This window comes from Plantibacter sp. MPB07 (genome assembly GCF_046619465.1).
Classification (GTDB): Bacteria; Actinomycetota; Actinomycetes; order Actinomycetales; family Microbacteriaceae; genus Plantibacter; species Plantibacter auratus.
In genome coordinates, this window is record NZ_CP177043.1 from 2,562,502 (window position 1) to 2,674,427 (window position 111,926).

Sequence of the window (111,926 nt, forward strand, 5' to 3'; positions counted from 1 at the left end):
CGGATGTCGCTCAGGGTTTTTTCTCCGCGATCGAAGTTCACACTATTCCCGCTTCACATTCGACGCTTGGAGCTTCAAATGGCAGTCAGAAGAAGCTAGCTTCGGAGCAGCTGTTCGTGCTTACAAACTAGAGGTCGCGGCGGCGCGGCCACCGCGCAAATGGCCGGTTTCGGTCGCTAGAAGCTTTGGGGGGTCGGTCGACCTGGACGCGGCCCGTGGCGCACCTCGGCACCCTCCGCTCACAGTGCACCGAAAACGATCGTTTCCGGCCGACCAGCCTCCTCGGCGACGGTATGCTTTCCCAGCATGACGGACCCCAACCCTGGCCGGGACCTAGACGGTCAGGATGCCCCAACGAACAAACCCATCGAGTTCGACGACGACGGCCAGTTTCGCCTCGACGGCTATTGGAACTCGTACCAGTTCCTGCCGCCTCTAACAGGCGACGATGCGCACCTGTTGGCCGCGCGGGCCGAGGAAGTCGGATACAAGCTTCTTTTCCGCCGCGCCGACTACTCAGTCCGCGAGGTACAAGCTCTACTCGTTCACAGCGGTCCCAGCTACTTTCTCGATCTGACCGAACTCGAGGAGGACATTTCACCCAAAGAGCCGCCGGCAACAGCGGAACAGCGGATGGCGGCGCGGATGAGAAAACTGGCACCGGAGACGGAGCTGGTCGTCACAGATCCATACCTCTTCACACCTGGACGAAAAGCAGACGCGACGGCGTACGCGAAAGTGGTCGGAAGGATGATCGCCCCCGCTCTCACACCAGGCCTCCGCATCACGGCGATCGTCTCACCAAAGGGAAGCCACTCGACAGTGAGAGCGGCAGTCGAGGCGGAGTTGCACTCTCGCGGTCAGGATCTGACAATTTCCGTGATTGAAGCCGATGATTTCCATGATCGATTCTGGATAGCGGACCGAGAACGTGGCTTCGTCAGCGGCACATCACTCAACAAGATCGGCCGCCGGATCTTCTTTGTCGACGAATTGAGCCCAACGGACGTCATAGATGTCCTGGCTGAGGTGGACAGGATAGTCGACTGAACGAGCAGCGCTGATAGTCATCCGCGAGCGGCCAGACTCGCCGTCGTTCGAGAACACATGGTCGACCCGACGGAGCGCCCTCCAAACCTACTCGCGAGATTCTTGAAAAGATGCGCAACGCGCAGTGCGCTTGTCCCTGAGCCTGTCGAAGGGCCCTGCCTCGTTTGCAGATCCCCCTCCTCGGCGCCCTGAGCTTGTCGAAGGGCGCGCGCAGCGCTCGTGTCGGCGCCCGCATCTACGCTGGTGGAGCAGACCCCCGAGGAGAGCACCCAGCATGAAGAAGACTCCCTTGGCGTTGCTCGTCGCGCTCCTTGCAGCCGTCGTGGTCCTCGTCGCGACGCAGGTCGACGGCGGGATCGTGTTCGGCGAGCCAGGATCATCGACGCCGACATCCGTCGCACCGACGCCCGCAGCGGTCAGCCCAAGCGCGCGGGCTTCGCTCGAGGCCGCCGGCTTCGCTGTCGTGGACGCGTCCGGGCAGTTGATCGTCTCGGCCGACGCCGTCGAAGACGCGCTGGCCGACGTCGACACCGCGACCCAGGTCGCCACCGGGTACGACCGGGACCGGTTCGGTCAGCGCTGGGCCGACATCGACCGCAACGGCTGCGACACCCGCAACGACGTGCTGGCGCGCGACCTCGTCGACGTCACCTTCAAGCCGGGGACCCGCGACTGCGTCGTCCTCACCGGCGTTTTACACGACCTCTACACGGGGTCGACGATCGACTTCCAGCGCGGTGAGCGGTCGAGTCAGCTCGTGCAGATCGACCACGTCGTGCCGCTCGCGTGGGGTTGGCGTCACGGCGGGAACACGTGGACGGAGCAGCAGCGGGAGCAGTTCGCGAACGACCCGATCAACCTGCAGGCCGTCGACGGCGCCACGAACTCCTCGAAGTCGGACTCCGGCCCCGGCGATTGGATGCCGCCCTCGGCCGCCTCGCACTGCGAGTACGCGGCTCGGTTCGTGCTCGTGCTGATGGCATACGACCTCACGGTCGACGACGCCGACCGCCAGGCGCTCACGGGCACGCTGGGCACCTGCCGGGCGTAGCGGCGCGTGGCCGCCGCACGAGAACAGGACAAACGCCCGAGAATCGGACATTTCCCGCGATTCCATCCGGTTCTCGCGCCGATATCCTGCTGTCAGGCGGCACGAAAAAAGCGGCCCACCGAAGTGGACCGCTTTTCAGAATGTGCGCCCGAAGGGATTCGAACCCCCAACCTTCTGATCCGTAGTCAGATGCTCTATCCGTTGAGCTACGGGCGCATTGCTTGCTGAGAGAAGAGAACTTCGGCTCGGCAGGCCGAAGTAGAGCCTACAACACTGAAGCCGAAGACGCGAATCGTGCTGCGAGGGGTACGGGGCCGGGGAGGGGAACGCCCTTCGACAAGCTCAGGGACCCGGATGGTCGCTCAGGGACCGGGGAAAGTGGCTCAGGGACCGGAGAAGGTAACTCACGGACCGGGTACGGCCCGGGCAGCATCGAAGGGCTCCCCATCGACACGACGGGCGCCGACATGGAACAGTCGATGCGACCACCTGCCGAGAGGACGATGTGAGCGCAGCACCAGGACCGACGAACGACGGGTTCACCATGATCGGCCGCCATCCCGTCAGGGCGAACCTCGTCCTCATCGTCATCCTGTCGGGCATCCTCGCCACCGTCCTCGGCTGGATCACCGGAACCGTCATCGACGGCATCTTCGACATCGCACCCACGGCGCTCATCGTCATTCCGGCCTTCTTCCTCCTCACCGCCGGCATCTGCCTGTCCTACCTCCGGACCGCCTTCCGCCCGGTCGGTGTCGACGCCGTCCGCGGCACAGCCCTCCTCGGCGGCCAGACGGTCCCGCTCCGCTCGATCGTGAGCGGCGAGCTCCTCACCCGCAATCCCGCCGCGACCACGCCGGCCCTCAGCCTGCGACTCACGACCGACACCGGCGCACGCGCCCGCATCATCATGAACGGCGGCTGGCTTCGCAGCCTCCCCACGTCGGACCTCGTGCCACTCGTCGCGCTCATCGCCGGCAGCGGCATCCCCGATGACACCGGTCAGGATCCGCTCGACGTCGGCCGGGAACGCATCTCGCGATCCCTCGCCGGGAAGGGCTCGGACGTCGCGATCGGTCGACGCGGGTTCATCGGCGACTGCATCGCCGTGGCGGAGTCCACCGGCGACGTGAAGCTGCTCGACGCGGTGGTCCAGGCCGCGGGGCCGCTCGGCCGGAGCATCCGGGACGAAGCGATGCGGGCCGCACAGGGCGCAGTGGAGGAGGTCGTGCGCGCGCATCAGGACGTGGCTCCAGCGGCGCCTGACGCCCCGAACCCGACTCCCCTCGTGCCGCCTGCGCCGCAGTACGGGTCGGTCCTCGCGGACGAGGACGAGGCGGTCGACGACGACACGGACGACGACCGGTTCCGGCGACCGGACGACCCGGCCCGGCTGGCCGCGGAGCAGCTCATCGACCGAGTGCACCTCGACAAGCTCGGTGACCGGAATGGGGCGCTTGGCAATCGGGATGCGGAGCTTGGCAACCGGAATGGGGCGCTCGGCAATCGGGATGCGGAGCGCGGCGATCGGGATGCGGAACGCGGCGACTCGGACGACGGACGCGAGTTGCCGTCGTGGATTCCGCCACAGGACCAGGCGCGGGTGTGGTCCTGGCTCGCGGACGACGACGACGTCGTCCACCTGCAACCGATTCCGGAGACGGTCGGCGCACGCACCCTCCGAAAGGTCTGCGACCGGATTCTCATCGGGCTCGCCGGGATCGGCCTGCTCGCGATCTTCGGGGCGGCCATCGCGGAAGGGGTCATCGACCGCCTCCTGCCGTCCGACGCGAACGCGCTCGTCGCCGTCGCCGTGGTCGGCTCGGCACTGCTCGCGTTCGTCGCGTGGATCGTCGGCGGCATCGCGCGGGCACGCGAGATCCACATCGCTCAGCGCTTCTCCCTCGACTGGCTCGACCGGCGCGGCCCGGAACAACGCCGCCGCGGACTTCCGCCCGTGCTCCTGCAGCACTTCCTCGGCCCGATACCCGCGTCGCGCTTGTTCGCCGCCGGAGCGTACGCCGGCACCTGCCTCGGCGGCGTCGGTGTCCTCGCGGGCGCCCTCCTCTCCGTCGACCCGGAGGAGCTCGGCGCGACCGGGCCGATCATGCTCGGCGTCAGCCTCGTGCTCGTGGCTGTCGGGACGGTGCTGTTCATCATGCGCTGGCGGCGGATCAAGCGGCAGCGGGCACTCGCGATCGAGCTCGGCGGCGAGCGCCTGGCGTACCTCGGGAACCTGTAGGCGAGCGGGCGGTCGGCGGACCCTTCGACAAGCTCAGTGACCGGACAAGGATCCACCGCGTTCGACAAGCTCAGGGGCCGGACGAGATCCCGCAAACCTGGGTCGAAAACACCCCTTGCGCAATCGGTACTCAGTGTTACTATCTACCAGTACCTAGTATCACTCAGTAGTCGGCAAGGAGTGCCATGGCGAAGCAGATGACCGAGATGCTCAAGGGGACGCTCGAAGGCATCGTCCTGGCGCTGCTCGCCGGCTCCCCCGCCTACGGCTACGAGATCACCGCCCGCCTGCGCGACAAGGGCTTCACCGACATCGCCGAAGGCACCATCTACGCGATCCTCGTCCGGATCGAGCAGAAGGGGCTCGTCAGCATCGAGAAGCGCCCCTCCGAGAAGGGCCCACCCCGCAAGGTGTACGCCCTCAACCCCGACGGCGAGCGTTACCTCGCCGAGTTCTGGAACACCTGGAGCTTCCTGTCCGAGCGACTCGAACAGCTCCGAGACGAAAGGTCCTGACCATGTTCCTCAGCCGCATGATCGAGGAGAAACGGCACTACAAGCGGTTCCGCGCACGCACCCGGGCGCTCCCGCCCAACTACCGGACGACCGTCGAGGCACTCGAGCACTACGTGTATTACTTCGCCTCCGCGCGCAGCACGAACCTGCTCCCGCTCCTCGACAACCTCACCGAGCTCTTCGAAGAGGCCGCAGCCAACGACATGCCGATCCGCAGCATCGTCGGCGACGACCCGATCGAGTTCATCGAGGAACTCATCCGCAACTACGCACCGGGCGAGTGGATCCTCAAGGAACGCGCACGCCTCACGAGCGCGATCGACGCCGCTGCGCACGGCACCGGTCCCGGCAGCGACCCTCGCTGACCTCCCCGACGCCACCGCACTGACCACCCGCAGAGCCGGGCACACCGCACCACCCGCTGCAGATCGCACCACAGGCACCAGGTCGACGCCGCAACCATCGACCAGCGACACCGCGCCTGGGTAGCGGCGTTCGCCGCGCCCACCCGCGACCGCCTCGGCGGCTCCCCCACCCGCACCTCGCGCACCTTCGAGCGCGTCCATCAGCGACCCCGAAAGGCCGGACACCATGCCCACGACCACCGCACCACCCACCGCTGCGCCGACACCCGCTCCGGCCATCCACCTCCGCGGACTCACCAAGTCCTTCGGCACACTCGACGTCCTGCGCGGCGTCGACCTCGACGTCGAACGCGGCAGCATCTTCGCCCTGCTCGGCTCCAACGGCGCGGGCAAGACCACCGTCGTCAACATCCTCTCGACACTGCTCCGCGGAGACGGCGGCACCGCACAGGTCAGTGGGTTCGACGTCGTCTCGCAAGCCGCCCGGGTGCGCGAGACCATCAGCCTGACCGGCCAGTTCGCCGCCGTCGACGACACCCTCTCCGGGCGCGAGAACCTCGTCCTCGTCGCCCGACTCCGTCACCTCCCGCAGCCGAAACGGATCGCCGACGAACTCCTCGCGCGGTTCTCCCTCACCGATGCCGGCACCAGACGAGCGGGCACCTACTCGGGCGGGATGCGGCGCCGCCTCGACATCGCCATGAGCCTCGTGGGTGACCCCTCGGTCGTCCTCCTCGACGAGCCCACCACGGGGCTCGACCCGGAAGCACGACTCGAGGTCTGGGACGTCATCACGGAGCTGGCCGGACACGGCACCACCGTCCTCCTGACCACCCAGTACCTCGACGAGGCAGAGCACCTCGCCGACCGCATCGCCATCCTCCACGAGGGCCGCATCATCGCGAACGGGACCCTGTCCGAACTCAAGCGACTCCTGCCGCCGGCCGCGGTGGAGTACGTCGAGAAGCAGCCCAGCCTCGAGGACGTGTTCCTCGCCATCATCGGCCATCGCGACGCCCGGAACGACATCTCCACGACGCACTCCGACACCGACAGGGAGCAATCATGACCACGTTCACAGCACCCACAGCCCGTCCCGTCGCCCGACGACGCTCGCACCTCCTCAGCGACACGAGTGTCCTGACGGGTCGATCCATGCGGCACATCACGCGCAGTCTCGACACGATCATCACGGTCACGATCACCCCGATCGCCCTGATGCTCCTGTTCACCTACGTCTTCGGCGGAGCCCTGGCGACGGGCACCGACACCTACGTCACCTATCTGCTCCCGGGCATCCTGCTCATCACGATCGCCTCCGGCATCGCGTACACGGCGCTCCGCTTGTACACCGATCTGCAGAGCGGTGTCTTCCAGCGGTTCCACTCCATGCCGATCTCACGATCGGCGATCCTCTGGGCGCACGTGCTCACGTCGCTGGTCTCCAACGGCCTGTCGCTCGTCATCGTCGTGGCGGTCGCCCTGGTGATGGGGTTCCGATCCCCGGCCGGTCCGCTCGCCTGGCTCGGCGTCGTCGGGATCCTGGCCCTGTTCACCCTCGCGCTGACCTGGGTCGCCGTGATCGCCGGGCTCGCGGCGAAGAGTCCCGACGGTGCGGGTGCGTTCGCCTACCCGCTGATCTTCCTGCCCTTCATCAGCTCGGCGTTCGTCCCGACCGACACGATGCCGGGCCCGGTGCGCTGGTTCGCCGAGCACCAGCCCGTCACCTCGATCGTCGACACCATCCGACGACTGTTGGCAGCCGAGGCCGTCGGCGGCGAGATCTGGATCGCGCTCGCGTGGTGCGTCGGGCTGCTCGTGGTCGCGTACGGGTTCGCGACGCTCGTCTACCGGCGACGCCTGGCGTGACCGCGGCCGTGAGTCGGCGACCGCCTCAGCGGACTCGTCGAGCGACCGGCAGCGCTACTGCGCGACGACCTTGGCGAGCACCCAGTGCGCGCGGTCGAGGGAGTTCGCGGGTGCCGGCTGGTACTGGAAGGCCCGCGCGCCACGCTGGACGGAGACACCCTGCGCCGTCGCAGCGGCCTCCAATTGACCGGTGAAGCGCTGCCAGCCGTCGAGCCCCTGCGGGAACCCGAAGTTCTCCTCCAGCGAGGTGACCAGCACCTCAGCGCCGGATCCCGCGGGCCACACCTCGATCACCGCGTCCTCCTTGGAGATCTGGTTGAGGCCCCAGACGCCCGGACGCAGGGACTTCAACCGGCTCTTCGGCAGGGCCTCGATGAGCGCGACCGCACCGGCGGTGTCGGTCCCGAGGATGACGGAGCGACCGAACTCCTGCAGGGTCGCGGGGATCCTGGCCTGCTTGCTCTCGCCGGCCTCCCGGATCTTCCGGCGCCCGAGTCCCTTCAACACCCCCAGCCCGACGATGGCGAGCAGGACGAGAATGGCGATGATCGCGAGCACGTTGCTGTCCACAGGAGCCCCCCAAGGCTGTCGGTCACGAGCGGTATCGCTCTCGACGAGGATGCCGCAGACCCGACAGCCGTTCAATGGGTACAGCTCCCCACCCCGTCAGGCCACGGTCAGGCCGGCGACGGGAGTCCAGCGTCAACGGCCACCGATCCACGCCTGTCCGTCGACGCCGAGACGGTCGACGCAGGAGCGGACCGTGCGGCGTCCCGCCACATCGCAGCCGGCGTCACGCCCGGGATGCCCGTGATGGAGGCGATACTCCGGAATCCGCTTCGCCGATACAGCGCGCGATTGCGCTCGTTCGACGACTCCAGGTACACGGGGAGGCCGTCGGCGTCGATGGTGCGCAGGCGTGACTCGAGGAGCGCACCCCCGACACCGGCCCCGCGAGCGCCGTCGCCGACGCCGATCTGTGCGAGGTACCAGTGCGGTTCGGCCGGACGGTGCAGCGCGAGAGTCCGCTGCAGGCGCATGGCTCGCGGAAGGCCGCGCAGCCCCAGCGCACGGGCGAACCTCGGCAGCTGCCGCACCTGGTCGAGCACGGAGTGGCGGGCGTCCGGCGTCTCCCAGACGGCGACACCGAGGACGACGCCGTCGGCGTCCCGGCGAGCGAGGTCGACGCGACCACTCGATGCCGCACCCGAGCACAGCATCGCCTCGAAGAGGAGGGCGAGCCGGCGCTCACGATCGGAACCGGAGACGAGCGTCGAGGTGACCGTGTCCTGTCGGAAGGCGGTCGCGAGCACGGCCGCGGCCTCCTCGAGGTCGGCGGGCGAGGCGGGAGCGATGGTGAACACGCGTTTCCTTTCGGGCGGAGAGTGGGTGTGGGGCGACGACCAGCGCGGGTCAGTGCGCCTGGGAACCGAGCTCGATGACGAGGACACCGACCGCGATCAGGCCGATGCCGACGATCATCTTCGGCGTCAGCTTCTCCTTGAAGAGCACGCGCGCACCGATGGCCGTGAGGGCGACCCCGCAGGCGGCCCAGATCCCGTAGGCGATCCCGACGGGCATCCCGTTTGCGAGTGCGATCGTGAGGAGGCCGAACGCCGTGAGGTAGAGCACGATGACGGGCGCGATCCAACGCTTCTTGCGAAGCCCCTCGGACGCCCGCAGCGAGAGCGTCGCGGCGACCTCGGTGACGATGGCACCGGCCAGAAGCAACCAGGTCATGCGCCGACCTCCTCGTCCGTCGCGACGGGCTTCGGTGACTCCGGGGCGTGGCCCGTCTCCACGAGCACGACGCCGGCGATCACGATCGCGATGCCGAGCCCGATAATGAAGGTGAACTGCTCGCCGAACACGAGCGACGCGAGCACCGCGGTGAGTGCGACGCCGGCGGCCGCCCAGATCCCGTAGACGACCCCGATCGGCACGCCCATCCGGAGCAGCAGGGAGAGCGCGATGAAGGAACCGGAGTATCCGACCACCGCGAGGATCACCCACCGTGGGTCTTCGATCGAGCCACGGAGCGAGAGGGTCGCCGTGACCTCCAACAGGATGGCGGCGGAGAGGATCAGCCACTTCTTCATCGGGCTTCACCTCCAGCGAGGGCCAGGAGTCGCGAGACGAGGTCGGCGCGCTGGTCGCGGCCGACGTCGAGGATGCCGGTCGCCTCGGCGATCCAGAGGCCGTTCGCCGCCAACCAGACGAGCAGGAGGGAGGTCGAATCGGTGTCCTCACCGAACCCGAACCAGGTGCGGAGGTACTCGAGCCAGGGAGCGGCGAGTTCGGGACGCCTGACCGCCTCGGCGAAGACGACGAACTCGCCCTGGCTCGCCCCGCCCTCCCCGGCGAAGGCGACGAAGGCCCGCACACGCTCCTCGAGTGTCGACGTCTCGAGCGGCGCCCCCAGCTCCTCCACGAGCTCGCGCTGCCAGCGAGCGACCACGTGCTCGATCACCGCGATCATCATCGCGTCCCGTGAGGGGAAGTGGTAGCGCAGGCCGGCCTTCGTCAGACCGACCTCCTGCGCCACCGCCTCGTAGGTGATGTCGGCCTCTCCGGAGGCGTCGACGACGCGGACGGCCGCATCGAGGATCTCGTTCCGTGCGCTGGGTCTCATGGAAGTTACTTTACCTTACGTAAGGTAAAGTAATGCTGAGAAGCAGCCGGGAGGAAGCGGCCCGTCACGGCCCATGTGACGCTCTGTTTCGGGCCCCTCGCGAGCACCCGAGCCCCCGAGTACCGTCGTGCTGGACGGCGCCGTGATCGCCGTCGGACCCAGCCTCGACGAGACGACCCGGTGGTATCCCTGTGAGCAAGCGCATCATCCTCAACGCGTTCGACATGAGCTGCGTGACCCATCAGGCGCCCGGCCTGTGGAAGCACCCCGACAACCAGGCGCACCGCTACAACGACATCGACTACTGGATCGACCTCGCCAGACTCCTCGAGCGGGGCACCTTCGACGCCCTGTTCATCGCGGACGTCGTCGGCATCTACGACGTCTACCGTCACTCCTCCGCACCCGCGCTCATCGACTCGGCGCAACTGCCCGTCGGCGACCCGATCATCCAGGTGTCGGCCATGGCGAAGGCGACCGAGCACCTCGGCTTCGGCGTCACCGTCGCCTCCACCTACGAACTGCCCTACGCCCTCGCCCGCCGCTTCTCGACGCTCGACCACTTCACGAAGGGTCGGGTCGGCTGGAACGTCGTCACCTCCTACCTCGACTCCGCCGCCCGCAACCTCGGCCTCACCACCCAGATCAAGCACGACGACCGCTACGGCATCGGCGAGGAGTTCCTCGACGTCACCTACAAACTGTGGGAGGGCTCGTGGGAGGACGACGCGGTCGTCATCGACCGGGAGAACGGCGTCTACACCGACCCCACCAAGGTGCACCCCATCAACCACCGGGGCGAGCACTTCCAGGTCCCGGGCATCCACCTCTCGGAACCGTCGCCGCAGCGCACCCCGGTCATCTTCCAGGCCGGCGCCTCGGCCCGCGGTCGCCAGTTCGCAGCCACCCACGGCGAGGCGGTGTTCATCAACGGGCTCGTCCCGGAGCTGACCCGCAAGACGACCGACGACATCCGCGACCGCGCCGAGGCCCTCGGACGCCCGCGCGACAGCGTGAAGATCCTCACCCTCGCCACGGCGATCGTCGCCGAGACCGACGAGGAGGCGCAAGCCAAGTACGAGGAGTACCAGCAGTACATCTCGCTCGACGGCGCCCTCACCCTCTACGGCGGCTGGTCCGGCCTCGACCTCTCCTCCTTCGACCCCGACAAGCCGCTCAAGTACGTCGACACCGACGCCGCCCGCTCGGCGCTCGCGATCTTCACGCTCGCCGACCCGGAGCGCGAGTGGACGCCGCGCGACATCGCCCACTACATCGGCATCGGCGGCATCGGGCCCGTGTTCGTCGGCAGTGCCGCGACGGTCGCCGACGAGATCGAGCGCTGGATCGACGTCGCCGGTACCGACGGCTTCAACCTCGCCTACGTCATCACGCCCGGCACCTTCGAGGCCGTCGTCGACCTGCTCGTGCCCGAGCTGCGTCGCCGTGGCCGCGTCTGGGACGAGTACCCGGAGGGGACGCTGCGCGGCCGCCTGAACGGCACCGGCTCTCCCGTCGTGCCCGAGTGGCACCCGGCCCACCGCTACCGCGGTGCGTACGTCGGGCAGCCGTCCGCCGCCGACGACACCGCGCCTTCCCTCTTCGACACCGACAACGCCGACGAGACCAACGCCTACGCCCCAGAAGGAGCCTCAGCATGAGCATCGACACGATCAGCACTTCGACAGGCCCAGTGACCAAGAAGCCGGTCCCCGAAGGGCGCACCCACTGGTCCGGCACCGCCGACGACGCCGAGCTCGCGCACTGGGACGCCGTCGCCACCGAGGTCGCCACCAAGCTCGCCGTCGACGTCCTCGAACGCGACCGCGCGAACCTCGACCCCACCACCGAGCTCGACCTCCTCCGCGAATCCGGCCTCGTCAATCTGCTCGACCCCGCCGAGTTCGGCGGGGGTGGCGGACACTGGGAGAGCGCCTTCCGGGTCGTCCGCATCCTGTCGCGCGTCGACGCCTCCATCGGCCAGCTACTCGCCTACCACTACATCAACGCCGGCAACATCGGCTTCACCGCCGACCCGGCCACGCAGGCCGAGTGGCACCGCAAGACCGTGGAGGGCCGGTGGATCTGGGGCGACTCCGTGAACCCGACGGACCCCGACCTCTCGCTCACCCAGGACGGCGACGCGTTCCGCCTCAACGGACTCAAGCGGTTCTCGACGGGCGCCTCGGCCGGCGACGTCATCCTCGTCAACGCGGTCGTCCGCGGTGGCGACCACGACGGCACGATCTTCCAGTTCGTCCTCGACCACGACCGCGCGGGCATCGCCTACCTCGGCGACTGGGATGCGCTCGGCCAGCGGCTCTCCGCGTCGGGTTCCGTGCGGTTCGAGGACGTGCTCGTCGAGCGGGCGGACATCCTCGGCACGGTCGGCGACGAACCGTTCTCCTCCCTCGTGACGCCCGGCATCCAGCTCGCGTTCGGCAACCTCTACCTGGGCATCGCTGAGGGCGCGCTCGCGCAGGGCACCGAGCTCGTCCAGGCGCGGAAGAACGCCTGGTTCCTCAGCCACGCCGAGACCTACCGCGACGACCCGTTCGTCCAGCGCGTCGTCGGCGAGTTCGTGTCGTCGATCGCCGCCGTCGAGGCGCTCGCCGACCGCACGAACGCCCGCTTCGACCGCATCATCGAGCGGGGAGCAGACGTGACCGCGGAAGACCGTGGTGCCATCGCCATCGAGATCGCCAAGCTCAAGGTCGTCTCCACGGAGCTCGGCATCGAGGTCGCGAACCGCATCTTCGAGGTCACCGGCTCCAGCTCGGCGAAGGCCTCCGTGGGGCTCGACCTGTTCTGGCGGAACGTGCGCACGCACTCCCTCCACGACCCGGTCGACTACAAGAAGCTCGAAGTCGGCGCGAACCACCTGAACGGCGAGCTGCAGCCGATCTCGCTCTACACCTAGGCCTTCACGCCACTCCCCCTTCGACAGGCTCAGGGACCGAACCCAGACTGCCCAACCCGGTCGCCGAGCACCTCCACCGGCCCCTGAGCACCTCCACCGGTCCCTGAGCACCTCCACCGGTCCCTGAGCCTGTCGAAGGGCCAACCACACGACCAGCCCACCGCCGCCTCCGGAACGGAACCAGATGACCTCCGCACCCTCCACCACCGCCCGCCCGGTCGGCTTCGCGGCCGCCCGCGAGCTGCTCCTGCCGCTGTTCGCCGAGATCCAGGCCGGCACCGTGGAGCGCGAACTCGAGCACCGGCTCCCGCGCGAGGAGGTGCGGAAGCTCGCCGCCGCCGGCTTCGGCGCACTCCGTGTCCCCGCCGAGTTCGGCGGTTCTGGACTCACCTTCCCGGAGTTCACCGAGCTCCTGATCGAGCTCGCCGCGGCGGACTCGAACCTCCCGCAGATCTTCCGTGGACACATCGCCCTCGTCGAGGACCAGCTGGTCGCGGCCCCCAGCGACCGACGCACCGCCTGGCTCGAGCGCTTCGTCGCCGGTGAGATCGTCGGCAACGCCTGGAGCGAGGTCGGCTCGGGCGCGCTCGGCGTCTCCGGAACGGTCGTCACCGAGCGCGACGGTCGCTACGTCGTGAACGGCCGCAAGTTCTACACGACCGGCAGCATCTACGCCGACTGGACGGACGCCACCGCGCGACTCGTCGTCGAGGGCCAGCCCGACACCGAGGTCACCGTGCTCGTCCGCACGAACCAGCTGGGCGTGACGATCGCCGACGACTGGGACGGCTTCGGGCAGCAGCTCACCGGCACGGGGACGATCGTCTTCGAGGACGCCGTCGTCGACGCCGACCAGCTGCACCCCTTCACCGACCGGTTCCGGTACCAGACCGCGCTCTACCAGCACGTGCTCATCGCCGTGCACGCGGGGATCGCGGCGGCGGTCGAGCGCGACGCCGGGGAGCAGATCCGTGCGCGCACCCGCGTCTACACGCATGGTCTCGCGCCACTCGTGAAGGACGACGGACAGATCCAGGCGGTCGTCGGCGAGATCTCGTCGATCGCGTTCGTCGCGAAGCAGACCGTCCTCGGGGTCGCCGCGGCCATCGAGCGGGCATCGGAGACCGCCGCCGACCGGGACTCCGCGGACGACCTGCAGGCGAACATCGAGGCCGAGATCCGCTCCGCCCAGGCGCAGGTGGTGCTCTCGGAGCTCGTCCCACGGTCCGCGACGTTGCTCTTCAACACCCTTGGCGCGTCAGCTGTCAGTCGCATGAGCGCCCTCGACCGCCACTGGCGCAATGCCCGCACGGTCGCGTCCCACAACCCCGTGATCTACAAGACGCGGATCGTCGGCGACTGGTCCATCAACGGCACCCCGCCGCCCTTCGTCTGGGCCGTCGGTACGGCCAAGCCGGAGTAGGCCGCCGCGGCACGAGAACAGGACATCCGCCCGAGAGCAGGACATTCCGCGTCGAAACGTCCTGCTCTCGGGCGGATGCCCTGCTGCCGAGCGGGTGCGGGTCAGCGGTCGGCGAAGGCGCCGCGGTAGGCGCGCAACGGGTGCGTCTCCGGGAGGGTGGGCTCCGCACCGAAGAGCTTCTCGCGGAGCGTGCCCGGCGCGTACTCCCGCTGGGCGAGACCGCGCTCCTGCAGCACCGGCATGACCTCGTCGACGAAGACCTCGTAGGAGTGCGGGATCATCCAGTTGGCGACGTTGATCCCGTCGATCCCGGCCGCGCGCCACTCGGCCAGGTGGTCGGCGATCTGCTCCGGCGTGCCGACGACGCGGCCCCGCAGCTTCGCGGTGAGCTTCGCGAGGTCGCGCACGGTCGGCTCCCGGTCCGGCGAGAGGGCCTTGAGCGCCTCGAGCATGCTGTGCCCGCCCTGGGTCTCGACGTCCTTCAGCGGAGTGTCCGGGTCGATCGGCTTCCCCGTCGCCTGGTCGGTTCCGAGGTTCGAGTGCGCGAGGAACGCGTCGGCCGACAGGTACTCGTCGTACTCGGCCTCGATACGCTTCGCCTCCTCCTCGGTGCTGCCGACGATGAACGACATCGCCTGCCAGAACTTGACGTCGCGCGGGTCGCGGCCGGTCTCGGCGACGAGCGCGCGCGTGGACTCCGCAGACGCCCGCGCCGCCTCGATGCTCGGCGCCATCATGAACTGCACCTCGGCGTAGTTCGCAGCGAACGCCTTCCCCGCACCGGACGAGCCTGCCTGGAACAGGAGCGGTGAGCGCTGCGGCGACGGCGACGACAGGTGCGGGCCCTCCACGCGGTACCGTTCGCCGATGTGGTCGATCCGGTGCACCTTGGTCGGGTCGGCGAAGACGCCGCCGGCCTTGTCGGCGAGGAGTGCGCCGTCGTCCCACGAACCCTCCCAGAGCTTGCCGACGACCGCCACGTACTCCTCGGCCCAGGCGTACCGCTCGTCGTGCTCGACGAGGCGGTCGAGCCCGTAGTTGCGCGCCGCGTTCTCGAGGAAGCTCGTGACGATGTTCCAGCCGACCCGACCGCCGGACGCGTGGTCGATCGTCGAGATCTTCCGGGCGAAGGTGAACGGGTGCTCCTGCAGGATCGACGAGGTGAACGCGAGGCCGAGGTGCTCGGTGCTGATCGCGAGCGCCGACAACAGCATCGACGGGTCGTTGCTCGGCAACTGCATGCCCTCACGTGCGTTCACGTCGAAGGACGCCCCCGCACCGCCGTAGACCCCGACGACGTCGGCGAAGAAGATCGTGTCGAACCGACCACGCTCGAGCGTCTTCGCGAGGTCGACCCAGAGGTTCACGTCGTCGAAGGTGTGCTGCTTCGCGTCCGGGTGGCGCCAGAGGCCGTGCTGCATGTGGGAGCCGGTGTTCATCACGAAGGCACCGAACTGGAGGCGGGAGGGCTGAGCGGCGGTCATCCCCTCACGCTACCGGCAGGGGCTCAACCGAAGGTGCCCTCCAGGTAGACGTCCCCCTCGGGGCCGGAGGTGTGGATCTGGTAGTCGGCGGGGTAGCCCGACGGACTCGTTCCGGCGAGCGCCGGGTCCTGCAGGATGGCGACGATCGCTGCGGCCTCCTCCGGGGTCACGTCGTTCACGTAGAGCTTCGGTTGAGCGTTGACCTCGATCTCGACATCGGGGCAGGCCTCGACGATGGCGAGGATGGCGTCGACCATCGGCACGCTGAGCTCGGCCGGGTCGTCCGCCATGGAGAAGCGTTCCGGCACACGGTAGTGCGCGCCGTCCGGGTAGATCCCGCGGAGTTCCCGGACCGCCGCGGGAAGGGCATCCATGGAGAAGACGGTGATGAGCGGTGCCCCCTCCGTGACGGCGATCGACACCTGCAGCCGCTCCGTCAGCATCAGCCGCTGCAGTTCGTCGGCGATCTCGTCGATGCTCTGATCGCTCGGCACGAGCTGCACCCGCCACGGTCCCCGTGGTGGATCCTGTTGCTGGGCGGCCGACGTCGGGTCCGGCTCGCGCTGGATGACGACGATCGCGATGCCCTCGAGGTCCTCCCCGGCACGCTTCGCCGCGTCGGCCGCGCCGAGCACCTGCCCGACGCCGGCATCGAGCGACATCGTCACCGTCGCGCCGTGACCGACGACCTCGATGTCGGCGATCCCGTCGATGTCCGCGAGCGCCCGAGTGAATCCGTCCTCGGCTTCGGACCGTTGCGCCGCGGCGACCTCACGCGCGGGCGGCGGGCGGAACGCACCGGTCGACGCCACGATGACGGCGACGACGATGAGACCGGCGAGCACCGCAGTGACGACCCGTACCCGTCGCCGACCGATGGCGAAGGAGAGGAGCATGATGAGCGCGGCGACGATCAGCACGGGGGCACCGTAGACGACGAGTCCGAAGACGAGTATCGCGAGTGCTGATCCGAGATTGCTCACCAGCCCACCAGCGGCTCCGCTGGCGATCAACCCCACGGGCGGTATCCCGAAGACCACCAGGACACCGAAGCCGATCCCGGCGACCATGACCGCCGTCAGGCCGCTCACGTAGGCGAGCCCGCGCGAGGGGGTCCTCCGACGGACGACCTCCATCACCGGTTGGACGATCACGAGCATGACGCCGACGGCGAGGAGGATCCACCCGCCGAGCGAGCCGAGCATCTGGTACCAGAGCTCCGCCCCCGACGGCCCGCCGAGCACGAGCGGCGCGTCGGGGCCGTACGACCCGGTCGACTGATCGACGCGCATGGCGGTGCCGACGATGTCGAACAGCGCCGTGACGACGCCCCCGATGGCGATGATGAGGACGGCCGAGACGACGAGGTCGACGGAGCGGATGAGATACGCGATCAGGAACGCGACTCGGGGCGACCGGCGGGCAGGATCCTGGGGATCCGCGGATGCGTCGTCGGGGTCGGGCGAGGTCGCCACGGTCGAGGTCGCGTGGACGGATCCGGCGGCGCTGGCCTCGGCGTCATCGCGCTCAGGTGATGTCCCGGCTGCGCCCCGGTCGCTCATGGCTCCCCACTTCCGATGCGTCTCGATGACGCTCCCCCGCTCGTCAGTCTGGCACGACCCTTTCGAGATGCTTCCGCGACCGGGCCCGTCCCGGGTCAGCGCGCGTCGAGCGCCCGGAGCTGCCGCTGGAGGGCGACCTGCCGGTACGAGGTGTCGATCAACTCAGCGATGAGTGCCCAGTCGACGTCGTCGAGCGTGCGGCCGTCGTCGCCGTCGAGACCGGCGTCGAACGCGAGCTTGCCCGACGGGCCGTCGTACTTCGGCGACCAGAACCGGTCGTCCTCGAGCCAGGCGCCGCGCTCCTCCTCGGCCGGCGTGAACGTGATGCTGTGCGGGATGCGCATCTCCGACCCGACGGTCACGAACACGCGCTTGCCCGCCTTGAACCGCGGGCGTCCGTGGCCGAACGTCTCGACGGCCTCCGGATAGGCGAGGCACAACCGCCTGACGCGTTCGACGAACGGGTCGTCGGGATCATGCACGATCGGATGCTCCATGCGCCGACGCTACTCCGCGCGGGCGTCACGCGACAGTGCTCACCGGATGCGGTGCCCCGGGTGGGCGGCGTCGTACGCCGAACGCGACGCCGCGATCACCGGCCGCTGCTCGAGCGACCAGTCGGCGAGCGTCTTGATCAGGTGGGAGAGCCCAGCACCGGACGAGGTGAGCGCGTAGGACACCTGCGCGGGAACCGTCGGGTACACGGTCCGGTCGACGAGGCCGTCGCGTTCGAGGCGGCGGAGGGTCAGCGTCAGCATGCGTTGGGAGATCCCGTCGATCGCCCGCTGGAGTTCGCGGAACCGGCGGTCGCCCGACGCGAGCTCGACGACGACGAGGACCGACCAGCTGTCGCCGATGCGGTCGAGGACGTCCCGGATGCCGCAGTCCGGGTGGTCCTCCTTGCCGCAGGGTTCGAGGTCGGCGGTTACCGCGGTGTGCGTGAGTGACATGGAAGTGCCTTCTTGTGGGGCCGGAACAGGGGACGCAGACTCGTCCGAGTCATCAGTCCGAACACCGAAAGGCCCTGAAATGATCCTCGTCACCGGAACCACCGGCCAACTCGGCGGCGCGATCCTCGATGCGCTCACCGCCCATGGGGCTGCACCGCTCGCGAGCAACCGCAGCGGACAGGACGGCACGCGACGGATCGACTTCGACGACCCCGACACCGTCTCCTTCGTCGGGGTCGACACGCTCGTCCTCGTATCGGCGGGTGAAGCCGAGGACGACGTCGTGATCGCCCGACACGAGACCGCGATCACCGCGGCCGAGCGGGACGGGGTTCAGCATGTCGTGTACACGAGCCTCACCTCGGCCGGAGACCACCTCGCGTTCGCGCTCGCGCACCGGTGGACCGAGCGTCGGCTGCAGCACAGCAGCCTGGCCTGGACGATCCTGCGGAACGGCCTGTACGCCGAACTGTTCGGGTCGCTCCTGGCGTGGTCGGGCGACTCGCTCGGTTCGGCGTTCGGCGACGGCGCGCTCGCCGCCGTCGCACGAGCCGACCTCGCCGAGGCCGCGGCCGTCGTCGCGACGTCACCGTCGGACCACGTCGGTCGCAGCTACGACCTGGTCGGCGAACCGATCACGGCCGCGCAGGTGGCCGATCGGCTGGGCGTCCCACTCCATTCCGTCTCCCTCGCCGAGCAGCGGTCGACGCTGGCTGAGGCCGCGCTCAAGCCGTTCCAGCCCGCCATGCTCATGTCGATCTTCACCGGCGTCCGGCACGGATTCCTCGGCGGCGCGGGCGACGAGCTCCGCACCCTGCTCGGACGCGAACCAGCGGACACGGTCGCGGTCGCTGCCGCCGCCGCCTCGCTCCCGTTCCGCTGAGTCGCCCGGATCTGCACGAATCCGAGCCGAAATCGTGCAGTTCCGGGCGACTCAGCGCTCAGGCGGCCGGCAGCGCAGCACCCCGCAGCGGGACGGCGCGACGCCAGGTGGCCATCCGCCAGACCCACTCGACCGGCCCGTAGCGGAAGTGTCGCAGCCAGAGGCGGCTGAGTACCGACTGCACCGCGATGAGCGCGACCGCTGCGACGCTCACCGCGGCCAGGTCGTCGATCTCCCGGAAGGGGACGACCAGCCCGACGACCGCGAACACGGCGCTCGCGGCGAGGTAGTTGGTGAGGGCCATGCGACCGAGAGGTTCGAAGACGGCCGCGAGCACCCGACGCACCGGCGTCTGCCAGAGCAGCGCGAATCCGGTGACGTACACGACGGCGAGGATCCCGCCCGCGATCCCTCCGGCGGTCGTGAACCGTGGGTCGCCGGGTTCGGTGGTCTGCCAGACGACGGCCGGGACGGCGAGGGCCGCCGCCACGAGGAAGGTGATCCACACGGGCCGCCGCCCGGCGTCGAGCACCTTCGGCAAGCCGTACGCCGCCGCCCCCGCACCGGCGAGGAACAGTCCGGGCAGGGTCGCGAGGCCACCGCCCGTGAGCGCGTAGGCGGCGATCGTGAGCACGACGCCGGACCCGAGCAGCGCCCAGCGCGGCAACCACAGCATGAGGGGGAGCATGAGGATCCCGCAGATCGCGCACTCGCGGAGGATCTCGCCCGGGTAGAGGAACCCGTGCGCGACACCGATCAGGAGCAACGCTCCGAGACGCAGCAGCATCGGGACGAGCGCGCCGGTGCCGCGACGGCGGGCGCCCTGGATCACGAGCATCGCGCTCAGCCCGAAGAGGAAGGCGAAGATGGGGACGAACCGCGTCTGCACCGCGAACTCGAGCACGGTGTCCATGAGCGTGGACTGTCGCTGGTCGAACGGGATGTCGCTACCGAGCCGGGTGATGTCGGGGACGTTGACGAAGAGGATGCCGACGAGTGCGAACCCGCGGAGGGCGTCGATGAGGTGCCAGCGACGCGAGGTGGCGTCGCCGGTGGACGGGACCGGCGGCGTGGAAGAAATGTTGACCTGAGGCATATCACCAGTTCAGCAGGCGTGGCGGAAGCCCGCATGCACCTGGAGGATGACGTCCTGCCACCCGAGATGGAGATCGTCCTCAGGCGGCCGGCGCCTTCGGGCAGTGCAGCTGCGTGCGCGGGCCGGTCGTGCGGTCGACGATGTGCTCCGACATGGCGTGGCCGCAGATCGGGCACCCCGATTGTGCGGCCGGAGGCAACGGCTCCTCGTTGTACGGACCGAGGGGCGGCGGACCGAGCACCTTCCACATGCGGCCGTTCACCCAGCCGTACAGACCACCGGCCTCGCGCACGGACTCCCGGAAGGATCGTTTCTCGCTCATGTTGATGAGTGTACTAATCATTTGGGTACGATGGGACCGTGACCGCCAACGAATCCACCACCGTCGCCACGGCCGACGACCTGCTCCAGCTCGAGAACCAGGTCTGCTTCGCGCTCGCCGTCGCGTCGCGCAGCGTCATCTCGCTCTACAGGCCGATCCTCGAACCGCTCGGTCTCACCCATCCGCAGTACCTCGTGATGCTCGCCCTCTGGCAGCACAGCCCGCGCTCGGTCAAGGACCTCGGCGGAGCGCTGCAGCTCGAGCCGGCGACGTTGTCCCCGCTCCTCAAGCGCCTCGAGACCGCCGGGCTCGTCCGACGCGACCGCAGCCGACTCGACGAACGCGTGCTCGACGTCTCACTCACCACCGCCGGCCGTGAGCTGCGCACCCAGGCGGAGGCCATCCCGCACCGGGTCATGAACGAGCTCCGGATGGACGCCGAGCATCTCACCCAGCTCCGCGAGATGCTCCACGCGGTGATCGGAGCGGCCACCACCGCGCCCGCCGTCACGGGTGTCGACCCGCGCTGACCGAGGGCTCGCCGCCAGGCGACAGCGTCAGGCCGGCGACGAGGTCGTCGTCTCCGGCGCGGTCGCGGTCCGCGGATTCCGGATGCCGACGAACGACACCACACCGCCGACGAACATGAACACGGCGGTCGCCAGGACCACCCGTGGGAACCCGTCGACGCCGAGCGCGCCACCGGCGATGATGCCGACCAGGGCGATCGACACGAGGCCGGCCACGCGCGACACCGCGTTGTTGACCGCCGATCCGATGCCGGCATGGGCCGGGTCGATCGATCCGAGGATGCCCGCGGTGAGCGGCGCGACCGTGATCGCGAGGCCGAGACCGACGAGCAGGATGCCCGGGAACAGCTGCACCCAGTAGTTCAGGTCCTGCTGCGCACCCATCATCAGCAGGAAGCCGACGCCGGCGACGATCGGCCCGATCGTCATGAACAGCCGCGGTCCGTGCTTGCCGGCCAGCTTGCCGAACCAGGACGACAACGCGAGCATGACGAGCGTCGGCGGCAGCGTCGCGATGCCGGCCAGCGTGGCGCTGAAGCCCGCCGTCTGCTGGATGAAGACCGCGATGGCGAAGAAGCCGAGCGAGAGGGCGCCGTAGATGAAGACGGTCGCGATGTTGCCGTAGCCGAAGTTCCGCACGCGGAAGAGCGACAGCGGCAGCATCGGGTCGGGGTGGCGGCGCTCCCACCAGAGGAACGCGACGAAGGACACGACCCCGCCGATGAGCGGCACGAGCAGCATCGGGCTCGACCAGCTGTAGCGCTCCTGCTCGATGAGCGCGAAGACAGGGCCGCCGAGCCCGACGGCGCCGAGCACCGCGCCGACGACGTCGATACGCGGGCGGTGTTCGGGCTCGGGTACGCGGTCGGTGCGCATCATGAGCCACAGGGTGACGAGGATCGGGATGATGTTGATGGCGAAGATGAGGCGCCAGGACAGCGTGTCGACGAGCACCCCGCCGAGCAGCGGGCCGGTGATGCCCGCGGCCCCCGTCCATGCCGTCCAGGTGCCGATGGCCTTGCCCTGCGCGACGCCGCTGAACGTCGAGATGATGATGGCGAGCGAACTCGGCACGAGCAGCGCAGCCGCGCCACCCTGGAGCAGCCGGGCGACGATGAGGACCTCGGCGGTCGGTGCGACCGCGCACAGGATCGAGGTGACGCCGAAGCCGATGAGCCCGATGCGGAGGATGCGGATGCGCCCGAACGCGTCGGAGAGCGAGCCCGCGAGCAGGATCAGGGACCCGAGGGTGATCAGGTAGGCGTCGACCACCCACTGCTGCACGATGAGGCCGCCGCCGAGTTCCTTCGTCATCGCGGGGAGCGCGACGTTCACGACCGAGCCGTCGAGGAACGCCACGAACGAGGAGAGGATCGCGATCGTGAGCACGAGGCGCTGCTGGCGGGTCATGGGTTCAGGGTAGCCCCGCGGACCGACGCGTCGAACGCGATCCCGAGGAAGCTCGACAGGCGTCGAAACGCCGTCGACGACCGACACCCGGCGCCACGTCCTTCCCAGCCGACGCCCGTCCCGCGTTCGTAGACTGGAGCCCATGGACGACCTGTGGTGGCTCCCCTCGCTGATCGTGTTCGGGGGCGTCGGCATCATCGTCTGGTTGCTCGTCACTCTGCTGCGTCGGCGCAATCCGAAGACCCCCGTCGCCTCCATCGACGACCTCCACCGCCGCGCGGGCATCGCCCTCGTCCGCACCGACGACGCGGTCCGCGAGGCCGAGGACGAGGTCGGATTCGCCGAAGCGGAGTTCGGACGTGAAGCCGCCCGAGGGTATGCGGCCGACGTCGCCTCGGCGCGCTCGGCGCTCGGGGAGGCGTTCCGGCTCCGTCAGTCGCTCGAGGACGAGATCGCCGACACGGAGGCGCAGCGTCGCACCTGGAACGAGCGGATCATCAGCGTCTGCGGGGATGTCGAGCGCACGCTGAGCGCCCGACTGCGCGGCTTCGACGAGCGGCGTGGAGCGGAGCGTTCAGCCCCCGACCTCCTCGACCAGCTCGAGCGACGCATCGACCGCGCGTGCGAACGACTCACCACCACCGGCCTCGCGATCGCCTCGGCCGCCGAGCGCTATGCGGCGAGCGCCGTCGAGGACGCCCGGGTGCTCCGCCGGACCGCGCAGGACGCAGTCGACCAGGCGACGGCCGATGCGGCGAAGACGAAGGATCGGATCGGCACCGCCCAGCCGGCCGCCGCGTCACTGCACGCCCTGGGGCGCGAGCTGCAGCAGGCGGAGGACCGGCTGGACGCCGTCGAGCGTTCGCTCGCGGGCATCGCTGCAGCGGAGACCGAACTCGCCGCAGCGGGGCGGGAGCTCCGCACGGTGATCGCCGAAGCGGAGGCGTTGGGCGCGACGGTGGAACGCGCGGAGACGGCCGCCGTCATCGCGGCTGCCGTCGAGCGGGCGAACCGCGCGCTCCTGGAGGCGGAGTCGACCACGTCCGCGGACGGCGACCGCGTCCTGCCCGATCCGATGCGACGCCTGGAGGCGGTTCGCGCCGCCGACATCGATCTCGACGCGGCCCTCGCGACCGCCCGGAGCGCACAGCAGCGCCTCGACAACGCACGCGAGGCGATGCGCGGGGCACTGTTCACCGCGGACAGCAACATCCGCGTCGCCGTCGACGTCATCTCCGCGCACCGAGGGAGGGTGGGTGCCGACGCGAGGACGCGCCTCGCCGAGGCACAGCGGCAGCTCGCGCTCGCGGAGGCGGCAGCGGTCGACGATCCGGTCGAGGCGCTCGACGCCGCCCGCCGGGCATCGCGGATCGCCCAGGACGCCGATGCATTGGCGCGATACGACGTCGGGTGACGGTGGCCACCTGACAGGTGGCGGCCGACACTCAGCATTCATGTTCTAGAATACGAGCACTGCTGTCGCGACGTACTCACCGTGATCGCGAAGCCCTCGCCGCCGACTCCCGAGAGGACCCCGTGCCCAGCTCGTCCGCGCGCCCGCCGCGCTCCGCGTCCCCGATCTTCACGACGCTCACCCACGGGTTCGACGCGCGGGCGGCGTCCTCTCCTCCGGAACAGGCCCCTCTGGCCGGAGCACCGACCCACCACGGGTCGCCGATCCCCTCACCCGACTGCCCGATCTTCGATCAGCTCGCGGGCCGACGCCTCGCCCGCCGGAGCAACGTCGTCCACCCCGCCTGACCCCGCCCGTCGACAGGCTCAGGGACCGGTAGAGGCGCGCGGGGCGCCCCGATCATTGAGCCCCGGCCCCGGTCACTGAGCCTGTCGAAGTGCCCGGGAGGTGCGGAGCGCCGGTCGACGTGCCGCAGTGTAGGGACGGTCGCCCGCCCGTGCAGCGCGTTTACGTTTCATCTCGAACGGTGACGGTCCGCGGTAACGCAACGGGCGTCCCTCCGCACGCCTGTGGAAACTGGCTCCGTGCACGCACCAGTGCACCCACAGACAGAGCCGAGGACCATCATGAGTGAGCACACGGGACCAGAACCGAGCGAATTGCGGGCGTCGATCGCCTCCGGCAAACGGAAGCGCCGGAACCTGCTGATCGGCGGTGTCGCGGTCGTCGCCGTCGCCGCGATCGCCGTCGTCGTCTCGGTCGTCGTCGGTGGCCAGAACGGTGCCGCCGACGCGGCGACCGGTTCCGACGCACCCGCCGAGCGCCTCAGCGTGAAGATCGCGGTGTCGGAGGACACGCAGTTCCAGGACGCCGTCAAGGAGGTCGCCGCCGAGAAGGGCCTCGACGTCGAGTGGGTGAACGTGAAGGACTGGGTACTCCCGAACACCGAACTCGTCGCCGGCACCGTCGACGCGAACGCCTTCCAGCACATCCTCTACCTCTCGGCCTTCAACGCGGAGAACGACGCCGATCTGACGCCGGTGTTCTCGACCGTCATCACGCAGTGGGGGATCTTCTCGAAGACGCTCACCGACGTCAATGACCTCGCCGACGGCGCGCGCATCGCGATCCCGGACGACCCGTCCAACGGCGGTCGTGCGCTGAACATCCTGGCTGCGGCCGGACTCATCGAGATCGCGGCGGACGCGGGGAACTTCCCGACCGTCGAGGACGTCACCGCGAACGACAAGAACCTCCAGTTCGTGCCTCTGCCCGCGACGAGCATCCCGCAGCAGTTCGACGACCCGTCGCTCGCGGCCGTCGTCGTCGGGACCTCCTACTTCGACCCGAGCCAGGGCATCACGAAGGACGACGCGCTCTTCCTCGACGACTCGCTCTCCGAGAAGAACCTGCCCTACGTCAACGTCATCGCCACCCGCGCAGAGGACAAGGACAACCCGGCCTGGAAGATCCTCGAGGACACCTACGCCGACCCGCGCGTCGCCGAGGCGCTCGACGACGAGTTCGCCGGGAACTCGATCCTCGTGAAGGTCCCGGTGAAGGACCTGCGCGACAAACTCGCCGAGCTCCAAGCCGAAGCCGAGTAGGACGCCGGCGGCCGATCATCGCCTCCCGCGATGATCGGCCGCCACCACGCAGTGGCCGTCCGGGGTCTCCCGGACGGCCCTCCCGCGAGAGGAGCAGGTGATGAACACAGCAATCGTCTTCGAGGACGTCAGTAAGACGTTCGAGGTGAAGGGCCGCGCCTTCGAGGCGCTGCGGAACGTCGACCTGACGGTCGAGCGAGGAGAGATCTTCGGCATCGTCGGATACTCCGGCGCCGGGAAGTCGACCCTCCTGCGCACCGTCAACGCCCTCGAGCGGCCGACGAGCGGACGGGTGGTCGTCGAGGGCCTCGAGATCTCCGCACTCGCCGGGCAGGCGCTCTACGCCGCCCGTCAGCGGATCGGCATGATCTTCCAGCAGTTCAACCTCCTGGAGTCCCGGACCGTCTACAAGAACATCGCCTACCCGCTCAAACTCGCGAAGGTGCCGGACGCCGAGATCCTCGACCGCGTCGAAGAACTGCTCGCGTTCGTCGGGCTGAGCGACAAGGCCCTCGCCTACCCCTCGCAGCTCTCCGGCGGGCAGAAGCAGCGGGTCGGCATCGCCCGCGCCCTCGCCACCCGTCCGGAGATCCTCATCTCCGACGAGGCGACCAGCGCCCTCGACCCACAGACGACCGGCGAGGTCCTCGAGCTCCTCCGGCGGGTGAACGAGGAGTACGGCGTCACGATCCTGCTCGTCACCCACGAGATCGACGTCATCCGCGAACTCGCCGACCGGGTCGCCGTCATGGAGGACGGCGAGGTCGTGGAGCAGGGCAGTGTGTACGAGGTGTTCTCGGCACCACGCACCGCGACCGCGCGACGCTTCGTCTCCTCGGTGCTCCACCACATCCCCTCCGAGGAGGTGCTCGCGAAGATCCGGGCCGTGCACCACGGGCGCCTCGTCCAGCTGCACGTCGAGGACCGCGACACCAACCACCCGTTCCTCTCGCGGGTCGCACGCGACAACGACATCGACTTCAACGTCGTGTTCGGCGGCGTCGACGAACTCCAGGGGCGACTGTTCGGCAGTCTCACGGTCGAGCTGCTCGGGCCGGACGACCGCGTGGACGCCGCCATCGCGGGGCTCCGCGCCACGGCGACCGTCACCGCGATCGACCCTGCGCCGACCTCGCAGGCCCCTGAACTCGCGCAGGTCCCTGAGCCTGCTCCGGTCCCTGAGCCCACGCCGGTCCCTGAGCCTGTCGAAGGGCATGAACCGCTCGCCGAGGACCCCACCACGCTGAAGGAGCACACCCATGCGTGACTTCGATCCCGAAGCGTTCTTCCCGCGTCTCCTCAAGGCCATCGGGGAGACCGGCCTCATGGTCTCCGTGTCCTTCGCCGTCGCGACGGTCATCGGGATCCTGCTGGGCCTCCTGCTCTACGCGAGCCGGCCCGGCAACCTCCTGCAGAACCGCGTCGTGTTCGGCGTCCTCAACTTCGTCATCAACGTCATCCGACCGGTGCCCTTCCTCATCGTCGCGATCGCGCTCATCCCGCTCACGCGGCTCGTGTTCGGCACCGGCCTCGGACCGCTTCCGGCGACGATCCCGCTCATCCTCGTCGCGAGCGTCGCCATCGGTCGCGTCTCCGAGTCGAACCTCGTCGCCGTCTCACCGGGTGCCATCGAGGCAGGCGCTGCCATGGGGGCGAGCCCCGTGCGGGTGCTGTTCACGATCGTCGTGCCCGAGGCGCTCGGCCCACTCATCCTCGGACTGACCTACATCCTCGTCGCCCTCGTCGATGCGACGGCCGTGGCCGGTGTGCTCGGCGGCGGCGGCCTCGGCGACCTCGCCATGACCTACGGTTACCAGCGGTTCGACTGGATCGTCGTCGGACTCGTGGTCGTCACGCTCGTCCTGCTCGTGCAGCTCGCCCAGTTGCTCGGCAACGTGCTGGCGAAGCGGGTGCTGCACCGATGAGCGCCGACGACTTCGACTCGTTCCTCTCCTCCATCCGCGGCGGCGCCGTGTCGCGCGAGACCGACCGGCGCCTCCTGTTCGACGAGGTCGCCGAGCTCAAGCACCTGGGCTTCGCCGCTGCCAGAGTCCCGGTCGCGTCCGGCGGCGGCGGGCTCACGCTCGAGCAGCTGTTCGCGCGGCTCATCACGCTCTCGGCGGCGGACTCGAGCCTCGGGCATGTCTGGCGGGGACACATCCTGTTCGTCGAGGCGCTGCTCGCCTCGCCCGACACCGCCTATCGGGAGCACTGGTTCGCCCGGCTGAGCGTCGGCGACCTCGTCGGGAACGCGCAGTCGGAGCGGCACGCGACCGCGCACCTCGAGACCGTCCTCGACCGCGACGGCGAACTCCTCACGGTGACCGGCACGAAGTATTACACGACCGGCAGCATCTACGCCGACTGGATCTACCTGTCCGCGCTCGACGGGACCGACCGCGTCGCCGTGACCGTCTCCGCGCACGATCCTGGCACCCGCTCGGTGGACGACTGGGACGGCTTCGGACAACCGTTGACCGGAAGCGGGACGACCACCTTCGACCGCGTACCGGTGGACCCGCGCGACCTCGTCGTCCACAGCGGCGACGCGGCGGGGTGGCACCGGACGGGCGCCCTCCAACAGCTCATCCTGCTCGGTGTGGTGGCGGGCATCGCGCAACGTGCCCTCGAGGACACCGTCGACTACGTGCGCTCCAGGCGACGGACCGTCGGCCACGCGGGCGAGCACCTGCCACGCGAGGATCCGCTCGTGCAGTCGATCGTGGGCCAGCTGAGCAGCGTCGTGCACACGGCCCGCGCGCTCGTCCTCGCGTCCGCTCGGACCCTGGATGAACCGACCTCCGATCCCGACGCCTCGCGCTCGGCACTCCTGGAGGTCTTCCGCGTCCAGCAGGTCGTCCTCCCGCTCGTCCTCGATGCCCTCAGCCGCCTGTTCGAGGTCGGTGGTGCCTCCGCCGTCGGCCGGTCGACCGCGCTGGACCGGCACTGGCGGAACGTCCGGACGATCGCCTCCCACAATCCCGCCGTGCAGCGTTCGGCGGCACTCGGGCAGTTCGAGCTCAACGGCACCCTGCCCGAGTGGCAGGCTCCGGGGGCGCGGCCCGAGACCGAGCCCGTTCCGGCGGATGGAGAGCAGGCATGAGCGAGACGGCGACGATCGACCGGGAACTGGCGCAGCGCTTCGCGCCGCTCTTCGACGAGCTCGGGCGGGACGCCGCCGAACGGGAGCGTGAGCGCCGGCTGCCGTATGCCGAGGTGGAGGCACTGCGGCAAGCAGGCTTCACCCGCGTGACGCTGCCGCGACGGTACGGCGGCGAGGAGGCCACGCACGGCGAGCTGTTCGAGCTGCTCGCCGAGCTGGCCAGACGCGACCCGAACCTCGCGCAACTGTTCCGCTCCCACTTCTCCTACATCGACCGCACTCTGCACGCGCCGGCGTCCGCGGACCGCGAGGCGCGCCTCGCCCGGCTGGCCGACGGAGCCATCGTCGGCAACGCGAGCCACGAGCGGTCGACCGCGAAGGTGGGATCCCTCGCCACCCGGCTCACCGAGACGCCGGGCGGTCTCCGACTGAACGGCACCAAGTTCTACAGCACGGGCACCCTGTTCGCCGACCTCGTCGGGGTCGCCGCCGAACAGGACGGCGAGTTCGTCTCCGTGCTGGTGGAGACGGACGCCACGGGTGTCGAGCGGATCGACGATTGGACCGGGTTCGGACAACGACTGACGGGCAGCGGCACCACCGTCTTCACGGAGGTCGCCGTCGACGCGTCGGCGGTGACCCGGCGCGAGCCGGAACGCCCCTCGCACGGCGGCGCGTTCGTGCAGCTGGTCCTGCTGGCGGCGGTGACGGGCATCGGCCGCGCCATCGTCGACGACGCCGGCGCGTTCGTCCGCACGCGGACCAGGACCTACAGCCACGGTGCGGCGTCGACCGCCCAGGCCGACCCGATCGTGCAGGAGGTCGTGGGTGAGCTGTCGGCGAAGTCGTTCGCTGCCGACGCCGCCCTGGCCGCCGCGACGACCGCGCTGGGGCGTTCGAGCGCGGCGATCCTCGGTGCCGACCCGGATCTCGTCCAGGAACGGATCGCCGCCGTCGAAATCGCGACGGCGCGCGCGCAGCTCGTGATCCTGCCCGCCGTGCTCGACGCCGCGACCGCCCTGTTCGACGTGGGCGGTGCGAGCGCCGTGGAGACGCACCGGGCGCTCGACCGGCACTGGCGGAACGCCCGCACGATCGCTTCGCACAACCCGTCCCGCTTCAAGGCCAGGGCGATCGGCGACCACGTCGTGAACGGGACGCCGATCGCCTCCTGGTGGAGCACCGGCGAGGCCTGACGCCCCGCCGGTCACACCCGTCGACAAGCGGTTCCTGAGCCTGTCGAAGGGCAGGAACCACTTGTCGAGGGGCTACTTCAGCCCGGAGAACGCCAGCCCGTCGATCACCCGGCGCTGGAGCACGATGAACAGGATGAGTACCGGTGCCATCGCGAGGATCGACGCGGCCATCATCACCGGGTAGTCCGTCGTCTTGTCGCTCGAGAGCGTCGCGAGACCGGCGGCGAGCGGCATCGAGTTCGCGTACGTGGAGACCACGAGCGGCCAGAGCAGTTCGTTCCACGACCAGAGCACGGTCGTGATCGCGAGGACGCTGATGCTGGGCCTCGCGAGCGGCAGCATGATCTTCCAGAAGATCTGGAAGGGCCCGGCGCCGTCGATCCGCGCCGCCTCCTCGAGCTCCGTCGGCAGGTTCAGGAACGCCGTCCGCATGAGGAAGGTGCCGAACGCGCTGAACAGGCCCGGTGCGACGATGCCGAGCGTGGTGTTCAGCCAACCGAAGCCCTGCACGATCTGGTACTGCGAGATGAGATACGCCTGCGACGGCACCATGAGGATCGACAGCGTCACGGCGAGCAGCACCGCGCGCCCGCGGAACCGCATCCGCGCGAACGCGTACCCCGCCATCGTGCAGAGGACGATCTGCGCGAGCGTCCTGATCACGGTGATGACGATCGACGTGCGCAGCTGGTCGAGGAACGGGAGGCGCTCGAACACAGCGGAGTAGTTCTGCCACTGCAGTTCGGCCGGCCAGAACGTGGGGACCACGCTCTGCACCTCCGCGTTCGTCGACAGCGACATGATGATCTGCCAGATGAACGGGAACGCCATGATGAGGCCACCGACGCCGAGCACGATGTGGGCGACGACGTGCGACCCGCGACGCTGGCCGGGGCGACCGGCCTCGCGGCGTCGCGCGGACGCAGCGGACGGACGACCCGAACCCGGAACGGTGACGGCACGGGTGGTGAGCGGTGCTGTGGCCGTGAGTTGCTCAGTCATTGTTCACCCATCGTTTCTGGAGCCGGAACTGGAGGAGCGTCACGAGTCCGATGATCAGGAAGATCACGATCGCGATCGCCGCCGCGTACCCCTTGTCGTTCTGGACGAAGCCCTGGTCGTAGAAGAAGTAGACGAGCGACATGCTCTTCGGGAGCACCGGGTTGGTGCTGCCGAGGATCGCGTACAGCAGGTCGAAGAGCTGGAAGCTCGAGATGACCGTGATGATCGTGACGAAGAAGATGCTCGGAGTGAGCAGCGGCACCGTGATCGAGCGGAACTGCCGCCACCGGGTGGCGCCGTCGAGCTCGGCCGCCTCGTAGAGCTCCGGTGCGATGTTCTTGAGTCCGGACGCCAGGATGATCATCGAGAAGCCGAGCGACGACCAGAGGCCGACGATCGCCACGGCGAACATCGCGGTGCCCGGCGTGCTGATCCAGTAGGGGCCGTCAATGCCGACGAGCGACAGCGTGTAGTTGAGGATGCCGAAGTCACCGTTGAAGATGATCCGCCAGACGATGGCCACGGCGGTCGGCATCGCGACGTACGGCAGGAAGAACAGCACCCGGTAGAAACTCGCGAACCGCAGGCCGGGGAGGTTCAACAGGCTCGCGAGGTAGACGGCGATCGGAATGCCGAGGAGGACCACCGCCGTGTAGATCAGCGTGTTGCCGAGGGAGGCGTAGAGCCGCGGGTCGGCGAACAACCGGACGTAGTTCTCGACACCCGTGAAGGTGGTTCCGCCGAAGACGCCCCACTCGGTGAACGAGTAGTAGGCGGTCTGGATCATCGGCCAGATGAAGAAGACGCCGATGCCGGTGAGGAGCGGGAGGACGAAGACCCACGGCCAGGCACCCTCGCCGCGGGCGGCACCCCGCCGGGCCACTCTCCGTGAGGAGAGCGTCGCCGACGGGGTGCGCAGCACGGTCTGACCGGTCACTTCTTGGCCAGCGCTGCGTTCATCTGCTCGGCGATGTCCTTCGCCACATCGGCGACGGGCTTGTCGCCGCTGAACGCGTCGGGCAGGAGCTCGACCTCGAGCGCGTTCCACGCGGCGGTGTTCTCCGACACCGGCAGCGGCTTGGCGTAGTCGAGGGCGTCGAGGAAGACCTGCAGGTTCATCGTCGGGTAGGAGTCGACGAAGGACTGCTGCGTGCCGGTGAAGGCGGGGATGACGGCGCCGAGATCGCCCTGCTGCTGCTGGGCCTCCTCGCTCGCCAGGAACACCTGCAGTGCCTGAGCGGCCTGCTTGTTCTTGCTCGCCGCCGCGACGACGTTCGAGACGCCGTGGATGACCGTCGCCTGCTCCTTGCCGGTGGGCAGCGGGAAGGCCTGCGTAGTGGCGGCGACATCGGACTCACCGACGAGGGGTCGCAGCCAGCTGCCGCCCCAGTACATGGCGACCTTGCCCGAGGTGAACCACTGGTCGGCCGGCGTGTCCGTCAGCTGCTGCATGCTGGGCGAGGAGCCGTTCGCGATGAGGTCGGTCCAGAACTGGAGCCCTTCCTGGGCCTCGGGGCTGTCGTACTCGGACTCGGTCTGGTCGGCGTTGATGACCTCGCCGCCGGCCTGCAGGATCGTGTTGTAGTAGGTGGTCTGTCCGTCCATACCGCCGGCGGCACCGTAGACGCCCTGGTCCTTGAGGTTCGTCGAGATCGTCTGCGCGGCGGTGTCGAAGTCGTCCCAGGTCCAGTCGTCGGCGGGCAGCGCGACGCCGGCCTGCTCGAAGAGCGCCGTGTTGACCCAGACGCCGACGGTGTCGAAGTCCTTCGGCACGCCGTACTGGGTGTCGTCGAGCGAGTACAGCTCGTTCAGGGCCTCGGGGTAGTTCTTCGGGTCGATGTCGCCCGCCTTCACGGCGCCGGTGATCGGCTCGATCTTGCCGTTCGCCGCGTAGACCTGGAAGTTCGGCCCGTTCAACCAGAAGAGGTCGGGCAGGGTGTCGCTCGAGGCCTGCGTCTGGAGCTTCGACCAGTACGAGGCCCAGGGCGTGACGTTCACGTTGACGGTGATGTCGGGGTAGACCTTGTTGAAGGCCTCGATGTTGGCGTCGATCGCCTCGACCTGGGCCTGATCCCAGACACCGTAGGTGATCTCGGCCTTGAGGTCCTTCGGGGCGGCGGCGTACTCGCCACCGGTGGCGCCCCCTCCCCCGGTGCTGCAGCCGGCGGTGAGCGCGGCGGCGGCGAGGAGGCCGATGCCGCTGAGGATGGCACGGCGTCGGTTGCGACCGCCGGGTGCGGCGTTGCGGTTCATGAACGGCGAAGGCATGACTGGAGTCCTTTCGAGGTGCGCTACCGGGCGGCGGCGTCGAGGGAGTGCGGTGCGGTGCTGGCAGTGAGGGAGGAGAAGTACTCGACGAGTGCGGGGTCGAGTGGCGGGACGTCGAGCGGGATCGAACCGTTGCGGAGGGAGTGTGCGGCGAGGGCACCGGCGGCGACGGCCTGGCGTGCGGCGACCGGCGACAAGGTGGTCGGGGTGCCGTCGGCGACGAAGGCGAGGAACTCGTTCATCGTGTCGAGATCGGCGTCGGCGTGCCCCTCCTCGACGCCCGCGATCGGGTACTCGACGTCGCCCTCGGTGCTCCAGGTGCGACGACGGTTCCAGACCTTGACGGTGCCACCGGCGGTGTCGCCGATGTTCTCGAGCCTGCCGTGCGTCCCGATGACGGTGTAGTTCCGCCAGTAATCGGGGGTGAAGTGGCATTGCTCGTAACTGGCGGTGATCCCGTGCTCGAGGGTCATGAGCATCATCGAGACGTCCTCGACGTCGACCACGGGGTTCAGGCCGCGCTGCGCCTCGGGCGGCCAGTTGTCATAGGAGAACCAGTCGGCCATGGTCTGGCCGCTGCGGTCCTCGTGATCGTCGATGTCGCCGTAGACCGCGAGGTCGCCCATCGCGACGACGCGCTGCGTGTACGCGCCGGCGAGGAAGTGGACGACGTCGATGTCGTGGCTCGCCTTCTGCAGGAGCAGGGTGTTCACGCGCGAGCGGTCGGCGTGCCAGTCCTTGAAGTAGTAGTCGCCGCCGTTGCCGACGAAGTGGCGCACCCAGACGGACTTGACCGCGCCGATCTCGCCGCGCTCGATGACCTCGTGCATGAGCCGGACGACCGCCGCATGCCGGAAGTTGTGCCCGACGTAGAGCGGCGTCCGCGACTCGTAGGCGGCCTGGAGGACCGCGTCGGCGTCGTCGAGCGTGATCGCGAGCGGCTTCTCCAGGTAGACCGCGATGCCGGCGCGCAGCAGGTCGACCGTGATCTCCTTGTGGGTCCAGTCGGGCGTCGTCACGATCGCCGCGTCGACACCGCCCTGCGCGATGAGCGCCTCGTGGGAGTCGAACACCTCGATGTCGTCGCCGAACAGCTGCCGTGCCCGACCGCGACCGATCTCGGTGGTGTCGACCGCCGCGACGACCGATGCGGACGTTGGGCTCGTGGCGACGTGTTCGGCGATGTAGGCGCGCTGGCCGGTGCCGATGACGGCGACCCGGAGGCCTTCTGGGGTGGTGGCTGGTGCAGTGCTCACTCGATCACATCCGCTTCCTTGCGTGAAGTTGATTCATATGATGCCAAAACGATCATGAAATGACAATAGGCGATCACAGCGCTGACGCAAGTGCTGGGCGGCCGATGTGGAGAGGTTTTACCGCGCGGAAACATGGGGAGCGGGGTCGCACTTCGACAGGCTCAGTGACCGGGAGGGGATGGCTCAGCGGCCGAGAGGGGGCTCAACGAGCGAGAGGGTGGGGCACTTCGACAGGCTCAGTGACCGGGAAGGGCCGCTCAGCGACCGGGAGGGGGCGGCTCAGCGACCGGAAGGTGAGGACTCAGGCGGCGATGATGAGCTCGACGCCGGCCGCGGCCAGGGCGTCGGCGAGCGTCGGATCCACCGGCTGGTCGGTGACGAGCACGTCGATGCGGTCGAGCGGGCAGATGCGGGCGAAGGTCGCCTTCGTCATCTTGGTGCTGTCGGCGACCACGATGACCCGCTTCGCGACCTTGACGAACTCCTGGCTCACCGAGGCCTCACCCTCGTGGAGGGTGGTGGCGCCGAACTGCGCGCTCAAGCCGTCGACGCCCAGGATCGCGACGTCGAGGGCGATCTCGGCGAGCGCCCCCGCGACGAGCGATCCCACGAGTTCATAGGACTGGCGTCGTGCGACGCCACCCGTCACGACGATCTTCACGTGCGAGCGCACGGACAGTTCGAAGGCGATGTTGAGCGCGTTCGTCACGATCGTGACCGAGGCGTCGCCGTCCGAACGGACGAGGTGCTCACTCCGCCCGATCACGCGCGCGACCTCACTCGTGGTGGTACCGCCGTTGAGTCCGACGGCGTCGCCGACGTTGATCAGGGCGGCCGTGGCCTTCGCGATGGCCATCTTGGCGTCGGCCTGGCGGGCGATCTTGTACTGCAGCGGCAGCTCGTAGCCGGTGCCGAGGGCGGCGGCACCGCCGTGGGTCCGCGTGACGAGTCGCTGTTCGGCGAGCGCCGTCAGGTCGCGGCGGGCGGTGGCCGCGGAGATGCCAAGCGCTTCGCCGATCTCGGCGATCGTCACGTTGCCGCGTTCGCTCACGAGCTCGAGCAGGGCGTTGAGTCGCTGTTGCTGCGTCATCTGTCCTGCTTTTCCGGTCGGGTCGGGCGTACTGTGACCATCATATGGGCGCTCAGCCAGCGCCTGTCTGATTGATTCTGACGATTTGCACTGGTATCGATCAGATTCGATCCGGTATGGTTGCGGCAACGTATCGCCACGCTGCGATCGCGTCCCCTCACGTGAAAGGCACGTCATGCCCGAGACCTTCGTCGCCGCCGAACTGGCGTCGCAGCCCGAATCCTGGCGCACCGCCGCCGCCCTCGTGCCGGAGGCCGCCGCCGTACTGCCGCAGCCAGGTGAGCGCGTCGCGGTGGTCGGGTGCGGCACCAGCTGGTTCATCGCGATGAGCTACGCCGTGCTGCGCGAACAGGCGGGGCTCGGCATCACGGACGCGTTCGCGGGCTCGGAGTTCCCCGGCATTCGCGACTACGACCGCATCGTCGCCATCTCACGCTCCGGCACGACCACGGAGATCGTGCACCTGCTGGAGGCGGTGGGCGACTCGGTCACCACCGTCCTCATCACCGCGGTCGACGACTCCCCCGCGACCGTTCCGGCGGCACACGTCATCGCCCTCCCCTTCGCCGACGAGCGTTCCGTGGTCCAGACCCGCTTCGCCACGACGACGCTCGCGCTCCTCCGCGGCTCGCTCGGACACGACGTCGAGGCACTCGCCGTGGAAGCCGAGCGGGCGCTGCAGATCCCGATCGACGAGTACCTCGCCGCCGACCAGGTCTCCTTCATCGGACTCGGGCACGCCGTGGGCCTCACCTTCGAGGCCGCGCTCAAGACCCGGGAGGCGGCACAGTTCTGGGCGGAGTCCTACCCCGCCATGGACTACCGCCACGGTCCTATCGCGATCGCGCAGCCCGGCCGACTCGTCTGGTCCCTCGGCCCGACGCCCGCCGGCCTGCCGGAGGACGTCGCGGCCACCGGAGCGACCTTCGTGCAGCACGACCTCGACCCCATCGCCGGGCTCGTCGTCGCCCAGCGCTTCGCGGTCGCGTTGGCTGAGGCCCGCGGCCTCGACGCCGACCACCCCCGTTCGCTCACGCGCTCCGTCATCCTGACGCCGTGACCGAGCGGGCGGTCCTCGGCATCGACGTCGGCGGGACCGGGATCAAAGCCGCATTGACGGATGCCGACGGCACGGTCCTCGGGCGCTGGCGCGAGGCGACGCCTTCGGGCGACACCTCGGGTGTCCTGACTCGCGACATCGTCCTCGGACTCGTCGCCGCCGCGAGCCGCGTCGCAGCCCCAGCGGCCGTCGGGGTGGTCGTGCCCGGCGTCGTCGACGAGGAGCACGGCGTCTGCATCCACGCGGTCAACCTCGGTTGGCGCGACCTCGCCTTCCCCGAGCTCTTCCGTCCCGCGCTCGAGGTGCCGCTCGCCTTCGGGCAGGACGTCCGCGCCGGGGCGCTGGCGGAGGCGGTCTCGGGCGCTGCAGCCGACGTCACGGGCACGATCGCGTTCGTACCGGTCGGAACCGGTCTGGCCTCGGCGCTCGTCATCGACGGCATCCCTTTCGCCGGCGGCGGCTGGGCCGGCGAGATCGGCCAGCGCGTGATCCAGGACGGCCCGCACCGCGGGCTCCGGGTCGAGGAACTCGCCTCGGCGGGCGGCATCGCACGACGCGCGGGCGCCCGCGACGCGAAGACCGTCGCCGACGCCGTCGCTCGCGGGGACGCGGCCGCCATCGTCATCTGGAACGACGCCGTCGATGCTCTCGCCGAGGCCCTCGCCGGCATCACCGTCGTCGCCGCACCCACCGCCATCGTGATCGGCGGTGGGCTCGCCCTCGCCGGAGCAGCCCTCTTCGAGCCACTCGAGCACGGACTCCGCGAGCGACTCGACGTGGTCCGCGTCCCGCAGCTCCTGCCCGCTCGTCACGGCGACGAGGCGGCCACGGTCGGTGCGGGGATCCTCGCTCGCCGACTGGTGGCAGCCCGATGACGACCGCCCCCGCACAGCGTCGCGTCGTGGTCGTGACGCCGAACCCCGCCGTCGACATCACCTACACGGTCGCCGAGCAGCAGCTCGGGGTCACGCAACGCGTCCAGTCCGTCGTGCGGCGTGCCGGCGGGAAGGGCGTGAACGTCGCTCGCGTCCTCGAGTCGCTCAGCGTCCCGACCCTGCAGGTGCTCCCCCTCGGTGGCGCCTCCGGCACCTGGCTCGCGGACGCCCTCGCGGCCGACGACCTCCCCACCCGGGTCGTGGAGCTCCGCGCCGAGACACGCTCGACGGTCGCGGTCGTCGACGGCATCCACCATCCGACCCTCTTCGCCGAGGCCGGTCCGGTCGTGACGCCCGAGGAGTGGACCACCCTGACGACCGAGCTCCGACGCGCCCTCCAGGACGCGAGCGCACTCGTCATCTCGGGCTCGCTCCCGCCGGCCACGCCCGACACCGTCGTCGAAGCCCTCGTCCGAACCGGCCACGACGCCGGCGTCCCCGTGATCGTCGACGTCAGCGGCACGGCGCTCCTCGCCGCGGCCCGCGCCGGTGCGACGATCCTCAAACCCAACCTCGACGAGGCCCTCGAGGCGACTGGCGCGGCCGACCTCGCAACCGCTCGCGCAGCACTCCTCGCGCTCGGGGCCCGCGCGGTCGTCATCTCCCGTGGGGCCGACGGCCTCACCGCCGGAGACGCCGATGGTGCCCACGAGGTCCCGGCCGTCCCCGGCGTCAGCGGCAACCCGACCGGCGCCGGCGATGCCGCCACGGCCGGCCTGGTCGCAGCACTCCGCGCGGGAGCCACACTTCCCGAGGCACTCCGCACGGCGGCGGTCGCAGGCGCGGCGGCCGTGCTCGAACCGATCGCTGGCGCGATCGACCTCGCCGCCTTCCACCGATTCCTCGACGCACCCGACCCCATTGGAGCAACCGAATGACCACCGCCCTCGAATTCACCACGCTCCTCGCCAACGCCTCGTCCTCGAACGCCGGCATCGCGGCGTGCAACGTGGTCCTCCTCGAGCACGCGGAGGCGATCGTCGCCGGCGCCGAGGAGGCCGGGCTGCCGGTCATCCTGCAGATCAGCGAGAACTGCGTGCGGTACCACGGGTCGCTCGCCCCCATCACACTCGCCTCGCTGGCCATCGCCCGTGCAGCGACGGTCCCGGTCCTCGTCCACCTCGACCACGTGGAGTCGGCCGAGCTCGTGCGCGAGGGTGTCGAGCTCGGCGTGGACAGCGTGATGTACGACGCCTCGACCCTGCCGTACGACGAGAACGTCCGCGCGACGAAGGAGATCGTGGACTTCTGCCACGCGCGCGGCGTGGCCGTCGAAGCGGAGCTCGGCGAGGTCGGCGGGAAGGACGGCGTCCACGCTCCGGGCGCGCGCACGGTGCCCGCAGAGGCCGTCGCGTTCGTCGCAGCGACCGGCGTCGACGCCCTGGCCGTGGCCGTCGGCACCTCGCACGCGATGACGAGCCGGGAGGCCGCCGTCGACCACGCGCTGATCGCACAGCTCCGCCGCGAGGTGCCCGTCCCGCTCGTGCTGCACGGTTCCTCCGGGCTCCCCGACGACGAGCTCCGCGCGGCGGTCCGTTCCGGGATGACGAAGATCAACCTCTCGACGCACCTCAACGGCTTGTTCACCCGGGCGGTGCGCGACGTCCTCGACGAGCAGCCGAAGCTCGTCGACCCCCGCACCTACGTCCGGGCCGGTCGCAGCGCGATCGCGGCCGAGACCGCTCGGATCCTGCGCCTCCTTGCGACCGACTGAGCACTCCCAGCAATCCCACAGCAACACGCAACGCTGAGCTGTTAATATATATTGTGTTGGAGTTCTTCCAACGCCTCCACCGGTAACCGATCGTCCCCCGCGATCACCCTCCGGCCTCCCGAGCCCGATATCCCTTCGGGTGCGCGGGAGATACGGCCACCCCTCCCCTAGGTGCGGTGGCCCGAAGCTCTGTGACACCGCCGGTCGATGCTCGGGTCCAACCTCGGGCATCGACCCGCGCAAGCACTGACGCCAGGCATTCCCAGGTCGTTCTCAGCTTGGTCGCGTACGTTCGTTCCTCGAGTGCCGATGTCACAACCGGCTTCCGTGTGCAGAGTCCACACCTCCACGGATACGCCGATGCTCCCGACACGACACCACCAGCCGCCCTCCAGAGCGGCGAAGAACGATCCACCGGACGGCCCCAGCCGACCAGCGCAGCCGAATCTCGGCGCAGCTGCATACCGGACGGTCTCGTCGCTCCATCCATGCGACCTGCACCGATCGTCATCGCATTCCCCCTCTGGAACCGGCCCATCCATCATCCGCAACACCAGAATCGAGAACCACCATGTCCATCACTCAGACTCGGACCCCAGCGTCCTCCAACCGTTCCGCGGGCACCGCCGTCCACGGCCGCGGTCACTCCACCGAGAAGCTCACCTACCGCTTCGGTCTCCGCACCCGGGAGACCGGTGCGGAGCAGCGCGGCTCCAGCAGCACGGCCAACCGCCGCGGCTGAGCTCCCTCGCCGTTCCAACCGACGCCCCCGCACGGCTTGACCGTGCGGGGGCGTCGTGCGTCCGGAACCGGCGCCGATCCCGGCCGCTCCGGAGTTCGGACGATCGTACGGACGACCACGGCCTCCCAGGTGGGAGAATCCCCACATGGATCCCGTCGCGCTCATCTCGTGGATCGTCGTGTTCGTCGTCGTCACCGTCATCGTCTCCGGCCTGTCCGGCCGAGCGGGCGTCTCCGCCCCGGTGGCCCTGGTGCTCGTCGGCGGCGTCGCGTCGTTCATCCCCGCCGTCCCGACCGTCGAGATCGAACCCGACCTTATCCTCTACGGACTGTTGCCGCCGCTGCTCTTCGCGTCGGCGATCCGGATCTCCCTCATCGACATCCGTGCCCGTAACGACGGCATCATCCTGCTCTCGGTGGGGGCGGTCGCGTTCACCGTCGTGTCGGTCGGGTTCGCCAGCTGGCTCCTCATCCCGTCGATCACCCTCGCGGCGGCGTTCGCGTTCGCAGCGGTCATCGCTCCGACCGACGCCGTCGCCGTGAGCGCGATCGCCGGACGACTCGGGCTCCCGCGCCGCGTACTGACGATCCTCGAGGGCGAGAGCCTGCTCAACGACGCCACCGCACTCGTGGCACTCAACGCCTCGATCCTCGCCATCACGAGCGTCGTCAACCCGGTCATGATCGCCGGCGAGTTCGTCATCGAGGTCGTCGCCGGCGTCGGCGTCGGTCTCGCGGTCGGCTGGGTGCTCTCCGAGGTCCGCCGACGCCTGCGCGCCCCAGTCCTCGACACCTGCCTGTCCCTCATCACCCCGTTCCTGGCGTTCCTCCTGGCGCAGGCGATCCACGGTTCGGGTGTGCTCGCGGTCGTCACCGCCGGGCTACTGCTCGGCTACCGGGCGCCCATCGTGCAGTCGGCCGAGGCGCGCATCGCCGAGTCGCTCAACTGGCGCACCATCCAGTTCCTCCTCGAGAACGCCGTCTTCCTGTTCATCGGGCTCAACCTGGCCGGCATCCTCGAGGGCGCGATCCAGACCGGTCCTGGGCTCTGGCCGACCGTGTTCATCAGCATCGGGGTCCTCGCGGCGCTCATCGTCTCGCGGTTCGTGTGGGAGATGACGGTCACGGCGATCTACCGGCTCGGGCCGAGACGGCTCCGTGAGCGGAGCTGGTCGTGGGGCAACGGGATAGCCGTCTCCGCAGCGGGCGTCCGTGGCGTGGTGACCCTGGCGGCCGTGTTCCTGCTGCCCGAGGACACCCCGTCGCGCGAGTTCCTGCAGTTCCTGGCGTTCGTCGTCGTGGTCGGCACGCTCCTCTCGGGGCTCGCGCTCCCCCGGATCATCCGCGCACTGCACCTCCCGCCGCCGAACCACAGCCAGGAGCGCGTCGAACAACTGATGCTCATGGCGGAGGTCCAGACGGCCGGCCTGGACCGCCTCGACGAACTGACGACCGAGGCGGACGAGGAACAGGTGCTCAACCGTCTGCGGACCAATGCGAGCTTCGTGGCCAACGCCCTCGAGCAGTACACGGGTGACGGCTCGGAACTCCGCACGGTCGCGTTCGCCCGGCTCCGCCGCCAGATGATCGCGGCGGAACGCGAGGCGCTCCTCTCGGCGCGCGCCGAGGGTCGCTACCAGGAACCGGCGGTCGCCGCGGTCCTGGCGGCGATCGACGCCGAGGAGGCGACACTCAAGGCGATGACGCCGAAGCCGCCGCGGTCATAGCACCCCGGACGCGCTGCCCGCATGCCCCATCCGAACGACCGGTACAGGACGATCGGTCGGGCAGGATGAGGGCATGATCATGTTGTTCCCGGCCGCCGTCTTCGCGGTGCTCTACGTCACGAGCCGACGTCGCGACGCCCGCCGCCTGCGCAACGGGGTCTTCCTGGTCTCCGCGATCGCCTGCGGGCTGGTGGCGCTCCTCTCGGAGGCGTCCCGCACGACGCCCTTCACCGTGCTCCTCGCCGCGTTCGGCACGGTCCTGCTGGTGGGCGTGCTCGGGGTCCTCCTCATCGGCAACGGCATCACGATGCTCCGGCTCGAAGGACGCAGCCTGGGCAACCTGCTCTCGCTGTTCGCCGGGGTCGCGATCCTCGTCCTGCCCGTGCTGGCCGCGCTGCTGGTCCTCGGAGCGCACCCGCAGTCCCTGCCCTCCTGGCTGACGATCGTCCTCGTCGCGCTGGGTCTCCTGCTCGGGTTCGCGTGCTTCTACGCGGCGGCGACCTTCGCGGCCTTCGGCGTGTACTCACTCGTCTACAGCCGCTACCGTCACACCCAGATGCCCGACGCCCTCGTCGTCCTCGGTTCCGGCCTCATCCACGGCGAGGTCCCGCCGTTACTGCGCAGTCGCCTGGACCTGGCACTCCGCATCTACCGGGCGACAGCACCGGGGACGACTCGACCGATCCTGATCCCGTCCGGCGGCCAGGGCGACGACGAACCGCGCCCGGAGGGGACGGCCATGGCCGAGTACCTCGTCGCGAACGGCGCGGACCCGACGGACGTGCTCCCGGAGACCGCGTCCACGAGCACGCGCGAGAACCTGTTGCTCTCCCGGGACCTGCAGCAGTCGGCCGGACGGAACGGCGAGACGATCGTGGTGACGAACAACTACCACGTCCTCCGCGCGGCGCTCCTCGCACGTTCGATCGGGAGCGAGGCGCAGGTCATCGGCTCCCCGACGGCGGCCTACTACGTGCCGAGCGCGTTCCTCCGCGAGTACGTCGCCATCATGGTCGAGCACCGCCTGCTGAACGCGCTGGCGATCGCGGGCGTCGCTGGTCTGATCGCCCTCGCGGTGGTCTGGTCGCTCCTGCCGATCTGAGCCGCCGTCTCCGCCCCAGCACGGTGTCCGGAGCGCACGACGGGCCGTCGTCCGAATGGATCGGAGGACGGCCCGTCGGTCGTGTGGTGTCCGACTCAGTCGGGAGCGGTGTCGTAGACCTCGCGGGCGTCGTCGGTGGCCTCGGAGGCCGGCCCGGAGTCGGGCTGGTGGTCGGCCGAACCGTCGGCGTCGCCACCCTCGCCCTCGGCCAGCGGTGCGTCGAGCTCGGTCGAGGGCTCCGGGGTCTCGACGGCCTCCTCGGTCGCCTGCTCCTCGTCGGGAGCCGCATCCTCCGAGCCGGTGCCGTCGACGGTCTGACTCGACCCGTCCGAGCCCGGTCCGGCGGTCGTCTGGTCGGAGCTCACGAGCTCTGCGGTGTCGATGTCGGCACCCTCCCAGGCTTCCTGGTCCGCTCCGGCCGCACCGGTCGCGAGGTCGTCGCTTGAACGCTGGTTCTGCTGATCCGTCATGATGCACTCCTCTCCGCGGAACGCGTCGCGCTCCGTGTCCTCGGACTCTACGACGTGATCCTCCACGGTCTCCCGGGGTTGACAGCCGCCGACGGGCGCCCGGGCCGGTCGCGATAGCGTGGGGACATGAGCCTCCCCGTCACGGATACGCGCGTCACCTATCCCTCCGGAGCCCTCGTTTCGACGGGCACGGTGCTGCACGTCGAACCCGTCGGCGACCACCTCGCCGTCGTGCTCGACGAGACGGCCTGCCACCCGGTCGACGCCGCGTGGCCCGACCAGCCCGCCGACACGGCGACCATCACCTTCGGTGCGGGCACGAGTGCCGTGGAGGTCGCCGTGACCGACTGCGTCGTCGCCGCGACCGACGGCACTCAGTTGTACCTCGGCGCCGACATCCCCGTGAAGAAGGGCACCGAGGGGTGGGCCTTCCTCGTCGCCCACCTGGTCTCCGCCGAGGCGACCCCGAGCGCCGTCGAGGGCGAGACGGCCCGCGTCGAGGTGGACGCGTCCACCCGACACGCGCTCTCCGCCGGACACACCGGTTGCCACCTCGCATCACTCGCCCTGAACGCCGCGCTCGCCGACGCCTGGCGCAAGGAGGTCGTCCCCGACGCCCTCGGGGCTCCGGATTTCGACGCGCTCGCCTGCGAGTCGTCGCGGATCGCTCCGAACGCGTCGACCGACCGTTACCGCATCGGCAAATCGCTCCGGCGGAAGGGGTTCGACCCGGCCGCCCTCGACGACCTCGACGCGCTCGGGTCACGCATCCGGAACACGCTCGATGGTTGGTTGGACAGCGGCGCCGCCGTCCGGATCGATCGCGAGGGCGAGCTGCTCACGGATCGGCGCAGCTGGCACTGCGAGCTCCCGGGCGGCCCCGCGGTCATCGCCTGCGGCGGCACCCACGTGGAGTCATTGGGCGAGTTCTCGAACATCGCCGTCTGGCTGGAACGCGAAGACGTCGACGGCGCCGTGGTGCTGTCGATGGTCAGCACGGTCGTCCCGGCCGGCTGACCGGCGGCTCGGCCGTTGACCGGCGACTAGGCGGCGATGCCGGTGGAGGCCGCGCTGCCGACGCCGGCGAGCAGGCCACCCATGACGAACACCCAGAGCAGCACGAGCGCCGCCCAGCCGAGCAGGAACAGCCCGTTGAGCACGACGCCCGTGATGGCCATCGCGCGACCGGCGGGCTCGCGGCGGAGCCCCATGAGGCCGAGGACGAATCCGACGACCGGGAGCACGAAGGTGAACCCGAAGAACAGCGACACCAGGCCGATGACCATGCTGGAGATGCTGAGCCCCTTCGGCGGCGATGCCGGGTACGGGTACGGCGCGGGGTACACGGGCGCATACGGCTGCATGCCGTACTGCGGCGGGTAGGGCTGCTGCTGCGGGTAGGGCGCCTGCTGGGCGTACGGCTGCACCCCGTACTGCTGCGGCTGGAGCTGCTGTTGCGGGTACGGCTGCGGCGGAACCGACTGCTGCGAGTACGCCTGCTGCGGCGCAGAGGGCTGCGGCTTGGATCCGTCCGGTGTGCTCATGCCCGTCAGCCTACCGACCAGCCCGCGCTCGATGCCCGACCCCTCGCCCCGACGGCAGCCTCCAGCTCTCTGGGAGCTCACGCTCAAGGGCGGTGAGGGGCCCGGAAAGCGACTACCGTATTCGTGCGGTCCTCGCAGTGAACCCGGAACACGGACCGCGCCACACCCAGAAGGAGCACCGTGCAGAACGACGCGATCGCCGAGGAACAGGACCATCTCGATCGGCTGCACGACGTGATCCGGTCGCAGTCGGACCTCGAGGAACGACGCTCCGAACTCGCCCTCCGCGCCTTCGACGGCGACGACGACTCGAGCTTCTCGGAACGCGACGCCCTGGTCGCCCACCACCGCCAGCGGATGGTCGAGCTGCGTTCGTCCAGCTACGGACTCCTCTTCGGCCTCCTCGAACGCGAGACCGACGAACGCCACCACATCGGGCGCATCGGCCTGCGCGACCCGGAGAGCGGCGACCAACTCCTGTTGGACTGGCGCGCACCGGCCTCGCGCCCGTTCTACACCGCGACGCCACTCCGCCCCGAAGGCCTCCGGCTGCGCCGCCGCATCGGCACGGCCGGTCGCCGCGTCACGGAAGTGCACGACGAGGTCCTCGACACGACCATGCTCAGCGACGACGAGCCGAGCGGCATCGGCGAGTCCGGTGCGCTGCTGGCGGCCCTCGGTCGTGCCCGGACCAAGCACATGGCGGACATCGTCGACACCATCCAGGCCGAGCAGGATGCGATCATCCGCGCGCCCCTCCCCGGCACGCTCCTCGTCCAGGGCGGCCCGGGCACCGGGAAGACCGCCGTCGCGCTCCACCGCGCCGCGTACCTCCTCTACGAGCACCGCGAGCGGCTCATGCGCAGTGTCGTGCTCATCGTCGGGCCGAACTCGACCTTCCTCGACTACATCAGCCGCGTGCTGCCGTCGCTCGGCGAGACCGCCGTCGTCCTCGTCACACCGGCGACCCTCGTGCCCGGACTCGACGCACACGCGGAGGACTCGCTCGAGGCCGCCGAACTCAAGGGTCGACTGCGGATGGCCGACGTCGTCGCCCGGGCCGTCCGCGAGCGCCAGGTGCCGCTCGACGAGCCGGTCACGATACGCATCGCCGGTGACGGCCCGCTCCGCGTCACGCCGGGCGTCCTGCGCCGGATCAAGGCCGGCATCGAGCGCTCGGGCACGCCGCACAACGAGGCGAAGCTGCGGTTCGACCGCGCCGTGCTGACGCACCTCATCGGGCTCGAGGCGAAGCGCGACGGCTTCGAGCCCCGCACGGGCGAGGATGCCGACGAGCGTCGACAGGAGCTGAGCGAGGAGCCCGAGGTCGAGGAGCTGCTCGACACGATGTGGCCGATCCTCGAGCCGGCCGAGATCATCGACCGCCTCTTCACCGATCCCGAGCTGCTCGCTCGCGTCGCGCCCGACCACACCGAGGAGGAGCGTCGCCTCCTGCTCCGCGAACCCGTCGCCGGAACGGACGGCGCAGGTGAGACCGACTGGGCGGCCCGGCTCACGCCCGGCGACATCGCCCTCGTCGACGAGGCCGCCGAGCTCATCGGCGAGGACCAGCGTCCCGAGCTGGAACGCCAGCGCCGCGCGGCCTACGAGCGCCGGCACGACGTCGAGTACGCGCGCAGTGTGCTCGAGATGATCGGTGACATCAGCATCGACGACGAGGCCCAGGACGACGACTACCTCCGTTCCGCCCAGGACCTCGCCGACCGCCAGACCGTGGAGGACGACCGCAGCCCCGCGGAACGCGCCGCGAGCGACCGCACCTGGGTCTACGGGCACGTCATCATCGACGAGGCGCAGGAGCTCACCCCCATGCTGCTGCGGGCCGTCCTGCGACGCGGTCCCAACCGCTCGATGACGCTCGTCGGCGACATCAACCAGCAGAGCACCTCCGCCACCCGCTCCAGCTGGCAGGAGCTGCTCGGCCCCCAGCTCCCGCGCTGGACCGAGGAGCTGCTCACCGTCAACTACCGGACGCCCGAGCAGATCATGGCGCTCGCCGATCCCGTCCGGCTCGAACTCGACCCGGACTCCCCGGCGCCCGTGTCGATCCGACGCGGCGAGGAGGAGCCCGTGCAGCTCACGGTCGAACCCGCCGCGCTGGCCCCGACGGCGGTCCGCGCCGCCGTCGACGCGATCACCGCACACGCCGGTATCGCGGGCGTCATCGCACCCCGCGCGCTCCTGGCGGAGATCGACACCCTCCTCGCCGACGCCGGAGCCGATCGCGCGCGGGTGTGGACCGGCACCGCGCGTGAGAGCAAGGGCCTTGAGTTCGACAGCGTCGTCCTCGTGCAGCCCGACGCGCTGGGCGGGACAGGACACGCGGCCCTGTCGCTCCGGTACGTCGCGCTCACCCGTGCCACCCAACGGCTCACGGTCGTCGACTCGTCGAGCTGACCGTGGGCAACCGGCGACGCACCGTCGTCCGGACCCCTCCAGAGCACCGGGCGACGGGAAGGACCGTAGGCTTGGGCTCTGCCAACAGAATGTGAGGCTGGGATGAAGGTCATCAGCTACAACCTCCGCAAGAACAAGGCCAGCGGCGAGCTCGTCGCACTCACCGAAGAGTTCGGCCCGGACGTCCTCGCGTTGCAGGAGGCCGACACCCTGCAGCTGCCCGCCGAGCTCGGCGGCCTGCACCTCGCCGACAGCACCCACCGCAACCGGCTCGGCCTCGCGATCTACTACCGCCGCGACCGGTTCACCGCCGAGTCGACGCAGACGTTCGCGCTGAAGAAGTCGCTGCACGACATGGTGCTCGCGCCGGCGCACGAGCGCCTCATCGGCACCCGCCTCACCGACGTCGAGGCCGGGCGCGAACTCATCGTCGCCTCGTTCCACGCGGCCCCGCTCACCGCGCTCAACTCACTGCGTCGGCACCAGATCAAGGCCGCGCACGAGCAGCTGCACGCGATGGGCGACGTCCCGACGCTCATGGTCGGCGACTACAACTACCCGCTCTTCCAGAAGGGCCTCGGCACCAAGATGCAGGAGAGCGGCTACGACCTGAGCCTCAGCGATCGCAGCACCTACACCCGCTACAAGATGTTCCGTGGGCACTTCGACTTCGCGACGTCCGTGGGCCTCAAGATCGACCGGGTGCAGACGCTCCGCCGCGGCATCTCGGACCACCTGCCGATCCTCGTGGACGCGAGCTACGGCTTCGCCGTGCCCGAGGACGACGACGCGCCGGAGTCCGCCGCCCGCTGACGCGGTCGCCTGCCCCTGCGCGCGTCCCGTCCGGTTCGCAATTCAGGATGCGCTCGGCGCGGCGCCCTCCTGCCGCGGCGTGTCACGCGGGAAACGCCGCGCTCGTCCTGAGTTGTGAACTCGGAAGCGACGTCAGATGAGGCCGCGGAGGAACTCCTGGACACTCGTCCCGGCCTCGCGGGCGCGACGGACCAGGCGTTCGTGCTCGTCGGACGTGAGGTCGAGGGTGAGCTGGTGCCACGACGGCTCGACGTCGAGCGAGAACAGCGCGCCGTCGTCCTCCGCATCGAACACTGGGGCGGTGCGCTCCTCCTCCACCTCGAGCTCGGCGAACAGCTCCGGCGCGGTGGTCTCTGTGGCGGTGTCAGCGACGGCGTCGGCCTCGGGGGTCGACGGGGTCTCCGCAGCTCCGGCGCCGGTCCACCCTGGTCCCTCCGGCACCGGCGTCTTGCGCTGGAACGCCTCGGCGGCCGTCCGCGCGCGGATGTCGGCGGCCTCGTTGAGTCGGTGACCGACGTGACCCTTCACCCACTCGAACCGGTAGCGCCGCCCGGCGATGGCGGCGTCGATCTCCTGCATGAGCTCGAGGTTCATGACGGGCTTGCCGTCGCCCTTCTTCCAGCCCTTCTTCTTCCAGCCCGGCATCCACTTCGTGATCGAGTCGATGACGTACTTGCTGTCGCAGAGGATGTGCAGGTCCTCGTCGAGGTGCTCGGTGGCGCGGAACAGCTCGAGGACGGCGCGCAGCTCGCCCATGTTGTTCGTGCCGTGCGGCCATCCCCCGGCTGCCCAGCAATCGTCGTCGACATACCAGGCCCAGCCGGCGGGTCCGGGGTTGCCGAGGGCGGAGCCGTCTGCGGCAGCGGTGATCGTCATGAGCGCCTTTCGATGAGTGCCCTCCATCGTATCGACGCACCACCGACGCCCCGACGCCGGTCCCGCGGTGCCGGTGGCGGACTGGCCGGCGTCAGGCGGGCGCGAAGACGCTGAGCGTGACGGCGACCGTCACGGTCGTGTAGCCGGGTAGGTCGGCGATCGCCTGCTCGAAGACGTCGTCGTCGAGGTGGTGGGCGCTCGGCCCCATGCGAACCTCGTCGCGCACCTCCTCCGGCATGAGTTCGACGGCGTAGTCGAGCGTGTCGCGGGAGCGGAGCGTGAAGCCGTCGAGCTGCGCGTCGAGGCGGGCGTCCTTGCGCTCGGCGATCCCGATCATGCCGAGCCGGTCGCGCAGCTCGGCCAGGTGACCGGGTTGCGGCGTCACGACGGTGAGCAGGCCGTCCGGGCGGAGCACCCGACGCATCTCGGGACCGTTGCGTGGGCCGAAGATGCTCAACAGGTGGTCGACCGACGCCGCCTGCAGCGGGAACGGCGCCCAGGCATCAGCGGTCGCCGCTGCAGCCCGGCCGTGTGCGCGCGCTGCGCGACGTGCTGCGAGCGGCGACAGGTCGAACCCGAACCCGCGCCAGGCCGGTCGGGCGTCGAGGATCCGGCCCAGGTAGTAGCCGGTCCCGCCGGCGATGTCCACGACGAGCGGGGCGCTGTCGTCGTCGACCGAGCCGTCCGGGAGGAAGCGCGCGAGCGGCAGGGTCGTGGCGACGTGGTCCGCGATCGGCTCGTAGTGCTCGGCCTCGAGGAACGCTGCGCGGGCCGCGACCATCTCCTGCGTGTCGCCGGTCTTCGGCGTCCGACCGCCGACGACGAGCGAGGCGTACCCCTGCCGGGCGATGTCGAAGCTGTGACCGGCGGGGCAGCGGAGCACGCGGTCGCCGAGCTCGAGAGTCGCGGTGCAGATCGTGCACGCGAGATCGGGGGCGACGAGGCTCAGCCGATCGTGCTGCGCGACGTCAGCGAGGATCGGCATGCCTTCGAAACGCTCCGCTTCCAGCTGCTGTGTCCGTCGCCGCCGCGATGCTTCCGGTTGTCGCACTTCACCCACACGGTGAGTCTAGGCGCGCTCCGCATGGTGCGTGCGCCGGAACGTTCGAGCAGCGATCGGTCGCGGCGGGCTTCGGCACCGCGGTGACTCGATCAGCTCGCTGACTCAGTCCTCGAGCGCGCTCCGCAGACGCTCGACGTCCTCGTGGGCTGCATCGCTCGCACGCTGCGCCCGGTCAGCCTCCCGCTGGCGTCGGGCCCACTCGCGATCGGCGTCGGCGATGTCCGCGTCGAGCTCCTCGAGCCGCCGTGCGAGCTCCTCGCGGTCACGCTGCAGTCCCGATCGCCGGACCGCCGACTCGTCCAGGAAGGCGGTCGCCTCCTCACTCGCGCTGGACGCTGCCTCCTCGTCGCGCTCGGCCGCCTCCAGCCGGGCCCGAAGGCGTCGGCGTCGGTCGTCGTCCTCGTCGGAACGGTCGCCGTCTCCGTCGCCCCACGTCCCGAGGGAGCCGTCGGCGGTGGAGCGCCCACCGGGGGATCCTGGACCGCCGACCACACCACCCCACCCCGCTCCGCTCGAGGTCGGGGCGTCGGTCAGCCGCCCGGACGACACCTGCGCGGCGAGGTCGGCATCTGCACTCGCCGCTTGCAGACTCTGGCGGACGGTCTCGATCACCGCTCCGGAGAGGGACGCCCCCTCCGCTGCTGCGGCTTCGACGGTGGCGGTGACGAGCGTCGCGATCAGCGAGCGACGTTCGGTGCCGAGCGTGCGGAGCGCAGTGGCGTCGCCGGAGCGTTGAGCGTCGCCGAGCGCGGAGCCGAGTTGTTCCAGTTCGCTGAGCAGGTCCGGGCGGTGCGCCGTCAACACGTTGAGCGCCCAGGCGGCGACCGACGGTTTGCGGAGCGCGAGGATCGCCGTCGCCAGGTCGTCGTCTCCGTCGTCGCGCGCTGCGACGGCCAGGCGTTTGCGCTCCGCCACGAAGCCGCTGAGGGGGACGCGCAGCAACTCGACGGCTGCGGACGCGAGGCCAGTCGGGGCCGGCGTTCCGGTGTCGCGGTCATCGGGCACGGTGCCGCTCCCTCGCATCATTTCACGTCAGGCTAGCGCCCTCTTGCGCCAGAACGGAGTCCGACTGTCGCCTTTTCGGGGGTCGATACCGACAATGTGGACATGGATGCCAGACCTTACCCCGACACAGCGGAGCCGCCAGAAACAGCGGCCTGCACCGACTTGAAGACCCTCCTCAGGACCGTGGACTTCCCGATCTCACGCCGCGAACTGCAGTCGATCGCCGTCCGTTCCGGACTCGACCGCGGGACGCTCGCCGCGCTCAACACGCTCACCGAAGAGCACTACGCCGGCTCGTTCAGCATCCTCCGCGAACTCCGCCACCACGGCGAGCTCCGTCGCTCCGCCTGACCACCCCGTCCGACACCTGGTGGTCTCCCCAGCGCGGTGCGCTGACGTGAGCGCGGGTCACAGACGCGGGCGCGGGTCTCCGGAGGGGCGCGCTCACGCGTGCGGGGCGCGGTGACGTCAGCGCACCGCGTGGCGGCTCGGCCGGGCAGGCTCTCGGCACGGTGCGTGACGTCCTTGCTGCTCGCGTTCGGGCTCCTAGACTGGCCCGATGGGGAAACGCACATGGTCTGCAGCTGTCGGAATCGTCATCGCGCTCGGAGTCGCACTCACCGGCTGCGCGCCGAGTGCACCGGCACCCACCGGCACGCCCGTCGGCTCCCCGACCATGTCGGCCACGCCGGAACCGACTGCCCCTCCTGCGGAGGACGTCGTCGCCATCGTCGTCGGCCCGTTGGCACTCGAACTCGTCGATACGACCGGGACGCCACTGGAGAGCTTCGCCTACGACGACCCGTCGGAGGAGGCGCGTGCCAAGCTCACGAACCTGTTCGGAGAGGAACCCGTCGTCGAGGACAACTCGACGGGCAAAGTCCCGAACACCACCTATCAATGGGCGGGTATCAGCATCTTCGACCGCCAGGGCGACGGCGGCGAGTTCATCCCTGATTGGTCGGTCGCCGTGACGGCGTCGGCCCTCGGCGAGGTCGATTTCCGGTCCATCGAGGGGACGGTGGTCGGGGCATCGGTCAGTACCGTCCGCGAACGCTATCCGGAGCACCCCGACCAGGTTGATGCGAACGGCGGACGTCACTTCAGCATCTCGGTGGCGGAGACACCGGTCGGTACCGACGACCAAGGCAACGAGCACACGTACTCCGTCTTCATTTCCGCGCAGGATCCCGACAGCCCCATCGAGAGCATCGGCGCACCGTACACGAACTTCGGCGACTGAGCTCACCGCCACCTGGTGGATTCCCCAGCGCGGTGGGCTGACGTGAGCGCGGGTCACAGTCGCGGGCGCGGGTCTCCGGAGGGGCGCGCTCACGCGTGCGGGGCGCGGTGACGTCAGCGCACCGCGCTGGCGATTCCGACAGACATCGTGCAACGCAGAAACCCCCGCCGAGGCGAGGGTTTCGAGCTGAGATCCAGTGCGGAGACGGCGGGATTTGAACCCGCGGTCCCCTTACGGGGACTCCACCTTAGCAGGGTGGTGCACTAGGCCGAACTATGCGACGTCTCCATGTGCGCTCGCAAGCGGACGCACGACGACCAGCATAACCGGTGATGGGCGTGGTGACGAATCCCGGGTCCGAGACGCCCTTCGACAAGCTCAGGGACCGAACCAGGTTGGGACCGGGCCGCTGACGGACCGGGACGCCTACTGGTTGTCGAGGGTACGACCGCGGGAGCAGGTGCGCTGGTCGGCGGTCTGACCCGTCACGGACGACGGAAGGACCACTGCACCACCGGCGGAGGGGTCGGTCGCATCGGCAGGCGGGGCCGTCGCCGCAGGATCGCCACCGGCATCCGCACCCTCGGCGGGCTCGACCGCGGTCGGGTCGGTCGGGTTCGCCACCGCACCCGCGCCGGTCGCGCCCGAGAGCTGGATGGGCTGGTCGTTGCCGAGCGCCTCGAACAGCGCGGCGGCCGCATCGTCGATCGGCTCGACCCCACCCTCGACGGCCGCGTTCGGATACTGCACGAACGCGATGTTCGCGAGGTCGACCTCACGCAGCGTCATGGCGATCGCGATCATCGTGTCGAGGCTCGTCAGGCTGTCGGACAGCTGCATGTTCTTCGCCGCCGCTTTGGCCAGGGAGTAGAGGATTCCAGGGTTGGTCAGCGTCTCGGCGCTCTTCACCTGCTGCATCATCGCCGACAGGAACACCTGCTGGTTGCTGATGCGACTGAGGTCGCTGCCGTCGCCGACACCGTGCCTGGTGCGGAGGAACTGCAGTGCCTCGTACCCCTCGAGCGTGTGCTCGCCCGCCGAGAGGAAGGTGTTCGTGTACTCGTCCTCGATCGGGTCGGCGACACACACCGTCACCCCACCGAGCGCGGTCGACATGGCCATCACGCCACTGAACTGGACCTCGGCGGCGAACGGGATCTCGAGGCCGGTGAGCTGCGACACCGTCAGCGCCGTGCAGGCGAGTCCGCCGTAGCTGAGCGAGGTGTTGATCTTCTGCCGGCTCATCGAGTCGAACGAGCCGCCGGACGGGTCGGGGCAGGAGGGGATGGGGACGAACATGTCGCGCGGGAAGCTGACGACCGTCGCGTTGCTGTGGTCTTCGGAGATGTGCACGAGCATCGTGACGTCGTTGAGGTTGCCTGTCTCCTCTTCGGCATCACCGAAGACGGGATCCTGACCGGCGCGCGAGTCGCTGCCGACGATCAGGAGGTTGACACCGCCGGGATACGCTCCGATCGCGGGCAGATCGGTGACCGCCTCACCCTGCGAGTCGACGAGCGCGACGCCGGGTTTCACGGTCGCGGCGACGTCCCAGAGGGCGATGCCGGCGACGATGCCACCGCTGACCAGCGCGACCGCGAGCGTCGAGGCGACGATCTTCAGGGCGGTCGCGATCGGGTTCGACCGCTTGAGTCGTCCGTGGCGGGCGATGGTCGCGAGCTTCTTCGGGCGGGGCCCACGAGCTGCCGCTCGGCGTGCCGCGGCGTCGCCGGCGGGCTCGTCGATGTCGGTCGAATGCGGGGGCATTCGTCGATTCAACCACGGGTTCATGTGAAGCGCACAGCCCGGCGGCCGAGCATCGAGGCGCGCGAGCCCCGCGACGTGGTGAAGGAAGCTGCGGAGGGCGTGGGATTCGAACCCACGAGACATTTCTGCCCACCAGTTTTCAAGACTGGCTCCATCGGCCGCTCGGACAGCCCTCCTGATGGTCGATCGCCCGCGATGACGCAGCTGACGACCAGGATCGAGTGTATCGGATGGGGCCAGCGGCGAAGCGGCCCCATCCGATCACGCGGTGACTACTGGTCTTCCTCCGGACGACCCGCCGTGCAGGTGTTCTGCGCGGCGTTCTGGCCCGTGATCGTGTCGGGCAAGGCGACCGGGCCGGCGGCGGACGGGTCCGCGGGCGCTGCCGGGTCCGCCGTGGCAGCGGGATCGGCAGCCGCGTCGGTGGTCGCCGGGTCTGGCGTGACCGGCGCGTTCGGGTCGGTCACGACGTACTTGCCGGTGGCGGACAGGGCGACGGCCTGGTCGCTCTGCAGCGCCGTCCACAGGACGTCGGCATCGGACGTCGCCTCGACTCCGCCCTCGACCGTGGCCGTCGGCGTCTGGACGAACGCGACGCGGTCGAGCGGGATGTCCTTGAGCGCTGCGGCGATCGACACCATCGTGTCGATGTTGTTCAGGCTGCTCGACAGGGTCACGTTCTTCAGCGCGGCGCGGGCGATCGAGTAGAGCTTGATCGGATCGGAGAGCGTGTCGCTGCTCTTCAGCGTGCGGACGAGCGAGGAGAGGAACACCTGCTGGTTCGAGATCCGCGAGAGGTCGCTGCCGTCGCCGACGCCGTGACGTGAGCGGAGGAAGGCGAGGGCGGACGCGCCCGAGAGGTCGTGGGTGCCGACGTCGAGGTTGATGCCGCTCCAGGCGTCGTTGAGGGGCTCGGTGACACACACCGGCACGCCGCCGACCGCGTTCGACATCGAGATGACGCCGTCGAAGCCGATCTGCGCGGCGAACGGGATGGAGAGGCCGGTGATGCCCTCGACCGTGGAGACCGCGCAGGCGAGCCCGCCGTCGGCCCCGCCGTACATGAGGGCGGTGTTCATCTTGTCGCGACCGTTGCCGCCGTCGGCGCAGTCGCCGATCTGCACGTACATGTCGCGCGGGAAGCTGACCACGGTCGCGCTCGAGTGGTCTGCCGAGATGTGCATGAGGATCGTGACGTCGTTGAGGTTCTCGTCTCGCTCGCCGTACGCCTGGTTGCCATCGCCCGAGTCGCTGCCGACGAGGAGCAGGTTGACGCCGCCCTCGATCGCGCCGATGTTGGGCGGCGGCGCACCCGGCGTCTCGTTGTCGAGGTGGGCGACGGGCTTGACACTGTTGGCGAGGTCGAGCGCGGCCACACCGGCGACCGCGATGCCACTCACGCCGACGACGGCGGCCGTCGCGGCGACGATCTTCGCGACGGTGACGAACGGGTTCGACTTGCGGAGTCTGCCGTGACGGACGGCGGCGCGCGGTTTGGACGCGTCGGCGTTGCGGGTCATGGATCTCGCTCTCGTCTCAGGAACAGGGGTGGCCGGAACCCAGGAGACCGGGCTGCGGCGAGTCGTCCGGCGACACCTGGAGCAGGCGCGCACCGACGCCCCGTGCCCACCGGAAACGGCGTATCGGCACGGAGCTTTGGACGATGCTAACCCGAAATGCTCCTCAGGAGCTGAGAGAGACCGTCGTCGGTGACCGTGCCGGTGACCTCCGACGCGACCGCGAGGACCTCCTCGGGCGCCTGGCCCATGGCGACACCGCGCCCTCCGGCTGCGGCCCAGCCGAGCATGTCGACGTCGTTGCGGCCGTCGCCGACGGCGACCATCTGCGAGCGCTCGAGCCCCAGCCACTCCCGGACACGCTCCAGCGCGGTCGCCTTGTTGACGCCCTTCGGCGCGATGTCGAGCCATGCCGTCCAGCCGATCGCGTAGCTCACCTGGCTGAGCCCGATCTTGTCGACGATGCGGAGGAACTCCTCCTCGTCGTGGCTCGGGGATACGACGACGACGCGTGTCACGGGGCTCGTGACGAGCTCCTCGAACGGCACCTCGATCGCGTTCTCCAGGTTCCAGTCCTCCATGCCGACCGTGTACTTGCGGAAGCCGTCGGGGTATTCGACCATGTAGCTGCCCTCGGAGAGGTGCGGCTGGATGAGCCCGAGGACCTCGGTCGGGTCGAAGGTCTCCATGAAGAAGCGCTCGTAGGAGTCGGGCTTCGACTCGTCGCGCTTCATGATGAGCGCACCGTTCGCGCAGACGACGTACTGCGGCGTCAGCTCGAGCTCCTCGAGCACCGGGCGCGTGCTCTCCCAGCTGCGACCGGTGGCCAAGGTGACGATGTGGCCGAGCGAGACCACGCGGCGCACCTCGTCGGCGACCGACAGGCTGAGCGAACCGTCCTCGTGCAGCACGGTGCCGTCGATGTCGAGGGCGACGAGCAGCGGGTTCGCGGTGGTGGTCGTCTCGTCCGTCATCGGATCGGCCTCGCGACCTCGATGCCGCCCAGGTACGGACGCAGCACCTCGGGGATGACGACGCTGCCGTCCTCCTGCTGGTGCGTCTCGAGGATCGCGACGATCCAGCGGGTGGTCGCGAGCGTTCCGTTGAGCGTCGCGACCGGCGTGGTCTTGCCCGACTCCCCGCGGTACCGGGTGTCGAGGCGACGCGCCTGGTAGGTGGTGCAGTTCGAGGTGCTGGTGAGCTCGCGGTACGCGTCCTGCGTTGGCACCCACGCCTCGACGTCGAACTTGCGTGCCGCGCTCGACCCGAGGTCGCCGGCGGCCGTGTCGATGACCCGGTAGCTGAGGCCGAGCGACTGCAGCATCGCCTCCTGGTACGACAGCAGGCGCTCGTGCTCGGCGGCGGCGTCCTCCGGCTTGGTGTAGACGAACATCTCGAGCTTGTTGAACTGGTGCACCCGGATGATGCCGCGGGTGTCGCGCCCGTAGGACCCGGCCTCCTTGCGGTAGCAGGTCGACCAGCCGGCGTAGCGGAGCGCGCCCTCCTCGAGGTCGAGGATCTCGTCGGAGTGGTACCCGGCGAGCGCCACCTCGCTCGTGCCGGTGAGGAAGAGGTCTTCACCGGCGATCTGGTAGACCTCGTCGGCGTGCTCGCCGAGGAAGCCGGTGCCCTTCATGATCTCGGGGCGCACGAGCGTCGGCGTGATGAGCGGGACGAAGCCGGCCTCGATCGCGCGGTCGAGCGCGAGGTTCATGAGGGCGATCTCGAGGCGGGCGCCGATGCCACGGAGGAAGTAGAAGCGCGAGCCGCTGACCTTGGTGCCGCGCTGCATGTCGATGGCGCCGAGGAGTTCGCCGAGCTCGAGGTGGTCGCGCGGGGTGAAGTCGAACGAGGGGCGTTCGCCGACCTCGCGGAGCGTGATGAAGTCGGCCTCGCCGCCGGCGGGCACGCCGTCGAGCACCGGGTTCTGGATGCGACCGGCGACGTCGGCGAAGTAGGCCTCGGCCTCGGTCGCGACCTGCTGGGCCTCCTTGACGCGGGCGGCGAGCTGCTGCGCCTGGGCGACGAGTGCGGCCTTCTCCTCCTTGGGGGCCTTGGCGACCTGCTTGCCGAACGCGTTCTGCTCGGCACGGAGTTCCTCGAACCCGGTGATCGCAGCGCGGCGTGCGGTGTCGGCGTCGATCGCCTGGTCGACGAGGTCGACGGAGGACCCTCGCTTCTGCTGCGACGCTCGGAGGACTTCTGGCTGTTCGCGGAGGAGTACGGGATCGATCACCCGGCAAGTCTAGCGATCGAGGTCGGTGACGAGGCCCCGGGACAGTACCGTTGGGCCATGCCGACTCCCCCGCACGCCGCGCTCGTGTACAACCCGGTGAAGGTCGACGCCACCCGGCTGCGGAGCGCGTTGGAGGCACGGTCGCAGGACGCGGGATGGGCGGCTCCGCACCTGTACGAGACGAGTGTCGACGACCCCGGTGTCGGTCAGGCGCGGCGCGCGGTCCTCGACGGTGCTCAGGTGGTGCTCGTGGCCGGCGGCGACGGGACCGTGCGGGCCGTCGCCGAAGGCCTTCGCGGGAGCGGTGTGCCGCTGACCCTCATCCCCTCGGGGACCGGCAACCTGCTCGCGAGGAACCTGAAGGTGCCGCTCGGCGACCAGCTGGCCGCGATCGGGACGGCGTTCACGGGCGACACGCGCGCGATCGACATCGGCGTCGCCATGATCACCCGTGCCGACGGGTCGGAGGAGGAGCACGCGTTCGTCGTGATGGCCGGCATGGGCATCGACGCGATGATGATCGCCACCGCGAACCCCGACCTCAAGAAGTCGCTCGGCTGGCTCGCCTACGTCGAGTCCGGTCTCCGCTCGATCGCCACGGCCGCGCCGTTCCGCATCCACTACCAGTTGCGCGGGCACCGTCAGCATGCGGCGACCGTGAGCTCGGTGCTCGTCGGGAACTGCGGCACGCTGCAGGGCGGGGTGCAGCTCATGCCGGACGCCGAACTCGACGACGGGTTCCTCGACGTCGCGGTGCTGCAACCGAAGGGTGCCTTCGGCTGGCTGCTCGTGTGGCGGAAGGTGACGTGGGAGAACCGGGTCCTGCGGCGGACTGCCGTGGGGCGACGGATGATCCGTTTCACCGAGGGCCGGGGTGGGAACACCGTGACGAACCTGCGTGCTGAGGCGCTGACCGTGCGGGTCGACGAGGCCCAGGACCTCGAGCTCGACGGCGACACGTTCGGCATGGCGACCATGGTCGCGTTCGACGCGCACCGCGGCGGGTTGCTCGTCAAGCTCCCGTAGCCACCATGCGTCCCCCATCCTGGCTCGGTTTGAGTGGGGTGCCAGCGCGGTGCGCTGGCGTGAGCGCGGGTCATCGACGTGAGCGCGGGTCTCCGGAGGGGCGCGCTCACGTCGATGACCCGCAGTGACGCCGATGCGTGCATGGTGACGTCAGCGCACCGCGCTGACGGACGAACAGCGACCCGAAACACCCGGATGTCTGGCGGACCAGACAGCCACAGCCCGGTCGCTCTCGCCGCGCGGGCCCCGGGAGGAGTGGACTGATCACATGACCGACATGCCGACCACCACCCGGACCATCCGTGCCGCTCGCGGCACCACCCTCACCGCTAAGAGCTGGCAGACCGAGGGCCCGCTCCGGATGCTCATGAACAACCTCGACCCCGAGGTCGCCGAGCACCCCGAGGACCTCGTCGTCTACGGCGGCACCGGGAAGGCCGCGCGCAACTGGGAGGCGTACGACGCGATCGTCCGCACGCTCGAAGGACTGGAGGCCGACGAGACCCTGCTCGTGCAGTCCGGCAAGCCCGTCGGCGTCTTCCGCACGCACGAGTGGGCACCGCGCGTGCTCATCGCGAACTCCAACCTCGTCGGTGACTGGGCGACGTGGCCCGAGTTCCGCAAGCTCGAGGCCGAGGGTCTCACCATGTACGGGCAGATGACCGCCGGCTCGTGGATCTACATCGGCACGCAGGGCATCCTCCAGGGCACCTACGAGACCTTCGCCGCCATCGCCGACAAGCGGTTCGGTGGCACCCTCGCCGGAACGCTGACCCTCACGGGCGGCGCGGGCGGCATGGGCGGGGCACAGCCGCTCGCCGTGACGCTCAACGAGGGCGTCGTGCTCATCGTCGACGTCGACCCGAGCCGACTGGAGCGACGCGTCGAGCACCGCTACCTCGACGAGATGACGGACGACCTCGACGACGCCGTCGAACGTGTACTCGCCGCAAAGGCCGATCGGCGCCCGCTGTCGGTCGGTCTCGTCGGCAACGCCGCGACCGTCTTCCCCGAACTGCTGCGGCGCGGTGTCGCCATCGACATCGTCACCGACCAGACGAGCGCTCACGACCCGCTCGCCTACCTGCCCGAGGACACGGCGCTCGCCGACTGGCAGACCGAGGCGGCGGCCGACCCGGTCGACTTCACGCGCCGCTCGCGACTCGCCATGGCGAAGCAGGTGCAGGCGATGGTCGACTTCCAGGACGCCGGCGCCGAGGTCTTCGACTACGGCAACTCCATCCGCGCCGAGGCGAAACTCGGCGGTTGCGAGCGCGCCTTCGACTTCCCCGGCTTCGTGCCCGCCTACATCCGGCCGCTCTTCGCCGAGGGCAAGGGCCCGTTCCGCTGGGCGGCCCTGTCCGGCGACCCGGCGGACATCGCCGCGACCGACCGCGCCATCCTCGAACTGTTCCCCGAGGACGAGAAGCTGCGCCGCTGGATCACCTCGGCCGGCGAGAAGATCGCCTTCGAGGGGCTGCCCGCCCGCATCTGCTGGCTCGGCTACCAGGAGCGCCACCTCGCCGGCCTGAAGTTCAACGAGATGGTCGCCTCGGGCGAGCTGAGCGCGCCCGTGGTCATCGGCCGCGACCACCTCGACTCCGGTTCCGTCGCCTCGCCGTACCGCGAGACGGAGGCCATGGCCGACGGCTCCGACGCGATCGCCGACTGGCCGCTGCTCAACGCCCTGCTCAACACGGCGTCCGGCGCGACCTGGGTGTCGATCCACCACGGCGGCGGGGTCGGCATCGGCCGGTCCATCCACGCCGGTCAGGTGATCGTCGCCGACGGGACGCCGCTCGCCGCCGAGAAGATCGCGCGCGTGCTCGTCAACGACCCGGGCACCGGCGTCATGCGTCACGTCGACGCCGGCTATGAGCGGGCGGCCGAGGTCGCCCGCGAACGCGGCCTGCGGGTGCCGATGTGGGAGGGCGAGTGACCGACGGCCTGATCGCCCACGGTCGGCTCGCCGGGCTCGACGAGATCGCCGGCGTCGGCGTCGATCCGGCACGCGGCGGGTACTCCCGGCACGTCTGGACGCCGGCCGAGTCGGAGCTGCGCGAGTGGTTCACGGCTCGCGCCGCCCGACTCGAGCTCGACGTCGAGACGGACCGGAACGGCAACCTGTGGGCGTGGTGGGGCGCGCCTGGGCCCGACGCGGTCGTCACCGGCAGCCACCTCGACTCCGTCCCGGGCGGCGGCGCCTTCGACGGGCCGCTCGGCGTCGTCTCAGCGCTGGACGCCGTCGCGCGTCTGCAGGCCACCGGGTTCCAACCGTCGCGTCCCGTCGCCGTCGTGGTGTTCGCCGAGGAGGAGGGGTCCCGGTTCGGGGTCGCCTGCCTCGGATCCCGGCTCCTGTCCGGTGCGATCACCGCGGACGCCGCCCGAGCGCTGACGGACGCCGACGGGGTCACCGTGGCGGAGGCCGCAGCGGCCGCCGGGCTCGCTCCCGAGCACCTCGGCCGCGACGACGAGGCGCTCGGCCGCATCGGACTCTTCATCGAGTTGCACGTGGAACAGGGTCGCGGCCTCATCGACCTCGGCTCGCCCACCGCCGTCGCCTCGTCGATCCTCGCCCACGGCCGCTGGCGACTCCGCGTGAGCGGTCAGGGGAACCACGCCGGCGCGACCGGCATGCGCGAGCGTCGTGATCCCGTGGTCGCCGCGGCACGGGCCGTCATCGCGGTCGAGCAGGCCGCCCTCGCGACGGACGACGCCCGCGCCACCGTCGGCCGCATGCGCATCGTGCCGGGCGGCACCAACGTCATCGCCTCCGAGGTCGACGCCTGGGTGGACGCCCGCGCCGCCACCGACGCCAGCACGCGCGCCCTCGTCGCGGACATCGAGAGCCGGGTGCAAGAGGCCGTCGCCGGTTCCGGCTGTACAGCTGAGCTGGTCGAGGAGTCGTGGTCGGGCGTCGTCGAGTTCGACCCCGAGCTCGCCGCGCGGCTGGCGGGCACGCTCGGCGGGGTCCCCCTGCTGCCGACGGGTGCCGGTCACGACGCCGGTGTCCTGAACGGAGCCGTGCCGACGGCGATGGTCTTCGTGCGGAACCCGACGGGCGTCTCGCACTCGCCGGAGGAGTTCGCCGAGGCGGACGACTGCGTCGCCGGTGTCGAGGCGCTCGAGACCCTGCTCCGGAGCGTCCTGTGACGGTCGCGAGCGTCGACCCCCGCGCAGCGGACGTCCGGCCTCCCATCTGGGCCGCGACCGCGATCATCGACGGTCGCCCGACCGACCGCGTACGCTTCACGGCCGACGACTCCGGACGGATCACCGCCGTCGAGCGGGGCGTCGGGCCGCAGACGGGCGACCGACGCCTCGGAACGGTCATCCCGGGCATGGGGAACGCCCACTCCCACGCGTTCCACCGCCTCCTGCGGGGGCGCACCCACGCCGACGGCGGTGACTTCTGGCAGTGGCGCGAGGCGATGTACGCGGCGGCCGCCAGCCTCGACCCGGACCACTACGGCCGGGTCGCTCGTGCCGTGTTCGGCGAGATGCTCGTCTGCGGCTGGACGGCGGTCGGCGAGTTCCACTACGTGCACCACCAGGCCGACGGCACCCCGTACCCGACCGCCCACGCGATGGAACTGGCGGTCGCCGGAGCCGCCGCCGACGTCGGCATCCGGCTCACCCTCCTCGACACGGCTTACCTCGCGAGTGGCCTCGGGCCCGCCGGGGGTCCCGCCGCTCCGCTGCTCACCGAACAGCTCGCGTTCGGCGACGGCGACGCGTCCGGCTGGCTCACCCGCTGGCATCGACTGCGCGACGCGCTCTCCGGCTCGGTCGGCGCCACCGGGCTCGTCACGCTCGGTGCCGCGCTGCACTCCGTACGCGCCGTGCCCGTCGACGCCATGCGCACGATCCTCGCCGGCCTGCCCGACGACGTCCCGCTGCACGTCCATCTCTCGGAGCAACCGCAGGAGAACGTCGACACGCTCGCGAAGACGGGCAGGACGCCGACGGGCGTGCTCGCCGCGCTCGGTGCGCTCGCCCCACGCATCAGCCTCGTCCACGCGACGCACCTGACCGACGCGGACGTCACGGCGATCGGGCGGTCCGGCGCGACCGTCGTGATGTGCCCGACGACCGAGGCCGACCTCGGTGACGGCATCGGACCGGCCCGCCGCCTCGCGGACGCGGGTGCCCGGATCGCCGTCGGCTCCGACCAGAACGCCGTGGTCGACCCGCTGCTCGAACTGCGTGGACTCGAAGCCGGTGAGCGGCTCGCCTCCGGCAGACGCGGCCGGTTCTCGCCCGCCGAGCTCCTCGCGGCGGGCACCGACAACGGGTACCGTTCGCTCGGACTCGGGCGGCACACGCTGGATGTCGGCGACCCGCTCGACCTCGTCGAGGTGTCGACGTCGAGTCTGCGCACCACCGGCGCCGACCCGGCACAACTCGCCCTCGTCGCGACCGCGTCCGACGTCGAGCGGGTCGTCGTGGGCGGGCGGCTCGTGGCGGAGGGAGGCCGGCTGCTCGCGACGTCACGGGAGTCGACGCCGGAACAGCTCCTCGCGGTGGCCCTCGCGGAGCTGGCAGCATCGACGGAGACGCCCCGGACAGCCACCTCGTCCCCGACACCTGATCACCCCTCGCAGGAGATGCAGCCATGACCAGCGAACTCATCACCGGCATCGCCGAGCTCACGACCAACGCGGGCTCCGGGCCGGGCGACGTCGACGGCAACCGGATCACCGATGCGGCACTCATCATCGAAGACGGCCGGATCGCGTGGCTCGGCGCAGCGGTCGACGCGCCCGACGCCGACGCGCGGACCGACGTGGGCGGGCGCGCCGTGCTCCCGGGTTGGGTCGACACGCACACGCATCTCGTGTTCGCGGGCGACCGCTCGGCGGAGTTCGAGGCGCGCATGGCCGGCGGCCGGTATGCGGCGGGCGGGATCGCGACGACCGTGGCGGCCACCCGGGCGGCTTCCGAGGAGCAACTCGTCGCGGGTGCGCGGCGGTTGCGGACGGAGTCGCTCGCGCAGGGGACGACGTTCCTCGAGGCGAAGACCGGCTACGCGCTCGACGTGGAGGGCGAGGCGCGATCCGCTCGGGCGGCGGCCGAGGTCGCCGACGTCGTCACCTTCCTCGGAGCCCATCTCGTGCCGGCCGGTGCGGACCGCCGCGACTACCTCGACCTCGTGACCGGGCCGATGCTCGCGGCGGTGGCTCCGTTCGCGTCCTACATCGACGCGTTCTGCGAGGTCGGCGCCTTCGACGTCGAGGAGTCGCGCGAGGTGCTGCTCGCCGGTCGCGCCGCTGGCTTGGGTGTCCGGGTGCACGGGAACCAGCTCGGCGAGAGCGGCGGGGTGCGCCTCGCGGTCGAGTTGGAGGCGGCGAGTGTCGACCACTGCAACCACCTCTCTGACGCCGACGTCGACCTCCTGGCGGGTTCGTCGACGGTCGCCACCCTGCTGCCCGCCTGCGACCTGTCCACGCGCGAACCGTTCCCGCCGGCGCGCGCGCTCATCGACGCCGGTGCTTCGATCGCGCTCGCGACCAATTGCAACCCGGGCACCTCATACACGACGTCGATGGCGTACTGCGTGGCGACCGCCGTGCTGCAGATGCGGCTGACGATCGCCGAGGCGGTGTGGGCGGCGACGCGAGGGGCCGCGGTGGCGGTCGGCCGCGAGCACGGTGTCGACGCCGTCGGATCGCTTCGCGTGGGTGGTCTCGCGGACCTGCAGGTGCTCGACGCGCCCTCGGTCTCACACCTCGCCTACCGGCCCGGTGTGCCGTTGACGGTCGGCGTCCGGCAGCGCGGCGAGCGCGTCACGGCTGGGACGACGCAGCGGTGAGCGATGCGACGGAGGGTCACGCACTCGTGCTGCTGCCGGCCGACCGGCATCGGAGCTACGGCTGGCGGAACGGACTGGGGACCGCGACGGAGATCGCCGTCGAGGCCGTCGGGCTTCGGACCGATGGTGGGCTCGGCGGCGTTGACGCGCCGGCCGCCCCGGGGTGGACGCTGAGCATCGCGACGGTCGAGTCGGACGTCGCCTTCTCGTCGTTCCCCGGCGTCGACCGTCAGCTGATGGCGTTGTCGTCGGGCGGACTCGGACTCGTGATCGACGGTGAGCGGGTCGAGTTGGACCGGTGGCAGGTCGCCGCCTTCGACGGGGCCTCAGCGGTGTCGTCGCGGGGCGTGGTCGGGCCGACGCTCGATCTCAACCTGATGGTGTCGCGGGATCGGTTCCGTGGATCGCTCGAGGTCGGCGTCGTCGATGGGTCGAGGCTCGTCACCACGCCGCCGGGAGCCACCACGTTCGTCGTGTTCCTCGATGGACTGCTGTCGGCGGAGGGGCCAGGTCTCAGCCCTGGTGCGCTCCAGCGGCACGACACCCTCCGGCTCGAGGCCGGCACCCTGTCCCTGACCGGCGACGCCACGATCGCGCTCGCCCAGGTCCTCCCCCACTTGTGATGGGTGCCGGCGGCGACGGCTACTTCGTTCGGTCGAGGACCGCGAAGCGGAAGGTGTAGGTGGCGTCGAGCGTGTCCTCGAGGCCCGTCACGTTCTTCTGGGCGAGGACCGTCTCGGTGCCCTGGAGCAGCGGGATGATCGGAGCAGCGGTCGCGGTCAGCGCCTGGATCTGCTCGATCGCCGCGATGCGCGCCGCCGGGTCGGTCGCCGTCGCCTCGGTGTCGATGAGCGCGTCGACGGCCGGGTCCGAGTATCCGTTGGCGACGGACGCGCCGGTCGTCGAGTACGCCGAACGCAGGAAGTTGTCGGGATCCGGGTAGTCCGGGAAGAACCCGAGCTGGTACGCCGGGTAACCCGACTCCGGGTTCAGCTCCTTCACGTAGCTCGTCCACTCCGTCGACTGCAGGTCGACGGTGAACAGGCCGGACGTCTCCAGCTGCGACTTGATGAGCGCGTACTCCTGGTCGGAGTCGGGGCCGTAGTGGTCGCTCGTGTACTGGATCGGCAGAGCGACCGGGGTGCTGACGCCCGCGGCCGCGAGGATCGCCGCGGCTTTCGCCGGGTCCGGCGCGTCACCGTACGCGGTCTGGAACGCGGGCGTCGCACCCGTCTGACCGTCGAGCACGACCGAGTACGCCGGCGCGTAGGTGCCCTTGTAGACCTGGTCGGCGATCTCCTCACGATCGACGAGCGACGCGACCGCCTGCCGGATGGCGAGCTTCTGGGCGCCGTTCGCACCCGGCTGGGTGTTCAGGTTGAACGTGAGGAACCGCACCGAACCGCCCGGCCCGTCGACGACCTGCAGGTCGGAGTCGCTTCGGAGGTCGGCCACGTCCGTCGCGGTCAGCGAGCGGTAGGCGATGTCGACGTCGCCCTTCTCCAGGTCGAGCCGCAGGTTCGACGCCGTCGTGTACGGCTTGAGCACGACGTGCTGCGTCTTCGCGCGGGTCCCGGAGTAGCGCGAGTTCGCCTCGAGGGAGAGCAGCCCGCCCGCCTGGTAGCTGTCGACGGCGTAGGGGCCGGAGCCGATCACGTCGTCGTCGCTCAGCAGCTTGTCCGCCGGGAAGACCTCTTCGTCGACGATCGGCCCGGCCATGCTCGTGAGCACGTAGGGCCAGGTCTGGTCGTTCGGCACCGTGAGGTGGAAGACGACCTGGTTGTCGTCACCCTCCTCGACGCTGTCGAGGTTCGCGAGCAGCGGCGACGGGCCGTTGTCGGCGGCGATCTCACGGACGCGGGTGAAGGAGTAGACGACGTCCTCGGCCGTGAGCGCGTGGCCGTTGGAGAAGGTCAGCCCCTCCTTGACCGTGCAGACGTAGGTGGTCTCGTCGGCGAAGTCGCACGATTCCGCCGCGTCGGGGGCGGGGACGACGTCGCCCTCGTCGTAGCTGAGGAGGTGCTGGTAGATCTGGTTCTGCGGCGTGAAGGATCCACGATCCCAGGCACCGGCCGGGTCGAGCGAGACGATCTGATCGGTCGTACCGATGACGAGCGCGGTGGTCGTCGTGGTGCCGCCCTGGGCCGTGCAACCGGTGAGGGCGGCGACGACACCGAGGCCGATGGCGACCGTGGCGAATCTGGCGGATCGGTTCATGGAGCGGTTCCTTCGGGTGACTGCGGGAGTGCAAATGCTGATGCTGATGGCGCGACGGGGACCGCGTGGGCGGCGAGCGCGAACCTCGGGTGCGGTTCGGCTCCGTCGACGAGCTCGGCGATGAGGCGTCCCAGCACCGGGCCGAACTTGAACCCGTGACCGGAGAATCCCGTCGTGACGATGATGCTGTCGATCCGGTCGATCACGAAATCCTCGCTGGGGCTCAGATCGTAGAGGCAGCTGATGGTATGGGGTGCGGACGCGTCGACGCCGGGCACCCATTCGGCGACGTAGGCGGTGAGCCGCGCGAGTTCCTCGGGTTCGGCGAGGCCGTCGCGTTCGTCGGGGTGGACGTGGACGGCACCGCCGTGCAGCCCGACCTTGACCCCCTCGCCCGGGGTCAGCAGGCCGTACACGCTCGACCCCTCGGCGGGGTAGTGGACGAAACTCGGCCAGGCGTCCGCGCCCAATTCGCTCGGGAAATGCGCGGGCTGGACCTGCGTCACGACGATCTCGGGCAGCGGACGACCGACGCTTCGAGCGAGGTCGCCGACGAGGTCGGTGGTCCAGGAGCCGGCCGCGACGACCACGTGGTCCGCGACGACGTCGCCCAGCTCGGTGCGGACGACGGCGCCGGCGGCACCCGCGGTCGGGTCGTTCGACTCGGCCGGTTCGACGCCCGTCACCCGCACGTCGAAGCGCAGGGTCGCTCCGGCCACCTCGGCGAGGTCGAGCAGGGCTTCGATCGCCTCGGCGGAGTACAGTCGCCCGCCGGTCGCGTGGTGGAGGACCTCGCGGTCGAACCGCAGTCCGGGCCAGCGGTCGCTCGCCTGCTCCGGGGTGAGGCGCTCCGACGCGATCCCGCCTCGGGTCATCGCCGCCTCGATCGCCGAGAGCATCTCGGGTCGGCCGTGGTCGAGCGCGCCGGTGAGGTCGAGCAGCGTCCGTCCGCTCGCCGACTCGAGCGCCCGCCAGGCCGCGAGCGCCTCCGAGGTCAGGGAGACGTAGTCGTCGGCGTCGTAGCCCTGACGGAAGATGCGGGTCGCGCCATGTGAGGAGCCGTGCTCGTGACCGCGCGGGTACCGCTCGAGGAGGAGCACGTCGCGGCCCTGATCGGCGAGGGTGCGTGCGGCAGCCGCTCCGACGATCCCGGCACCGATGACCACGACCTCGATGCGCGCCGGCAGCGCGGGCTGCGTCGCGTCCACGGCCGGACCCGGCGCGGTCATCGGCCCGACTCCGCAGGCAGGCCCGACGCCGTCGTCACGCGCGTGGCTGCGGCAGCACGCGCGTCGGCCGCCCGACGAGCCGGCATCGCGGCGGCCACAGCAGCCTCGTCGGCGAACGGCCGGGACGGGAAGCGCCCTGGTGCGTACCGCGACGCGTCGACGAAGGGGCTCTCACCCGTGACCATCAGTTCGGCGAGCATCCGTCCGAGTCCGGGGCCGTGCGTGACGCCGGACTCGTTGTCGCCGGCCACGACGTACAGCCCGTCGAGCTCCGGGACGGGCCCCGCGATGAAGCGGCGGTCCGCGGTGTATGACACGATCCCCTGCACGGCTTCGGCATCGTCGACGACGGGCGCGGCTGCCGGGACGAGCTCGGAGATGATCGGTGACAGGTGCTCCCGCATCGCCTCGACGAGGTCGGGGCGGTCCGGGCGACGGTCCGCCGGGCTGTCCTGCACCGCGAGCGCCTCGTAGCCGACGCCGTTGCCGTACGTGAGACCACCGAGGTGTTCCCGGATCCACAGTCCGTCGAGTTCCGGGATCATGAGGGTCGGCACCTCGCCGAGGCCGAACGGGGCGGTGGTCAGGCGGCTCGCGATCACGCGCGCGAACGGCAGCACGCGGTCCGTGGCGGCGAGCAGCTCGTTCGTCCAGGACCCTCCGGCGAGGACGACCTCGTCGCCGAGGACGCGCGTGCCGACCGCGGTCAGCACGCCGACGGCTCGGCCACCCTCGGTGAGGAGTTCGACGACCGGCATGTGTTCGACGATCTCGACCCCCTCCGCGCGGGCGAGCGCCGCGAGGGCGAGTCCGGCGTCGGGTGCGCTGATCTGGATGCCGTCCGGGTGGATGAAGGCGCCGACGACGGCCTCGGGGTCGAGACCGGGGACGAGCTCGGCGGTCTCGACGGCGGTGAGCAGCCGGGCATCCTCGGGGCGGAGCGGGTGCTCGGCGAACGGCAGCAGGTGGTCGAGGACGGCCTGCTCGGTGAGGGCGAGCCACACGTTGCCCGTGTTCCGCAGCCCGATGTCGTATCCGGCCGCGTCGAGCCCGCGGTAGAAGTCGAGGCCCTCCTGCTCGAGCGCGAGTTCCGACTCGTCCCAGTACCAGGCGTACCCGGCGGCCCAGAGGCCGACGAACCCCGCGCCCGCCGCGGTCGTCGCCCCTGCAGCCGCGCCCGACTCGAGGACCGTGACGCGTCGTCCGGCGCGGGCGAGGTGGACGGCGGTGGCCAGGCCGAAGAGGCCGGCACCGACGATGACGGTGGTTGCGGGGCGGGGGTCGGTCACCCTTCGAGGCTAGTCACTCGCCGCTCGTGCGCCCACCACCCCGCCACATTCCGACACCTGTCCCGCACGCTCGGCCGACTCGTCGCCCCCCCCCCCCCCCCCCCCCCCCGTGGTCCACAACTCAGGACCGGTTCGGTGTGTCGGCACGGGAAGCCACCGGCGCTCCCCGACGCGCCGGTGGCCTCCTGAGTTGTGAACGGATCACGAAGGAGGGGAGGGACTAGATGACGCCCTGGGCGAGCATCGCGTCCGCGACCTTGACGAACGCTGCGGTGTTCGCCCCGACCACGTAGTCGCCCGGCCGGCCGTAGCGCTCAGCGGCCTCGTACGCCGCACGGTGGACTCCGTGCATGATGCCGCGCAGCTTCACCTCGCTGTCGTCGAACGACCACCGCTGCCTGGCCGCGTTCTGGCTCATCTCGAGCGCCGAGGTCGCCACCCCGCCGGCGTTCGCCGCCTTCCCCGGCCCGAAGAGGACGCCGGCCTGCTGGAACACCCGCACGGCTTCGGGCGTCGACGGCATGTTCGCGCCCTCCGCGACCGCGATCACCCCGTGCTTCACGAGGGCGATCGCGTCGCGCTCGTGCAGCTCGTTCTGCGTCGCGCTCGGCAGCGCGATCTCGCCGGGGACGTCCCAGACGCTGCCGCCGGCGACGAAGTGGGCGCCCTGCCGGCGAGCGGCGTACTCGGAGATCCGGCCGCGCTCGACCTCCTTGATCTGCTTGAGGAGCTCGAGGTCGATGCCGGCGTCGTCGACCACGTACCCGGACGAGTCCGACGCGGTGACGGCGGTACCGCCCAGCTGGTGGACCTTCTCGATCGCGTACGTCGCGACGTTCCCGGAGCCCGACACGATGACGCGCTTGCCGTCGACCCCACGGCCGTCGACCGCGAGCATCTCATCCACGAAGAACACCGTCCCGTACCCGGTCGCCTCGGTGCGCACCTCGGCGCCGCCCCAGCCGACGCCCTTGCCGGTGAACATGCCCGACTCGTGACGGTTGGTGATCTTGCGGTACTGGCCGAAGAGGAAGCCGATCTCGCGTGCGCCGACGCCGATGTCGCCGGCCGGGACGTCGGTGTGCTCGCCGAGGTGCCGGTAGAGCTCGTTCATGAAGCTCTGGCAGAACCGCATGATCTCGGCGTCCGACCGTCCGTGCGGGTCGAAGTCGCTGCCGCCCTTCGCACCACCGATCCCCTGTGCGGTGAGGGCGTTCTTGAAGATCTGCTCGAACCCGAGGAACTTCACGATCGACAGGTTGACGCTCGGGTGGAAACGCAGTCCACCCTTGTACGGGCCGAGCGCCGAGTTGAACTGGACGCGGAACCCGCGGTTCACCTGCACCCGGTTGTGGTCGTCGGTCCACGGCACGCGGAAGACGACCTGACGCTCGGGTTCGACGAGACGTTCGAGGATGCCCGCCTCGAGGTACTCGGGGTGTTCGTCGAGCGCCGGGCGGATGGACTCGAGGACTTCGAGGAGCGCCTGGTGGAACTCGGGTTCGCCCGCGTTGCGCCGCAGGGCGGCCTCCGCGACGGCGTGGACGGGGTCGGTGGACGTGGTGGTGCCGGTCACTGTGGTGCTTTCTGATCGGCCGACCAGGCGTCTCCGGCTGTCGCTCGACGGTGGTCGGAGGCAGTGGAGCGCGACTCGCCGGCGGGGAGGTACACGGGCCGTCGTGGGGCCTCGGCAAGCCTGGCAGCCGCGATAGATATCCGTCAAACGTCGACTAGACGAGCCGGCCGAACCAGTGGGACGACGACCTAGAGGTGGTCGTGCTCCGCGGCCTCGCTCGGGATGATCGGGATCGCGAGGGCCGGGAGCACGGCGACCGCGAGGAAGGCGAGCGGATAGCCGACCAGGCCGATGAGCGCACCGACCGCCGGACCGACGACCGACGCGGCGATGAACTGGCCGGTGTTCTGCGCTCCCAGCGCCCGCCCGGCCCAGGCGGGGCCGGCCATCTCGGCGACCGAGGTGAAGGCCAGCCCGTTGTCGGCGACCGTCACGGCACTGGCGACGACGAGCGCGACGGCGACAGCCGCGGGCCACTGCAGCAGCCCCACGCCGGCGAGGAGCAACATGACGACGACCGCCGACACCGCCACCCAGCGCAGCGGTCGCACCCGGCTGCCGACCCGGTCGCTCAACACCCCGACGCCGATCCGACCGATCGCTCCGACGAACTGCGCGACACCGACGAGCACGCCCGCCGCGAGCGCGTTCCAGCCCTGATCGGTGACGAGCCAGACGAGCGCGAAGGTCGTGAGCGTGAACTGCGGCACCACGAGCAGGATCGACACCGCGTGGATGCGCCAGAGGAAGCCGTCGCCTCGGTAGGGGTTGCGTGGTCGCGCGGCCACGGGGTTCGGCGTCGTCTCCGTCGAGACCGGCTTCGGCACGACGGTCCGTGGCGGATTCCGGAGTCCGATGGTGCAGGCCACAGCGAGGACACCCGTCGCGACGAGCGAGATCAGGAGGGCGGCGGAGATGCCCGACGCCGCCGCCACGGACGGCACCGTCACCGCGGCCGCCGTGACGCCGAGCGGCTGTGACATCTGGCGGATCCCCATCGCGAGGCCGCGGCGGTCCTTCGGGAACCAGCCGACGACGATCCGGCCGCTCGCCGAGTTCGTGCTCGCGGAGGCGGCACCACCGAGGAGGAGCAGGATGCCGAGTGGACCGTAGCCGAGCGAGGGGATGAGGCCGTCCGCGGCGATCGCCCCGGCAGCGGCCAACGCGGTGAGGGCGAGGCCGCCGGCGATGACGATGCGCTCGCCGACACGGTCGGCCAGCCAGCCCCAGGCGATGAGCGTCAGCACCATGCCGAGCGTGGGGGCAGCGGCCAGGACGCCGGCCTCGGCGAGCGACATGCCCCGCTCGGCGTGCAGGAGCGGGATGAGGAACGCCGGGGTGCTGACGAAGAGCGTGCCGGCGGTCTGCGCGGCGACGCCGAGCCCGAGGACGGTCCAGGCCCGACCGGCGTTCGGCATCGGTGGGCGCGCGCCGCGAGCGGTCGCCGGGGCCACGGGGGCTGGTGTCGATCCGGTCATCGTGCCGCCTCCTGCGCTGGGCGTCTCCCACTGCTAGCATGACGGTACACCATTTTGGTATACCAATCGCCACCGGCCGGATCGGGAACAGGGATGAGCACTCCGACGCAGACCACGCAGCTGTACGAGCGCCTCCGCGGGGCGATCCTGACCCTCGACCTCGCGCCCGGGCAGCCGCTCACCGAGCGGGGGCTCGAGCAACGCTTCGCGGCGTCACGGACGCCCGTGCGCGCAGCACTCACCCGGCTCGAGGCCGAGGGACTGGCGCGTCGCGACGGCCGCGGCTGGATCGTCGCCCCCATCGACCTCGAGGAGATCGGCCTCATCGCCGAGGTCCGTGAGGCGCTCGAGACCGCCGGCGTCCGGCTCGCCGCCGCACGCGCGACCGAAGCGCAGCTCGCCGCGATCCGCACCCTGCTCGACGAACCCCGCCCCGACGACGAGCACACGGTGCTCCGTGTCGGCGGCGACTTCCACGAGGAGCTCGCGGCGCTGTCCGCGAACCACCTGCTCGCCGAAGGGGTGCACGGCGCGATGGTCCGGCTCGCCCGCACCCGCTGGCTCGAGGTACGGACGCCCGAGGCCCGAGAGCAGGCCGCCACGGAGCACCGCGCCATCCTCGACGCGGTCGCGGCGCGCGACCCCGAGCGCGCGGCGGACCTCGTCGCGCGCCACATCCGCGGGACGAACGAGCGGCTCATCGCCTCGCTCACCGCCGACCAGCGGCGCCTTCGCGGTCACGGTGTCGACATCGTCAACTGAAGCACCGTTGACGCGCGGTCGGCGTCCACAACTCCTGCACCCGGCCGCGAATCCCGCTGACACCCCGTCCCCGAGCTCGGACACGGACCGACAGCAGGAGTTGTGCGCGAGCGTGGCGGCTCAGTCGTCGAGCGGCTCCGCCGAGAGCAGCCCGCGCAACCAGTCGCGGGCCTCGATGAACACCTCGTCGTTGTACCGGGAGTGGTAGTCGACGGCGGTGCGATCGGCGCTCGGGTACGAGCCCAGGAAGATCACATTCGGGCTGAAGCGTCGGAGCCCCAGCAGGGCGTCGGCCATCCGCTCGTCCTCGATGTGTCCGAGGGCGTCGATCACGAAGCGGTACCGGCCGAGCGCGTCGCCGATGGGCCGCGACTCGATGAGGCTCAGGTTCACGCCTCGCGTGGAGAACTGCTCGAGCATGCCGAGCAGCGAGCCGGACTCGTCGTTCGGCAGCTCGACGATGAGGCTCGTCTTGTCGGCGCCCGTCCTGGCCGGGATCTCCCGTGAGCGACTGACAACGACGAAGCGGGTCACGGCGTTCGGGTTGTCGCCGATGTTCTCCGCGAGGACGTCGAGGTCGTAGTGGTTCACGATGCCGGGCGGGGCGACCGCGGCGTCGGCGGTGGAGGTGCCGTCGAGGAGCGAGGCCGCGGCGGCGACGTTGCTCGACGCCGGGATGTGTCCGTGCGAGGGCAGCTTGGCGTCGAGCCAGAGGTGGCACTGCCCGTAGGCGACGGGGTGCGCGTTCACGACCGAGACGTCCTCGAGGCGGGTTCCGGGGCGGGCGACGAGCACGAAGTTCACCGGCACGAGCACCTCGCCGACGATGCGGAGACCGGGCATCGTGGCGAGTGCATCCTGCGCCACGGACACCCCTCCGTCGACCGAGTTCTCGATGGCGATGACCGCGGCTGTGCTGCGGCCCTCGAGGACGTCGCCGAGCGCCTCGCCGACGTTCGACACGGGCTTCCAGATCTGGCCCCTGGCCTCCTCGACCTGGCCGAGCGCCACCTCGGTGAAGGTCCCGCTCGGACCGAGGAAACTGTAGCTCCGGAGGGCGTCGTCGGCGGGTGCGGCTGGCATGCCTCCGAGCGTACCGTGTGGTTCGCGACACGCCCTTGGACGACCGTTGACTCCCATCCAGGTCACATTCGGGTGATTTCCAGGAAGATCGGGTCATTTCGGCCCCGATACCCCCCGTTTTGAGCTATTCAAATCACGCCACTACCCGCCACAATGGATACAAGGGTGTATTGAGCGCTGCCGCTCGTCTCGGGAAGCGAGTTCACGGCCGTTCGTCTCCCCGATCTCGATGCGTGATCCATGTCGCGCGAGGCTCCACCCGACGGGCTGAGACAGGAACAGGAGTGACGTGACGAGTGTCTTCACCGACGCCGCCCCGCGGTCCACTCCCCGACTGAACCTGGCGAGCGGCAGCGAGGCCGCGTTCAGCCTCGGCTCCTCCTGGAGCCTCCCGTCGTTGTCGCTGCCGACCTGGGTGCACCGGCCGATCTCGGCGGCCCGCGCGACCCTCGTCAAGTCGCTCGTCATGACCGTCGCGATCGCCGCGATCCTGGCCGGCGTGGTCACGGTGACGCAGACCTCGACCGCCGGCGCGTCCGCGATCTCCGCCGCCGACTTCGCACCGGCGGCCTCCTCCGTCCCGACGATGACGGCCGCCGCCTTCACCACCGCCTACGCCGGGGATCTCGCCGCGGCGGCGACGACCCTCACGACGATGTCCTCATCGCAGGTCGCGCAGCTGTGGACCGAGCTCGCTCCTGGATACCGCGCACTGCTCATCACCGGTTACCCGGCGGTCATCGGCAACCTCGAGGGTGTCGCCTACACGGACCGGGCGACGGCCAACGTCTCCCGGCTCGCCGGCCTCCTCGCCGACACCGAGGCGAGCTACCGCTCGCTGACGGTGAGCAGCGACCAGGTCGACGGGCAGGCGGACTCGGCGGCCCTCGCCACGACCCTGTCGCGCCTGGACGCGATCAAGCTGCTCGCCGACCGGTACGCACCGGACGCGATCGCCGCCCGCCTCCAGCCCGAGTACCTGATCACGTTGCAGGCGGGCGGCTCCGGACCCCCGCGGGTCGCGGTCGCCGTCGGAGACGTGGACACCGCCGCCTACGTCACGGTGCTCGTCCCCGGGATGAACAGCAGCGCCCTCGAACTCGACGACTACCTGCGCGGGGCGAAGCGCATCCAGACCGCCGCAGCCGACAGTGCGGTCATCCTCTGGATCGGCGGACACAGCCCGAGCGCACTCGAGGTGCCGTCGAACGACCGGGCCATCGAGGGGGCTCCCCTGCTCGCCGGGGTGCTCGCCGGATACGACGCCGTCCGTTCCGCTCACGGCGTCGTCTCCCGGTTGAGCGTCGTGGCGCACTCCTACGGCACGGCGACGGCCTCACTCGCGTTGGCGTCCGGCGACTATCACGTCGACGACTTCGTCATGCTCGGTTCGGCCGGCATCCCGACGGAGATCGGGATCGACGATCTGCACGTCCCGGCCGGCCGCGTCTACGCCTCCCAAGCGAGCGCCGACACCCTCGCCGGTCTCGGCCAGCTCCTGTCCGGTCGAGCCGACCCTGCGACGAGCTCCTGGGGCGCGACCACCTTCGGCTCGGACGGGCTGACGCTCGGCGACGGCGACCACCTCGGCGCCGTCGAGGGACACAACGCGGTCGGGTCGAGCAACGCCGACGACCGGGGCAAGTACCTCGGGCCGGCCACCGAGAGCCTCTACGCCATCCAGCGCATCGTCACGGGTCAGGCCTACGCGGTCGCCGACCTGACGACGCCCGGATCGTCCCACCAGCGCACCTCCGTGCCGGACGCCGCGGGCGCCGGCGCGGGCGCATCCACGACGAGCGCCTCCGCGACCGCCTCCGCTTCCGCCTCGGCCGCGGCGCTCCTCGCCACGCGCTAGTCGACGGCCCTCCACTGGCACCCGGAGCAGCGACCGCTCCACAGATCTGTGTCGGCCCGCCCCTGCGCCGAGGGAACCGGGTAGCGTCGTTGACATACCGACATACGCCTTCGTAGGCTCGGCTCATGCGAACGACCATCCGACTCGCCGACGAGTTCTACGAGGCCGTCCGCGAGCACGCCTCGCAGGAGGGGAAGACCGTGACCGCCTACATCGAAGAGGCCCTGCGCGCGAAGCTGGCCGCAGCGGCCGCACCGCCCGAGCGGGAGCCCTACAAGGTCGTGCCGTACGGCCAGGGAGGACCCCGCCCAGGAATCGACCTCACGAACAACGCGCAACTCGAGGACATCATGGACGGTTTCGAGTGAAGGTGGTCGACACCAACGTCCTCATCGGCGCGTTCCGACCCGATTCACAACACCACCGCACGCTCGCAACCTGGTTGGAAGATGCCGTCCGATCAAGAGAGCCCCTGGGCGTCAGCGAAGCCGTGCTCGCGGGGTACATCCGGATCGTGACCCAGCGTCGGATCTTCGTCGATCCCACTCCGATCTCCGTCGCGCTCGAGCAGATGCAGCGACTCCGCGACGAGCCCGGCGTTCAGGTCGTCCGCCCTGGCCCGTCGTTCTGGACGGTCTTCGCCTCGCTCTGTGCCGCGGTCGAGGCCCAAGGCGACCTCGTCTCGGACGCGGCCCACGCCGCACTCGCCATCGAGCACCGGGCCACCTTCGTCACCCTCGACCGTGACTTCGCCCGCTTCCCGAACCTGCGGTGGGAATCGCCACTCGCCACGGGTCAAGAGCCTTCCTGACATCCATCGTTGCTGCCAGACTGGTGCGATGAACGATCGCGCAGGTACCCCCGCCACCGAAGCAGATCTGATCGACGTCCCGTCGCTCATCGACGCGTACTACACGCTGAAGCCCGACGTCTCGATCCCCGAGCAGCGCGTCGTCTTCGGCACCTCCGGCCACCGCGGCTCCTCGCTGAACACCGCGTTCAACCAGGACCACATCGCCGCCACGACGCAGGCGATCGTCGAGTACCGCGCGAGCCAGGGGATCACCGGGCCGCTCTTCATCGGCTCCGACACCCACGCGCTCAGCGGGCCGGCGCAGACGACGGCCCTCGAGGTCCTGGTCGCCAACGGTGTGCGCGTCCTGGTCGACGAGTTCGACGACTTCGTGCCGACCCCGGCGCTCAGCCACGCGATCCTCAAGTACAACGCCGAGGGCAACGGCGACCAGGCGGACGGCATCGTCGTCACGCCCAGCCACAACCCGCCGGCCGACGGCGGCTTCAAGTACAACCCCCCGCACGGCGGACCTGCCGACTCCGACGCGACCTCCTGGATCGCGAACCGCGCCAACGAGCTCATCGCCGGTGGGCTGCACGACGTCAAGATGGCGGAACCGTCTGCCGTCGAGACGTACGACTTCCGCGGCAACTACGTCGACGACCTGAAGCACATCATCAACCTCGACGCCATCAAGCGCAGCGGGATCCGCATCGGTGCCGACCCGCTCGGCGGTGCGAGCGTCCACTACTGGCAGGCGATCGCCGACCGCTACGAGATCGACCTCACCGTCGTGAACCCGCACGTCGACCCGGCCTGGGCGTTCATGACGCTCGACTGGGACGGCAAGATCCGCATGGACCCGTCGTCGCCCTCCGCCATGGCGGCGCTCGTCGCACGACGCGACGAGTTCGACCTCCTCACCGGCAATGACGCCGACGCGGACCGCCACGGCATCGTCACGCCCGACGCCGGGCTCATGAACCCCAACCATTACCTCGCCGTCGCGATCGACTACCTCTACGCGAACCGGCCGGGTTGGCGCGAGGACGCAGCCGTGGGCAAGACCCTCGTGTCGTCGTCGGTCGTCGACCGCGTGGCCGAGTCCCTCGGACGCCGCCTCTGGGAGGTCCCGGTCGGCTTCAAGTGGTTCGTTCCCGGTCTCGTCGACGGCTCGGTCGGCTTCGGTGGCGAGGAGAGCGCCGGCGCGAGCTTCCTCCGCTTCGACGGCTCGGTGTGGACCACCGACAAGGACGGCATCCTCCTCTGCCTGCTCGCCGCCGAGATCCTCGCCGTGACGGGCAAGACCCCTTCGGTGCTCTACCGCGAGCTGACCGAGCGCTTCGGCGACCCCGTGTACGAGCGCGTCGACGCCGCCGCCTCGAAGGAACAGAAGGCGCGGCTCGGCAAGCTCGACGGCGACTCCATCACGGCGACCGAGCTCGCCGGCGACCCGATCGTCGCGAAGCTCAGTCACGCGCCGGGCAACGACGCGGCCATCGGCGGCGTCAAGGTCGTGACCGAGCACGCGTGGTTCGCCGCGCGTCCGTCCGGCACCGAGGACGTCTACAAGATCTACGCCGAGTCGTTCAAGGGCGCGGAGCACCTCAAGCTCGTCCAGGCGGAGGCGAAGCAGATCGTCGACGCCGCCCTCGGCGCCTAGGCAGCCGACGCCTCGACGGGCTCGGTGAGCGGACACACGCTCGCCGAGCCCGTCGCCTGCATCCGGGCCTGGCGAGGGACGTGCCGACCCCCGGTCCCTGAGCCCGCTCCGCCCCGGTCCCTGAGCCCGCTCCGCCCCGGTCCCTGAGCCTGTCGAAGGGCTAGTTCAGGTACCCGGGAGCCGCCGGGAGCCCGAAGAACTCCTCGAGCGTCGTCACGCCCGTGTCGTGCATCTCGGTCGCGAGCGGCACGCCGATGTAGCGGTAGTGCCATGGCTCGAACGAGAAGCCGGTGACGTCGACCTTGTCGGCCGGGTACCGCAGGAGGAACCCGAAGCGGTAGGCGTTCGCGGCGAGCCACTGGCCCTCCGCCGTGTCGCCGAAGCAGGTGTTGAGCGAGCAGTTACCGCTCTCGGCACCGATGTCCATCGTCCAGCCGGTCTGGTGCTCGCTGTAGCCGGGGCGCGCCGTCGTCGAGTCGTCGGGTTCACTGTTGTACACCGACACCTGGCTCGAGTAGCTGCGGTACGCGCTGTTCGAAGCGAGCGACAGGCCGGCCTCGGCCGACGCGGTGTCGAACAGCTGCACGATCGCGGCGGCGGCCTCGGCACGCAACAGCGGGTCCCACGTGTGGGCGACGGGGACGGACACGAGGTCCGGTGGTGTGTAGTCGACCGGGTTCAGCGGCCGGGTCTTGTTGACGACCACCCACGGGCTCAGCGGGTCGTCGATGGAGTAGGCGGCCTTGTCGAACGCCGGCGGGGCGGGGGGCGCGACCGGAACCGTCTCCGTCGGCGTCGGCGTGGGGGTCGGGGTGACGGACGGGGTCGCGCTCGGCGTCTTCGTGGCGGCGGCCGGGGTGGGCCTGGCGCCGCCGGCGATGTTCACGACGAGCACCACGAGCAGGATCGCGAGCGCGGCGGCCAGGACGCTCAACGCGATCACGCGGTTGCGTCGGACGCGCCGCGAAACCGGGCGTCGATGGGAGGGCTGGTGGGCTGCGGTCACACGTCGAGCCTAACCGCGACACGGCGCATGCGCCTCTGCCACACTGTCGACAGGCTTGCACACCGGACGAGGGGCCCGACCATGACCGCAGGGACGCCAGCACACCACGCGCCGACGCACCGGAAGCGCCCGCGATTCCGTCGGCTCCTGACCGCGGCCGCCGTCGTGATCGGTCTCGGCCTCGTCGTCGCGGTCATCGCAGCCATCACCCCGTGGCCGTCCGCGCTCCTCATCCGCTCGGTGTTCGAACGCGGCGGTGCTGCGACGGTCGCCGAGATGGAACCGTACGTCCCCGACACGAAGCTCACGGAGTTCCGCGACATCGCGTACGCGGCACCGAGCGGCGGCCGACCACAGGTGGACACCACCCTCGACGTCTTCACCCCAGCGGACGGCACCGAACCGCTGACCACGATCGTCTGGATCCACGGCGGCGCCTGGATCTCCGGCGAGAAGGGCAACGTCGAGCCCTACCTCCGCATCCTCGCAGCAGCGGGGTACACGACGATCGCGGTCAACTACACGATCGCTCCCGAGGCCGTCTATCCGACGGCCGTGAACCAACTCAACGACGCCCTCGCGTACATCTCGGAGCACGCCGCCGAGTGGAACGGGAACCCGGACCGCCTCGTGCTCGCGGGCGACTCAGCGGGATCGCAGCTCGCCAGCCAGCTCGCCGTCCTCACGACCAACCCGGACTACGCGACGCTGTCGGGCATGACCCCTGGTATCGACGCCGACCAGCTCGTCGGGACGATCCTCAACTGCGGGGTCTACGACCTGCCGGCGATGGCCGAGCTCGACGGCATCGGCGCCTGGGGCCTCCAGACCGCCCTCTGGGCCTACGCGGGTACGAAGGACTGGTCGGAGACGTCGACCGGCGCGCTCATGTCGACGATCGACTTCGTCACCGCCGACTTCCCGCCGACCTTCATCACCGGCGGGAACGGCGACGCGCTCACCTGGTTGCAGTCGGTCCCGATGAGCAGCGCCCTCGAGGACGCCGGCGTCGACGTCACGAAGCTGTTCTGGGCCGCGGACCACGAGCCGGCACTCCCCCACGAGTACCAGTTCCACCTCGACCTCGACGACGCCCACGTGGCACTCACGGCCACCCTGGACTACCTCGCGGCGCTCGACGCGAACCTCGACGCAGCGACGACCACCACGCCCTGACCGAAGCGGTTGCCGCGGAACTTGCGCCGGGTGTAAGTTTGCACACTACGCAAAATCCCCAACGTCGGTGCGCCTGCAAACCGGCGCGCCCAGAGTCGAACGAGACCGCATGTCATCCAGCTCCCCCGCCTCGACCGAGCCGTCGGGATCCGCCCCCGTCCTCAGTCACCGGCAGATCCTCTTCATCATCTTCGGCCTCATGGCCGGCATGTTCCTCTCCGCACTCGACCAGACCATCGTCGGCACCTCGATGCGCACGATCGCCGACGACCTCGACGGCATGGCCCTCCAGGCGTGGGTCACCACCGCCTACCTGATCACCTCGACCGTCTCGACGCCGATCTACGGCAAGCTGTCCGACATCTTCGGCCGCCGCCCGCTGTTCATCATCGCGATCTCGATCTTCCTCATCGGCTCGCTCCTCGCCGGCATGTCCGGTTCGATGTACGAGCTGGCGATCTTCCGTGCCATCCAGGGCCTCGGCGCCGGCGGCCTCATGGCCCTGCCGCTGACGATCATGGGCGACATGCTGGCCCCGCGCGAGCGCGCCAAGTACCAGGGGTACTTCCTCGCGGTCTTCGGCGTCTCGAGCGTCATCGGCCCGCTCATCGGCGGCCTGTTCGCCGGCGCCCCCGAGCTGCTGTTCATCACCGGCTGGCGCTGGGTGTTCCTCATCAACCTGCCGATCGGTGTCATCGCGCTCGCGATCGTCCTCCGTTTCCTGCACATCCCGCACACCCGCCACAGCGTCCGCATCGACTGGTGGGGTGCCGCCACGGTCGTCCTCGCCGTCGTGCCCCTGCTGCTCGTCGCCGAGCAGGGCCGCATCTGGGGCTGGGCCTCGGCCGGGTCCATCGCCTGCTACGCCATCGGGGTCGCCGGCATCATCGGGTTCATCCTCGTCGAACGGGCCATGGGCGACGATGCGCTCATCCCGTTGAAGCTCTTCAAGAACTCGACCTTCCGGGTCGCCACCATCCTCGGCGTGCTCGTCGGGTTCGGCATGTTCGGCGCGATGATGACGGTGCCGCTGTTCCTGCAGCTCGTCGAGGGTGCGACGCCGACCGAGTCCGGCCTGCTGATGCTGCCGATGATCCTCGGCCTCATGATCTCGTCGATCGCGAGCGGCCAGATCATCGCGCGGACCGGCAAGTACAAGGCGTTCCCGATCGTCGGGACCTTCCTGCTCCTGAGCGGCTTCTTCTACTTCAGCTTCGCGACGGCCGACAAGCCCGTCTGGTGGATGATGGGCGGCATGCTGCTCGTCGGCCTCGGACTCGGCCAGCTGATGCAGACGCTGACGATCGCGAGCCAGAACGCCGTCGAGGCACGCGACATCGGGGTGGCGACGAGCTCGTCGACCTTCTTCCGTCAGATCGGTGGAACGCTGGGCACGGCCGTGATCTTCTCCGTGCTCTACACGCGGATCCCGACGACCATCGCGGCGGCGTTCGCCGACCCGACGCTCAGCGAGCGGGTCCGGGCTGCGGCGCAGGACCCGGCCGTGCTGTCGGACCCGGCGAACGAGGGCATCCTCAAGGTGCTGCAGCGGGCGCAGGAGAACAGCGGCTCGGCCGGTTCCGCGCTCGACGGCGACACCTCGTTCCTCGTCGGTGCGCACCACGACCTGGCCGCGCCGTTCCTCACGGGGTTCGCGGATGCGACCGTGACCGTGTTCTGGGTGAGCTTCGCGGTGGTCGCCGTCGCGTTCGTGCTGAGCTGGTTCCTCAAGGCGCCGCCGCTGCGGGCGAAGTCCGCGCTGCAGGAGCGCACCGACGCCCAGGCTGCGGAGGACGCCGAGGACGCCGAGGACGAGTTGTCGCTCGCCGCCCAGCGTGCCGCCGAGCTCGCGGGGTCGCAGCTGTCGCCCGACACCGCGAGCAACCGCGTCGTCGATCCGTCCGCCCGTCGCTGACCGTCGTTCGTCGGCTTGCCAGCGCACCGCGCTGACGTGAGCGCGGGGTGACCGCCGCCGGCGCACCGCGCTGAAGGGTCATCCGGGTGTCAGCGCGGTGCGCTGACGTGACCGCTGTCGAATCGGCGTCACCGCGACCCCAGCGCGTGAGCGCGCCCCTCCGGAGGGGCGCGCTCACGCCGCAGACCCGCGCTCGCGTCAGCGCACCGCGCTGGCGCCACACCCCACCCACACATCAGACGAGCATGAGAGCGCTCTCAGCAGGCGATAGCATGGGCGTGCACCCAGCCACGAGGAGCTTCGATGACGCACGCCCCCCAGCCCACCACCCGTCCGGCCCTGATCCTGCCGCCGTTCCTCTGGGGTTCCGCCACCGCGGCCGCCCAGGTCGAGGGAGCAGCGCACGAGGACGGCAAGGAGGACTCCATCTGGGACGCCTTCGCCCGGGTGCCCGGCGCGATCGCCAACGGTGACGACCTCGAGGTCGCCGTCGACCACTACCACCGCACCGCCGGCGACGTCGCGATCATGTCCGAGCTGGGCCTCGACGCCTACCGCTTCTCCACGAGCTGGGCGCGCATCAAGCCGGGCGACCGCGACGTCAACCCCGCCGGCCTCGACTTCTACAGCCGTCTCGTCGACCAGCTCCTCGACGCCGGCATCCTCCCCTGGCTCACCCTGTACCACTGGGACCTCCCGCAGGCGCTCGAGGAGCAGGGAGGCTGGACGAACCGCGACACCGCCCTGCGCTTCGTCGACTACGCCGAGGCCACCTACGAGGCGCTCGGCGACCGCGTCCAGCACTGGACGACCTTCAACGAACCGTTCTGCTCCTCCCTGCTCGGCTACGCCGTCGGCGTGCACGCACCCGGCCGCCGCGACGAGGCCGCCGCGCTCGCCGCCATCCACCACCAGCACCTCGCCCACGGCCTCGCCACCACGCGCCTCCGCGAGCTCGGTGCCGAGCAGATCGGCATCACCCTCAACCTCACTAATGCGATCCCGGCGGACCCCACCGACCCGGCCGACGTCGACGCCGCCCGCCGCGTCGACGGGATCATGAACCGCATCTTCCTCGAACCGATCGTCCTCGGCGCGTACCCGGCCGACGTCGCCCACGACCTCGAGGGCCTCGGCCTCGACACGCTCGTCCATGACGGCGACCTCGAGACCATCTCCGCCCCGATCGACTTCCTCGGCGTCAACCACTATCACGACGACCTCGTGTCGGGTCACCCCGACGACTCCGGCGCCGACGGCGGCCACTCCGGTGCGACCGAGCGCGAGGCCGGTTCACCGTGGCTCGCCTCCCCCGACATCTCCTTCCCGAGCCGTGGACTCCCGCGCACCGCGATGGACTGGGAGGTGCACCCCGCCGGCCTCCGCACCCTGCTCGTCCGGCTCGGCCGCGAGTACCCGACGCTGCCGCCGCTGTACGTGACCGAGAACGGTGCGGCCTACGACGACGTCGTCGCAGAGGACGGCCGCATCCACGACGTCGACCGCGACGCCTTCATCCAGGACCACATCGACCAGGTGGAACTCGCGATCGCCGACGGTGCCGACGTGCGCGGCTACTTCGTCTGGTCGCTGCTCGACAACTTCGAGTGGGCGTACGGCTACGACAAGCGGTTCGGCATCGTGCGGGTCGATTACGACACGCAGGAGCGCACGATCAAGGACAGCGGACTCGCCTACGCACGCCGCATCGCCGCCTCGCGTGTGGTGCCCGCCGTGGCGGAGCTTCCCTGACGCAGGAACACTCCGGCGTGTCGCGATCGAGGGGACGCGACACGCCGGTCACCTCCTGAGGAGCGGCACCGGCCACGGACGTCCAGACGCCCGGCGATACACTGCACTCGACACGCTCACCCGCTCGGAAGGGGACGATGATGCAGTCCGGTCAAGGAGCCCCCACGCTCGAGATGGTGGCGGCACGCGCAGGCGTCTCCCGCGCGACCGTGTCGCGCGTCGTCAACGGCTCACCGAAGGTCACGGCCGAGGTCGTCGCCGTCGTGAACGAGGCCATCGCCGCGCTCGACTACGTCCCGAACCGCGCCGCCCGGTCCCTGGCCTCCCGCCGAACCCAGGTCATCGCGCTCGTCGTTCCGGAGTCGACCGCCCGGGTGTTCTCGGACCCCTTCTTCGCGTCGGTCGTGCAGGGCGTCGCGCTCGAACTGGCGGAGACCGACTACACGCTCAACCTCCTCATCGCGAGTGAGGCGAACTCCGAGAAGACCCGTCGCTACCTGCTCGGCGGCAACGTCGACGGCGCGCTCGTCGTGTCGCACCACAGTGGCGACCACTCGTACACCCGACTCGGCCGGGAGCTCCCGATCGTGTTCGGCGGTCGCCCCATGGGTGCCGACGTCGTCGACAGCACGTACGTCGACGTCGACAACGTCGAGGGCGCGAGGACCGCGGCCCGCCACCTCATCGAGGCCGGCCGGACGCGGATCGCGACGATCGCGGGCCGGCAGGACATGCCGGGTGGGGTCGACCGACTCGCAGGGTGGCGTGCGGAGCTCGAGCTCGCGGGTCTTCCACACGACCTCGTCGAGGTGGGCGACTTCTCCCCGGCCGACGGCGCTGCCGCGATGCGGCGTCTCCTCGCCCGGGGCGTGCCTATCGACGGGCTCTTCGCCGCGAACGACCAGATGGCCGCCGGCGCCTACTCCGTCATCCGCGAGGCCGGCCTGACGATCCCCGGCGACATCGCCGTCGTGGGCTACGACGACGACCGCTACGGTGAGACCGCCGCACCGCCGCTCACGACGATCGCGCAGTCGCCCGTCGACCTCGGCGCCGAGATGGCGAGGGTGCTGGTCCGTCGCCTCGCGGGCGAGCCGGTCGAGCGCGTCACGATGATGCCGACCCGCCTCGTCCCGCGCGCCTCCGTCTGACCCTCCCCGCCAGCCCGCGAACTGTCACCAGACGACAGTCCCGGGCGCAGCGACTGTGCTGAACTGACAGTTCGCGGGCTAGGAGAGGCGGGCGCGGATGATCTCGAGCGCCTGCGGGTTCTCGTCGACGAGGACGTAACGACGGCCGAGCGCCTTCGCGACCGCCCCCGTCGTGCCGCTGCCGGCGAAGAAGTCGAGCACCCAGTCGCCCTCGCGGGAGGACGCCTGCACGATACGACGCAGGATTCCCTCCGGCTTCTGGGTCGGGTACCCGGTCTTCTCGCGACCGGTCGGGGAGACGATCGTGTGCCACCAGACGTCGGTGGGAAGCTTGCCACGCGCCGCCTTCTCCGCGGTGACGAGCCCGGGCGCCATGTAGGGCTCGCGATCGACGGTCGCGTTGTCGAAGTGGTACCCCTTCGGGTCCTTCACGTAGACGAGGATCGTGTCGTGCTTCGTCGGCCAGCGGCTCTGAGCCTTCGCGCCGTAGTCGTAGGCCCAGATGATCTCGTTGAGGAAGCACTCCCGGCCGAAGAGCGCGTCGAGGAGCACCTTGGCGTAGTGCGCCTCGCGGTAGTCGAGGTGGAGGTAGAGGGTGCCGTCGGCGGCCAGGACACGCCAGGCCTCGACGAGACGCGGCTCGAGGAAGCCCCAGTAGTCGTCGAAAGCGTCGTCGAAACGTCGGAGGTCGCCGCGGATGCGCTCGTACGCCTGCCCTTTGAAGCCGGCGAAACGGTTCACACCGGTCTCAGCGGTGCGCACCGAGGTCGAGGAGTGGCGACGCTGCACGCGGCCGGTGTTGAACGGCGGGTCGAGATAGATGAGCGTGAACGACTCGTCGGGCAGCTGCGCCACGACGTCGAGGTTGTCGCCCTCGAGGACGAGGTCGGGGCCGTCCGGGGTCCATCGCAGCGGCACTTCATCGGCTGCTGCGGCGAGGGACATGTGCCTATTCTGGCAGCCAGCAGCCCGCACACCCGGGAAGGAACGATCGGCCCCGCGCGTTGTACCGCGTATGACCACGGAGTTCGCCAACGAGACCGATGCCCAGCGCTACACCATGCACGTCGACGGCCAGCTGGTGAGCGTCGTCGACTACCGCATCTCCGGCGACTCGATCTCGTTCCCGCGCACCTTCACCACGCCGCCCTTCCGCGGCAAGGGGTACGCGGGTGACCTCGTCGCCTACGCGGTCGACGACGTCGAGCAGCACAGCAAGCGGCGCATCGTGCCGATGTGCTGGTACGTGGGCGAGTGGTTCGACGCGCACCCCGAGCGTCAGGACCTCCTCACCCGCTCAGCCGGCTAGCCACCAGCGCGTCACCCACCGGCCACCTGACGGTTACGCGCGGGGACTAGCGTCCCGACCATGCAGCAGCTCGTCTCGCACTACGCCCCGCCGCCCGCACTCGACCAGGTCGACGGCTACCAGGTGGTCGACGTCGACGACGACGACCCCATCCTGCTCGACGCCTCCGGCAGCCACATCGACACGTGGCGCGAGGGCTACCCGTACGCCGAGCGCATGTCGCGAGAGCAGTACGAGAGCGACAAGCGACTGCTCCAGATCGAGCTGCTGAAGCTGCAGAACTGGATCAAGGCGAACGACCGTCGGCTGGTCGTCGTGTTCGAGGGACGCGACGCGGCCGGCAAGGGCGGCACGATCAAGCGCTTCACGGAGCACCTCAACCCGCGCGGCGCCCGCGTCGTCGCGCTGGAGAAGCCCACCACCCGCGAGTCCACGCAGTGGTACTTCCAGCGCTACGTCCAACACCTGCCGGCCGCCGGCGAGATCGTGCTGTTCGACCGGTCCTGGTACAACCGCGCGGGCGTCGAACGCGTGATGGGGTTCTGCACCCCGGCGCAGTACGACGAGTTCATGCGCCAGGCCCCGCTGTTCGAGCAGATGCTCGTCGGCGACGGCGTCGACCTCGTGAAGTTCTGGTTCTCCGTCTCCGCCGACGAGCAGCGCACGCGATTCGCGATCCGCCAGGTCGACCCGGTCCGGCAGTGGAAGCTCTCCCCGATGGACCTCGCCTCACTCGACAAGTGGGGCGACTACACCCGCGCGAAGGAGGCGATGCTCGAGGCGACGGACACGACCGACGCCCCGTGGACGATCGTCAAGAGCAACGACAAGAAGCGCGCCAGGGTCGAGGCGATGCGACATGTGCTGCACCGCTTCGACTACGACAACAAGGACCACGAGGTCGTCGGCACGCCCGACACCAACATCGTCGGGCCCGCGGCCTCGGTCTACGAACGCGGCGAGCGCAACCTCGGCGACTGAACCGGGGACGCCGGGCCGCAGCGCCCGCTATCCTCTGGATCATGCAGCCGAAACCGTCACCGTTGCGACGCCTCACCTCGTCGAGCGCGATCTACGGCACCGTCGTCTACGCCGGCCTCGTCGGCGCGTCGAGTGTGTACGAGGAGGACGACGTCGAGCAGGTGCTCATCACGAGTGCGCTGACCCTCATCGTGTTCTGGCTCGCGCACGTCTACTCGGCCGCCCTCGCGCACCACGGTGACGACCGACATGAGGCGTTGGTGACGCTCGGCGCGTCGATCAGGCACGGGTTCCAGGAGTCGTCCGGGATGCTCCTGTCCGCCGTCCTCCCGACGATCCCGCTCGTGTTCGGCGTCGCCGGCGTGCTCGGCCATGAGCACGCCGTGATCCTGGCGTTGCAGGTGTCGACGCTGATGCTCTTCGTACTCGGCTGCGCGGCGTTCGTGGTGCGCGGGTCACGCTGGTGGTGGTGTCTCCTCGGCGGTGTCGCGACGGCCCTGTTCGGGATCGTGATCATCCTGCTCGAGGCCGGCACCCACTAGTCTGGCCCGCGACGGGTCCCGAATGGCCGATGTCGAGCGTCCGGGACCCACCGTTCGGGCCCCTTCGCGAGCTCAGCGGCGGGCGGCGAGCGCTTTCGCGGACTGCTGCGCGGCGCGACGGACCTCGCGGTCGGGGTCGCGGAGGAGCGCCTCGAGGAGCGGCTTGGCGTCCTCACCACCGACGACGGCGAGCGCCCGGGCTCCGGCTGCACGCACGCGGGCGTGGTCGTCGCTCAGCAGTGGTGCGATCGCGGCGACGTCGCCGATGCGGCGTTCGGCGCAGACGCGTGCGGCCATCTCGCGGACGCGCCAGGCCTGGTTGCCGAGTGCTCCGACGACGGGCGCGGTGGCCGAGTCGTCCCACACGTGCAGCAGGGCGCGGGTGCCCCAGAGCTCGGGCCAGTACAGCGCGGGCGCTCCGCCGAGGATGCCCTCGGCGTGGTGTCCGCCGACGACGCGGAGGAAGTCCTCACCCTCGTAGCGACCGGCGAGGAGGGACACGCAGCGTTCGACGACCCGGGTCTCGCTCTCGGCGGCCACCGCGTCGGCGAGCCGCTGCTCGAGGGAGGCCTGCGTGGCGGGGGTCGACGGGTCGGGTGTCTCGTTCTGCGCTGTCATCGTCCCCCCACCCTAGCCCGCGAGCTGTCACCAACGGTGGGTGATGCAGCCGCACACCCGCCACTGGTGACAGTTCGCGGGCTGCGGCAGGCTACGGGACGCGGGTGAGCCAGGCGTCGGTGGCGAACTTGTCGGTGACGAGCTGCTCGGCGGCGGCGCGCTCGGCATCCGTGACATGGCCAGGGGTCGCGCCGGTGATCTCGACGAAGGTGTCCTTCATGCGATCGATGATCTCGGCCCGCGAGAGCCCGGTCTGGCTGCGGAGCGGGTCGACGCGTTTGGCGGCCGAGGTGGTGCCCTTGTCGCTGAGCTTCTCACGCCCGATGCGGAGCACCTGCGTCATGAGCTCGCCGTCCATGTCGTAGCTCATCGTGACGTGGTGCAGCACGGCGCCGTTCCCGAGCCGCTTCTGCGCGGCACCGCCGATCTTTCCCGACGGGCTCGTGATGTCGTTGAGCGGCTGGTACGTCGCCTCGATGCCGAGCGAACGCAGGGCGACGAGCACCCAGTCGTCGAGGTAGGCGTAGGAGTCGGCGAAGGTCATGCCGTTCACGAGCTCGGCGGGGACGTAGAGCGAGTAGGTGATGATGCCACCGCGCTGCATCATCATCGCGCCACCGCCGGAGACGCGGCGGACGACCTCGAAGCCGTTCGCCTTCGCGTTGTCGAGGTCGACCTCGTTCTTGAGCGACTGGAAGCTGCCGATGACGACCGCCGACTGGTCCCACTCCCAGATGCGGAGCGTCGGACCGCGGCGGCCCTCGCCGACCTCGTTCGTCAGGACCTCGTCGAGCGCGAGGTGGAGTTGCGGCGACACCGAGCCCTCGTGGATGAGCTGCCAGTCGTAGTCGCCCCAGCCCGTCGCCTTCGCGAGGGAGCGGCGAATGGCCGTCGCGACCGCCTCTGGCGTGAACCCGAGGAGCACGGCGTCCTCCGGCAGGGCGCCGCGGATGGCGGCGGCGAGGCCTGCGGCGTCCGTGGTGGCGGGGAGCCCGGTGACGGCGCGGTCGATCAGCGCGAGCGCGTCGTCGGGTTCGAGGAAGAAGTCGCCGGCGAGGCGGAAGTCCGCGATGCGGTCGTCGACCACCTCGAGATCGACGACGACGAGCTTGCCACCCGGGACCTTGTACTCACCATGCATGCCCCCAGCCTATTCCTGGACGGCGTCCGGATTCCCCGGAAGGGGCGTCGAACCAGGTCAGGAGTCGAAGCCGATGCCGAAGCGGCCCATGACCTTCAGGAGCAGGCCGTCGCGGCCCTCGTTCGCGTCGGAACGGGCGACCGCGCGGCGGACGGTCTGGATCGCGGGGTTCGCGATGGGCTCCGGCGGGATGGGGATCGGTTTGGACCGCACCATCTTCAGGCGGGTCAGCTCGGTCGACTCACCACTCAGGAGATCGAGCATGACCTTCGCCCCGAAGCGCGTCGCGCCGACCCCGAGTCCGGTGAACCCGGCGCTGTAGGCGACGCGTCCGCCGAGTGCCGTGCCCTGGAACGCCGAGAGCCGCGAACACATGTCGATCATGCCGCCCCACGCGTGGGTGAACCGGACGTCGAGTTGCGGGTAGGTCGTGAAGAAGTGGTCGGCGAGGGTCTCGAACGTCTCGCGGCGCTGATCGTGCTCCGGTCGGATCCTGCCACCCCGGTGGTAGACCGCGTCGAAGCCGCCGTAGAGGATGCGGTCGTCGGCTGACCGGCGGGAGTAGTGGAACTCACGACTCGAATCGGCGATGCCGAAGCGGTCGGTCCACCCGATGCTCTCGAGCTGCTCCGGGGAGAGCGGCTCGGTCATGAGCACGTAGTCGTACACGGGGATCGTCAGCAGCTCCGTGCGCTTGAGGAGCGACGGGAAGCCGTTGGTGGCGAGCGCGACCTGCCGAGCCTGTACCCCGCCCTGCTTCGTGGTCACCGCGACGCCGTCGCCCGAGCGCCGCAGCCGGGTCGCCGGGGTGTGCTCGAAGACCCGCACGCCGAGCTCGATGCACGCGCGCTTCAGACCCCAGGCGAGCTTCGCCGGGTGGACGAGCGCGGTGCTCTTCCACTCGCGCTGACCAGCCAGGTACACCGGCGAATGCACGAGTGCCTGGACAGCCTCGCGATCGAGGAACACACCGTCCCCCGACACCTCGCGCAGCGCGTCCACCTGGTGCGGCTCGGTCGCGACCGTGAGCACACCCGTGTGCTCGAACTCGGCGTCGATCCCGAGGCGGTCGAGCGTGGCGACGAACTCGTCGAAGTTCTCGTCCGCCAGGCGTTCGAGCTCCGGCAGTTCGTCGGCGAAGTGGCGCTCGCCGTTGTCGACGCCGTGGGTGAGGCTCTCCTCGAAGAAGCCGCCGTTCCGGCCACTCGCCGCCCAGCCGACCTCCTTGCCCTCGATGAGCACGACGTCACGCGAGGGGTCGGCCTCCTTGGCGATGAGCGCCGTCCAGAGTCCGGAATAGCCGCCACCGACGACCAGGAGATCCGCCGTGACCTGGCCGACGAGTCGAGGCTCCGGCGACGGCCGATCAGGGCTGTCGAGCCAGTACGGGACCGTGCTCGCTCCCGCGAGCGACCGCGCGATGCGCTCCGCCGAGTTCCGTCTGCGGTGGCTGTAGGTGGGTCCGTCCGAGGTCACCGGGTCTCCTCTGCGTCGAGTGTGGGTGCCGCGACTGTACCCCGCGGCCTCTGAGCTTGTCACCGGGTGGTGGCGTTCGCTGCCCTTCGACAGGCTCAGGGACCGGAGCGGGCGCTCACGGACCGGAGCGGGCGCTCACGGACCGGGGCGGGTGCTCAGGGACCGGGGCGGGCGCTGCCGGGCCGGGGCGGCTCAGGTGCGCTTGTCGAGCCACTCCACGACATCGCGCTCGACGTCCTCGCGGTTCAGCTCGTTGAAGATCTCGTGCCGCGCCTCGGGGTAGATGACGAGCGTCACGTCCGTCAGCTTCGACCGCTTCACGTACGCGTCGCGGAGGAGGGTCAGGCCACGGACACCACCGAGGGAGTCGTCGGATCCGCCGAGGATGAGCACCGGAACCGCGCGCGGCAGGCGCTTCGGCGGGCGACCGAGGAAGGCGAACGCCTGGATCGGGTTCCACACCGGGGTGACGCCGATGTCGAAGTTGCGCTCGTCGGCGGCGAATGCGGCCCAGGCGGCCGGGTCGCGGTTGAGCCACTCGAGACCGGTCTTCCCGGTCTTCCGCCAGCGCTTGTTGAGGTCGCCGGCGTTGATGACGCCGGGCATCGCGAGCGAGGTGCCCGAGAGGACGAGGAGCTCGTAGAGGTCGTGTTCGGCGACGACCTTCTGCGCCATGAGCGAGCCCCAGCTGTGCCCGAGCAAGGCGAGCCGCGACTCGGGGAAGCGGGCCCGCAGGTGTCGGCCGACGGCGGCGACGGAGTCGATCGCGCCCCGGGTCGTCCGCGGGCCGAGCTTGCCGAGGCCGAGGTGCTCGAGCCCCGTGCGACCGTGGCCGCGGTGGTCGTCGGCCGCGACCGTGTACCCCGCGTCGTTGAGCCGTGCGGCGAGGCGACCGTAGCGGAGGGCGTGCTCCCCCGCACCGTGGGCGATGTGCACGACGGCCCGCGGATTCGGCACCTCCCACAGGTAGACGTAGACCGTGACGCCGTCGTCGTCGACGATCGTCTCGGTCGCATACGGTCGCGGCTCGACGGGGCGGTTCGCGTCGTCGACGGGTGGCGGGGTCTGCTCGCTCATCCCGCCAGCGTAGGCCCTCGGCCCGGCGGCGTCGCGGGTCCGTTTGCAGTTCCCGGAGGGCAGGCGTACGGTGAACGAGGCCCGAACGGCGGGCCGGCAGGTTTCGACGGAAGCGAGGTGAGCGGCCATGGCTGGTGACAGTACCCGCGCCATCGCATCGACGAACCGCCTCGCCTCCCTCACCCGGTAGGCGCAGCCCCCGCCGGTGCCGAGGCGCCCTCACTCACACCTCCCCGGGTGCGATCCACCGCGATCGCCTGCACCCGCGCGGCCGCCGCACGTTCCCGTCGATCGATGGACGGAGACCTCATGGCACTCATCGACAACGGCATCTACGTGACCGGACGGCGCTCGGCGAGCCCGCGATCGCTCGACGCGACGTACGAGCTCCTCAACGAACAGCGCGGCATGGCCTGGATCGGCCTGTACCGCCCGGAACCGTCGGAGATCCGCTCCGTCGCTCAGGAGTTCGACCTGCATCCGCTCGCCGTCGAGGACGCCCTGAAGGGCCATCAGCGGGCGAAGCTCGAACGTTACGGCGACACGCTGTTCGTCGTCCTGCGTCCCGCCCGATACTTGGACGAGGAGGAGCGGGTCGAGTTCGGTGAGGTACACCTGTTCGTCGGACCCGGGTTCGTCGTCACGGTCCGCCACGCGGAGAAGCCCGACCTCGGCCAGGTCAGGCGGCGACTCGAAGCCCGGCCCGACATCCTCGCGCTCGGCCCCGACGCCGTCCTGCACGCCGTGCTCGACCAGGTCGTCGACGGCTACGGTCCCGTCGTCGCGGGGCTCGAGAACGACATCGACGAGATCGAGGACGAGCTCTTCGGCGACGCTGCGGACGTCTCGCGTCGCATCTACGAGCTGCTGCGTCAGGTCATCGCGTTCCAGCGCGCGACCACGCCCCTGCGGGCCATGCTCCACGGGCTGCTGCAGGGCGCCGACAAGTACGGTCTCGACGAGGAGCTGCGCAACGGCTTCCGCGACGTGCTCGACCACACCCTCCGGATCGCGGAGCGCGTCGACTCCTTCCGTCACCTGCTCCGGAACGCGCTGACGGTGCACGCGACGCTCATGACGCAGCAGCAGAACGAGGAGATGCGACGCCTTTCGGAGGCGAGCCTCGCGCAGAACGAGGAGTCGCGTCGGATGAGCGAGACGGCGCTGGCGCAGAACGAGGAGATCAAGCGGATCTCCTCCTGGGCGGCGATCCTCTTCGCCCCGACACTCATCGGCACCGTCTACGGCATGAACTTCGACGACATGCCGGAGCTCCACTGGCAGTTCGGCTACCCGGTCGCGATCGGAGCGATGCTCGTCCTCTCCGGCACTCTCTACGCGATCTTCCGAGCGCGCCGCTGGCTCTGACCCCACCCCAGCCCGCGAACTGTCACCAACGGTCAGTCCTGCACCCCGTGCACTGTCGTTTGGTGACCGTTCGCGGGTTTACTTAGGGTGGCTAATTTGCTAGGCTAATGAATCGTGGCAAGCGGAGCAGCGACGAAGACCAAGGCACTGACGATCGCCGAGCAGGCGTCCGAACTCCGGATGGGCACCTTCCGGCTCGCGAGGCGACTGCGCGGGGAGAAGTCGGTCGACGACCTCAGCGATCCGCAGTTCTCCGTCCTCGGAGGGCTCTACAAAGAGGGCTCCGCAACCCTGCGGGCACTGGCCGAACGCGACCGCGTGTCCGCGCCATCCATGAATCGCACCGTCAACTGCCTCGAAGAGGCCGGGTACGTCACCCGAGCAACCGACGCGGCCGACCGCCGGAAGGTCACCATCGCCCTCACCGAAGCGGGCCACACCACCGTCACCGAGACCGTCCGGAAACGCGACGCGTGGATCACCCAGCAGCTGCGCGCGCTCACCCCGGACGAACGCGACACCCTCGCCCGCGCAGCCGAGATCATGAGGAGACTCGCCACCCAGTGAGTGCAATGTTCCGTTCCCTGTCCAGCGTCAACTACCGCATCTGGTTCATCGGCGCCCTCGTGTCGAACGTCGGCGCCTGGATGCAGGCCACCACCCAGAACTGGGTCGTGCTGACCGACCTCACCGACAACGACGCCGTGGCCGTCGGTGCCACCATGGCCCTGCAGTTCGGGCCGCAGCTCGTCCTCGTGCCGATCACCGGTCTCATCGCCGACCGCTTCGACAAGCGGAAGATCCTCATCCTCACCCAGTCGAGCCTCATGCTCCTGGCGTTCGCCCTCGGCGCCCTGCTCATCTTCGGTCACGCCGAGCTGTGGCACATGTACCTCTTCGCACTGGCCCTCGGCATCATCAACGCCGTCGACGGCCCGGCCCGCCAGACCTTCGTGTCCGAGCTCGTCGACGAGCACAACATGTCGAACGCCGTCGCGCTCAACTCGGCGTCCTTCAACGCGGCGCGCATGGTCGGCCCCGCCATCGCCGGCCTCCTCATCGTCGCGATCGGCTCCGGGTGGGTGTTCGTCGTGAACGCCTTCACCTTCCTCGGCGTCATCGGCGCCCTGTTGGCCCTGCGCACCGGCAAGCTCCGTCGGGCGCCGCGCCCACCGCGGGCTCGAGGACAATTCGTCGAGGGCTTCCGCTACGTCCGCGGGCGGCCAGACCTCATGGTCGTCTTCGTGATCGTGTTCATCATGGGGGCGTTCGGCATGAACTTCCCGATCTTCGCCTCGACCATGGCCGTCGAGTTCGGCAAGGGCGCGGGCGAGTACGGCATCCTCTCCTCGGTGCTCGCGATCGGTTCCCTGACCGGCGCACTCCTCGCGGCGCGGCGGGCGCAGGCCCAGATGCGGATGATCGTCGGCGCGGCCGGGCTCTTCGGGGTCGCGGCGCTCACGGCTGCATTCATGCCGAGCTACTGGTCGTTCGCCGCCGTGCTGATCGTCGTCGGCTTCTCGACGGTGACGCTCCTGACGACGGCGAATGGACTCGTGCAGACGAGCACCGAGGCCGCCGTCCGTGGCCGGGTGATGGCGCTGTACATGGCGATCCTCATGGGTGGCACCCCGATCGGCGCGCCCATCGTCGGGTGGGTGGCGAACACCTTCGGGCCGCGCTGGGCGCTCGGCCTGGGCGCACTCGCCGGCTTCGCCGCCTGCGCCACCGGCCTGGCCTACGGGGTGTTCCGTCATCACCTCCGCCTGCGCGTCGCGCCCGACTCCCGCTGGCGCCTGCAGTTCACCCACGACGGCGTCGTGTCCCCGGTCACGCCGGAGGACTTCTCGGAGCAGATCGCGCTCACCTCGCCGATCCCGCTGCCGAAGCCGAAGTCGCGCGCGAAGGCGCCCGAGCCGCGTCCGGAGTCGCGTCCCGCGTCGCGTCCCGAATCGTCGCCGGTCGACGAGTCGACGACCCTCACCGGCTCCCGCCGCTAGACGGTCCTCCGCTCCGACCCGCTCGGCGTTCACAACTCCTGCATCCTGCGACCGCCGGGGCTCGCGGGCGGGCGGGGCAGCGGGTGACGCGGCCGGTCGTCGCAGGCGGCAGGAGTTACGAACGAGCCGCCACCGGACGGAGGCTCGGGACCCAGCACCGCAGGTCCTCGCGGTAGCGGCGGTACGGCTCGCCGAAGCGCGCCTCGAGGTCGGCCTCTTCGACCGGCCGGACCAGGACGTTCCAGACGACGGCACCGAAGACCGCGTACACGACTACGATCCAGGACGACAGCAGGAGTCCGACGCCGACACCTTGGACGATGCTGCCGACGGCCATCGGATTGCGGACGAAGCGATACGGCCCGGCGATGACGAGTCGGTTCGGCATCGCGGCGGGCAGCGGCGTCCCACCCCCGGTCGTCGCCATGGCGGCTGCGGACCAGAGCCCGACGACGCTCCCGAGCACCAAGACGACGATGCCGGCGATGACGGCGAACTGCTCCGCACCCGGCGGCAGGGCGACCGCGACCCGCCATCGCAGCTCGAAGAAGCGCAGGACGGCGGGGATCACCGCGAGGAAGACGCCCCAGAACGCGATGATCTCGACGGCGGTCCTCGCGAGTTGTGAACCGGTCGACGCCGACGCATCGGCTGGGCGGAACGCGAACGGCCCGATGGCGATCCATGCTCTCGGGATCCCGCCGGTGAGGACGAGCGCGAGTGCCGTGACCGAGCCGACCGCGGCGCCGACCATCAGCAGGGCGCCGATCCCCGCCTCCTGGGTCGCGGCCGCGAAGATCCCCAGTGACACGGTGACCAGCAGCGTCCATCCGGTCGCGAGGATCGCCGCCCATCGGATGGCGCATGCGGCGAGCGCCGAGGCGACGACGAAGAGTGGGACGTCGAGCACGGCCGTGACGACGGGGTCGAGGCTGCCGAGCGTCGCCGCACGGACGGGCGGGACGAGGAACACCGACACCCACCATGCTGCGCCGGCGAGGGCCTGCACGGCGAAGTACCAGCGCCCCCAGCGCTCGGCGCTCATGCGATCGTCGGTGGCGGTGTCGGCGGCGTCATCGGCGTCGGCGGGCGATGAGCCACGCGACGAAACGCCACCCCAGGAGGAGAGCAGCGAGGACGAGGACGGTCACGATGACGAAGCTGAGTTGGACGCCCTGGCCGGAGACCGCGCGCAGCACCATCCCGACGACGACGGTCGACACCCAGACCACGACGCCGGCCCAGCGGACGGAGCGGGTCTCGCGCTGACCGAGGACGAGCGCGAGGACGTGTCCGACGAGGAGTCCGACGGCGAACGGCCACAGGGTCACGAGGAGTCCGAGGATGCCTTCGCCGTGGCTGGCGCGGCCGATGAGGACGAACACGATGACGGCGAGGAGGTCGATGCCGACGGTCGCGGCGAATCCGGCGGGGGTCCTGCTGGGGCGATCCATCCCCTCACCCTATTGGCGTCGCCGCCGCCCACCCTGGAGGGAGGCCGCATGGCGCGCTGCGGGGCCTGTCGCTCGGTGCCCTCGCTGGCTACGATGGCGCTGACACCCGATCGACGAAGGAGCCGTCATGTCGTTCCAGGCCTATCTCGATGCCGCCGAGGCGAAGACCGGTAAGACCCCGCGCGAGCTCGTCGACGAGGCGCACGCCCGCGGCTTCGACGCGTCGACCAAGGCCGGCGAGATCCTCGAGTGGCTGAAGACGGACTACGAGCTCGGCCGGGGTCATGGGATGGCGCTCGTCCACGTCATCAAGAACGGTCCGACGATCAGCGAGAAGCACGTCGGCACCGACGGGGTGCACCGCGACGAGTCGACCGAACTCTGGCTCGACGGAGCGGCGACGAGGCCCGCCGCTAGCTGACTCCCGTGCGGGTTGCTGCCAGCGCGGTGCGCTCGCGTGAGCGCGGTTCTGTGGCGTGAGCGCGCCCCTCTGGAGACCCGCGGTCACCTGCCAGACCCGCGCTGAAGCCTGAACACCGCCGCTCGCGTCAGCGCACCGCGCTGGGCCCGGGACACCGACCTTCACGTCAGCGCGGTGCGCCGGCGGGCGGACGCGCCGCTCAGTACCAGAAGATCGGGATCCAGTCGCGATGGTGCGCGTGCACGATCGCGAGGAAGACGATCGCGTCGAACAGGAGGTGCACCGCGAGGATGTATCCGAGCGACCGCGTCTTCGAGAACAGGTACCCCTGGAGGAGCGCGAACGGGAACGTCAGGAGCGGACCCCACGAGCGGTAACCGAGTTCCCACAGGAACGAGACGAAGATCACGGCCTGCAGCAGGTTGGCCTGCCAGACCGGGAAGTGCCGTCGCAGCAGGGCGAAGCAGGTGCAGATGAAGAACAGTTCATCCCACGTGCCGACCGCGTTGACGCCGACGAAGAACCGGCCGAGTTCCCCGGCGTCGCTGATCACCGGCCAGTTCTCGTAGGCGCCGGATCGGATGAAGTAGAACGGCAGGATCGCCCAACCGAGGAGGGGGACGGCGAAGAGGTAGGCGATCTCGCCCTTCGTCTTCTTCTCGCGACTCCGCCAGGGGAACGTGATCGCCTTCCGCCGGTACACGAAGCGGTCGATGAGGAACGGGGCACCGACCGCCAGCAGCAGCACGGTGCCGATCCGGAAGAAGCTGGGCCAGGAGACGTCGGCCTCCACCGACGTGGTCGACACGATGCCGATCCCGATGGCGATGAGGAACAGGTCCTTCGCGAGGTCGCGGTCGATGAGGATCGCGGCGACGAGGGCGGCGACGAGGAGCGGGTAACCGGCGAGCGGCTGCATCAGGCCGAACAGACAGAACGCCGACGCCGCCAGCAACACCGCGGGGATCAGCTTCATCGGGCGGCGGGCCGGGACGATCATCTCGGTCTGCATGCCGATGATCCTACGGGTGTCGCCTCTACGGACTCGTGCCAACGCGGTGCGCTGACGTGAACCCGCTCGAATCTGCCCCAGCGCGGTGCGCTGACGTGAGAACGCCTGATCGGGCGTGACCGCGGGCCGCACGCGCGGGCGCGACCCTCCGGAGACTCGCGCTCACGCGCACGACCCGCGCTCGCGTCAGCGCACCGCGCTGGCAGCAGCACCACCCGGGTCAGGCCTCTCGGGTGATCTCGACCTTCACGAAGAGCTTCGAGCGGTAGGGGCCCGCGTACACCCCACGGAGTGGGGAGACGTCACCGTAGTCACGACCCCGCCCGATGAGGACGTGACGCTCGCCCACGTCGACCATGTTGGTCGGGTCGAACCCACGCCAGTCACCGCAGAACCACTCGACCCACGCGTGCGACTCCCCCGTCACCGTCTCGCCGATCGCCGCATGCGGCTTCGGGTGCAGGTACCCCGACACGTAGCGGGCCGGGATCCCCACCGAGCGCAGCGCTCCGAGGACGATGTGCGTGATGTCCTGACAGACGCCCTTGCGGTTCGCCCACGCCTCGGCAGCGGTCGAGTACACACTCGTGACGCCCTGCACGTAGTCCATCTGCTCGCCGATCTCCCGACTGATGGCCATCGCGGCCTCGCACGGGCTCTCGTAGCGGTCGGCGATGGTCCGGGCGAGCTCGACGAGGTCGTCCGGCGGGGTCGTCCGTCGTGTCTGTTCCAGGTGCTCCACCCGGGTCACGGCGGCCTGGGTCGCGATGTCGAGCTGCTCCCAGCCGGTCGGGTGCGGCTCATGCTTGCGCGGCCGGACCTCGACGAGGCTCGTCGCCGTGAGCGAGAGCTCCTCGTGCGGCGTCAGCACCTCGAACGCCGAGACCTTCATGCCCCAGTAGTCGGTGTACGTCGACTGCGACGCCCCCGGCTGGATGTCGATGTGCGAGTACAGGACGTACTGGTCCTCGGTCGTCACCGGCAGCATGCGCGCCTCGTTGTACGAGGCGTTGACCTTGCCGCCGTAGGAGAAGCCCGTGCTGTGCTTGATGTGGAGCCGGGTCATGAGTTCTCTCCGATCCATGCGGGCACCGCATGAGTGGGGAAGTAGCGTTCGCGGATCGCCTCCGACACCTGGCTGGTGACGTTCTGCACGGCGTCCATCCGACCGGGGAGGTCGACGAGCGTGTCCTGGATGGGCCGGTACTCGAGGTCGCTGCGGATCTGACCGAGCAGGCGCTGGGCGGAATCAACCGTCCCGACGCGGCCTCGGCGCGGCTCGAGGTCGCGCATGCACTCCTCGGCCCGACTGATGGAGAACATGACCGACCGGGGGAAGAGCTGGTCGAGCAGGAGGAACTCGGCCGCGTTCTTCGCGCTCGGCATGCCGCGGTACGTGCGCAGGTAGGCCTCGTAGGCGCCGCAGGAGCGGAGGATCGTCGTCCAGGACGGACCGCTCGCCTCGGTGAGCGACCGCGTCGCCAGGAGTCGGGCCGTCATGTCGGCGCGTTCGAGGCTGCGACCGAGGGTGAAGAAGCGCCAGGCGTCGTCACGACTCGTGGCGGAGTCGACGATGCCGACGGCGAGGGCCGAACGCTCGCGCACCCACCCGAAGAACTCGTGCACCTTGTCGCTCGCGACGCGACGCGGCATCCGGGCACGGGTCGTGTTGAGGCACTCCCAGAGCTCGGTCGAGACGATCTCGCGGGCGCGCCGGGCGTTCTCGCGGGCGGCGCCGAGCGAGTAGGCGATCGACGCCGGGTGCGTGCGGTCGACGGCGAGCTGCGCGAGGACGTCCTGGCGGGTGAGCTCCTGGTCGGCGGGCGCATCGCTGCCCATGACGGACAGCAGCGACCGGCAGGCGGTGTCCTCGTCGATCCACGGGTCCTCGAGCAGCAGCTGCAGGTGGACGTCGAGGATGCGCGCGGTGCCGTCACTGCGTTCGATGTAGCGGCCGATCCAGAAGAGGCTCTCGGCGATGCGGCTCAGCATGATGCGTCCTCCTGCGTCGACCCGTCGGCAGCGGGCTCGGCGAGCGTCTGCTGCTGCTGCTGCTGCTGCTGCTGCTCCTGCTGGTCCTGGTTGCCGGCCGGACGATCCTGGGGCGAGTGCTCGGGGGTCGTGCCGTGGTCGTAGATGATCGGGATCGACGTCGTCTCGGTCGTGGCCTGCTCGGCGACGAGACCCTGGATGTCGTGCGAGGACGCCTCGGGCGCCGCGTTGGGGTCGAACGGACGTCCGACGACCCAGGTGTCCTTCGAGCCGCCGCCCTGGCTGGAGTTCACGACCAGCTGCCCCTCCGGCAGGGCGACGCGCGTCAGGCCGCCTGGCAGCACCCAGACGTCGTTGCCGTCGTTCACCGCGAACGGACGCAGGTCGGCGTGGCGGGGACGCATGCCGTCCTCGACGAGCGTCGGGATGGTGGAGAGCATGACGACCGGCTGCGCGATCCAGCCGCGCGGGTCCTCCTGCAGCTTCGTCTTGAGCGTCGCGAGCTCCTCCTTCGACGCGTCCGGACCCACGACGAGCCCCTTGCCGCCGGAGCCGTCGACGGGCTTGATGACGAGCTCGTCCAGGCGGTCGAGCACTTCCTCGAGGGCGAGCGGGTCCTCGAGACGCCAGGTGTCGACGTTCGGGAGGATCGCGTCCTCGGCGAGGTAGTACTTGATGAGGTCGGGCAGGTACGTGTAGACGAGCTTGTCGTCGGCGACACCGTTCCCGACCGCGTTCGCGATGGTCACGTTGCCGAGGCGCGCGGCGAGCATGAGCCCGGGCGAACCGAGCATGGAGTCGGCGCGGAACGACAGCGGGTCGAGGAACTCGTCGTCGACACGGCGGTAGATGACGTCGACGCGCGTGGGCCCGGCGGTCGTGCGCATGAAGACCTTGCCGCCGGAGCAGAAGAGGTCGCGGCCCTCGACGAGCTCGACGCCCATGAGCCGCGCGAGCAGCGTGTGCTCGAAGTACGCGGAGTTGTACACGCCGGGGGTGAGGACGACGACGTTCGGGTCCTCGACGCCGGGCGGGGCCGACGCACGCAGCGCCTGCAGGAGCTTGTTGGGGTAGTCGCCGACCGGACGGACGCGCATCGAGACGAACAGCTCGGGGAGCGTCTGCGCCATCACACGACGGTTGGAGATGACGTAGCTGACGCCGGACGGGACCCGGACGTTGTCCTCGAGGACACGCATCTGACCGTGCTCGTCGCGGATGAGGTCGATACCGGAGACCTGGATGCGGACGCCGTTCGCCGCCTGGATCCCGTAGGCCTGCCGGTGGAAGTGCGACGACGAGGAGATGAGCTTCGCGGGGATGACGCCGTCGCGTACGGCGAGCTGCGGGCCGTAGACGTCGGCGAGGAAGGCCTCGAGCGCCTTGACACGCTGCTTGATGCCGGCCTCGACCTGCGTCCACTCCTGCTGCTCGATCACCCGCGGGACCGCGTCGAGCGGGAACGGACGCTCCTCGCCGGCGAAGTCGAAGGTCACGCCCTGCGCGAGGTAGGAGCTGGCGAGGGCGTCGGTGCGGCCTCGGAGCTCCTCCTGGGTCATCCGTGCGAGGGAGCTGTAGATCTCCTGGTACGCCCGCCTGGCGGTCGCACCACCCGCGTGTTCCGCCGCCTCGCCGAACATCTCGTCGAACGCGGGAACACCGCCCGGAGTCTTGCGCGGGGCGAGCGTGCCGCCATAGCCGTTGAACAGGTCACCCATGGGCCGACTCTACCGGGACACACGTTGCCGGGGTGTTTCGGAGCGCGGAGAGGACGCCCCACCGGCCACCGAGCTTGTCGAGGTGCGCCCTTCGACAAGCTCAGGGACCGAAGGAGGTCGCTCAGGGACCGGCGGGGTGAAGCGAGCCCTACGCGACCGAGGCGGCGGTGAGGGCGGCCAGCTCGTCTGCGGAGAGCTCGAGCGTCGCGGAGGCGAGGAGGTCGGGCAGCTGCTCGACCGTGCGGGCACTCGCGATGGGAGCGGCGACCGTCGGCTGCGAGCGGAGCCACGCGAGCGAGACCGTCGCGACCGAGACGCCGTGGGCGGCGGCGACCTCGTCGAGGACCGGCAGGAGCGCGGCGTGGTCGGCCAGGTAGGCCTGGGCTCCCTCGGCGCGGACGCTGTCGACGCTCGACCCCTCGCGGTACTTGCCCGTCAGGAAGCCCTTGGCGAGCGAGAAGTACGGCAGCACGGCGAGCTGCTCGCGCTCGGCGATCGTGCGCAGCTCACCCTCGAAGTCGCGCTCGACGAGGTTGTAGTGGGGCTGGAGGGCGATCGGGCGGTGGAGCCCCTTGGCCTCGACGATCTCGAACCACTCGGCGATGCGCGCTGCGGAGTAGTTGGAGATGCCGAGGTAGCGGACCTTGCCGGCGTCGACGAGCGACGACAGCGCGGTCACCGTCTCCTCCAATGGCACGGACTCGTCGTCGAAGTGCGCGTAGTAGAGGTCGATGTGGTCGGTGCGGAGGCGCTCGAGTGAGGCGTCGGCGGCCTTCAGGATGTTGTCGGCCGCGAGCCCCTGGAAGTCGGGGTGCTGGCTGACCTTCGTCGCGATGACGAGCTCGTCGCGGTTGCCGCGGAGTTCCTGCCACTCGCCGATGAGTCGCTCGGAGTCACCGCCGGTGTTGCCGGGTACCCACGCGGAGTAGCCGTCGGCGGTGTCGATGAAATTGCCACCGCCCGCGACGAAGGCGTCGAGGATGTCGAACGAGGTCTGCCGGTCGGCGGTCCAGCCGAACACGTTGCCGCCGAGGTTCAGCGGGAAGACGGACAGGTCGGACGTTCCGAGGGTGGTGCGGGCGTGAGTCATCTGATGATCCTCCAGAGGTTCGGTGCATCGCTGGTACTTCTCCTCACGCTAAGCCCGCAGACGGCTCGACTATTCCGTCGTGTCGCCCGATGACGAGCGGGCCGCCGAGGCCGGACTGGCTCTCCACGGCCCGGCACCGACCGTCCTACAGTGGGCCGATGGGCTACCGCATCGACGACTCGAAGGACCGCATCGACCAGGACGCCGTGTGGGCCCTGCTCCGTGAGGTCTACTGGGCCAAATGGCGCAGCCGAACCGACGTCGAGGCACAGATCGACGACGCCTGGCGCGTGATCGGCGTGTACGAGGAGGAGACCGGCGCACAGGTCGGCTTCGCTCGGGCGGTGTCCGACGGCGTCGGCTTCGCCTACCTCGCCGACGTGGTGGTCCTCGAGGCCCACCGCGGCCACGGACTGGGCAAGCGGATCGTGCAGGCGATGATCGACGACGGTCCCGGCGCGCACTTCCGGTGGACACTCTTCACGAGCGACGCGCACGGCCTCTACGAGCAGTTCGGGTTCACCGATCCCGGCCCGACGGCGCTCGTCCGTCCAGCCGCGCAGCTGCCCGTCCACCCGAGCCAGGTCCCGACCGCCTGAGGTGCGGCGAATCGTCGTCCCACGGCGACTCGAACGACGAATCGACGCACCTCACCGCAGGCCTCCAGCCGCGACGGGCTAGCGTTGACGTATGTGGATCTCCGACGACGGCCGGTACAACATCGTCGACGTACCCGCGGAGGCCTATCCGGGCCGCGCCTACCTGCTCGAACTCGTCGCCGCCCTCGAGCCTGACGAGCTCCAGGCGCTCATCACGCGCATGCAGGCGTTCGACGACGCGATGATCGACCGGCTCGAGAACCTCGTCGACGACGAGGCACCGGAGGTCGCGCCGGACCCGGAGCGCGAGGCACCGTACGTCGACGAGATGATCCCGCGACGCGTCCTCGACTCGATCGACTGGGACGCGATCCTCACGCCACCGTTCCGGATCGAGGCGATCGACGTCGCCGGTGACCGCTGGCGAATGGACGCGTGGGCCTTCCTGGAGTCGATCGTCGAGCCGCCCGTCACCCGACCGAGCGCCCGCAACCTCGGCTCCTCCCCCATCGACCAGGCGTAGACCGGCACCTGCCGAATAGGCTGGGCGTCATGACCGACGACGACGTCACCATGACCGATCCTTCACCGCTGCTCGCCGAAGGAGCCGTACTCGAGCACCTGTACACGGGCGCGATCTGGAGCGAGGGGCCCGCGTGGATCGCGGAGACCGGCCGCGTGCGCTGGAGCGACATCCCGAACGACCGCATCCTCGAGTTCGACACCGCGACCGGTGAGACGGCCGTGTTCCGCGACGGCGCCGAGTACACGAACGGCCGCACGATCGACCGCGAGGGACGGGTCGTGCAGTGCAGTCACGGGCGCCGCGCGGTCGAGATCGAGGGGCCCGACGGCCCGATCACGCTCGTCGACCACTGGTCCGGCGGCCGCTTCAACTCCCCGAACGACGTCGTCGTGCACTCCGACGGCTCGATCTGGTTCACCGACCCGCCCTACGGCATCGACGCCAGCGGAGAGGAAGGCCACCCCGGCGAGCAGGAGTACGGCGGGTGCTACGTCTTCCGCTTCGAGCCGGACACCGGAGCGATCGAGCCGGTGATCACGGCGATGGTGCACCCGAACGGGCTCGCGTTCTCACCCGACGAGTCGATCCTGTACGTGTCCGACACCGCCACCGCCGCCCGCCGGATCGCGGCCTACGACGTCGCAGCAGACGGCGTCTCGGTCGTCGCCGGCGACACCCCCGGTCGCACCTTCGCGAGCACCGCGGTACCCGCGTCCGACGGCTTCCGGATCGATGTCGACGGCAACGTGTGGTCGTCTGCGGGTGACGGCGTCGAGGTGTTCGACCCGTCCGGCGCGACCATCCTGCGCATCCCGGTCCCGGAGCGCACGGCGAACGTCTGCTTCGGCGACCCCGACGGCCGCACCCTCTACATCACGGCCAGCACATCTCTCTACCGAATCCGAACCGCCACCCGCCAAAGCCCGCGAACTGTCACTCCAGCACAGTGACGGGGCGCTGGACTAGCGGTTGGTGACAGTTCGCGAGCTGGAGCTCACGCCCGCCCCTGCAGGATGAGGTTCCAGTACACCCAGGGCAGGACGTAGCGGTCGGCGATGAACGTGAATCGACGCTCCTTCGCGAGTCCGTTCCAGAACGGGATCGAGGGCTTCGGGCGGTAGCGGTCGTCGAACTCGGCGAACACCACCGTCCCGCGGGAGACCGTGAACGGGCACACCGAGTAGCCGTTGTAGACCGTGCTCGGCTCCTGACCGGACCGCACGGCGACGAGGTTCTTCGCGAGGGTCTTCGTCTGTTGCCGGAGGGCTCCGCCGGACTTCGAACTCATCACCGCGGCGGCGTCTCCGAGCGCCCAGACGTCGGGGAAGCGCGGATGCCGCAGGGTCAGCGAGTCGACCTCGACGAACCCACCCGGATTTCCCGGGTCGGCGAGCGCCGTGGCCGCGAGCCAGTCCGGTGCGGACTGCGGCGGCACGGCGTGGAGGACGTCGTAGGGGATCTCCTCCCGGAGTCCGCCCGTCACGCCGTCCTGCCCGCGATCCGGGCCGTCCTGCGGGTCGGTCTGCGCGATGGTCACCACGCTCCGCTCCGGATCCACCGCGACGAGCTCGCGCGAGAACCGCACGTCGATGCCGTACTCGGCGACCTTGCGGTCGAGTTCGGCGTCGATCATCGGCATGCCGAACATCGTGGGTGTGGGCACGACCAGCACCACACGGATGTCGTCGAGGACGCCCGTCTGCCGCCAGTAGTCGCACGCGAGGTACATCGGCTTCTGCGCGGCACCCGAGCAGCTCGCGGGGCCGGCGGGCTGCGTGAACACGACGGTGCCGGAGCGGACCGACCGGAGCACGCGCGAGGCCTTCTGCGCGTACTCGAACGTGTAGTTGGAGATCCCGACCGGCGACGCCATCGCCTCCGTCAGACCGGGCACGGCGTCCCAATCCTGTTGGATGCCCGGAGCGACGATGAGCTGGTCGTACTCGACGGCGGTGCCGGATTCCAGCGTCACCGTCTTCGCGACCGGGTCGATGGACTGGACCCGGTCCTGGATCCAGGTCACGCCCTTCGGCGTCACGGCGTGCTGTGGCCTCGTGGCGACCGACGCGGACGCGGTCCCGCCCGCTACGTGCGAGAACATCGGCTGGTACCGGTGGTGCTCCCGCGGTTCGATGACCGCGACGTCGTCGACGCCGTATCGCCGGAGCCTCCCGGCGACGGAGAGACCGGCGTTGCCGCCACCGATGACGACCACCTCGTGATGGAGCTGTGCCGTCCTGGGATCGGTCACGGTGGCGGCGGCGCTCAGGATCCGGACTGACCGCGACCGGTGGCGTTCTGCAGCCGGTCGATGTGTTCGGAGGCCTGCGCCTTCGTCAGGTCGGCGGGAAGCTCCTCGCCGGCCTCGCGCGCCAGGGTGTCGAGGTAGCTGCGCTGCGGGCCGGTCATCGGCTCGTCGCCGGTGACCCAGTCCTCGGGGTCCTTGCTCGCGCTCGTCGAGCTGTCGTCGCCTCGTGCTCCGAGGGTCTCCTCGGTAGCGCCGATCGTCTCGGGTGCACCGGAGGTCGTGGCGTCAGGGGTCGTTGCATCGGTCTGTTCTGCGTCAGTCATGCGGCAACGGTACGTCGAGCGGGCGATCGGGCAGGAGGGGTTGCGCGGCCCGAGCGATCGGTGTCGGAATAGCGACGGACGACCCCCGGTTGACCCAGGCGACCGCGTGCGGCCGCACCGTCCACGAAGGAGACCCATGTCCGACACCGCTTCCGGAACCGACCGATCCGCCGACGAGCCGACTCCGTCGCAGGGCATCACCATCGGCATCCTCGGCGCCGGCAAGGTCGGCACGGTCCTGGCACGACTCGCGGTCGCCGCCGGATACCGGGTGCTCATCAGCGGATCGCGCGACGCCGCCCGGATCGCCCTGACGATCGACGTCCTCGCGCCGGGTGCCGTCGCCACGACCGCCGCCGAGGCGGCGGCCCAGGCTGACCTCGTCATCCTCGCGCTGCCCCTCGGCAAGCACCGGTCGGTGCCCGTCGACGAGCTGCGCGGCAAGCTCGTCATCGACGCCATGAACTACTGGTGGGAGGTCGACGGACACCGCGAGGACCTCAGCGCACCGGAGACGTCGACGAGCGAGCTGGTCGCCGCCTTCCTGCCGGAGTCGCGCGTCGTCAAGGCGTTCAACCACATGGGGTACCACGACCTCGACGGGGAGCCGCGTCCGGCCGGCACCCCGGGCCGCAAGGGCATCGCGATCGCCGGCGACGCCCCCGCGGACCGGGCAGCTGTCTCGGCCGTGGTGGACGCCCTCGGGTTCGACCCCGTCGAGATCGGACCGCTGCGCGCGGGCGTCGTCCTCGAACCCGGACACGAGCTCTTCGGGGCGAACATCGGTGCCGACGAGATCCGCGAGGTCGCCGAGGTGCGGGCGTTGGCCGAAGCCGAGGCGGGCGTCCACTAGGCGACGCGGCGGGTCCCGGCGTCGGACCGGTCTCGACCCTGCGGACGCGGGCTGAGCGCCGCTGAGTGGATCACCTCCGCGAGCTCGCCGGCACGGCTCCACATCGGCCAGTGACCTGTCGGGAGGTCGACGACCTCGACGGTCTCGAGCCCCGCGACCTCGGCGAACATGGGGTGTCCGCCTCGGGCCAGGTCCAGCACCTGCGCGCTGGGGATCGAGCAGCACACCAGGGTGGTCGGGACGGCGGCGCGGGCGTCGTTGGTCAGCTCGACAGCCTGTCGGAGGACGGGCGCCGGCTCGGGGACCGCCCGGGCGCGGAACCGGTCGAGGACCTCGGCGCTCAAGCCGTCGAGGCTCGCCTGCTGCGCGAGGAGGTCGAACCCCGGGAGCGGAAGCTCGTCGACGTCGTCCGGCAGGTCCGGCGCGAAGACGGTTCCTGGCGCCACCGGACCTGAGTCGACCCACACCACCCGGCGGACGAGCTCCGGATGCCGGTCGAGGAGCAGGGTGACGGGAGCGTTGGCGCCGCTGTGCGCGACGATGACGGCCGGGTGGTCCGCGGAGACGTCCCGCCGGGCGAGTACCTCCGTGATCGCGGCCACTTGGTCGTCGAGGGTCCTGCTGGACCGGTCGGGATCGGCGCCGTCGAGGCCGGGCAGCGTGATCGCGACGGTGCGCGAGCGGTCGGGGTCGAGATGGTCGATGACGTCGTCCCAGGCCCAGGCGCCCAGCCAGTGGCCGGCGATGAGGACGATGGTCGGGGTGTCGTTCTGTGTGTTCATGACTCCAGCCTGAAGCGCGCTCCAGGCAGGTGTATGTCACTATTTCTGTCATGAATCTCGAACACGTGAGCCGATGAAGCGGGCGGAGCGACTCCACGCCCTGTCCGAGGCACTGCGTCGGGGTGGATCGCGAGGAACCTCCGCCGAGCGGTTGGCGAGGGACTTCGGCGTCTCGGTGCGCACCGTGAAGCGGGATCTCCAGGCACTCGAGCGCAGCGGCGCGCCCGTCTGGTCCCGCCCCGGACCAGGTGGCGGATACGGGTTGGCCGTCGGGGCGACACTGCCACCGGTCAGCCTGTCCCCGGTGCAGGCGGTGGCGCTCATGTCGGCGGTGTCCGCGGCACCCGACGCCCCGTACGCGGATCTGGCAGCCGCCGGAGTGCAGAAGATCCTGGACGTCCTCGACCCCAGGACCCGCGCACGAGCCGACGCACTGGCCGGTCGCATCTGGGTCGATGTACCCCCGACCGCTTCGCGCGTCGTCCGATCGGCAGTCGAGGAGGCGATGGCCGAGCAGCGGGTCGTCCGCATCCGGTACACCTCGCGGGCCGGGAGCACGACCACCCGCGACGTCGAGCCCGTGCTGTTCGCGTCGACGAACGGTCAGTGGTACCTCGTCGGATGGTGCCGGATGCGCGATGCGATGCGGTGGTTCACGGTCGCGCGCATCGAGCGGGCCAGCGTGACGAAGACGGCGTGCAGTGGCCACACGGTCGCCGAGGTCGGCGAGCCACCGGTGACCGCGACGCCGGTCCAGGGCCGGGGACGGTGACCTGCGATCCATTCAGAGGAATAGAACCACCTCGCGCGACGCTGTAGTCAGCGTGAAGAAGATCGGGTTCCTGTCCTTCGGACACTGGCAAGACGTTCCGGGCTCGAGCGTGCGCACCGGGCGTGACGCACTGCTGCAGAGCATCGACCTCGCGGTCGCGGCGGAGGAGGTCGGTGTCGACGGCGCGTACGTGCGCGTGCACCACTTCGCCCGACAGCTCGCGTCGCCGTTCCCGCTCCTGGCGGCGATGGCGGCGAAGACCTCGACGATCGAACTCGGCACCGGCGTCATCGACATGCGCTACGAGAACCCCCTCTACATGGCCGAGGAGGCGGCGGCCACCGACCTCATCAGCGACGGCCGACTGCAGCTCGGCGTGAGCCGGGGATCACCCGAGACGGCGCTCCGCGGGTCGGAGTCGTTCGGCTACGTGCCGGGCGACGACGAGACCGACGCGGACATCGCCCGCTCGCACACCGAGGTGTTCCGTGCGGCCATCGCCGGTGCGGGTGTGGCGCGTGCCAACCCGCAGATGACGGGGACCAACGGACTGCTCGCGATCCAGCCGCAGTCGCCGGAGCTCGGCGAGCGCATCTGGTGGGGCGCCGGCTCGCGGTCCACGGCGGTGTGGACGGCGGAGCAGGGCATGAACCTCATGTCGTCGACGCTCCTCACCGAGGACACCGGCGTGCCGTTCGACGAACTGCAGGCCGAGCAGATCCAGATGTTCCGCGACGCCTGGACCGAAGCCGGTCACGAGTGGCAGCCCCGGGTCTCCGTGAGCCGCAGTATCCTGCCGCTCATCGACGATGAGACGCGCCGCTACTTCGGGCTGCGCGCCCAGGCCGACTCGAAGGACCAGGTCGGACACCTCGACGGCGGGCTCGCGCGCTTCGGCCGCAGCTTCATCGGCGAGCCCGACGTCATCGCCGCAGAGCTCGCGAAGGACGCAGCCGTGCAGGCGGCCGACACCGTCCTCGTCACCGTCCCGAACCAGCTCGGCGTCGAGTTCAACGCACGCATCCTGGAGTCGATCGTCAAGGACATCAAGCCGTCACTCGGGTAGCCCAAGGGATCACAACTCCTGCCGACCGCCTGTCCGCAGTTCGACATGCGCACCAGGCGCCGCCACCACGGTCGACGGCGAACCGTCTGCAGGAGTTGTGGTCGCCGGACTCAGCCCAACAGCTCGGCGAGCGCCGCGGGCACCTGCCACGCGCCGGCCGCATCGCGCTCGAGCGGGAGTTCGGCGGTGATCGCCGGGCCGGCGGTCGGGAGCGGGGCGATGACGCGCGGCGTCGGAGCCCAGGTGACCTGGAGGCCCGCCGCCTGCAGCTCCTCCACGTCGAGCACGATGAGCACGAGCGGCAGCTGAAGCGACCCGTACACCCGCTCGAGCACCTCGGGCAGTCGGTCAGCGGTCGTCGCGTGGACGAAGCCGGCGTCGACGAACGGCACGGCTCGAGTCGACACCTCGTACTCGCCGAACGGCCGACTGGCCTCCCAATCGTCGACGATCGCGACATGCAGGATCTTCGTCATCTCCACCCTCTCCCTTTAATGAGACGTTACCGTATCATTAGAGCATGGAATCGAGACGTGGTCGCCCGACGGCAGCCGAACGTGACCGACGGCGCGACGCGATCCTCGACGCCGCCATCCGCCGGTTCACCGGGCACGGGTACGGCGGGACGACGATCGAGGCGATCGCCGCCGACGCGGGCGTGACGAAGCGGACGATCTACACCTGGTTTGGCGATCTCGCCGGCATGCTGACGGCGGCGGTCGAACGACAGCACGGATATCTCCTCTCGGCCGACGAGCCAGGCTCCGAAGCCGAACCCCTCGAGGACGCGGCCACCCGACTCGTCATCGCGCTGCACTCGGACGTCTCGATCGCGCTGCACCGACTCGTGATAGCGGAATCTCCACGCTTCCCGGAGGTCGCCGCCGGTTTCTACGCCGCCGGCCCGGCCCGCTCGATCGCGTTCCTCTCCGGCCATGTCGGCGAGCGGGCGGAACAGCTCTACACCCTGCTCCTCGGCGAACCCCATCGACGCAGGCTGCTCAGCTTGTCCGCTGCGCCGACGCCGACCGAAGCACGAGCGCACGCCCGCGCGTGCTTGGCGCTGGTCGTCGACGAGTAGCCCACGATCCGTCGGCCACGCAACCCGGGCCGGCCCCGATTCCGACCGTGTAAGTCGTCTGACACACTGACGATCATGAAGCGCTCCACCATCCCCGCCCTCGCCGTCATCCTCCTCAGCCTCGCCGGCTGTTCGGCGGGAACCCCGGCGCAGACGTCGTCGCCCTCCACGACCACCGCGACGCCGACGCAGACGCCCACACCCTCGGCGACCTCTG

At 70.1% G+C, this 111,926-nt stretch carries 111 protein-coding genes and 3 tRNA genes (2 of these 114 only partly in view); 62 read left to right on the top strand and 52 right to left on the bottom strand.

Annotated elements, in window-relative coordinates; all coding sequences use genetic code 11:
* The 3 genes from ACLIME_RS11775 to ACLIME_RS11785 all read left to right on the top strand — a co-directional run.
* Nucleotides 1-131, top strand: the 3' end of a protein-coding gene (locus tag ACLIME_RS11775; protein ID WP_411557024.1) for a DNA adenine methylase. It extends 1,039 nt beyond the left edge of the window; only the last 131 of its 1,170 coding nucleotides appear in the window; the start codon falls outside the window, past its left edge; its stop codon occupies nt 129-131.
* Nucleotides 132-306: 175 nt separating this feature from the next.
* Nucleotides 307-1,050 (top strand): hypothetical protein, encoded by a 744-nt coding sequence (locus ACLIME_RS11780; protein WP_411557025.1) that lies wholly within the window; start codon nt 307-309, stop codon nt 1,048-1,050.
* A gap of 274 nt (nt 1,051-1,324) precedes the next feature.
* The gene (locus ACLIME_RS11785; protein WP_411557026.1) at nt 1,325-2,101 is read left to right on the top strand and encodes an HNH endonuclease family protein; all 777 of its coding nucleotides are present in this window, start codon (nt 1,325-1,327) and stop codon (nt 2,099-2,101) included.
* A 143-nt stretch (nt 2,102-2,244) separates the two neighbouring features.
* Here ACLIME_RS11785 and ACLIME_RS11790 read toward each other — a convergent pair.
* Nucleotides 2,245-2,317 (bottom strand) — tRNA-Arg (locus ACLIME_RS11790).
* A 289-nt stretch (nt 2,318-2,606) separates the two neighbouring features.
* Here ACLIME_RS11790 and ACLIME_RS11795 point away from each other — a divergent pair.
* The 5 genes from ACLIME_RS11795 to ACLIME_RS11815 all read left to right on the top strand — a co-directional run bounded on the left by ACLIME_RS11795 (nt 2,607) and on the right by ACLIME_RS11815 (nt 7,092).
* Nucleotides 2,607-4,343, top strand: a complete 1,737-nt coding sequence (locus tag ACLIME_RS11795; RefSeq protein WP_411557027.1) for a hypothetical protein — start codon at nt 2,607-2,609, stop codon at nt 4,341-4,343.
* 185 nt (nt 4,344-4,528) lie between these two features.
* Nucleotides 4,529-4,858 (top strand): PadR family transcriptional regulator, encoded by a 330-nt coding sequence (locus ACLIME_RS11800; protein WP_079706510.1) that lies wholly within the window; start codon nt 4,529-4,531, stop codon nt 4,856-4,858.
* A gap of 2 nt (nt 4,859-4,860) precedes the next feature.
* Complete coding sequence (locus ACLIME_RS11805) at nt 4,861-5,223, top strand: DUF1048 domain-containing protein (RefSeq protein WP_124767530.1); 363 nt, start codon at nt 4,861-4,863, stop codon at nt 5,221-5,223.
* Between the two features lie 226 nt (nt 5,224-5,449).
* Complete coding sequence (locus tag ACLIME_RS11810) at nt 5,450-6,292, top strand: ABC transporter ATP-binding protein (protein WP_411557028.1); 843 nt, start codon at nt 5,450-5,452, stop codon at nt 6,290-6,292.
* Entirely contained in the window at nt 6,289-7,092 is an 804-nt protein-coding gene (locus ACLIME_RS11815) for an ABC transporter permease (protein ID WP_411557029.1), read from the top strand. The genes ACLIME_RS11810 and ACLIME_RS11815 overlap by 4 nt, the downstream gene beginning before the upstream one ends.
* Nucleotides 7,093-7,146: 54 nt before the next feature.
* On the opposite strand, the gene ACLIME_RS11820 is transcribed toward ACLIME_RS11815, so the two are convergent.
* The 5 genes from ACLIME_RS11820 to ACLIME_RS11840 form a co-directional block, all read right to left on the bottom strand.
* Nucleotides 7,147-7,662 (bottom strand): hypothetical protein, encoded by a 516-nt coding sequence (locus tag ACLIME_RS11820; RefSeq protein WP_137244090.1) that lies wholly within the window; start codon nt 7,660-7,662, stop codon nt 7,147-7,149.
* Between the two features lie 107 nt (nt 7,663-7,769).
* On the bottom strand, nt 7,770-8,456 hold the full coding sequence (locus tag ACLIME_RS11825) for a GNAT family N-acetyltransferase (protein WP_411557030.1): 687 nt from the start codon (nt 8,454-8,456) through the stop codon (nt 7,770-7,772).
* A 49-nt stretch (nt 8,457-8,505) separates the two neighbouring features.
* Nucleotides 8,506-8,832: a DMT family transporter gene (locus ACLIME_RS11830; RefSeq protein ID WP_079706506.1), complete on the bottom strand. Its 327-nt coding sequence runs from the start codon at nt 8,830-8,832 to the stop codon at nt 8,506-8,508.
* Nucleotides 8,829-9,191, bottom strand: a complete 363-nt coding sequence (locus ACLIME_RS11835) for a DMT family transporter (protein WP_411557031.1) — start codon at nt 9,189-9,191, stop codon at nt 8,829-8,831. The genes ACLIME_RS11830 and ACLIME_RS11835 overlap by 4 nt, the downstream gene beginning before the upstream one ends.
* The gene (locus tag ACLIME_RS11840; protein WP_086475328.1) at nt 9,188-9,724 is read right to left on the bottom strand and encodes a TetR/AcrR family transcriptional regulator; all 537 of its coding nucleotides are present in this window, start codon (nt 9,722-9,724) and stop codon (nt 9,188-9,190) included. The genes ACLIME_RS11835 and ACLIME_RS11840 overlap by 4 nt, the downstream gene beginning before the upstream one ends.
* A 191-nt stretch (nt 9,725-9,915) precedes the next feature.
* Here ACLIME_RS11840 and ACLIME_RS11845 point away from each other — a divergent pair, with 191 nt between their 5' ends.
* From ACLIME_RS11845 to ACLIME_RS11855, 3 genes are all read left to right on the top strand, one after another.
* Nucleotides 9,916-11,385, top strand: a complete 1,470-nt coding sequence (locus ACLIME_RS11845) for an LLM class flavin-dependent oxidoreductase (RefSeq protein ID WP_079706503.1) — start codon at nt 9,916-9,918, stop codon at nt 11,383-11,385.
* On the top strand, nt 11,382-12,644 hold the full coding sequence (locus ACLIME_RS11850) for an acyl-CoA dehydrogenase family protein (protein WP_411557032.1): 1,263 nt from the start codon (nt 11,382-11,384) through the stop codon (nt 12,642-12,644). The genes ACLIME_RS11845 and ACLIME_RS11850 overlap by 4 nt, the downstream gene beginning before the upstream one ends.
* Nucleotides 12,645-12,828: 184 nt before the next feature.
* Complete coding sequence (locus ACLIME_RS11855) at nt 12,829-14,067, top strand: acyl-CoA dehydrogenase family protein (RefSeq protein WP_411557033.1); 1,239 nt, start codon at nt 12,829-12,831, stop codon at nt 14,065-14,067.
* A gap of 101 nt (nt 14,068-14,168) precedes the next feature.
* On the opposite strand, the gene ACLIME_RS11860 is transcribed toward ACLIME_RS11855, so the two are convergent.
* The 4 genes from ACLIME_RS11860 to ACLIME_RS11875 all read right to left on the bottom strand — a co-directional run bounded on the left by ACLIME_RS11860 (nt 14,169) and on the right by ACLIME_RS11875 (nt 18,063).
* Nucleotides 14,169-15,551, bottom strand: coding sequence for an LLM class flavin-dependent oxidoreductase (locus ACLIME_RS11860; protein ID WP_411557034.1), 1,383 nt, complete (start codon nt 15,549-15,551; stop codon nt 14,169-14,171).
* Between the two features lie 23 nt (nt 15,552-15,574).
* On the bottom strand, nt 15,575-17,113 hold the full coding sequence (locus ACLIME_RS11865; protein ID WP_411557035.1) for a hypothetical protein: 1,539 nt from the start codon (nt 17,111-17,113) through the stop codon (nt 15,575-15,577).
* A 95-nt stretch (nt 17,114-17,208) separates the two neighbouring features.
* The gene (locus ACLIME_RS11870; protein WP_137244098.1) at nt 17,209-17,610 is read right to left on the bottom strand and encodes an MmcQ/YjbR family DNA-binding protein; all 402 of its coding nucleotides are present in this window, start codon (nt 17,608-17,610) and stop codon (nt 17,209-17,211) included.
* A 39-nt stretch (nt 17,611-17,649) separates the two neighbouring features.
* Complete coding sequence (locus ACLIME_RS11875) at nt 17,650-18,063, bottom strand: winged helix-turn-helix transcriptional regulator (RefSeq protein ID WP_411557036.1); 414 nt, start codon at nt 18,061-18,063, stop codon at nt 17,650-17,652.
* 79 nt (nt 18,064-18,142) lie between these two features.
* Between ACLIME_RS11875 and ACLIME_RS11880 the strand changes: the two genes are divergently transcribed.
* Nucleotides 18,143-18,946: an NmrA family transcriptional regulator gene (locus tag ACLIME_RS11880; protein ID WP_411557037.1), complete on the top strand. Its 804-nt coding sequence runs from the start codon at nt 18,143-18,145 to the stop codon at nt 18,944-18,946.
* A gap of 58 nt (nt 18,947-19,004) precedes the next feature.
* Here ACLIME_RS11880 and ACLIME_RS11885 read toward each other — a convergent pair whose 3' ends face one another.
* Nucleotides 19,005-20,042, bottom strand: a complete 1,038-nt coding sequence (locus tag ACLIME_RS11885) for a DUF418 domain-containing protein (RefSeq protein ID WP_411557038.1) — start codon at nt 20,040-20,042, stop codon at nt 19,005-19,007.
* 79 nt (nt 20,043-20,121) lie between these two features.
* Nucleotides 20,122-20,364 (bottom strand): hypothetical protein, encoded by a 243-nt coding sequence (locus ACLIME_RS11890; protein WP_064296841.1) that lies wholly within the window; start codon nt 20,362-20,364, stop codon nt 20,122-20,124.
* 38 nt (nt 20,365-20,402) lie between these two features.
* On the opposite strand from ACLIME_RS11890, the gene ACLIME_RS11895 reads away from it, so the two are divergent.
* Nucleotides 20,403-20,894: a MarR family winged helix-turn-helix transcriptional regulator gene (locus tag ACLIME_RS11895; RefSeq protein WP_191941939.1), complete on the top strand. Its 492-nt coding sequence runs from the start codon at nt 20,403-20,405 to the stop codon at nt 20,892-20,894.
* A 27-nt stretch (nt 20,895-20,921) separates the two neighbouring features.
* Here ACLIME_RS11895 and ACLIME_RS11900 read toward each other — a convergent pair whose 3' ends face one another.
* Entirely contained in the window at nt 20,922-22,304 is a 1,383-nt protein-coding gene (locus tag ACLIME_RS11900; RefSeq protein WP_191941940.1) for an MFS transporter, read from the bottom strand.
* 142 nt (nt 22,305-22,446) lie between these two features.
* On the opposite strand from ACLIME_RS11900, the gene ACLIME_RS11905 reads away from it, so the two are divergent.
* The 7 genes from ACLIME_RS11905 (at nt 22,447) to ACLIME_RS11935 (ending at nt 29,624) form a co-directional block, all read left to right on the top strand.
* Nucleotides 22,447-23,718 (top strand): hypothetical protein, encoded by a 1,272-nt coding sequence (locus tag ACLIME_RS11905; protein ID WP_411557039.1) that lies wholly within the window; start codon nt 22,447-22,449, stop codon nt 23,716-23,718.
* Between the two features lie 122 nt (nt 23,719-23,840).
* Nucleotides 23,841-24,065 (top strand): hypothetical protein, encoded by a 225-nt coding sequence (locus ACLIME_RS11910; protein ID WP_124767548.1) that lies wholly within the window; start codon nt 23,841-23,843, stop codon nt 24,063-24,065.
* 279 nt (nt 24,066-24,344) lie between these two features.
* On the top strand, nt 24,345-25,325 hold the full coding sequence (locus tag ACLIME_RS11915) for a MetQ/NlpA family ABC transporter substrate-binding protein (RefSeq protein WP_411557040.1): 981 nt from the start codon (nt 24,345-24,347) through the stop codon (nt 25,323-25,325).
* 100 nt (nt 25,326-25,425) lie between these two features.
* Nucleotides 25,426-26,592, top strand: coding sequence for a methionine ABC transporter ATP-binding protein (locus ACLIME_RS11920; protein ID WP_411557041.1), 1,167 nt, complete (start codon nt 25,426-25,428; stop codon nt 26,590-26,592).
* A complete protein-coding gene (locus ACLIME_RS11925; protein WP_411557042.1) occupies nt 26,585-27,250 on the top strand; it encodes a methionine ABC transporter permease in 666 nt (221 codons plus the stop codon). Before ACLIME_RS11920 ends, ACLIME_RS11925 begins: the two co-directional genes overlap by 8 nt.
* Nucleotides 27,247-28,428, top strand: a complete 1,182-nt coding sequence (locus ACLIME_RS11930) for an acyl-CoA dehydrogenase family protein (protein WP_411557043.1) — start codon at nt 27,247-27,249, stop codon at nt 28,426-28,428. Before ACLIME_RS11925 ends, ACLIME_RS11930 begins: the two co-directional genes overlap by 4 nt.
* On the top strand, nt 28,425-29,624 hold the full coding sequence (locus tag ACLIME_RS11935; RefSeq protein ID WP_411557044.1) for an acyl-CoA dehydrogenase family protein: 1,200 nt from the start codon (nt 28,425-28,427) through the stop codon (nt 29,622-29,624). The genes ACLIME_RS11930 and ACLIME_RS11935 overlap by 4 nt, the downstream gene beginning before the upstream one ends.
* A gap of 72 nt (nt 29,625-29,696) precedes the next feature.
* On the opposite strand, the gene ACLIME_RS11940 is transcribed toward ACLIME_RS11935, so the two are convergent.
* The 5 genes from ACLIME_RS11940 to ACLIME_RS11960 form a co-directional block, all read right to left on the bottom strand.
* Nucleotides 29,697-30,626: a carbohydrate ABC transporter permease gene (locus ACLIME_RS11940; RefSeq protein ID WP_411557045.1), complete on the bottom strand. Its 930-nt coding sequence runs from the start codon at nt 30,624-30,626 to the stop codon at nt 29,697-29,699.
* Nucleotides 30,619-31,563 (bottom strand): carbohydrate ABC transporter permease, encoded by a 945-nt coding sequence (locus ACLIME_RS11945; RefSeq protein ID WP_411557046.1) that lies wholly within the window; start codon nt 31,561-31,563, stop codon nt 30,619-30,621. The genes ACLIME_RS11940 and ACLIME_RS11945 overlap by 8 nt, the downstream gene beginning before the upstream one ends.
* Entirely contained in the window at nt 31,560-32,894 is a 1,335-nt protein-coding gene (locus tag ACLIME_RS11950; protein ID WP_240044100.1) for an ABC transporter substrate-binding protein, read from the bottom strand. The genes ACLIME_RS11945 and ACLIME_RS11950 overlap by 4 nt, the downstream gene beginning before the upstream one ends.
* 23 nt (nt 32,895-32,917) lie before the next feature.
* Nucleotides 32,918-34,150, bottom strand: a complete 1,233-nt coding sequence (locus ACLIME_RS11955; protein ID WP_274500214.1) for a Gfo/Idh/MocA family protein — start codon at nt 34,148-34,150, stop codon at nt 32,918-32,920.
* A 301-nt stretch (nt 34,151-34,451) separates the two neighbouring features.
* Nucleotides 34,452-35,240, bottom strand: a complete 789-nt coding sequence (locus ACLIME_RS11960) for a DeoR/GlpR family DNA-binding transcription regulator (protein WP_079706484.1) — start codon at nt 35,238-35,240, stop codon at nt 34,452-34,454.
* A gap of 175 nt (nt 35,241-35,415) precedes the next feature.
* Here ACLIME_RS11960 and ACLIME_RS11965 point away from each other — a divergent pair, with 175 nt between their 5' ends.
* The 7 genes from ACLIME_RS11965 (at nt 35,416) to ACLIME_RS11995 (ending at nt 42,519) form a co-directional block, all read left to right on the top strand.
* Nucleotides 35,416-36,300 carry an SIS domain-containing protein gene (locus ACLIME_RS11965; RefSeq protein WP_159876038.1) on the top strand — a complete coding sequence of 295 codons (885 nt, stop codon included), beginning with the start codon at nt 35,416-35,418 and terminating at the stop codon, nt 36,298-36,300.
* Nucleotides 36,297-37,175, top strand: a complete 879-nt coding sequence (locus ACLIME_RS11970) for an ROK family protein (RefSeq protein ID WP_411557047.1) — start codon at nt 36,297-36,299, stop codon at nt 37,173-37,175. Before ACLIME_RS11965 ends, ACLIME_RS11970 begins: the two co-directional genes overlap by 4 nt.
* Entirely contained in the window at nt 37,172-38,113 is a 942-nt protein-coding gene (locus ACLIME_RS11975; protein WP_411557048.1) for a 1-phosphofructokinase family hexose kinase, read from the top strand. Before ACLIME_RS11970 ends, ACLIME_RS11975 begins: the two co-directional genes overlap by 4 nt.
* Nucleotides 38,110-38,949, top strand: coding sequence for a class II fructose-bisphosphate aldolase (locus ACLIME_RS11980; protein ID WP_411557049.1), 840 nt, complete (start codon nt 38,110-38,112; stop codon nt 38,947-38,949). Before ACLIME_RS11975 ends, ACLIME_RS11980 begins: the two co-directional genes overlap by 4 nt.
* A 571-nt stretch (nt 38,950-39,520) precedes the next feature.
* Nucleotides 39,521-39,691 (top strand): hypothetical protein, encoded by a 171-nt coding sequence (locus ACLIME_RS11985; protein WP_159876045.1) that lies wholly within the window; start codon nt 39,521-39,523, stop codon nt 39,689-39,691.
* A gap of 145 nt (nt 39,692-39,836) precedes the next feature.
* Nucleotides 39,837-41,417: a cation:proton antiporter gene (locus ACLIME_RS11990; protein WP_064296856.1), complete on the top strand. Its 1,581-nt coding sequence runs from the start codon at nt 39,837-39,839 to the stop codon at nt 41,415-41,417.
* 73 nt (nt 41,418-41,490) lie between these two features.
* Nucleotides 41,491-42,519, top strand: coding sequence for a YdcF family protein (locus ACLIME_RS11995; protein ID WP_411557050.1), 1,029 nt, complete (start codon nt 41,491-41,493; stop codon nt 42,517-42,519).
* A 95-nt stretch (nt 42,520-42,614) separates the two neighbouring features.
* Here ACLIME_RS11995 and ACLIME_RS12000 read toward each other — a convergent pair whose 3' ends face one another.
* Nucleotides 42,615-42,989, bottom strand: coding sequence for a hypothetical protein (locus ACLIME_RS12000; RefSeq protein ID WP_194644957.1), 375 nt, complete (start codon nt 42,987-42,989; stop codon nt 42,615-42,617).
* Between the two features lie 126 nt (nt 42,990-43,115).
* On the opposite strand from ACLIME_RS12000, the gene ACLIME_RS12005 reads away from it, so the two are divergent.
* Entirely contained in the window at nt 43,116-44,006 is an 891-nt protein-coding gene (locus ACLIME_RS12005) for a metal-dependent hydrolase (RefSeq protein WP_411557051.1), read from the top strand.
* 26 nt (nt 44,007-44,032) lie between these two features.
* On the opposite strand, the gene ACLIME_RS12010 is transcribed toward ACLIME_RS12005, so the two are convergent.
* Complete coding sequence (locus ACLIME_RS12010) at nt 44,033-44,533, bottom strand: DUF4190 domain-containing protein (protein WP_411557052.1); 501 nt, start codon at nt 44,531-44,533, stop codon at nt 44,033-44,035.
* A gap of 180 nt (nt 44,534-44,713) precedes the next feature.
* On the opposite strand from ACLIME_RS12010, the gene ACLIME_RS12015 reads away from it, so the two are divergent.
* Nucleotides 44,714-46,951, top strand: coding sequence for a HelD family protein (locus ACLIME_RS12015; protein WP_411557053.1), 2,238 nt, complete (start codon nt 44,714-44,716; stop codon nt 46,949-46,951).
* A gap of 102 nt (nt 46,952-47,053) precedes the next feature.
* Nucleotides 47,054-47,764 carry an endonuclease/exonuclease/phosphatase family protein gene (locus ACLIME_RS12020; RefSeq protein WP_079706474.1) on the top strand — a complete coding sequence of 237 codons (711 nt, stop codon included), beginning with the start codon at nt 47,054-47,056 and terminating at the stop codon, nt 47,762-47,764.
* A gap of 132 nt (nt 47,765-47,896) precedes the next feature.
* Here ACLIME_RS12020 and ACLIME_RS12025 read toward each other — a convergent pair whose 3' ends face one another.
* The 3 genes from ACLIME_RS12025 to ACLIME_RS12035 all read right to left on the bottom strand — a co-directional run bounded on the left by ACLIME_RS12025 (nt 47,897) and on the right by ACLIME_RS12035 (nt 50,708).
* Complete coding sequence (locus ACLIME_RS12025; RefSeq protein WP_411557054.1) at nt 47,897-48,640, bottom strand: RNase H family protein; 744 nt, start codon at nt 48,638-48,640, stop codon at nt 47,897-47,899.
* Nucleotides 48,641-48,731: 91 nt separating this feature from the next.
* A complete protein-coding gene (locus ACLIME_RS12030) occupies nt 48,732-49,625 on the bottom strand; it encodes a putative RNA methyltransferase (protein WP_411557055.1) in 894 nt (297 codons plus the stop codon).
* Nucleotides 49,626-49,805: 180 nt separating this feature from the next.
* Nucleotides 49,806-50,708, bottom strand: a complete 903-nt coding sequence (locus ACLIME_RS12035) for a hypothetical protein (protein WP_411557056.1) — start codon at nt 50,706-50,708, stop codon at nt 49,806-49,808.
* Between the two features lie 102 nt (nt 50,709-50,810).
* Between ACLIME_RS12035 and ACLIME_RS12040 the strand changes: the two genes are divergently transcribed.
* Both ACLIME_RS12040 and ACLIME_RS12045 read left to right on the top strand, forming a co-directional pair.
* Nucleotides 50,811-51,059, top strand: coding sequence for a DUF2795 domain-containing protein (locus tag ACLIME_RS12040; protein ID WP_139382499.1), 249 nt, complete (start codon nt 50,811-50,813; stop codon nt 51,057-51,059).
* Nucleotides 51,060-51,267: 208 nt separating this feature from the next.
* Entirely contained in the window at nt 51,268-51,951 is a 684-nt protein-coding gene (locus ACLIME_RS12045; protein WP_124767568.1) for a hypothetical protein, read from the top strand.
* Nucleotides 51,952-52,150: 199 nt separating this feature from the next.
* Here the strand turns inward: ACLIME_RS12045 and ACLIME_RS12050 are convergent.
* The 6 genes from ACLIME_RS12050 to serS form a co-directional block, all read right to left on the bottom strand.
* Nucleotides 52,151-52,239, bottom strand: a tRNA-Ser gene (locus ACLIME_RS12050).
* Between the two features lie 138 nt (nt 52,240-52,377).
* Nucleotides 52,378-53,718, bottom strand: a complete 1,341-nt coding sequence (locus tag ACLIME_RS12055) for an LCP family protein (protein ID WP_124767569.1) — start codon at nt 53,716-53,718, stop codon at nt 52,378-52,380.
* A gap of 91 nt (nt 53,719-53,809) precedes the next feature.
* Nucleotides 53,810-53,894 (bottom strand) — tRNA-Ser (locus ACLIME_RS12060).
* A 96-nt stretch (nt 53,895-53,990) separates the two neighbouring features.
* Nucleotides 53,991-55,238, bottom strand: coding sequence for an LCP family protein (locus tag ACLIME_RS12065; protein WP_079706469.1), 1,248 nt, complete (start codon nt 55,236-55,238; stop codon nt 53,991-53,993).
* Between the two features lie 146 nt (nt 55,239-55,384).
* A complete protein-coding gene (locus ACLIME_RS12070; RefSeq protein WP_124767570.1) occupies nt 55,385-56,209 on the bottom strand; it encodes an HAD family hydrolase in 825 nt (274 codons plus the stop codon).
* Nucleotides 56,206-57,471, bottom strand: a complete 1,266-nt coding sequence (serS, locus tag ACLIME_RS12075) for a serine--tRNA ligase (RefSeq protein ID WP_202939426.1) — start codon at nt 57,469-57,471, stop codon at nt 56,206-56,208. Before serS ends, ACLIME_RS12070 begins: the two co-directional genes overlap by 4 nt.
* A gap of 57 nt (nt 57,472-57,528) precedes the next feature.
* Between serS and ACLIME_RS12080 the strand changes: the two genes are divergently transcribed.
* From ACLIME_RS12080 to ACLIME_RS12105, 6 genes are all read left to right on the top strand, one after another.
* On the top strand, nt 57,529-58,497 hold the full coding sequence (locus tag ACLIME_RS12080; protein ID WP_411557057.1) for a diacylglycerol/lipid kinase family protein: 969 nt from the start codon (nt 57,529-57,531) through the stop codon (nt 58,495-58,497).
* Nucleotides 58,498-58,765: 268 nt separating this feature from the next.
* Nucleotides 58,766-60,436: a urocanate hydratase gene (gene hutU / locus ACLIME_RS12085; protein WP_411557058.1), complete on the top strand. Its 1,671-nt coding sequence runs from the start codon at nt 58,766-58,768 to the stop codon at nt 60,434-60,436.
* Nucleotides 60,433-61,650 carry an allantoate amidohydrolase gene (locus ACLIME_RS12090; protein WP_411557059.1) on the top strand — a complete coding sequence of 406 codons (1,218 nt, stop codon included), beginning with the start codon at nt 60,433-60,435 and terminating at the stop codon, nt 61,648-61,650. Before hutU ends, ACLIME_RS12090 begins: the two co-directional genes overlap by 4 nt.
* Nucleotides 61,647-63,116: a formimidoylglutamate deiminase gene (locus tag ACLIME_RS12095; protein WP_411557060.1), complete on the top strand. Its 1,470-nt coding sequence runs from the start codon at nt 61,647-61,649 to the stop codon at nt 63,114-63,116. The genes ACLIME_RS12090 and ACLIME_RS12095 overlap by 4 nt, the downstream gene beginning before the upstream one ends.
* Nucleotides 63,113-64,309, top strand: coding sequence for an imidazolonepropionase (hutI, locus tag ACLIME_RS12100; RefSeq protein ID WP_411557061.1), 1,197 nt, complete (start codon nt 63,113-63,115; stop codon nt 64,307-64,309). The genes ACLIME_RS12095 and hutI overlap by 4 nt, the downstream gene beginning before the upstream one ends.
* The gene (locus ACLIME_RS12105; protein WP_411557062.1) at nt 64,306-64,932 is read left to right on the top strand and encodes a HutD family protein; all 627 of its coding nucleotides are present in this window, start codon (nt 64,306-64,308) and stop codon (nt 64,930-64,932) included. The genes hutI and ACLIME_RS12105 overlap by 4 nt, the downstream gene beginning before the upstream one ends.
* A gap of 19 nt (nt 64,933-64,951) precedes the next feature.
* Here the strand turns inward: ACLIME_RS12105 and ACLIME_RS12110 are convergent, their stop codons facing one another.
* From ACLIME_RS12110 to ACLIME_RS12130, 5 genes are all read right to left on the bottom strand, one after another.
* Nucleotides 64,952-66,526: an ABC transporter substrate-binding protein gene (locus ACLIME_RS12110; protein WP_411557063.1), complete on the bottom strand. Its 1,575-nt coding sequence runs from the start codon at nt 66,524-66,526 to the stop codon at nt 64,952-64,954.
* Nucleotides 66,523-67,755 carry an FAD-dependent oxidoreductase gene (locus ACLIME_RS12115; protein ID WP_411557064.1) on the bottom strand — a complete coding sequence of 411 codons (1,233 nt, stop codon included), beginning with the start codon at nt 67,753-67,755 and terminating at the stop codon, nt 66,523-66,525. Before ACLIME_RS12115 ends, ACLIME_RS12110 begins: the two co-directional genes overlap by 4 nt.
* Nucleotides 67,752-69,044 (bottom strand): NAD(P)/FAD-dependent oxidoreductase, encoded by a 1,293-nt coding sequence (locus tag ACLIME_RS12120; RefSeq protein WP_411557065.1) that lies wholly within the window; start codon nt 69,042-69,044, stop codon nt 67,752-67,754. Before ACLIME_RS12120 ends, ACLIME_RS12115 begins: the two co-directional genes overlap by 4 nt.
* Before the next feature lie 220 nt (nt 69,045-69,264).
* Nucleotides 69,265-70,620, bottom strand: a complete 1,356-nt coding sequence (gdhA, locus tag ACLIME_RS12125; protein WP_411557066.1) for an NADP-specific glutamate dehydrogenase — start codon at nt 70,618-70,620, stop codon at nt 69,265-69,267.
* Between the two features lie 188 nt (nt 70,621-70,808).
* On the bottom strand, nt 70,809-72,098 hold the full coding sequence (locus ACLIME_RS12130) for an MFS transporter (protein ID WP_411557067.1): 1,290 nt from the start codon (nt 72,096-72,098) through the stop codon (nt 70,809-70,811).
* A gap of 93 nt (nt 72,099-72,191) precedes the next feature.
* On the opposite strand from ACLIME_RS12130, the gene ACLIME_RS12135 reads away from it, so the two are divergent.
* A complete protein-coding gene (locus ACLIME_RS12135; protein WP_411557068.1) occupies nt 72,192-72,860 on the top strand; it encodes a GntR family transcriptional regulator in 669 nt (222 codons plus the stop codon).
* Between the two features lie 120 nt (nt 72,861-72,980).
* Here the strand turns inward: ACLIME_RS12135 and pheA are convergent, their stop codons facing one another.
* Complete coding sequence (gene pheA / locus ACLIME_RS12140; RefSeq protein WP_086475276.1) at nt 72,981-73,943, bottom strand: prephenate dehydratase; 963 nt, start codon at nt 73,941-73,943, stop codon at nt 72,981-72,983.
* A 289-nt stretch (nt 73,944-74,232) separates the two neighbouring features.
* Between pheA and ACLIME_RS12145 the strand changes: the two genes are divergently transcribed.
* The 4 genes from ACLIME_RS12145 to pgm all read left to right on the top strand — a co-directional run bounded on the left by ACLIME_RS12145 (nt 74,233) and on the right by pgm (nt 78,260).
* Nucleotides 74,233-75,801, top strand: coding sequence for an alpha/beta hydrolase (locus tag ACLIME_RS12145; protein WP_191941966.1), 1,569 nt, complete (start codon nt 74,233-74,235; stop codon nt 75,799-75,801).
* A gap of 125 nt (nt 75,802-75,926) precedes the next feature.
* A complete protein-coding gene (locus ACLIME_RS12150) occupies nt 75,927-76,169 on the top strand; it encodes a ribbon-helix-helix protein, CopG family (protein ID WP_192006260.1) in 243 nt (80 codons plus the stop codon).
* A complete protein-coding gene (locus ACLIME_RS12155; RefSeq protein ID WP_411557069.1) occupies nt 76,166-76,612 on the top strand; it encodes a type II toxin-antitoxin system VapC family toxin in 447 nt (148 codons plus the stop codon). The genes ACLIME_RS12150 and ACLIME_RS12155 overlap by 4 nt, the downstream gene beginning before the upstream one ends.
* Nucleotides 76,613-76,640: 28 nt before the next feature.
* Nucleotides 76,641-78,260 carry a phosphoglucomutase (alpha-D-glucose-1,6-bisphosphate-dependent) gene (pgm, locus tag ACLIME_RS12160; RefSeq protein WP_411557070.1) on the top strand — a complete coding sequence of 540 codons (1,620 nt, stop codon included), beginning with the start codon at nt 76,641-76,643 and terminating at the stop codon, nt 78,258-78,260.
* A 160-nt stretch (nt 78,261-78,420) separates the two neighbouring features.
* Here pgm and ACLIME_RS12165 read toward each other — a convergent pair whose 3' ends face one another.
* Nucleotides 78,421-79,266: a M15 family metallopeptidase gene (locus ACLIME_RS12165; protein WP_411557071.1), complete on the bottom strand. Its 846-nt coding sequence runs from the start codon at nt 79,264-79,266 to the stop codon at nt 78,421-78,423.
* Between the two features lie 81 nt (nt 79,267-79,347).
* Between ACLIME_RS12165 and ACLIME_RS12170 the strand changes: the two genes are divergently transcribed.
* The 4 genes from ACLIME_RS12170 (at nt 79,348) to ACLIME_RS12185 (ending at nt 85,260) form a co-directional block, all read left to right on the top strand.
* The gene (locus ACLIME_RS12170; protein WP_411557072.1) at nt 79,348-80,442 is read left to right on the top strand and encodes an alpha/beta hydrolase; all 1,095 of its coding nucleotides are present in this window, start codon (nt 79,348-79,350) and stop codon (nt 80,440-80,442) included.
* 109 nt (nt 80,443-80,551) lie between these two features.
* Nucleotides 80,552-82,357 carry an MDR family MFS transporter gene (locus ACLIME_RS12175; RefSeq protein WP_411557073.1) on the top strand — a complete coding sequence of 602 codons (1,806 nt, stop codon included), beginning with the start codon at nt 80,552-80,554 and terminating at the stop codon, nt 82,355-82,357.
* 303 nt (nt 82,358-82,660) lie between these two features.
* On the top strand, nt 82,661-84,109 hold the full coding sequence (locus ACLIME_RS12180; protein ID WP_411557074.1) for a GH1 family beta-glucosidase: 1,449 nt from the start codon (nt 82,661-82,663) through the stop codon (nt 84,107-84,109).
* A gap of 137 nt (nt 84,110-84,246) precedes the next feature.
* Nucleotides 84,247-85,260, top strand: a complete 1,014-nt coding sequence (locus ACLIME_RS12185) for a LacI family DNA-binding transcriptional regulator (RefSeq protein WP_159876110.1) — start codon at nt 84,247-84,249, stop codon at nt 85,258-85,260.
* 78 nt (nt 85,261-85,338) lie between these two features.
* Here ACLIME_RS12185 and ACLIME_RS12190 read toward each other — a convergent pair whose 3' ends face one another.
* On the bottom strand, nt 85,339-86,205 hold the full coding sequence (locus ACLIME_RS12190; RefSeq protein WP_079706442.1) for a DNA-methyltransferase: 867 nt from the start codon (nt 86,203-86,205) through the stop codon (nt 85,339-85,341).
* Nucleotides 86,206-86,275: 70 nt separating this feature from the next.
* On the opposite strand from ACLIME_RS12190, the gene ACLIME_RS12195 reads away from it, so the two are divergent.
* Genes ACLIME_RS12195 through ACLIME_RS12205 form a run of 3 tightly spaced genes read left to right on the top strand, consistent with a single transcriptional unit; the run spans nt 86,276 to nt 88,092 of the window.
* On the top strand, nt 86,276-86,569 hold the full coding sequence (locus ACLIME_RS12195; protein ID WP_159876114.1) for a GNAT family N-acetyltransferase: 294 nt from the start codon (nt 86,276-86,278) through the stop codon (nt 86,567-86,569).
* Nucleotides 86,570-86,629: 60 nt separating this feature from the next.
* The gene (gene ppk2 / locus ACLIME_RS12200) at nt 86,630-87,550 is read left to right on the top strand and encodes a polyphosphate kinase 2 (protein ID WP_411557075.1); all 921 of its coding nucleotides are present in this window, start codon (nt 86,630-86,632) and stop codon (nt 87,548-87,550) included.
* 41 nt (nt 87,551-87,591) lie between these two features.
* Nucleotides 87,592-88,092, top strand: coding sequence for a hypothetical protein (locus ACLIME_RS12205; RefSeq protein ID WP_411557076.1), 501 nt, complete (start codon nt 87,592-87,594; stop codon nt 88,090-88,092).
* A gap of 72 nt (nt 88,093-88,164) precedes the next feature.
* Here the strand turns inward: ACLIME_RS12205 and ACLIME_RS12210 are convergent, their stop codons facing one another.
* The 4 genes from ACLIME_RS12210 to ACLIME_RS12225 all read right to left on the bottom strand — a co-directional run bounded on the left by ACLIME_RS12210 (nt 88,165) and on the right by ACLIME_RS12225 (nt 92,404).
* On the bottom strand, nt 88,165-88,710 hold the full coding sequence (locus tag ACLIME_RS12210; protein WP_079706438.1) for a HEAT repeat domain-containing protein: 546 nt from the start codon (nt 88,708-88,710) through the stop codon (nt 88,165-88,167).
* Between the two features lie 91 nt (nt 88,711-88,801).
* On the bottom strand, nt 88,802-89,851 hold the full coding sequence (locus ACLIME_RS12215; protein ID WP_079706437.1) for a biotin/lipoate A/B protein ligase family protein: 1,050 nt from the start codon (nt 89,849-89,851) through the stop codon (nt 88,802-88,804).
* 57 nt (nt 89,852-89,908) lie between these two features.
* Nucleotides 89,909-91,327, bottom strand: coding sequence for an NAD(P)/FAD-dependent oxidoreductase (locus ACLIME_RS12220; protein WP_411557077.1), 1,419 nt, complete (start codon nt 91,325-91,327; stop codon nt 89,909-89,911).
* Between the two features lie 192 nt (nt 91,328-91,519).
* A complete protein-coding gene (locus tag ACLIME_RS12225) occupies nt 91,520-92,404 on the bottom strand; it encodes an alpha/beta hydrolase (protein ID WP_079706435.1) in 885 nt (294 codons plus the stop codon).
* A 309-nt stretch (nt 92,405-92,713) separates the two neighbouring features.
* Between ACLIME_RS12225 and ACLIME_RS12230 the strand changes: the two genes are divergently transcribed.
* The 3 genes from ACLIME_RS12230 (at nt 92,714) to ACLIME_RS12240 (ending at nt 95,772) form a co-directional block, all read left to right on the top strand.
* Nucleotides 92,714-93,772 carry a magnesium and cobalt transport protein CorA gene (locus ACLIME_RS12230; protein WP_064295772.1) on the top strand — a complete coding sequence of 353 codons (1,059 nt, stop codon included), beginning with the start codon at nt 92,714-92,716 and terminating at the stop codon, nt 93,770-93,772.
* Nucleotides 93,773-93,886: 114 nt separating this feature from the next.
* A complete protein-coding gene (locus ACLIME_RS12235) occupies nt 93,887-94,339 on the top strand; it encodes a MarR family winged helix-turn-helix transcriptional regulator (RefSeq protein WP_411557078.1) in 453 nt (150 codons plus the stop codon).
* Between the two features lie 5 nt (nt 94,340-94,344).
* Nucleotides 94,345-95,772, top strand: a complete 1,428-nt coding sequence (locus ACLIME_RS12240) for an MFS transporter (protein WP_411557079.1) — start codon at nt 94,345-94,347, stop codon at nt 95,770-95,772.
* A 115-nt stretch (nt 95,773-95,887) separates the two neighbouring features.
* On the opposite strand, the gene ACLIME_RS12245 is transcribed toward ACLIME_RS12240, so the two are convergent.
* Nucleotides 95,888-96,817: a methyltransferase family protein gene (locus ACLIME_RS12245; protein ID WP_411557080.1), complete on the bottom strand. Its 930-nt coding sequence runs from the start codon at nt 96,815-96,817 to the stop codon at nt 95,888-95,890.
* A gap of 28 nt (nt 96,818-96,845) precedes the next feature.
* A complete protein-coding gene (locus ACLIME_RS12250) occupies nt 96,846-97,226 on the bottom strand; it encodes a DUF3054 domain-containing protein (protein ID WP_064295756.1) in 381 nt (126 codons plus the stop codon).
* A gap of 127 nt (nt 97,227-97,353) precedes the next feature.
* Here ACLIME_RS12250 and ACLIME_RS12255 point away from each other — a divergent pair, with 127 nt between their 5' ends.
* On the top strand, nt 97,354-97,647 hold the full coding sequence (locus ACLIME_RS12255) for a DUF4287 domain-containing protein (protein ID WP_411557081.1): 294 nt from the start codon (nt 97,354-97,356) through the stop codon (nt 97,645-97,647).
* Between the two features lie 199 nt (nt 97,648-97,846).
* On the opposite strand, the gene ACLIME_RS12260 is transcribed toward ACLIME_RS12255, so the two are convergent.
* The 5 genes from ACLIME_RS12260 to ACLIME_RS12280 all read right to left on the bottom strand — a co-directional run bounded on the left by ACLIME_RS12260 (nt 97,847) and on the right by ACLIME_RS12280 (nt 103,459).
* A complete protein-coding gene (locus ACLIME_RS12260; RefSeq protein ID WP_411557082.1) occupies nt 97,847-98,659 on the bottom strand; it encodes a CPBP family intramembrane glutamic endopeptidase in 813 nt (270 codons plus the stop codon).
* Nucleotides 98,660-98,879: 220 nt separating this feature from the next.
* Nucleotides 98,880-99,725: a transglutaminase domain-containing protein gene (locus tag ACLIME_RS12265; protein ID WP_079706431.1), complete on the bottom strand. Its 846-nt coding sequence runs from the start codon at nt 99,723-99,725 to the stop codon at nt 98,880-98,882.
* Entirely contained in the window at nt 99,722-100,651 is a 930-nt protein-coding gene (locus ACLIME_RS12270) for an alpha-E domain-containing protein (RefSeq protein ID WP_064295753.1), read from the bottom strand. Before ACLIME_RS12270 ends, ACLIME_RS12265 begins: the two co-directional genes overlap by 4 nt.
* Nucleotides 100,645-102,369 (bottom strand): circularly permuted type 2 ATP-grasp protein, encoded by a 1,725-nt coding sequence (locus tag ACLIME_RS12275; protein ID WP_411557083.1) that lies wholly within the window; start codon nt 102,367-102,369, stop codon nt 100,645-100,647. The genes ACLIME_RS12270 and ACLIME_RS12275 overlap by 7 nt, the downstream gene beginning before the upstream one ends.
* A 148-nt stretch (nt 102,370-102,517) precedes the next feature.
* On the bottom strand, nt 102,518-103,459 hold the full coding sequence (locus ACLIME_RS12280) for an aldo/keto reductase (RefSeq protein ID WP_411557084.1): 942 nt from the start codon (nt 103,457-103,459) through the stop codon (nt 102,518-102,520).
* Nucleotides 103,460-103,617: 158 nt separating this feature from the next.
* On the opposite strand from ACLIME_RS12280, the gene ACLIME_RS12285 reads away from it, so the two are divergent.
* From ACLIME_RS12285 to ACLIME_RS12295, 3 genes are all read left to right on the top strand, one after another.
* The gene (locus ACLIME_RS12285; RefSeq protein ID WP_159876129.1) at nt 103,618-104,058 is read left to right on the top strand and encodes a GNAT family N-acetyltransferase; all 441 of its coding nucleotides are present in this window, start codon (nt 103,618-103,620) and stop codon (nt 104,056-104,058) included.
* Between the two features lie 91 nt (nt 104,059-104,149).
* Complete coding sequence (locus ACLIME_RS12290) at nt 104,150-104,581, top strand: hypothetical protein (protein ID WP_124767599.1); 432 nt, start codon at nt 104,150-104,152, stop codon at nt 104,579-104,581.
* A 29-nt stretch (nt 104,582-104,610) separates the two neighbouring features.
* Entirely contained in the window at nt 104,611-105,534 is a 924-nt protein-coding gene (locus ACLIME_RS12295; RefSeq protein WP_411557085.1) for an SMP-30/gluconolactonase/LRE family protein, read from the top strand.
* A gap of 44 nt (nt 105,535-105,578) precedes the next feature.
* Here ACLIME_RS12295 and ACLIME_RS12300 read toward each other — a convergent pair whose 3' ends face one another.
* Nucleotides 105,579-106,835 carry an NAD(P)/FAD-dependent oxidoreductase gene (locus tag ACLIME_RS12300; RefSeq protein WP_411557086.1) on the bottom strand — a complete coding sequence of 419 codons (1,257 nt, stop codon included), beginning with the start codon at nt 106,833-106,835 and terminating at the stop codon, nt 105,579-105,581.
* 14 nt (nt 106,836-106,849) lie between these two features.
* Nucleotides 106,850-107,155 (bottom strand): DUF3072 domain-containing protein, encoded by a 306-nt coding sequence (locus ACLIME_RS12305; protein WP_079706423.1) that lies wholly within the window; start codon nt 107,153-107,155, stop codon nt 106,850-106,852.
* 136 nt (nt 107,156-107,291) lie between these two features.
* On the opposite strand from ACLIME_RS12305, the gene ACLIME_RS12310 reads away from it, so the two are divergent.
* Nucleotides 107,292-108,008, top strand: coding sequence for an NADPH-dependent F420 reductase (locus ACLIME_RS12310; protein ID WP_411557087.1), 717 nt, complete (start codon nt 107,292-107,294; stop codon nt 108,006-108,008).
* Here the strand turns inward: ACLIME_RS12310 and ACLIME_RS12315 are convergent.
* The gene (locus ACLIME_RS12315) at nt 108,005-108,790 is read right to left on the bottom strand and encodes an alpha/beta fold hydrolase (protein WP_411557088.1); all 786 of its coding nucleotides are present in this window, start codon (nt 108,788-108,790) and stop codon (nt 108,005-108,007) included. The genes ACLIME_RS12310 and ACLIME_RS12315 overlap by 4 nt on opposite strands.
* A gap of 73 nt (nt 108,791-108,863) precedes the next feature.
* Between ACLIME_RS12315 and ACLIME_RS12320 the strand changes: the two genes are divergently transcribed.
* Both ACLIME_RS12320 and ACLIME_RS12325 read left to right on the top strand, forming a co-directional pair.
* Complete coding sequence (locus tag ACLIME_RS12320; protein WP_411557089.1) at nt 108,864-109,562, top strand: helix-turn-helix transcriptional regulator; 699 nt, start codon at nt 108,864-108,866, stop codon at nt 109,560-109,562.
* Between the two features lie 52 nt (nt 109,563-109,614).
* Nucleotides 109,615-110,628: an LLM class flavin-dependent oxidoreductase gene (locus ACLIME_RS12325; RefSeq protein WP_411557090.1), complete on the top strand. Its 1,014-nt coding sequence runs from the start codon at nt 109,615-109,617 to the stop codon at nt 110,626-110,628.
* 110 nt (nt 110,629-110,738) lie between these two features.
* Here the strand turns inward: ACLIME_RS12325 and ACLIME_RS12330 are convergent, their stop codons facing one another.
* On the bottom strand, nt 110,739-111,104 hold the full coding sequence (locus tag ACLIME_RS12330; protein WP_411557091.1) for a DUF952 domain-containing protein: 366 nt from the start codon (nt 111,102-111,104) through the stop codon (nt 110,739-110,741).
* Between the two features lie 44 nt (nt 111,105-111,148).
* On the opposite strand from ACLIME_RS12330, the gene ACLIME_RS12335 reads away from it, so the two are divergent.
* Nucleotides 111,149-111,709, top strand: a complete 561-nt coding sequence (locus tag ACLIME_RS12335; RefSeq protein ID WP_411557092.1) for a TetR/AcrR family transcriptional regulator — start codon at nt 111,149-111,151, stop codon at nt 111,707-111,709.
* Nucleotides 111,710-111,784: 75 nt separating this feature from the next.
* Nucleotides 111,785-111,926: the 5' portion of a hypothetical protein gene (locus ACLIME_RS12340; protein ID WP_411557093.1), read on the top strand. Its footprint extends 401 nt past the window's final position; the window shows 142 of its 543 coding nt (coding positions 1-142); it begins with the start codon at nt 111,785-111,787; its stop codon lies beyond the right edge, outside the window.

Bases quoted from the DNA above. Each gene is read 5' to 3' on its own strand.
- ACLIME_RS11875 (WP_411557036.1), bottom strand. From the start codon at position 18,063: ATGTCACTCACGCACACCGCGGTAACCGCCGACCTCGAACCCTGCGGC.
- ACLIME_RS11940 (WP_411557045.1), bottom strand. From the start codon at position 30,626: ATGACTGAGCAACTCACGGCCACAGCACCGCTCACCACCCGTGCCGTC.
- ACLIME_RS11860 (WP_411557034.1), bottom strand. From the start codon at position 15,551: ATGACCGCCGCTCAGCCCTCCCGCCTCCAGTTCGGTGCCTTCGTGATG.
- ACLIME_RS11870 (WP_137244098.1), bottom strand. From the start codon at position 17,610: ATGGAGCATCCGATCGTGCATGATCCCGACGACCCGTTCGTCGAACGC.
- ACLIME_RS12030 (WP_411557055.1), bottom strand. From the start codon at position 49,625: ATGCCGATCCTCGCTGACGTCGCGCAGCACGATCGGCTGAGCCTCGTC.
- ACLIME_RS11800 (WP_079706510.1), top strand. From the start codon at position 4,529: ATGGCGAAGCAGATGACCGAGATGCTCAAGGGGACGCTCGAAGGCATC.
- ACLIME_RS11780 (WP_411557025.1), top strand. From the start codon at position 307: ATGACGGACCCCAACCCTGGCCGGGACCTAGACGGTCAGGATGCCCCA.
- ACLIME_RS12195 (WP_159876114.1), top strand. From the start codon at position 86,276: ATGACCACGGAGTTCGCCAACGAGACCGATGCCCAGCGCTACACCATG.
- ACLIME_RS11975 (WP_411557048.1), top strand. From the start codon at position 37,172: ATGACGACCGCCCCCGCACAGCGTCGCGTCGTGGTCGTGACGCCGAAC.
- ACLIME_RS12065 (WP_079706469.1), bottom strand. From the start codon at position 55,238: ATGACCCGCAACGCCGACGCGTCCAAACCGCGCGCCGCCGTCCGTCAC.
- pheA (WP_086475276.1), bottom strand. From the start codon at position 73,943: ATGCCAGCCGCACCCGCCGACGACGCCCTCCGGAGCTACAGTTTCCTC.
- ACLIME_RS11850 (WP_411557032.1), top strand. From the start codon at position 11,382: ATGAGCATCGACACGATCAGCACTTCGACAGGCCCAGTGACCAAGAAG.
- ACLIME_RS11835 (WP_411557031.1), bottom strand. From the start codon at position 9,191: ATGAAGAAGTGGCTGATCCTCTCCGCCGCCATCCTGTTGGAGGTCACG.
- ACLIME_RS12260 (WP_411557082.1), bottom strand. From the start codon at position 98,659: ATGCAGACCGAGATGATCGTCCCGGCCCGCCGCCCGATGAAGCTGATC.
- ACLIME_RS11855 (WP_411557033.1), top strand. From the start codon at position 12,829: ATGACCTCCGCACCCTCCACCACCGCCCGCCCGGTCGGCTTCGCGGCC.
- ACLIME_RS12295 (WP_411557085.1), top strand. From the start codon at position 104,611: ATGACCGACGACGACGTCACCATGACCGATCCTTCACCGCTGCTCGCC.
- ACLIME_RS12285 (WP_159876129.1), top strand. From the start codon at position 103,618: ATGGGCTACCGCATCGACGACTCGAAGGACCGCATCGACCAGGACGCC.
- ACLIME_RS11915 (WP_411557040.1), top strand. From the start codon at position 24,345: ATGAGTGAGCACACGGGACCAGAACCGAGCGAATTGCGGGCGTCGATC.
- ACLIME_RS12135 (WP_411557068.1), top strand. From the start codon at position 72,192: ATGAGCACTCCGACGCAGACCACGCAGCTGTACGAGCGCCTCCGCGGG.
- ACLIME_RS11965 (WP_159876038.1), top strand. From the start codon at position 35,416: ATGCCCGAGACCTTCGTCGCCGCCGAACTGGCGTCGCAGCCCGAATCC.
- ACLIME_RS11980 (WP_411557049.1), top strand. From the start codon at position 38,110: ATGACCACCGCCCTCGAATTCACCACGCTCCTCGCCAACGCCTCGTCC.
- ACLIME_RS11805 (WP_124767530.1), top strand. From the start codon at position 4,861: ATGTTCCTCAGCCGCATGATCGAGGAGAAACGGCACTACAAGCGGTTC.
- ACLIME_RS12010 (WP_411557052.1), bottom strand. From the start codon at position 44,533: ATGAGCACACCGGACGGATCCAAGCCGCAGCCCTCTGCGCCGCAGCAG.
- ACLIME_RS11920 (WP_411557041.1), top strand. From the start codon at position 25,426: ATGAACACAGCAATCGTCTTCGAGGACGTCAGTAAGACGTTCGAGGTG.
- ACLIME_RS12210 (WP_079706438.1), bottom strand. From the start codon at position 88,710: ATGACAGCGCAGAACGAGACACCCGACCCGTCGACCCCCGCCACGCAG.
- ACLIME_RS12230 (WP_064295772.1), top strand. From the start codon at position 92,714: ATGGCACTCATCGACAACGGCATCTACGTGACCGGACGGCGCTCGGCG.
- ACLIME_RS12115 (WP_411557064.1), bottom strand. From the start codon at position 67,755: ATGACCGCGCCGGGTCCGGCCGTGGACGCGACGCAGCCCGCGCTGCCG.
- ACLIME_RS11930 (WP_411557043.1), top strand. From the start codon at position 27,247: ATGAGCGCCGACGACTTCGACTCGTTCCTCTCCTCCATCCGCGGCGGC.
- ACLIME_RS12110 (WP_411557063.1), bottom strand. From the start codon at position 66,526: ATGAACCGATCCGCCAGATTCGCCACGGTCGCCATCGGCCTCGGTGTC.
- ACLIME_RS12185 (WP_159876110.1), top strand. From the start codon at position 84,247: ATGATGCAGTCCGGTCAAGGAGCCCCCACGCTCGAGATGGTGGCGGCA.
- ACLIME_RS12320 (WP_411557089.1), top strand. From the start codon at position 108,864: ATGAAGCGGGCGGAGCGACTCCACGCCCTGTCCGAGGCACTGCGTCGG.
- ACLIME_RS12305 (WP_079706423.1), bottom strand. From the start codon at position 107,155: ATGACTGACGCAGAACAGACCGATGCAACGACCCCTGACGCCACGACC.
- ACLIME_RS11950 (WP_240044100.1), bottom strand. From the start codon at position 32,894: ATGCCTTCGCCGTTCATGAACCGCAACGCCGCACCCGGCGGTCGCAAC.
- ACLIME_RS12150 (WP_192006260.1), top strand. From the start codon at position 75,927: ATGCGAACGACCATCCGACTCGCCGACGAGTTCTACGAGGCCGTCCGC.
- ACLIME_RS12070 (WP_124767570.1), bottom strand. From the start codon at position 56,209: ATGACGGACGAGACGACCACCACCGCGAACCCGCTGCTCGTCGCCCTC.
- ACLIME_RS11840 (WP_086475328.1), bottom strand. From the start codon at position 9,724: ATGAGACCCAGCGCACGGAACGAGATCCTCGATGCGGCCGTCCGCGTC.
- ACLIME_RS11935 (WP_411557044.1), top strand. From the start codon at position 28,425: ATGAGCGAGACGGCGACGATCGACCGGGAACTGGCGCAGCGCTTCGCG.
- ACLIME_RS12005 (WP_411557051.1), top strand. From the start codon at position 43,116: ATGAGCCTCCCCGTCACGGATACGCGCGTCACCTATCCCTCCGGAGCC.
- hutI (WP_411557061.1), top strand. From the start codon at position 63,113: ATGACCAGCGAACTCATCACCGGCATCGCCGAGCTCACGACCAACGCG.
- ACLIME_RS12290 (WP_124767599.1), top strand. From the start codon at position 104,150: ATGTGGATCTCCGACGACGGCCGGTACAACATCGTCGACGTACCCGCG.
- ACLIME_RS11995 (WP_411557050.1), top strand. From the start codon at position 41,491: ATGATCATGTTGTTCCCGGCCGCCGTCTTCGCGGTGCTCTACGTCACG.
- ACLIME_RS12180 (WP_411557074.1), top strand. From the start codon at position 82,661: ATGACGCACGCCCCCCAGCCCACCACCCGTCCGGCCCTGATCCTGCCG.
- ACLIME_RS12265 (WP_079706431.1), bottom strand. From the start codon at position 99,725: ATGACCCGGCTCCACATCAAGCACAGCACGGGCTTCTCCTACGGCGGC.
- ACLIME_RS12335 (WP_411557092.1), top strand. From the start codon at position 111,149: ATGGAATCGAGACGTGGTCGCCCGACGGCAGCCGAACGTGACCGACGG.
- ACLIME_RS12080 (WP_411557057.1), top strand. From the start codon at position 57,529: ATGCCGACTCCCCCGCACGCCGCGCTCGTGTACAACCCGGTGAAGGTC.
- ACLIME_RS11785 (WP_411557026.1), top strand. From the start codon at position 1,325: ATGAAGAAGACTCCCTTGGCGTTGCTCGTCGCGCTCCTTGCAGCCGTC.
- ACLIME_RS11890 (WP_064296841.1), bottom strand. From the start codon at position 20,364: ATGAGCGAGAAACGATCCTTCCGGGAGTCCGTGCGCGAGGCCGGTGGT.
- ACLIME_RS11885 (WP_411557038.1), bottom strand. From the start codon at position 20,042: ATGCCTCAGGTCAACATTTCTTCCACGCCGCCGGTCCCGTCCACCGGC.
- ACLIME_RS11880 (WP_411557037.1), top strand. From the start codon at position 18,143: ATGATCCTCGTCACCGGAACCACCGGCCAACTCGGCGGCGCGATCCTC.
- ACLIME_RS12205 (WP_411557076.1), top strand. From the start codon at position 87,592: ATGCAGCCGAAACCGTCACCGTTGCGACGCCTCACCTCGTCGAGCGCG.
- pgm (WP_411557070.1), top strand. From the start codon at position 76,641: ATGAACGATCGCGCAGGTACCCCCGCCACCGAAGCAGATCTGATCGAC.
- ACLIME_RS11830 (WP_079706506.1), bottom strand. From the start codon at position 8,832: ATGACCTGGTTGCTTCTGGCCGGTGCCATCGTCACCGAGGTCGCCGCG.
- hutU (WP_411557058.1), top strand. From the start codon at position 58,766: ATGACCGACATGCCGACCACCACCCGGACCATCCGTGCCGCTCGCGGC.
- ACLIME_RS11865 (WP_411557035.1), bottom strand. From the start codon at position 17,113: ATGAGCGACCGGGGCGCAGCCGGGACATCACCTGAGCGCGATGACGCC.
- ACLIME_RS11925 (WP_411557042.1), top strand. From the start codon at position 26,585: ATGCGTGACTTCGATCCCGAAGCGTTCTTCCCGCGTCTCCTCAAGGCC.
- ACLIME_RS11905 (WP_411557039.1), top strand. From the start codon at position 22,447: ATGGACGACCTGTGGTGGCTCCCCTCGCTGATCGTGTTCGGGGGCGTC.
- ACLIME_RS12190 (WP_079706442.1), bottom strand. From the start codon at position 86,205: ATGTCCCTCGCCGCAGCAGCCGATGAAGTGCCGCTGCGATGGACCCCG.
- ACLIME_RS12250 (WP_064295756.1), bottom strand. From the start codon at position 97,226: ATGGATCGCCCCAGCAGGACCCCCGCCGGATTCGCCGCGACCGTCGGC.
- ACLIME_RS12280 (WP_411557084.1), bottom strand. From the start codon at position 103,459: ATGACTCACGCCCGCACCACCCTCGGAACGTCCGACCTGTCCGTCTTC.
- ACLIME_RS12020 (WP_079706474.1), top strand. From the start codon at position 47,054: ATGAAGGTCATCAGCTACAACCTCCGCAAGAACAAGGCCAGCGGCGAG.
- ACLIME_RS12045 (WP_124767568.1), top strand. From the start codon at position 51,268: ATGGGGAAACGCACATGGTCTGCAGCTGTCGGAATCGTCATCGCGCTC.
- ACLIME_RS12275 (WP_411557083.1), bottom strand. From the start codon at position 102,369: ATGGGTGACCTGTTCAACGGCTATGGCGGCACGCTCGCCCCGCGCAAG.
- ACLIME_RS12130 (WP_411557067.1), bottom strand. From the start codon at position 72,098: ATGACCGGATCGACACCAGCCCCCGTGGCCCCGGCGACCGCTCGCGGC.
- ppk2 (WP_411557075.1), top strand. From the start codon at position 86,630: ATGCAGCAGCTCGTCTCGCACTACGCCCCGCCGCCCGCACTCGACCAG.
- ACLIME_RS12025 (WP_411557054.1), bottom strand. From the start codon at position 48,640: ATGACGATCACCGCTGCCGCAGACGGCTCCGCCCTCGGCAACCCCGGA.
- ACLIME_RS12170 (WP_411557072.1), top strand. From the start codon at position 79,348: ATGACCGCAGGGACGCCAGCACACCACGCGCCGACGCACCGGAAGCGC.
- ACLIME_RS11960 (WP_079706484.1), bottom strand. From the start codon at position 35,240: ATGACGCAGCAACAGCGACTCAACGCCCTGCTCGAGCTCGTGAGCGAA.
- ACLIME_RS11900 (WP_191941940.1), bottom strand. From the start codon at position 22,304: ATGACCCGCCAGCAGCGCCTCGTGCTCACGATCGCGATCCTCTCCTCG.
- ACLIME_RS12255 (WP_411557081.1), top strand. From the start codon at position 97,354: ATGTCGTTCCAGGCCTATCTCGATGCCGCCGAGGCGAAGACCGGTAAG.
- ACLIME_RS12330 (WP_411557091.1), bottom strand. From the start codon at position 111,104: ATGACGAAGATCCTGCATGTCGCGATCGTCGACGATTGGGAGGCCAGT.
- ACLIME_RS11815 (WP_411557029.1), top strand. From the start codon at position 6,289: ATGACCACGTTCACAGCACCCACAGCCCGTCCCGTCGCCCGACGACGC.
- ACLIME_RS12175 (WP_411557073.1), top strand. From the start codon at position 80,552: ATGTCATCCAGCTCCCCCGCCTCGACCGAGCCGTCGGGATCCGCCCCC.
- ACLIME_RS12245 (WP_411557080.1), bottom strand. From the start codon at position 96,817: ATGAGCGCCGAGCGCTGGGGGCGCTGGTACTTCGCCGTGCAGGCCCTC.
- ACLIME_RS11990 (WP_064296856.1), top strand. From the start codon at position 39,837: ATGGATCCCGTCGCGCTCATCTCGTGGATCGTCGTGTTCGTCGTCGTC.
- ACLIME_RS12240 (WP_411557079.1), top strand. From the start codon at position 94,345: ATGTTCCGTTCCCTGTCCAGCGTCAACTACCGCATCTGGTTCATCGGC.
- ACLIME_RS11985 (WP_159876045.1), top strand. From the start codon at position 39,521: ATGTCCATCACTCAGACTCGGACCCCAGCGTCCTCCAACCGTTCCGCG.
- ACLIME_RS12310 (WP_411557087.1), top strand. From the start codon at position 107,292: ATGTCCGACACCGCTTCCGGAACCGACCGATCCGCCGACGAGCCGACT.
- ACLIME_RS11810 (WP_411557028.1), top strand. From the start codon at position 5,450: ATGCCCACGACCACCGCACCACCCACCGCTGCGCCGACACCCGCTCCG.
- ACLIME_RS12000 (WP_194644957.1), bottom strand. From the start codon at position 42,989: ATGACGGATCAGCAGAACCAGCGTTCAAGCGACGACCTCGCGACCGGT.
- ACLIME_RS12040 (WP_139382499.1), top strand. From the start codon at position 50,811: ATGGATGCCAGACCTTACCCCGACACAGCGGAGCCGCCAGAAACAGCG.
- ACLIME_RS12215 (WP_079706437.1), bottom strand. From the start codon at position 89,851: ATGCATGGTGAGTACAAGGTCCCGGGTGGCAAGCTCGTCGTCGTCGAT.
- ACLIME_RS12315 (WP_411557088.1), bottom strand. From the start codon at position 108,790: ATGAACACACAGAACGACACCCCGACCATCGTCCTCATCGCCGGCCAC.
- ACLIME_RS12270 (WP_064295753.1), bottom strand. From the start codon at position 100,651: ATGCTGAGCCGCATCGCCGAGAGCCTCTTCTGGATCGGCCGCTACATC.
- ACLIME_RS12225 (WP_079706435.1), bottom strand. From the start codon at position 92,404: ATGAGCGAGCAGACCCCGCCACCCGTCGACGACGCGAACCGCCCCGTC.
- ACLIME_RS12055 (WP_124767569.1), bottom strand. From the start codon at position 53,718: ATGCCCCCGCATTCGACCGACATCGACGAGCCCGCCGGCGACGCCGCG.